Annotated in this window: 109 protein-coding genes and 1 tRNA gene (2 of these 110 running past the window's edge); 93 read left to right on the top strand and 17 right to left on the bottom strand. The window is 60.3% G+C overall.

The genetic code is table 11. The features are described 5' to 3' along the window. The 7 genes in view from DW943_RS01375 to aroF are tightly spaced (at most 42 nt apart) and all read right to left on the bottom strand, a layout consistent with a single transcriptional unit that may run on beyond the window. Positions 1–206, bottom strand: the beginning of a protein-coding gene (locus DW943_RS01375) for a shikimate kinase (RefSeq protein WP_117861958.1). 1,033 nt of this gene lie to the left of the window's left edge; 206 of the gene's 1,239 nt are visible here — the first part of the coding sequence; it begins with the start codon at positions 204–206; its stop codon lies beyond the left edge, outside the window. Continuing rightward, positions 207–1,352 (bottom strand): prephenate dehydratase, encoded by a 1,146-nt coding sequence (gene pheA, locus DW943_RS01370; RefSeq protein WP_117861957.1) that lies wholly within the window; start codon positions 1,350–1,352, stop codon positions 207–209. Positions 1,353–1,394: 42 nt separating this feature from the next. Beyond that, the gene (gene aroC / locus DW943_RS01365; RefSeq protein ID WP_117861956.1) at positions 1,395–2,492 is read right to left on the bottom strand and encodes a chorismate synthase; all 1,098 of its coding nucleotides are present in this window, start codon (positions 2,490–2,492) and stop codon (positions 1,395–1,397) included. Position 2,493: 1 nt separating this feature from the next. Further along, on the bottom strand, positions 2,494–3,813 hold the full coding sequence (gene aroA, locus DW943_RS01360; RefSeq protein WP_117861955.1) for a 3-phosphoshikimate 1-carboxyvinyltransferase: 1,320 nt from the start codon (positions 3,811–3,813) through the stop codon (positions 2,494–2,496). Further along, positions 3,807–4,913, bottom strand: coding sequence for a 3-dehydroquinate synthase (gene aroB / locus DW943_RS01355; RefSeq protein WP_117861954.1), 1,107 nt, complete (start codon positions 4,911–4,913; stop codon positions 3,807–3,809). The genes aroA and aroB overlap by 7 nt, the downstream gene beginning before the upstream one ends. 36 nt (positions 4,914–4,949) lie before the next feature. Beyond that, entirely contained in the window at positions 4,950–5,864 is a 915-nt protein-coding gene (locus DW943_RS01350) for a prephenate dehydrogenase/arogenate dehydrogenase family protein (RefSeq protein WP_117766673.1), read from the bottom strand. Positions 5,865–5,867: 3 nt separating this feature from the next. Continuing rightward, entirely contained in the window at positions 5,868–6,890 is a 1,023-nt protein-coding gene (gene aroF, locus DW943_RS01345; protein ID WP_117786071.1) for a 3-deoxy-7-phosphoheptulonate synthase, read from the bottom strand. 204 nt (positions 6,891–7,094) lie between these two features. Here aroF and DW943_RS01340 point away from each other — a divergent pair. The 19 genes from DW943_RS01340 to rsfS all read left to right on the top strand — a co-directional run bounded on the left by DW943_RS01340 (position 7,095) and on the right by rsfS (position 26,967). Further along, positions 7,095–7,171, top strand: a tRNA-Arg gene (locus tag DW943_RS01340). A gap of 76 nt (positions 7,172–7,247) precedes the next feature. After that, positions 7,248–9,965 carry an HAD-IC family P-type ATPase gene (locus DW943_RS01335; protein ID WP_117861953.1) on the top strand — a complete coding sequence of 906 codons (2,718 nt, stop codon included), beginning with the start codon at positions 7,248–7,250 and terminating at the stop codon, positions 9,963–9,965. 103 nt (positions 9,966–10,068) lie between these two features. Further along, entirely contained in the window at positions 10,069–11,211 is a 1,143-nt protein-coding gene (locus DW943_RS01330) for a zinc ribbon domain-containing protein (RefSeq protein ID WP_158551271.1), read from the top strand. Positions 11,212–11,318: 107 nt separating this feature from the next. Next, positions 11,319–11,861, top strand: coding sequence for a peptidylprolyl isomerase (locus tag DW943_RS01325; protein WP_117842713.1), 543 nt, complete (start codon positions 11,319–11,321; stop codon positions 11,859–11,861). A gap of 11 nt (positions 11,862–11,872) precedes the next feature. Then, the gene (locus tag DW943_RS01320; protein ID WP_233502548.1) at positions 11,873–13,177 is read left to right on the top strand and encodes a tetratricopeptide repeat protein; all 1,305 of its coding nucleotides are present in this window, start codon (positions 11,873–11,875) and stop codon (positions 13,175–13,177) included. A 127-nt stretch (positions 13,178–13,304) separates the two neighbouring features. Further along, positions 13,305–14,336, top strand: coding sequence for a rod shape-determining protein (locus DW943_RS01315; protein ID WP_006236061.1), 1,032 nt, complete (start codon positions 13,305–13,307; stop codon positions 14,334–14,336). 78 nt (positions 14,337–14,414) lie between these two features. Further along, a complete protein-coding gene (gene mreC / locus DW943_RS01310) occupies positions 14,415–15,356 on the top strand; it encodes a rod shape-determining protein MreC (RefSeq protein WP_117861952.1) in 942 nt (313 codons plus the stop codon). Between the two features lie 11 nt (positions 15,357–15,367). Further along, on the top strand, positions 15,368–15,934 hold the full coding sequence (locus DW943_RS01305; RefSeq protein ID WP_117861970.1) for a hypothetical protein: 567 nt from the start codon (positions 15,368–15,370) through the stop codon (positions 15,932–15,934). Between the two features lie 13 nt (positions 15,935–15,947). Then, a complete protein-coding gene (gene mrdA, locus DW943_RS01300) occupies positions 15,948–18,017 on the top strand; it encodes a penicillin-binding protein 2 (RefSeq protein WP_117861951.1) in 2,070 nt (689 codons plus the stop codon). Positions 18,018–18,026: 9 nt separating this feature from the next. Next, positions 18,027–19,253 (top strand): FtsW/RodA/SpoVE family cell cycle protein, encoded by a 1,227-nt coding sequence (locus DW943_RS01295; RefSeq protein WP_117861950.1) that lies wholly within the window; start codon positions 18,027–18,029, stop codon positions 19,251–19,253. Between the two features lie 18 nt (positions 19,254–19,271). Continuing rightward, complete coding sequence (locus tag DW943_RS01290; protein ID WP_117776203.1) at positions 19,272–20,201, top strand: YcjF family protein; 930 nt, start codon at positions 19,272–19,274, stop codon at positions 20,199–20,201. A gap of 10 nt (positions 20,202–20,211) precedes the next feature. After that, positions 20,212–22,089 carry a TIGR03960 family B12-binding radical SAM protein gene (locus DW943_RS01285; protein WP_117861949.1) on the top strand — a complete coding sequence of 626 codons (1,878 nt, stop codon included), beginning with the start codon at positions 20,212–20,214 and terminating at the stop codon, positions 22,087–22,089. Continuing rightward, positions 22,086–22,898: a TIGR03936 family radical SAM-associated protein gene (locus tag DW943_RS01280; RefSeq protein WP_055249994.1), complete on the top strand. Its 813-nt coding sequence runs from the start codon at positions 22,086–22,088 to the stop codon at positions 22,896–22,898. Before DW943_RS01285 ends, DW943_RS01280 begins: the two co-directional genes overlap by 4 nt. 67 nt (positions 22,899–22,965) lie before the next feature. Beyond that, positions 22,966–23,340, top strand: a complete 375-nt coding sequence (rplU, locus tag DW943_RS01275) for a 50S ribosomal protein L21 (RefSeq protein WP_035138585.1) — start codon at positions 22,966–22,968, stop codon at positions 23,338–23,340. A gap of 33 nt (positions 23,341–23,373) precedes the next feature. Further along, complete coding sequence (gene rpmA, locus DW943_RS01270; protein WP_006236075.1) at positions 23,374–23,631, top strand: 50S ribosomal protein L27; 258 nt, start codon at positions 23,374–23,376, stop codon at positions 23,629–23,631. A gap of 84 nt (positions 23,632–23,715) precedes the next feature. After that, complete coding sequence (gene obgE / locus DW943_RS01265) at positions 23,716–25,182, top strand: GTPase ObgE (protein ID WP_199572717.1); 1,467 nt, start codon at positions 23,716–23,718, stop codon at positions 25,180–25,182. A 3-nt stretch (positions 25,183–25,185) separates the two neighbouring features. Next, positions 25,186–25,863: a nicotinate-nucleotide adenylyltransferase gene (gene nadD, locus DW943_RS01260; protein WP_055249998.1), complete on the top strand. Its 678-nt coding sequence runs from the start codon at positions 25,186–25,188 to the stop codon at positions 25,861–25,863. An 86-nt stretch (positions 25,864–25,949) separates the two neighbouring features. Then, a complete protein-coding gene (gene yqeK / locus DW943_RS01255; protein WP_193221678.1) occupies positions 25,950–26,483 on the top strand; it encodes a bis(5'-nucleosyl)-tetraphosphatase (symmetrical) YqeK in 534 nt (177 codons plus the stop codon). Positions 26,484–26,511: 28 nt separating this feature from the next. Next, positions 26,512–26,967 carry a ribosome silencing factor gene (rsfS, locus tag DW943_RS01250; RefSeq protein ID WP_035138582.1) on the top strand — a complete coding sequence of 152 codons (456 nt, stop codon included), beginning with the start codon at positions 26,512–26,514 and terminating at the stop codon, positions 26,965–26,967. 99 nt (positions 26,968–27,066) lie between these two features. Here rsfS and dinB read toward each other — a convergent pair whose 3' ends face one another. After that, entirely contained in the window at positions 27,067–28,320 is a 1,254-nt protein-coding gene (gene dinB / locus DW943_RS01245) for a DNA polymerase IV (protein WP_199572715.1), read from the bottom strand. Positions 28,321–28,521: 201 nt separating this feature from the next. On the opposite strand from dinB, the gene rpsP reads away from it, so the two are divergent. The 26 genes from rpsP (at position 28,522) to DW943_RS01115 (ending at position 55,203) form a co-directional block, all read left to right on the top strand. Then, positions 28,522–28,863 (top strand): 30S ribosomal protein S16, encoded by a 342-nt coding sequence (rpsP, locus tag DW943_RS01240; RefSeq protein ID WP_022094749.1) that lies wholly within the window; start codon positions 28,522–28,524, stop codon positions 28,861–28,863. Between the two features lie 42 nt (positions 28,864–28,905). Beyond that, entirely contained in the window at positions 28,906–29,151 is a 246-nt protein-coding gene (locus tag DW943_RS01235; protein WP_171021534.1) for a KH domain-containing protein, read from the top strand. 34 nt (positions 29,152–29,185) lie between these two features. Next, positions 29,186–29,677: a ribosome maturation factor RimM gene (rimM, locus tag DW943_RS01230; RefSeq protein WP_233543562.1), complete on the top strand. Its 492-nt coding sequence runs from the start codon at positions 29,186–29,188 to the stop codon at positions 29,675–29,677. A gap of 10 nt (positions 29,678–29,687) precedes the next feature. Beyond that, the gene (trmD, locus tag DW943_RS01225) at positions 29,688–30,446 is read left to right on the top strand and encodes a tRNA (guanosine(37)-N1)-methyltransferase TrmD (protein WP_055250008.1); all 759 of its coding nucleotides are present in this window, start codon (positions 29,688–29,690) and stop codon (positions 30,444–30,446) included. Between the two features lie 2 nt (positions 30,447–30,448). Next, a complete protein-coding gene (gene lepB, locus DW943_RS01220; RefSeq protein WP_055250011.1) occupies positions 30,449–31,012 on the top strand; it encodes a signal peptidase I in 564 nt (187 codons plus the stop codon). A 59-nt stretch (positions 31,013–31,071) separates the two neighbouring features. Then, positions 31,072–31,983 carry a glycine--tRNA ligase subunit alpha gene (locus tag DW943_RS01215; protein WP_006236091.1) on the top strand — a complete coding sequence of 304 codons (912 nt, stop codon included), beginning with the start codon at positions 31,072–31,074 and terminating at the stop codon, positions 31,981–31,983. A 3-nt stretch (positions 31,984–31,986) separates the two neighbouring features. Next, complete coding sequence (gene glyS, locus DW943_RS01210) at positions 31,987–34,083, top strand: glycine--tRNA ligase subunit beta (protein ID WP_117861945.1); 2,097 nt, start codon at positions 31,987–31,989, stop codon at positions 34,081–34,083. Between the two features lie 34 nt (positions 34,084–34,117). Then, entirely contained in the window at positions 34,118–34,993 is an 876-nt protein-coding gene (locus DW943_RS01205; RefSeq protein WP_117861944.1) for a pyruvate, water dikinase regulatory protein, read from the top strand. Positions 34,994–35,285: 292 nt separating this feature from the next. Then, on the top strand, positions 35,286–38,036 hold the full coding sequence (gene ppdK / locus DW943_RS01200; RefSeq protein WP_117779093.1) for a pyruvate, phosphate dikinase: 2,751 nt from the start codon (positions 35,286–35,288) through the stop codon (positions 38,034–38,036). 212 nt (positions 38,037–38,248) lie between these two features. Further along, positions 38,249–38,590 carry a 50S ribosomal protein L19 gene (gene rplS / locus DW943_RS01195; protein ID WP_006236098.1) on the top strand — a complete coding sequence of 114 codons (342 nt, stop codon included), beginning with the start codon at positions 38,249–38,251 and terminating at the stop codon, positions 38,588–38,590. Positions 38,591–38,683: 93 nt separating this feature from the next. Then, complete coding sequence (locus DW943_RS01190) at positions 38,684–39,472, top strand: ribonuclease HII (RefSeq protein ID WP_055250018.1); 789 nt, start codon at positions 38,684–38,686, stop codon at positions 39,470–39,472. A gap of 189 nt (positions 39,473–39,661) precedes the next feature. Next, positions 39,662–40,147, top strand: coding sequence for a YraN family protein (locus DW943_RS01185; RefSeq protein ID WP_117766661.1), 486 nt, complete (start codon positions 39,662–39,664; stop codon positions 40,145–40,147). Further along, positions 40,147–41,670, top strand: a complete 1,524-nt coding sequence (locus DW943_RS01180) for a YifB family Mg chelatase-like AAA ATPase (RefSeq protein ID WP_117766659.1) — start codon at positions 40,147–40,149, stop codon at positions 41,668–41,670. Before DW943_RS01185 ends, DW943_RS01180 begins: the two co-directional genes overlap by 1 nt. Further along, complete coding sequence (locus DW943_RS01175; protein ID WP_117766711.1) at positions 41,670–42,602, top strand: DNA-processing protein DprA; 933 nt, start codon at positions 41,670–41,672, stop codon at positions 42,600–42,602. The genes DW943_RS01180 and DW943_RS01175 overlap by 1 nt, the downstream gene beginning before the upstream one ends. Positions 42,603–42,616: 14 nt before the next feature. Beyond that, positions 42,617–43,954, top strand: coding sequence for a methylenetetrahydrofolate--tRNA-(uracil(54)-C(5))-methyltransferase (FADH(2)-oxidizing) TrmFO (trmFO, locus tag DW943_RS01170; protein WP_117766657.1), 1,338 nt, complete (start codon positions 42,617–42,619; stop codon positions 43,952–43,954). Beyond that, positions 43,951–44,871 carry a tyrosine recombinase gene (locus DW943_RS01165; RefSeq protein ID WP_117861943.1) on the top strand — a complete coding sequence of 307 codons (921 nt, stop codon included), beginning with the start codon at positions 43,951–43,953 and terminating at the stop codon, positions 44,869–44,871. Before trmFO ends, DW943_RS01165 begins: the two co-directional genes overlap by 4 nt. A gap of 219 nt (positions 44,872–45,090) precedes the next feature. Beyond that, a complete protein-coding gene (rpsB, locus tag DW943_RS01160; RefSeq protein WP_006236109.1) occupies positions 45,091–45,819 on the top strand; it encodes a 30S ribosomal protein S2 in 729 nt (242 codons plus the stop codon). A 45-nt stretch (positions 45,820–45,864) separates the two neighbouring features. Further along, the gene (gene tsf, locus DW943_RS01155) at positions 45,865–46,734 is read left to right on the top strand and encodes a translation elongation factor Ts (protein WP_117861942.1); all 870 of its coding nucleotides are present in this window, start codon (positions 45,865–45,867) and stop codon (positions 46,732–46,734) included. Positions 46,735–46,851: 117 nt separating this feature from the next. Further along, positions 46,852–47,574, top strand: coding sequence for a UMP kinase (gene pyrH, locus DW943_RS01150; protein ID WP_040359955.1), 723 nt, complete (start codon positions 46,852–46,854; stop codon positions 47,572–47,574). 2 nt (positions 47,575–47,576) lie between these two features. Then, entirely contained in the window at positions 47,577–48,113 is a 537-nt protein-coding gene (gene frr, locus DW943_RS01145; protein ID WP_006236112.1) for a ribosome recycling factor, read from the top strand. 1 nt (position 48,114) lies between these two features. Beyond that, on the top strand, positions 48,115–48,909 hold the full coding sequence (locus tag DW943_RS01140) for an isoprenyl transferase (RefSeq protein ID WP_117861941.1): 795 nt from the start codon (positions 48,115–48,117) through the stop codon (positions 48,907–48,909). A 2-nt stretch (positions 48,910–48,911) separates the two neighbouring features. Continuing rightward, a complete protein-coding gene (locus DW943_RS01135) occupies positions 48,912–49,811 on the top strand; it encodes a phosphatidate cytidylyltransferase (RefSeq protein ID WP_231500749.1) in 900 nt (299 codons plus the stop codon). After that, entirely contained in the window at positions 49,811–50,998 is a 1,188-nt protein-coding gene (dxr, locus tag DW943_RS01130; RefSeq protein WP_117861940.1) for a 1-deoxy-D-xylulose-5-phosphate reductoisomerase, read from the top strand. The genes DW943_RS01135 and dxr overlap by 1 nt, the downstream gene beginning before the upstream one ends. Before the next feature lie 25 nt (positions 50,999–51,023). Continuing rightward, a complete protein-coding gene (locus DW943_RS01125; RefSeq protein WP_117861939.1) occupies positions 51,024–52,385 on the top strand; it encodes an RIP metalloprotease in 1,362 nt (453 codons plus the stop codon). Positions 52,386–52,398: 13 nt separating this feature from the next. Further along, positions 52,399–53,481: a flavodoxin-dependent (E)-4-hydroxy-3-methylbut-2-enyl-diphosphate synthase gene (gene ispG / locus DW943_RS01120; RefSeq protein WP_117861938.1), complete on the top strand. Its 1,083-nt coding sequence runs from the start codon at positions 52,399–52,401 to the stop codon at positions 53,479–53,481. Next, on the top strand, positions 53,482–55,203 hold the full coding sequence (locus tag DW943_RS01115; protein WP_233543549.1) for a proline--tRNA ligase: 1,722 nt from the start codon (positions 53,482–53,484) through the stop codon (positions 55,201–55,203). A gap of 176 nt (positions 55,204–55,379) precedes the next feature. Here the strand turns inward: DW943_RS01115 and DW943_RS01110 are convergent, their stop codons facing one another. Both DW943_RS01110 and adhE read right to left on the bottom strand, forming a co-directional pair. Then, the gene (locus tag DW943_RS01110; RefSeq protein WP_006236119.1) at positions 55,380–56,144 is read right to left on the bottom strand and encodes an aminoglycoside phosphotransferase family protein; all 765 of its coding nucleotides are present in this window, start codon (positions 56,142–56,144) and stop codon (positions 55,380–55,382) included. Positions 56,145–56,232: 88 nt separating this feature from the next. Continuing rightward, positions 56,233–58,881 (bottom strand): bifunctional acetaldehyde-CoA/alcohol dehydrogenase, encoded by a 2,649-nt coding sequence (adhE, locus tag DW943_RS01105; RefSeq protein ID WP_055250041.1) that lies wholly within the window; start codon positions 58,879–58,881, stop codon positions 56,233–56,235. A 332-nt stretch (positions 58,882–59,213) separates the two neighbouring features. Between adhE and DW943_RS01100 the strand changes: the two genes are divergently transcribed. Then, positions 59,214–59,990, top strand: coding sequence for a transposase (locus DW943_RS01100; protein WP_117637246.1), 777 nt, complete (start codon positions 59,214–59,216; stop codon positions 59,988–59,990). A gap of 186 nt (positions 59,991–60,176) precedes the next feature. Here the strand turns inward: DW943_RS01100 and rpmB are convergent, their stop codons facing one another. Continuing rightward, positions 60,177–60,365, bottom strand: a complete 189-nt coding sequence (gene rpmB / locus DW943_RS01095) for a 50S ribosomal protein L28 (RefSeq protein WP_022094725.1) — start codon at positions 60,363–60,365, stop codon at positions 60,177–60,179. 451 nt (positions 60,366–60,816) lie between these two features. Between rpmB and pyrR the strand changes: the two genes are divergently transcribed. The 42 genes from pyrR to hflX all read left to right on the top strand — a co-directional run bounded on the left by pyrR (position 60,817) and on the right by hflX (position 106,608). Beyond that, positions 60,817–61,401, top strand: coding sequence for a bifunctional pyr operon transcriptional regulator/uracil phosphoribosyltransferase PyrR (gene pyrR / locus DW943_RS01090; RefSeq protein ID WP_117861936.1), 585 nt, complete (start codon positions 60,817–60,819; stop codon positions 61,399–61,401). Positions 61,402–61,405: 4 nt separating this feature from the next. Next, positions 61,406–62,350 carry an aspartate carbamoyltransferase catalytic subunit gene (locus DW943_RS01085; protein WP_035138537.1) on the top strand — a complete coding sequence of 315 codons (945 nt, stop codon included), beginning with the start codon at positions 61,406–61,408 and terminating at the stop codon, positions 62,348–62,350. Next, positions 62,334–63,623: a dihydroorotase gene (locus DW943_RS01080; RefSeq protein WP_117637247.1), complete on the top strand. Its 1,290-nt coding sequence runs from the start codon at positions 62,334–62,336 to the stop codon at positions 63,621–63,623. Before DW943_RS01085 ends, DW943_RS01080 begins: the two co-directional genes overlap by 17 nt. 116 nt (positions 63,624–63,739) lie before the next feature. Further along, positions 63,740–64,507, top strand: coding sequence for a dihydroorotate dehydrogenase electron transfer subunit (locus DW943_RS01075; protein WP_117736693.1), 768 nt, complete (start codon positions 63,740–63,742; stop codon positions 64,505–64,507). A 14-nt stretch (positions 64,508–64,521) separates the two neighbouring features. After that, a complete protein-coding gene (locus DW943_RS01070; protein ID WP_006236128.1) occupies positions 64,522–65,430 on the top strand; it encodes a dihydroorotate dehydrogenase in 909 nt (302 codons plus the stop codon). Continuing rightward, complete coding sequence (pyrF, locus tag DW943_RS01065) at positions 65,424–66,140, top strand: orotidine-5'-phosphate decarboxylase (RefSeq protein ID WP_117564271.1); 717 nt, start codon at positions 65,424–65,426, stop codon at positions 66,138–66,140. Before DW943_RS01070 ends, pyrF begins: the two co-directional genes overlap by 7 nt. 239 nt (positions 66,141–66,379) lie before the next feature. Next, a complete protein-coding gene (gene mihF / locus DW943_RS01060; protein ID WP_006236130.1) occupies positions 66,380–66,688 on the top strand; it encodes an integration host factor, actinobacterial type in 309 nt (102 codons plus the stop codon). Beyond that, the gene (gmk, locus tag DW943_RS01055) at positions 66,689–67,258 is read left to right on the top strand and encodes a guanylate kinase (protein WP_099431806.1); all 570 of its coding nucleotides are present in this window, start codon (positions 66,689–66,691) and stop codon (positions 67,256–67,258) included. A gap of 5 nt (positions 67,259–67,263) precedes the next feature. Next, the gene (locus DW943_RS01050) at positions 67,264–67,545 is read left to right on the top strand and encodes a DNA-directed RNA polymerase subunit omega (protein ID WP_035138532.1); all 282 of its coding nucleotides are present in this window, start codon (positions 67,264–67,266) and stop codon (positions 67,543–67,545) included. Next, entirely contained in the window at positions 67,546–68,790 is a 1,245-nt protein-coding gene (gene thiI, locus DW943_RS01045; protein ID WP_117861935.1) for a tRNA uracil 4-sulfurtransferase ThiI, read from the top strand. It begins immediately after the preceding gene. Between the two features lie 213 nt (positions 68,791–69,003). Then, on the top strand, positions 69,004–69,717 hold the full coding sequence (locus DW943_RS01040) for a helix-hairpin-helix domain-containing protein (protein WP_158550964.1): 714 nt from the start codon (positions 69,004–69,006) through the stop codon (positions 69,715–69,717). Beyond that, complete coding sequence (locus DW943_RS01035; RefSeq protein WP_117861934.1) at positions 69,714–72,017, top strand: DNA internalization-related competence protein ComEC/Rec2; 2,304 nt, start codon at positions 69,714–69,716, stop codon at positions 72,015–72,017. Before DW943_RS01040 ends, DW943_RS01035 begins: the two co-directional genes overlap by 4 nt. Positions 72,018–72,095: 78 nt before the next feature. Continuing rightward, positions 72,096–73,058, top strand: coding sequence for a DNA polymerase III subunit delta (gene holA, locus DW943_RS01030; RefSeq protein WP_117861933.1), 963 nt, complete (start codon positions 72,096–72,098; stop codon positions 73,056–73,058). Positions 73,059–73,191: 133 nt separating this feature from the next. Next, positions 73,192–73,458 carry a 30S ribosomal protein S20 gene (gene rpsT / locus DW943_RS01025; protein ID WP_022094714.1) on the top strand — a complete coding sequence of 89 codons (267 nt, stop codon included), beginning with the start codon at positions 73,192–73,194 and terminating at the stop codon, positions 73,456–73,458. Between the two features lie 96 nt (positions 73,459–73,554). Next, positions 73,555–75,366, top strand: coding sequence for a translation elongation factor 4 (lepA, locus tag DW943_RS01020; RefSeq protein ID WP_117757122.1), 1,812 nt, complete (start codon positions 73,555–73,557; stop codon positions 75,364–75,366). A gap of 4 nt (positions 75,367–75,370) precedes the next feature. Beyond that, positions 75,371–76,414 (top strand): tRNA dihydrouridine synthase DusB, encoded by a 1,044-nt coding sequence (gene dusB / locus DW943_RS01015; protein WP_117861932.1) that lies wholly within the window; start codon positions 75,371–75,373, stop codon positions 76,412–76,414. 2 nt (positions 76,415–76,416) lie between these two features. Then, positions 76,417–77,649, top strand: a complete 1,233-nt coding sequence (gene hemW, locus DW943_RS01010; protein WP_117861931.1) for a radical SAM family heme chaperone HemW — start codon at positions 76,417–76,419, stop codon at positions 77,647–77,649. Between the two features lie 58 nt (positions 77,650–77,707). Continuing rightward, positions 77,708–78,811 carry a DnaJ domain-containing protein gene (locus DW943_RS01005; protein WP_199408033.1) on the top strand — a complete coding sequence of 368 codons (1,104 nt, stop codon included), beginning with the start codon at positions 77,708–77,710 and terminating at the stop codon, positions 78,809–78,811. A gap of 81 nt (positions 78,812–78,892) precedes the next feature. Next, a complete protein-coding gene (gene dnaJ / locus DW943_RS01000; RefSeq protein WP_117779077.1) occupies positions 78,893–80,041 on the top strand; it encodes a molecular chaperone DnaJ in 1,149 nt (382 codons plus the stop codon). A 9-nt stretch (positions 80,042–80,050) separates the two neighbouring features. Continuing rightward, on the top strand, positions 80,051–81,343 hold the full coding sequence (locus DW943_RS00995; RefSeq protein ID WP_117861930.1) for a MiaB/RimO family radical SAM methylthiotransferase: 1,293 nt from the start codon (positions 80,051–80,053) through the stop codon (positions 81,341–81,343). Then, positions 81,324–82,310, top strand: a complete 987-nt coding sequence (locus tag DW943_RS00990; protein ID WP_117861929.1) for a PhoH family protein — start codon at positions 81,324–81,326, stop codon at positions 82,308–82,310. Before DW943_RS00995 ends, DW943_RS00990 begins: the two co-directional genes overlap by 20 nt. Next, on the top strand, positions 82,307–82,816 hold the full coding sequence (ybeY, locus tag DW943_RS00985) for an rRNA maturation RNase YbeY (RefSeq protein WP_117564282.1): 510 nt from the start codon (positions 82,307–82,309) through the stop codon (positions 82,814–82,816). The genes DW943_RS00990 and ybeY overlap by 4 nt, the downstream gene beginning before the upstream one ends. Positions 82,817–82,825: 9 nt before the next feature. Continuing rightward, entirely contained in the window at positions 82,826–83,203 is a 378-nt protein-coding gene (locus DW943_RS00980; protein ID WP_117635248.1) for a diacylglycerol kinase family protein, read from the top strand. Between the two features lie 12 nt (positions 83,204–83,215). Next, the gene (gene era / locus DW943_RS00975; protein WP_199413478.1) at positions 83,216–84,286 is read left to right on the top strand and encodes a GTPase Era; all 1,071 of its coding nucleotides are present in this window, start codon (positions 83,216–83,218) and stop codon (positions 84,284–84,286) included. Positions 84,287–84,300: 14 nt separating this feature from the next. Further along, the gene (gene recO, locus DW943_RS00970) at positions 84,301–85,050 is read left to right on the top strand and encodes a DNA repair protein RecO (RefSeq protein WP_117779074.1); all 750 of its coding nucleotides are present in this window, start codon (positions 84,301–84,303) and stop codon (positions 85,048–85,050) included. A gap of 138 nt (positions 85,051–85,188) precedes the next feature. Beyond that, positions 85,189–85,467, top strand: coding sequence for a 30S ribosomal protein S15 (rpsO, locus tag DW943_RS00965; protein ID WP_035138510.1), 279 nt, complete (start codon positions 85,189–85,191; stop codon positions 85,465–85,467). A gap of 149 nt (positions 85,468–85,616) precedes the next feature. Then, complete coding sequence (locus tag DW943_RS00960; protein ID WP_117861928.1) at positions 85,617–87,863, top strand: polyribonucleotide nucleotidyltransferase; 2,247 nt, start codon at positions 85,617–85,619, stop codon at positions 87,861–87,863. A gap of 652 nt (positions 87,864–88,515) precedes the next feature. Beyond that, positions 88,516–90,186 carry a ribonuclease J gene (locus tag DW943_RS00955; RefSeq protein WP_117861927.1) on the top strand — a complete coding sequence of 557 codons (1,671 nt, stop codon included), beginning with the start codon at positions 88,516–88,518 and terminating at the stop codon, positions 90,184–90,186. A 1-nt stretch (position 90,187) separates the two neighbouring features. After that, a complete protein-coding gene (locus tag DW943_RS00950) occupies positions 90,188–92,965 on the top strand; it encodes a DNA translocase FtsK (protein ID WP_233543548.1) in 2,778 nt (925 codons plus the stop codon). Next, entirely contained in the window at positions 92,965–94,476 is a 1,512-nt protein-coding gene (locus DW943_RS00945; RefSeq protein ID WP_117861926.1) for a helix-turn-helix transcriptional regulator, read from the top strand. The genes DW943_RS00950 and DW943_RS00945 overlap by 1 nt, the downstream gene beginning before the upstream one ends. 26 nt (positions 94,477–94,502) lie before the next feature. Then, entirely contained in the window at positions 94,503–95,000 is a 498-nt protein-coding gene (locus DW943_RS00940; RefSeq protein WP_117758513.1) for a YajQ family cyclic di-GMP-binding protein, read from the top strand. A gap of 27 nt (positions 95,001–95,027) precedes the next feature. Beyond that, positions 95,028–96,377 carry a 30S ribosomal protein S12 methylthiotransferase RimO gene (gene rimO / locus DW943_RS00935; RefSeq protein ID WP_117861925.1) on the top strand — a complete coding sequence of 450 codons (1,350 nt, stop codon included), beginning with the start codon at positions 95,028–95,030 and terminating at the stop codon, positions 96,375–96,377. Positions 96,378–96,476: 99 nt separating this feature from the next. Next, positions 96,477–97,025 (top strand): CDP-diacylglycerol--glycerol-3-phosphate 3-phosphatidyltransferase, encoded by a 549-nt coding sequence (pgsA, locus tag DW943_RS00930; RefSeq protein ID WP_233543555.1) that lies wholly within the window; start codon positions 96,477–96,479, stop codon positions 97,023–97,025. A gap of 12 nt (positions 97,026–97,037) precedes the next feature. After that, the gene (locus DW943_RS00925) at positions 97,038–97,568 is read left to right on the top strand and encodes a CinA family protein (protein ID WP_117639874.1); all 531 of its coding nucleotides are present in this window, start codon (positions 97,038–97,040) and stop codon (positions 97,566–97,568) included. A 257-nt stretch (positions 97,569–97,825) separates the two neighbouring features. Continuing rightward, entirely contained in the window at positions 97,826–98,974 is a 1,149-nt protein-coding gene (gene recA / locus DW943_RS00920; RefSeq protein ID WP_022094695.1) for a recombinase RecA, read from the top strand. Between the two features lie 11 nt (positions 98,975–98,985). Continuing rightward, positions 98,986–99,678 carry a regulatory protein RecX gene (locus tag DW943_RS00915; RefSeq protein WP_117861923.1) on the top strand — a complete coding sequence of 231 codons (693 nt, stop codon included), beginning with the start codon at positions 98,986–98,988 and terminating at the stop codon, positions 99,676–99,678. 257 nt (positions 99,679–99,935) lie between these two features. After that, positions 99,936–101,486, top strand: coding sequence for a ribonuclease Y (gene rny / locus DW943_RS00910; RefSeq protein ID WP_089573375.1), 1,551 nt, complete (start codon positions 99,936–99,938; stop codon positions 101,484–101,486). 1 nt (position 101,487) lies between these two features. Beyond that, positions 101,488–102,573 carry an ATP-binding protein gene (locus DW943_RS00905; RefSeq protein ID WP_006235981.1) on the top strand — a complete coding sequence of 362 codons (1,086 nt, stop codon included), beginning with the start codon at positions 101,488–101,490 and terminating at the stop codon, positions 102,571–102,573. A gap of 74 nt (positions 102,574–102,647) precedes the next feature. Then, positions 102,648–102,965, top strand: a complete 318-nt coding sequence (locus DW943_RS00900) for a stage V sporulation protein S (protein ID WP_006235982.1) — start codon at positions 102,648–102,650, stop codon at positions 102,963–102,965. 45 nt (positions 102,966–103,010) lie between these two features. Then, positions 103,011–104,381 (top strand): tRNA (N6-isopentenyl adenosine(37)-C2)-methylthiotransferase MiaB, encoded by a 1,371-nt coding sequence (gene miaB, locus DW943_RS00895; protein WP_117861922.1) that lies wholly within the window; start codon positions 103,011–103,013, stop codon positions 104,379–104,381. Then, the gene (miaA, locus tag DW943_RS00890; RefSeq protein WP_117854739.1) at positions 104,381–105,319 is read left to right on the top strand and encodes a tRNA (adenosine(37)-N6)-dimethylallyltransferase MiaA; all 939 of its coding nucleotides are present in this window, start codon (positions 104,381–104,383) and stop codon (positions 105,317–105,319) included. Before miaB ends, miaA begins: the two co-directional genes overlap by 1 nt. Beyond that, positions 105,319–106,608 (top strand): GTPase HflX, encoded by a 1,290-nt coding sequence (gene hflX, locus DW943_RS00885; RefSeq protein ID WP_117766609.1) that lies wholly within the window; start codon positions 105,319–105,321, stop codon positions 106,606–106,608. Before miaA ends, hflX begins: the two co-directional genes overlap by 1 nt. On the opposite strand, the gene DW943_RS00880 is transcribed toward hflX, so the two are convergent. Then, positions 106,593–107,297 (bottom strand): heparan-alpha-glucosaminide N-acetyltransferase, encoded by a 705-nt coding sequence (locus DW943_RS00880; protein ID WP_055250103.1) that lies wholly within the window; start codon positions 107,295–107,297, stop codon positions 106,593–106,595. The two genes, hflX and DW943_RS00880, sit on opposite strands and share 16 nt — an antisense overlap. Continuing rightward, a complete protein-coding gene (gene lexA / locus DW943_RS00875; RefSeq protein ID WP_055250104.1) occupies positions 107,297–107,941 on the bottom strand; it encodes a transcriptional repressor LexA in 645 nt (214 codons plus the stop codon). Before lexA ends, DW943_RS00880 begins: the two co-directional genes overlap by 1 nt. A gap of 163 nt (positions 107,942–108,104) precedes the next feature. Here lexA and DW943_RS00870 point away from each other — a divergent pair, with 163 nt between their 5' ends. Genes DW943_RS00870 through dut form a run of 3 tightly spaced genes read left to right on the top strand, consistent with a single transcriptional unit; the run spans position 108,105 to position 109,497 of the window. Further along, positions 108,105–108,554, top strand: coding sequence for a LysM peptidoglycan-binding domain-containing protein (locus tag DW943_RS00870; protein WP_158566043.1), 450 nt, complete (start codon positions 108,105–108,107; stop codon positions 108,552–108,554). A 51-nt stretch (positions 108,555–108,605) separates the two neighbouring features. Further along, complete coding sequence (nrdR, locus tag DW943_RS00865) at positions 108,606–109,049, top strand: transcriptional regulator NrdR (protein ID WP_022093781.1); 444 nt, start codon at positions 108,606–108,608, stop codon at positions 109,047–109,049. Between the two features lie 4 nt (positions 109,050–109,053). After that, entirely contained in the window at positions 109,054–109,497 is a 444-nt protein-coding gene (gene dut / locus DW943_RS00860; RefSeq protein ID WP_055250109.1) for a dUTP diphosphatase, read from the top strand. A 393-nt stretch (positions 109,498–109,890) separates the two neighbouring features. On the opposite strand, the gene DW943_RS00855 is transcribed toward dut, so the two are convergent. Next, positions 109,891–111,192: a glycosyltransferase gene (locus DW943_RS00855; RefSeq protein ID WP_117861920.1), complete on the bottom strand. Its 1,302-nt coding sequence runs from the start codon at positions 111,190–111,192 to the stop codon at positions 109,891–109,893. A gap of 119 nt (positions 111,193–111,311) precedes the next feature. Between DW943_RS00855 and DW943_RS00850 the strand changes: the two genes are divergently transcribed. After that, on the top strand, positions 111,312–112,250 hold the full coding sequence (locus DW943_RS00850; protein WP_117861919.1) for an NAD(P)/FAD-dependent oxidoreductase: 939 nt from the start codon (positions 111,312–111,314) through the stop codon (positions 112,248–112,250). Positions 112,251–112,404: 154 nt separating this feature from the next. Continuing rightward, positions 112,405–113,016: a DUF1836 domain-containing protein gene (locus DW943_RS00845; RefSeq protein ID WP_199572713.1), complete on the top strand. Its 612-nt coding sequence runs from the start codon at positions 112,405–112,407 to the stop codon at positions 113,014–113,016. A gap of 73 nt (positions 113,017–113,089) precedes the next feature. Here DW943_RS00845 and DW943_RS00840 read toward each other — a convergent pair whose 3' ends face one another. The 3 genes from DW943_RS00840 to DW943_RS00830 all read right to left on the bottom strand — a co-directional run. Continuing rightward, positions 113,090–113,956 carry a DegV family protein gene (locus DW943_RS00840; RefSeq protein ID WP_117861918.1) on the bottom strand — a complete coding sequence of 289 codons (867 nt, stop codon included), beginning with the start codon at positions 113,954–113,956 and terminating at the stop codon, positions 113,090–113,092. A gap of 177 nt (positions 113,957–114,133) precedes the next feature. Then, the gene (locus tag DW943_RS00835; RefSeq protein ID WP_117861917.1) at positions 114,134–115,246 is read right to left on the bottom strand and encodes an NlpC/P60 family protein; all 1,113 of its coding nucleotides are present in this window, start codon (positions 115,244–115,246) and stop codon (positions 114,134–114,136) included. Between the two features lie 32 nt (positions 115,247–115,278). After that, positions 115,279–115,343 carry the final stretch of an adenine phosphoribosyltransferase gene (locus DW943_RS00830; RefSeq protein ID WP_117861916.1) on the bottom strand. It continues 466 nt past the right edge of the window, so only the last 65 of its 531 coding nucleotides appear in the window; its start codon lies beyond the right edge, outside the window; its stop codon occupies positions 115,279–115,281.

Below are 115,343 nucleotides of genomic sequence, written 5' to 3'. Positions count from 1 at the left end.
TAGTCCATGACGGCGCGCTTGTAGGGAATGGTTACGTTGGTGCCCTCCCATTCTTCGCCCCTCATAAAGGTCTCAAGATCCTCGGGCTCACGCTCAAAACGCACGTACTCAAGCCCCGCGAGTTCCTTGTAGATGGTCGGGGTGTAGCTGTGGCCCAGCACGCGGCCCAGCACACCGTAGGGGCGGGTTGTGGCGACGTCAGTCATCTAGAGCACCTCCGTGTAGCTGCCAAAGTAGGTGAAGCTCTCGCACACGTCGTCAATCGAGTCGAGCAGGTCGTCGAGGGCTTTGCTGCCAAAGGGACAGTCCAGATCGAAGTAGAACATAAACTCAAAGTCGCGCCCGGGGATGGGGCGGCTCTCGAGCTTGATGAGGTTGATGTTGAGCGCATAGAAGCGCTCGAGTACGCGATAGAGGGCGCCCGGCTCGTTGGCCGTGGTGATCATGAGCGAGGTGCGGTTGGCGCCGGGGTAGACGCGCGGCTCGCGGCTGATGACGACAAAGCGCGTGTAGTTATTATCCGAGTCCTGGATGTTGGGCTCCAGCACCTCCAGGCCGTAGAGCGCCGCGCAGCTGCGCGATGCGATGGCGGCGACATCGGTGCGCTCGGAGCTGGCGACCATCTCGGCCGACATGGCCGTGTTGGGGTACTTGGTGGCGTGCAGGTCGTGGGCCTCGATAAAGCCGGCGCACTGGGCAATGGCTTGGCCGTGGCTGTAAACCTCGTGCACGCTCGCGAGCTTGGTGCCGGGTTTGACGAGCAGGTTGTGGTCGATCTTGAGGCGCAGCGAGCGCACGATATGGAAGTCGAATTGTGCGAGCAGGTCGTAGACGGCGTTGACCGAGCCGGCGGTGGAGTTTTCGATGGGCAGCACGCCAAACTCGCAAAAGCCGTCGCGCACGGCGCGCATGACGCCCTCGAAGGTCTCGAAGAACGCAATATCGGGCACGTCGAAGAGTTTGCACGCGGCGATCTGGCTGTAGGCCCCCTCGACGCCCTGGCAGGCGACGCTGGCCGTTTGGGGGAAGGGCGTGTTAAAGGGCGATTCCGTGGCATGGGCCTTTTGCGACACCGTGACACCCTTGAGCTCGTTGATGTAGCGCTGCTGCTCGGCCTTGCTCATGCTCATGAGCAAGCGGAACAAGGCGATGGTTTGGGCCTCATAGCGCTCGGGCACGCGGCTGGCGAGGTTGTTGAGCTTGGAGCGCTCGCGGGCGGGGTCAAAGACGGCCTTGCCCATCTCGATCTTTGATTTAGCGACCTCGGTGGCAATATCCATGCGCTCGACAAAGCTGTTGAGCAGCGTGGTGTCGATGCCATCGATGGCCTGGCGGATGTCAGCAAGGTCCATGGAGACCCCTTTCATGTGTCGGGGGATTTTGAGGGTGGGTAGTTAGCGCTGGGCGGCGTCCTCGAGGAGGGCGTCCCAGATCGCGAGGGCGGCGGCTGCTTCGGCTACGGGGACGGCTCGGGGGACGATGCAGGGATCGTGACGCCCGTGGACCGAGAGCTCGGCATTTTCCATGGCGTCCATATCCACCGTCTGCTGCTCGCGGCCAATGGAGGGCGTCGGCTTTACGGCCATGCGCCACATGACGGGCGCGCCGGTCGAAATACCGCCCAGGATGCCGCCGGTGTTGTTGGACTCGACCTCAATCTCGCCGCTTTCGGCATCGATACGATACGGGTCGTTGTTCTCGCTGCCGCGCATGGCGGCGACGGCAAAGCCCATGCCAAACTCCACGCCCTTTACGGCGGGAATGCCAAAGGCAATCTGCGCGATGCGGTTCTCGATGCCGTCGAACATGGGGTCGCCGATGCCCGCAGGTAGGCCGTAGATGCCGCACTCCACGATGCCACCGATGCTGTCGAGCTCGTCGCGCGCGGCTAGGATTTCCTCGCGCATGCGGCCGGCTGCGGCGGCGTCAATGCACGGCAGATCGTTCGTAAGGATCGCCTTGCGGTCGGCCTCGCGATAGACCATGTCGTCCATGGGCAGGTCGGAGATGCCGCCAATCTGCGCCACGTGCGCCATGACCTGAATGCCGCAGGCCTCGAGTGCCTGCAGCGCAATGCCGCCGGCGATGCATAAGGGGGCCGTTAGGCGGCCGGAGAAATGACCGCCACCGGCGACATCGTGCATGTTGTGATACTTCACACGCGCAGGGAAGTCCGCATGTCCCGGACGGGGCTTGCGGCGCAGCTCGGAGTAATCCTTGGAGCGCGTGTTGGTGTTCTCGATAATCGCGGCGATGGGCGCGCCGGTGGTATGTCCATCGACCACGCCGGCGATGATGTGGGCGGCGTCGGCCTCGCGGCGTTTGGTCGCGGTCTCGTCGCGACCGGGGGCGCGACGGTCGAGGAAGGCCTGCAGCTTCTCCTGGTCCACGGCGATGCCCGCCGGAATGCCATCGAGCGAGCAGCCGATGGCGGGGGAATGCGACTGGCCAAAGATGCTTACGTGCAAGACGTTGCCAAAGGTCGAGGACATGCTATTCCTCCTCGAGCGTGACCTTGCCGCCCAGCAGGCGGTAGTGGTCAAAGAAATCGGGATAGGACTTGTTGACCGCCTCGGCGCCGTGAATCACGACCTCGCCGGTGGCACGGCTCGCGGCGATAGCGGCCATCATGGCGATGCGATGGTCGTTGTGCGAATCGACCTCGCCGCCGGTGAAGGCATCGACACCCTTGATGATGAGGTCATCGCCGGCAATGCGCACCTGCGCGCCCAGCGCGGTGAGCTCGCGGGTGGTGGTGACCAAGCGGTCGGATTCCTTGATGCGCAGACGGGCACAATCGCGGATAAAGGTACGGCCCTGTGCCAGCGAGGCCACGGCCGAGATGACGGGCACCAGGTCCGGAATGTCGTGGGCACTCATCTCAAAGCCGGCGAGCTTGTCGGACTGCACGGTGGCGGCGTTGGTGGAGCGCACGATGCGGGCGCCAAAGCGCGAAAGCGCGGCAAGCACGTTACGGTCGCCCTGTGCGGAGCTCAGCGACACGCCCTCGACGGTGATGGGGTCGGTGCCGATGGCACCGGCGCACAGCCAAAAGGCGGCGTTGGACCAGTCGCCCTCGACGGCTACGCTGCCGGGCGTGCGGTACGAGCCACTGCTCACGCGGAAGTTTGTGACCTCGGGCTGGCCGTCCTTGGCCGGAATTCGCTCGACGTTGACCTCGACGCCGAAGGCCTTCATGGCCTGGATCGTCAGGTTGATGTAGGGGCGGCTCTCGATGAGGCCGGTTACCTGCACGCAGGAGGGCTGGGCCAGCAGTGGGGCTGCCAGCAGCAGGCCCGAGATGTACTGCGAGCTCACGTTGCCCGGAAGCACAAAGGTGCCCGGGCGCATGCGGCCGCTCGTCTTGAGCGGAAAGCCGCCCAGACCCTGCAGGTCGCAGCCGGCGGCGATGATCTCGTCCGAGAGCGGGGAGAGGGGGCGGGCGCCCAGACGGCCCTGGCCCACAAAGGTGGCCTCTGCGCCCAGCGCGCAGGCCACGGGCAGCATAAAGCGCAGCGTGGATCCGCTCTCGCCGCAGTCGAGCGTGCCGCCGGCAAGGGCCTTGAGCAGGCCAAATTCAATGCTCTTCATGGTGGGGTGGACCTGGAAGCCGTCCTCGACGGTCTCGATGCGAGCACCCAGGGCCGTAAGGCAGCGCACCGTGGCCTCGATGTCGGCGCAGGTGGTGTTGCAGGTGACGTGTGTCTCGCCGTTGGCAAGCGCAGCGCAGATGATGAGGCGATGCGCCATCGACTTGGACGCGATAGCGGGAACGGTGCCCTTGAGCGGGGACGGGGTGATGCGGGCTAGCATGCGGATGCGTCTCCCTTCTGGCCGAGGCCCTCGGCAATGAGTTCGTGGAAAGTGGAAAGCGGCGTGCGGTCGATGCTGCAGCGGCCAATGCCGTGCGGAATCACAAGGTCGATGGTGTTGCCCGCGCGCTTCTTGTCGTGGAGCGCCTCGGCAAAGACGGCGTCGGCGGAAAGCTCGCAGCGGGTCTTGAGACCGTGGCGCGCGCAGAGCTCCTCGATGCGGCCGGGCAGCTCGGCGTCGCAAATGCCGTGCAGGGCTGCGGCGCGCGTGATGATGCCCATGCCGATCGACACGCAGTTGCCGTGGCCGAGCTCAAAGTGCTCGCAGGCCTCGACAGCGTGTCCGGCGCTGTGTCCAAAGTTGAGGAGCTTGCGCTGGTTGGTCTCGCGCTCATCGGCAACGACCACGGCGCGCTTGATGTCGATATTGCGGGCGATGATGAGCGCCACGCGTCCCACGTCGCGGTTCAGCAGCTCCAGCGTAAGTGGGGTCTTCTCCAGCTCGGCGAAGAGCTCGGGGTCGGCGATCACGGCGTGCTTGACGACCTCGCCGCAGCCGTCGGCGAACTGCTCGGGCGTGAGGGTGGCGAGACACCCCACGTCGGCAATAACCACACTCGGCTGCCAAAAGGCGCCGGCCAGGTTTTTGCCGGCAGCCAGGTCGATGGCCGTCTTGCCGCCCACCGATGAATCAACCATAGCGAGCAGGCTCGTGGGGATTTGCACAAACTTGCATCCGCGCATGTAGGTGGCGGCCACAAAGCCCGCCACGTCGCCCACGACGCCGCCGCCGAGCGCCACGATCACGTCGGAGCGCGAAAGCTCGTGCTCGGCCACAAACTCCAAAATGGCAACGTAGGTCTCGGCACGCTTATGGGCCTCGCCGGCCTCGAAGGTGCAGATGCTCACCTCGTAGTCTGCGGATTCGAGGCTCTGCTTGACGGGCATCTGGTAGAGCGGGCCAACGTTGATGTCCGTAACGATGACGGCCTTGGTGCCGCCGGCAGTGGCGCGCACGAGCGGTCCCGCCTGCTCCAGCAAAAACGTGCCAACATGCACCTGGTAGGGGCGTGCGGTGTCGATATCGATGGTAATCGCCATAAGCTTCGGTCCTTTCGACCTGGCGTGATGGGTGGTCTAGTGGGAGGCCTCGTCGTCGAGTGCGCGCTTAATTCGGTCGCCCTCGGCAAGGAGATTCTCCAGATAGCGCTGGTCGCGGTCTTTAAGGGCGCGGCTGTAGGCGCCGAGCGATTCGATCAGATGGTCGATCTCGAAGGCGAGCGCATTGGCGTCGTCGATCATGAGCTCGGACCACATCTGCGGATTGAGGTGCGCTACGCGGGTGAGGTCGCGGTAGCTGCCAGCCGAAAAGCCGTGGTGAACCTGAGCGGTCGGGCTCTTAACATAGGCGTTTGAGACGACATGCGCGAGCTGGCTCGTAAAGGCGATGACGCGGTCGTGCTCGGCGGCGCTGGTCACGCTGAACTTGCCAAAGCCCAGGGGACGCACCATCTCGCGCACCTGGCCCAAAAGCTCCAGTTTGAGCGCATCGTCCACCGCGGGCGGTACGAGCACCAGCGGGGCGCCCTGGAACAGGTCGGCGCGGGAGTGCGCATAGCCCGAGTACTGCGTGCCCGCCATGGGGTGCGCGCCCACAAAGTAAAAGCCGTGCTCGCGGGCAAGCTCAAAGGCGCGCTCGCACACGATGCCCTTGACGCCCACCGTGTCGATCACCACGGGGCCCATGATGGCCTCGGTGTCGGTGGCGTCGGCGAGCGCCTGGGCGTGCGCCTCGAGCCACTCGATGCATGCCTCGGGATAGCAGGCAAGGACGATGATGTCGCATTCGCCGAGTGTCTTGTCGTTGAGCTCTCCGGCGACGGTGCCCATGCTGGCGGCCGTCATGACATCGTCATCGGGGTCCCAGGCCAGCACACGGACGCCCGCCTGCGCATAACCGCGGGCAAAGCTGCCGCCGATGAGGCCCAAGCCGACGATGCCGGCGCACTTGGGGCCGCCCTGGTTAACGCGCGCGTTTCTCACCGTACCCATGGGCTACTCCATGGTCTCTTGGCAGACAACCTCGCGGATGGCTCGGATGCGGCGCATAGTGTCATCGAACTGATCGGGGGTGAGGGCCTGGGCGCCGTCAGACCAGGCGCGGCTCGGCTCGTCGTGGACCTCGATCTCCAGGCCGTTGGCACCGCAGGCGGTCGCGGCGAGCGCCATGGGCTCGACGTAGCGGGTGTAGCCGGTGGCGTGGCTGGGGTCGGCGACGACGGGCAGGTGCGACAGGTGGTGCAGCACCGGCACGGCGTTGAGGTCGAAGGTGTTGCGGGTGCGGGTCTCGAAGGTGCGGATGCCGCGCTCGCACAGGATGACGTTGTCGTTGCCCTCGCTCATGATGTACTCGGCGGCCATGAGCAGCTCATCGATCGTTCCGGACATGCCGCGCTTAAGCAAGATCGGAGTCTTGGTCTTGCCGACCTCTTTGAGCAGAGGGAAGTTCTGGGCGTTGCGGGCGCCGATCTGCATGACGTCGATCTTCTTGTCCAGGAAGACCTGCACGTCGCGCGGGTCCATGATCTCGGTGACGATCGGCATGTCGAGCTCGGCAGACGCCTCGCACAGCAGGTCCAGACCGGCGGGGCCCATGCCCTGGTAGGCGTACGGGGAAGTGCGGGGCTTGTAGGCACCGCCGCGCAGCATCGTGGCACCGGCGGCCTTCACGCGGCGGGCGATGCGGATGAGGTTCTCGCCCTCGACGGAGCACGGGCCGGCGATGACCTGGAACTGATCGCCGCCGATCTTGACGCCGTGGCCGCAGTCGATGACGGAGTCCTCGGGGTGGAACTTGCGGTTGGCGCGCTTGAACGGCTCGGAGACGCGCTGCACGCGCTCGACGACATCCATGGACTCGAGCAGGAACGGGTCGATCTTGGTCGTATCGCCCACCAGGCCGATGATCGTCTCGTTCTCGCCGCGCGAGACATCGGTCTTCAGGCCCTTTTTCTCAATCCAGCTGACGATATGGCTGACGGCCTCGTCGCTGGCGCTCTCTTTTAAAATTGCAATCATGGTGTGCCTCTCACCTCGATGGATAACCCTTGCAAAAACGGCCCGCATCGCGAGCCGTGTACATATGGTGCATGAGAGTTTATACTATCTGACTCGCTTTTGCCTTCTAAAGTGGGCCGTTGAGCCGCGTCTTCCTCGGAATTGCAAAGCTTTTTCTTTTATTTTGATAGCCCGTGGTGCACTTGGGTATAATGCCAAACGTTGGCCCTATTAGCTCAGGGGATTAGAGCGTCTGCCTCCGGAGCAGAAGGCCGTTGGTTCGAATCCAACATGGGGCACCATCGAACGTGAGACCGTCCGAACCTCGCATGGTCCGGGCGGTTTTTCTTATACCGACGCGACGTGATGGGACGTGGTATGGCAGCAACGGATATCGAGCGCGGACTCTCGACCGCCGAGGTCGAGGAGCGCATCGCCGCCGGTAAGATCAACCGCAACATGGAGCTCAAGACCAAGTCGGTCAAAGAGCTCATCATCGAGAACCTCTGCACGCTGTTCAATTTGATCAACGTGATCTTGGCGTTCCTGGTCATTTTGACCGGTTCGTTTAAGAATCTGACGTTCCTGTTCGTGGTGTTCCTCAATACCGCTATTGGCGTCATTCAGTCCATGCGTTCCAAGAAGATGGTCGATAAGCTCACGCTGCTGACCTCCAAGAAGGCCATCGCGGTGCGCGACGGCTCCGAGGTGGAGCTCGACCTGGACCAGATCGTGCTCGACGACATCATCCGCCTGGGGCGCGGCGACCAGATCCCCGCTGACGCCGTGGTGGTTTCGGGCGAGGCGCTCGTGAACGAGAGCCTGCTGACGGGCGAGAGCGATCTTATTAAGAAACAGCCCGGTTCCGAGCTCATGAGCGGCAGCTTTATCGACTCGGGTCTGCTGCGCGCCCGCGTGATCCATGTCGGCGCCGACAACTACGTGGCCAAAATTAATAACGAGGCCAAGTACGTCAAAAAGGTCAATTCCGAGATCATGAACGCGCTCAACGCCATCGTGCGCTTTGCGAGCATCATCATGATCCCGCTCGGTTTGGCGTTGTTTGCCTCGAGCGTGAGCGAGCTGTGGGATGCCGCGGGAACCCCAGGCAATAGCGCGCTTTCGTGGTGCTTCTCCGAGCTGTTGGCTGGTCATGTGCCTTCGTCGGCGCTGCTGTCCACGGTGGGCGCCCTGCTGGGCATGATCCCGCAAGGCCTGGTGCTGCTGACCTCGTCGGTGCTCGCCATCGCCACGGTGCGCCTGGCCCGCCGCAAGGTACTCGCGCAGCAGCTCTACTGCATTGAGACGCTCGCGCGCGTCGACGTGCTGTGCCTGGACAAGACGGGCACCATCACGTCGGGCCGCATGGAGGTCGAGGGTACCTATCCGCTGCCGGTCGAGGGTATGGGTGCGGGGGAGGGCGACGCCGCCGTTCCCGTCGATACCACGGTGCTCGATTTTGCGCTGGCTAACGTCGCACGTGCGACCTCGGCCGATGCCAACGAGACCTGTCAGGCGCTGCTCAACTATTACGCCGACCGTCCGGTCGAGGTGTCTGAGCCGCTGTCGGTCATTCCGTTCTCGTCCTCCAAAAAGTGGAGTGGCGCTTCGTTTGCGCAGGGCTCCTATGTGATGGGCGCTGCGCAGTTTGTGCTTTCGGAGCGTGCGTTTTCGCAGGTCGAGAACCGTGTCGCCGAGCTTGCCGATACCTGCCGCGTGCTCGTGGTGGCGCGCGTGGACGGCTTTACGCCCGATGGCGATATGGTGGGCGAGGCCGAGCCCGTGGGCTTTGTGACCATCCGCGACGAGATCCGTACCTCGGCGGCCGAGACCATCGGCTACTTTAACGAGCAGGGCGTGACCCTCAATGTGATCAGTGGCGACGACCCGCGTACGGTGTCGTCGATCGCGCGCGTGGTGGGCGTGCCGGGGGCGGACGCTTATGTGGACGCCACGACGCTCGATACGCCGGCCAAGCTCGATGCCGCAGTGGACCGCTACCATGTCTTTGGTCGTGTGACCCCGCAGCAGAAGCGCGAGCTCGTGCAGGCGCTCAAGCGCCGCGAGCACACCGTGGCCATGACGGGCGACGGCGTCAACGACGTGTTGGCGCTCAAGGAGGCCGACTGCTCCGTCGCCATGGCGGCCGGCTCCGATGCCGCGCGCAATGTGGCCGAGATCGTGCTCGTCGACAACGACTTTGCCTCGATGCCCGCCGTGGTGGCCGAAGGCCGTCGCTCTATCAATAACCTACAGCGTTCTGCCGCGCTCTTTCTGACCAAGACGCTTTTCTCGATGGGCCTGGCGGCGTTGTGCATCGCGCTGCCACCGTATCCCTTCCAGCCCATCCAGATGACGCTCATCAACTTCTTCTGCATCGGCGCGCCGGGCTTTGTGTTGGGCCTGGAGCCCAACAACGCCCGCGTGAGGGGGTCGTTCTTGACCAACGTGCTTAAGCGTGCGCTGCCGGCGTCGATTGCGGTCATTTTGGCCGCGGCGCTCGATATCTTTGTGGCGCGCGTGTTTGGCTTTAACCAGCTCACGCTGTCTACGATGTGCCTGCTTACGTCGTGCGCGGCGAGCGTCAGCCTGATCTGGCGCATCTCGCAGCCCCTCACACCCTTGCGCGTGGTGCTCTTTGTGTTTGTAGTCGCTGGCATCTTGGTGGGCGTTATCGGATTCCCGGAGCTGCTGTCTATTGCTAACCTGTCGATGGGCCAGATGGTTATCTTGGCTGTCATCGTGGCCTTTACCTGCTCGGTGTTCTTTAAGCTCGCCACGATGATGGATTCGCTTAAGCCGCGTCGTCGTCATGCCGCAACTGGTTTTGGTCGCGGTGTGCGCGTCCGCCTGGGTCGCGGTGGCGGCAAGGTGAGCTCGACGGGTTCGACGGCGGAGCGTTTTGCCAAGCGCGTCGCCGCCGACATGGCGCAGCGCCGCGAATCTCGCACCGTTCGTGAGGCCGAGGCCCGCGCACTCGAGGGCGTGGCCCAGGCCCAGTCCAAGAAAAAGAAGGGTAGCGGAGCCAAGCACTCTCGCGTAACCAAGTCCGCCCAAGGCATCAAAGTCTCGATGCCGAGCAAAAAGAAGAAGTAACTACGCGCCCTGGCGATGTTGAATTGGTGCCTTGCTCCTGTGGGGCCGTGGCGATGTTATGCTCTAACCTCGATTGTTTGAATTGCTTCGAAAAGAGGATGCCGTGATCTGCCCGCATTGCCTTAAGACTATCGAGGACGGCGCCTCGTTCTGCCCCTACTGCAACGCCTATGTGGGTCCGGGCGATGGTCCCGAGCACACCGAATTCGTGTTCTGTGAGGGCTGCGGTGCCCGTCTTTCTCCGCATGATCGTACGTGCCCCAAATGCGGACGCCCCGCTCCGGGTATCCTCTCCGAGGATGCGGCAGCATCCGACCTGGCAGCGGGCCGCACGGCGGGCTTTCCGCGCCTAACGCAAGAGCAGATCGATACCGAGGTGCCGCATGCGCCGGCCTCTGCCGCTGCGGTGCTCTCAGACGCCGCCGACCCCAATGAGACCTGCGTGCTGCCGGCTTTCGATAAGGATTTCGGTATCCCCAAGGTCGATATTCCCACGCCCGTTTCCCTGCATGACGATGCTCAAAAACCCAAGCGCAAGGTGCACCCCGACGAGGACGCCTATCACAAGCATAAGCGTCATATTCCCAAGCCGCTCATTATCATCGCGGTCCTTGCCGTCGTGTGCGGTGGTGCCTATTGGTTCGTGACGACCGATCCCATGGGTGTTATGCCTGGCTTCTACGACCAGTTTGGCCAAGCTGCACAAACCACCTTCCCCACGCGTCAAAAGGGCGAGGCGACTGAGGACGATACCAAGCAGGGCGATTCTGCCGAGGTGGTTCAGGAAGAAACCGTGCTCACCGATGATCAGCTCTATACCAGGCTCGACGGTCTGTATCAGACCATCGTGTCCTACGCTGACGAGGACCAGATCGGCGAGGTCATCGATTCCTTTAACAACGGTTATCTCCGAACGCCGCTGTCCACCCGTCAGGAGCTGTCGCAGAGTGCCTACGCCCTGCGCGACCAGATCAAAAAGACGCAAGATGAGCTCAACAACCTGAAAGTACAGGACGATACGGTCTATGCGGATGACATCGCCCACTTAAAGCAGCTTGCCGAGTGGATGTATGAGCGCGTCGACGTGATCTGCCAGAGCTGGGATATCTCGCTGGCCATTCCCGATGGCGAGTCGATGAGTTCCCACCAAAGCGAGATCCTGGCGCCCATCGCGCAGGGCGGCAACAGCGCGCTGAACCAGTACGATGCCAATGTGGGTTCCTGGAAGCCGCAGCAGCGTTCCTAAAATTAGTTCGCCATAGTCGGCATAACCTACGTGCGCAATTGATGTAAACCCGTGCTTATTGCTACAATTCGTACAAATATGCTTTAAACGCACGAGGAGGGAACCACATGTTTGGTTTTAAGAAAGAGCTCTACACGCCCGAGTATCAGCTTGTCGGCGACGAGTGCGCCGTAATCGAGACGTCGAAGGGTGCCATCAAGGTCAAGTTTGACGGCGAGGGCGCTCCCATTCATGTCGCGAACTTCTGCGAGCTTTCCACGATGGGCTTCTATGATGGCCTTAAGTTCCATCGCTATGTGCCCGGTTTTGTTATCCAGGGCGGCGACCCCAATACCCGCGACATGTCCGGCGCCGACGTCGCTGCCGGTCTTGAGGGCCCCGACGGTATGCCCGGTACCGGTGGCCCCGGCTACTGCATCAAGGGCGAGTTTGCCACCAATCCGCGCAACAGCCATGTCGATGGCGCCCTTGCCATGGCACGCTCCATGGACCCCGATTCCGCGGGTTCGCAGTTCTACTTCTGCCTGGGTGCCCAGCATAACCTCGATTCCGGTTACACCGTCTTTGGTACCACGGTCGAGGGTCTCGATGTGATTTCGCAGCTGCGTGCCGGCGACGAGATCGTCCATGTCGAGATCGTTCACGAGTAAAGGGGACTTCCTTGAATAGCCAGCTGATCCAACAGGGCCGCGCCGCTTACCGCGCGGGTGATTTTTCTGCTGCAGCCCAGATGCTTGGGGCGGCAAAGACTCCCGATGAGATTATGGGCGAGGCCGATCACCTTCGTGGCAACGCCTTGATGCACCTTGGCATGTATGCCGAGGCCGCCGAGGCCTATGCCGCCGCCCTCAACGACGGTACCTACGGCAAGCGCGGCGCGCTGCTCACCAACCGCGGCAAGGCGCTCGCCGCCGTGGGCGACTACACGACGGCCGCTCAGGCTTTCTCTGCCGCTACGCAGGATGCTTCCTATGCCACGCCGTTCAAGGCCTATCTGGGCCTGGGCAATGCGCTGTTCCAGTCGGGCGACTATGCCAACGCGGGAACCGCCTTCCGTCAGGCTGCCATCGACGGCGCCAATCCGGCTCCTGCCGCCGCACTCGGCGAGCTCGGTCGTTGCTTCATTAAGCTCGGCCGTCCGGCGGATGCCGTGGAGACTTATCGCACGGCTATCGACTTTGCCGGCCCCCGCGACGACACGCGTGCGCTCAACGCCGGCATGGGTCAGGCGCTTTCTGCCGCCGGCCGTCCCTCCGACGCACTCGACGCCTTTAATGCCGCTACTGCCGATGGCATCTACCAGCTCACCTCCGAGCAGGCCGATGAGCTTGCCCGCGTGCAGGATTCGCTTGCCGCGCTGTCTGCCCAGACGGCTATGGCCACGGCTCCGGCGCCCGCGATGGACGCTCCTGCCGTCGATCCGCTCGATCCTACGGGCGCGACCGGTCAGTTTATGCCTGATCCCTCGGACACCGGCTTCTTTACGCTGTCCGAGTCCGAGATGGTCCAGCAGGACCGTCAGGATCGCAAGCAGGCCAAGGTCCGTCGTCGCCATCGCCATACGGGTCTCAAAGTCTTCATCGTGCTGCTTCTGCTCATTTTGATTGCCGCGGGCGGTCTGGGCTTTGCCTACACGCGCGGCTTTGGCTTCCCGTCTCAGGAGTCTGTCGTTACCGATCTGTTCCAGGCTGCCGGCGACGGTGACGCCGCAAAGGCCGAGTCTTGCCTGGCCTCGAGCCTGTCCGAGGACGCTAAGTCGATGATCATCTCCTCGATTCCGCAGGGTGCCACCGTGTCCGTCGAGGGCATGGATCAGTCCATGACCGAGACGACCGCCAAGGTGAAGGCATCGCTGTCCAAGGGCGGCGAGCAGGAGTACACCGTCAAATTCGTGCGCTCCGACAACCATATCGGCTGGGCCGTTTCTTCGCTCGATATGGATTTCTCGGCTGCTGACAACCAGTAGTGACCTTATGGGATTTAGCTTTGCCCGGCGCTTCACCGCAAGTGAGGTGCCGGGCTTGCGCTAGTATGATGAGCTAGTAGTTTTCCAGCAATCATCCAACACATCAGGAGTTGCGTTGTTTTCTTTGATGGATATGTTCTTCGGTAGCTATGCGGGCGATCTTGCCATCGACCTCGGCACCGCAAATACGCTTGTCTCCGTGCGCGGCAAGGGCATCGTTATTCGCGAGCCCTCTGTTGTTGCCATCGACAAGAACGACGAGCGCATCCTGGCGGTCGGTATCGAGGCAAAGCGCATGCTCGGCCGTACGCCCGGCAACATCGTGGCCGTTCGTCCCCTGAAGGACGGCGTCATCGCCGACTTCGATGTTACCGAGGCCATGCTTCGCTACTTTATCGACAAGGCGTCCGAGAAGCGCTATCCGTGGACTCCGCGTCCGCGTGTTGTCGTCTGCGTTCCCTCCGGTGTCACGTCGGTCGAGAAGCGCGCTGTCTTTGAGGCCACGATCCAGGCCGGCGCCCGCCAGGCCTATCTGATCGAAGAGCCTATGGCAGCTGCTATCGGCGCCGACCTGCCCGTCGAGGAACCCACCGGCTCCATGGTCATCGACATCGGCGGCGGTACCACCGAGGTTGCCGTTATCGCTATGGGCGGCATCGTCGTTTCGCAGTCCATTCGTATTGCCGGTGACGAGTTCGATCAGGCCATCCTCACGCACGTTCGCGATGCCTACAACCTGGCCATCGGCGAGCGTACGGCAGAGGACATCAAGATCAAGGTCGGCTCCGCCGTGCCGCTCAAGGATGAGCTCGACGTCGAGGTCAACGGCCGCGACGTGATCACCGGTCTGCCCAAGACCGTGCGCATCGAGAGCGAGGAGATTCGTCGCGCACTCAACAAGCCGCTCGACGAGATGGCCAAGGCCGTCAAGGACGCACTCGACGCTACGCCTCCCGATCTTGCCTCGGACCTTATGTACTACGGCATTTTGCTGACTGGTGGCGGCGCGCTGCTGCGCGGTCTCGACGTGCGCCTGCGCGATGAGACCGGCGTTTCGGTCAATGTTAGCCCTACGGCGCTCGATAACGTTGTTAACGGCTGTGCCCGCGTGCTCGAGGCCAATGCGTTTGATGGCGGCTTCGTCCAGACCAATGCTTAATTTCCAAAAGGTGGATTCCATTTGGCACGATCTTCGGGTTTCTCCACAAATCTGAATACCAAGCGACAATCAACGGGTATGCGCCCGTTGATTGTTTTCAGCCTGATTTCGGTGTTGCTGCTCACGTTTTACATCCGCGAGGGCGAGGCAGGACCGATTCATGCCGTGCGCTCGGGCGTGACGACGATTACCTCGCCGGTGCGCTTTGTGGGCTCGGCTGTGGCGGCTCCCTTCAATGCGATCGGTAACGTGTTCTCTAACCTTACGGCGTCGCAGGACACGCTTGACGAGCTTAAGAAGCAAAACGAGGAACTGACCTCTAAGGTTGCCGAGCTCTCCGAGGCTCAAAAGACCGCCGAGCGACTGGAGGGGCTGGTCGGCCTGCAGTCGACCTACAACCTCAAATCAACCGCAGCTCGTATCGTCGGCGCTTCGGGCGATGCCTGGACCTCGACCGTCACCATCGATAAGGGTTCTGCCGACGGTCTTACCATCAACATGCCTGTGACGAGTTCTGCCGGTGTCATAGGCCAGATTATCGAGGTCTCGGCCAAGACGTCCACCGTGCGCCTGATTGGCGACGAGAACTCGGGCGTGTCCGCTATGGTGCAGGACACGCGCGCCCAGGGCATGCTGCAGGGTCAGGCTGACGGCACGCTGCGTCTTGAGTACGTGAGCGTCGACTCCGACGTTAAGGTTGGCGACATCATCGTGACCTCGGGCATTGGCGGTGTGTTCCCCAAGGGTCTACCGCTCGGCACCGTCTCGTCGGTTGAGAAATCGGCAAACGACGTGTACTACACCATTGTGGTGCGCGCCCAGACGACGGCCGAGAACAACGAGGAAGTGCTGGTCATTACCTCGCTGACCGACGAACAGTCGGCCTCGGATGAGGACGTGAACACGGCCAACAGCACGCCGCAGGGAACGTCGCGCGATGCTGCGACCAAGACGAAGGACGAGAGCTCGGATGACGGTTCCGACACGTCCGAGACGACCGATTCCGGCTCGAGCGAATAGGGGGCATGTCCATGGATCTACACGAGCAGGGGATGAGCTCCCGCACGTCTGTAATCGCCGCCATCGTGTGCGTGCTGCTGCAGGCAGGCCTGGCACCGCAGATCTCCATTGCGGGCGGTCGCGTCAACTTCATGATTATCCTGGTGTGCCTAAGCGTGTTCTCGGGCGACCCGACCCGTGCCGTCGTGTGCGGTTTTTGCAGCGGCTTGTTCTATGACCTTTCCGCTGCCGTGCCGGTGGGCGTTATGTCGCTCCTGCTGACCGTGGGTTCTTTTGCCCTGGTGCATAGCGCCGCCGGTCAGACGGGCGGTACCCCGAGTGCGCGCGGCATCACGGTGGGTGCCTTCGCGCTCGTCATTAATGTGATCTACAGCATCATCTTGCTGTTTATGGGTTTGGAGACGAGCTTTGTCGTGGCGATCTTCGGCCATGCGCTGCCGTCTTCGATCCTGACGGGTTTGGTTGCCATTCCGTTTTTGATGTCCGGCGTCGTGCCGCAGTCCGGTTATGGATTCTCCGCACGTGGCGGACGCCAGACGGGCATGCGCTTTAAGCCCAAGACCCGTAAGCTCAAATAGGGGAGGCTCGTAGATGTCTTCCCAGATGACGGTTATTATCGCCGGTATCGTGCTGGTTGTGGCCATCGTGGTCGCGCTGGTCATCATGCGTCGCGGCGATTCCCGTTTTACCTACGATACGCAGCATGGAACGGCCCCGCGCGCCACCGAGGGCGAGGGCAATACCGCGGCGACCGCCTTTAAGGGCCGCTTCTCCATCCTCACCACGGGTGTGGGCGCGATGTTCGCGGCGCTTGCCGTCAAGCTGTGGGGCATGCAGATGGTCTCGTCGGACTATTACGAAAAGCAGGCTAATAGCAATCAGACGCGCACCGTTACCACACCCGCTGTGCGCGGCCGCATCCTCGACCGCAATGGCGTGGCGCTTGTCCAGAACCGTCCCTCACTTGCTGTCGTGGCCTATCGCGACCTTGCTGAGGATGAGGTTCTGGTTCGTCATCTTGCCAACGTGCTCGGTATGCCCTACGTGGCTGTGCTGCGCAATATCCAGGACAATTCCGAGGGCGCCCAGAGTCTGCATACCATCGCGACGGACGTGCGCCGCTCAACGGTTGCCTATATCAAGGAGCACGCCGGCGAGTTCCCGGGCGTCAAGATTGCCGAGCGTACCGAGCGCCAGTACCCGTACGGCGAGACGGCCTGTCACATTTTGGGCTATACCGGCACCATTACCTCCGAGCAGCTCGAGGCCCAGAATAAGAAAACCTCTGGCGATGATGATGCTTCTGCTGGCAAGATTACGTACCAGTCGGGCGATATCGTGGGCCAGGCGGGTGTTGAGAGCTACTACGAAAACCTGCTGCAGGGTATTCGTGGCGAGCAGACCGTCAAGGTCGATGCCTCGGGCAATGTGACCGGTCAGGCCGGCGCCGTGCCCGCCAAGGCCGGCTCCGACATTAAGCTCACGCTCGACCTTAAGATCCAACAGGCCTGTGAGACGGCGCTGGCGAGCGCCATCGAGCTCGCCAAGACCACTGGCTACAGCAATGCCGGCAACGGCGCTGTGGTGTGCCTCGATCCCAACAATGGTGAGATCCTGGGCATGGCGAGCGAGCCCAAGTTCGATCCGTCCGTCTTTATCGGCGGCGTCTCAAATGACGTGTGGACCGAGCTCAATGATGACAAGGGTTCGCACCCGCTGCTCAACCGCGCCATTAGCGGACAGTACATGTCGGCCTCGACCATCAAGCCGCTCTCGGCACTGGCCGGTCTTGAGTTTGGAACCTACACTTCAACACAGACAACCAACTGCACGGGCTATTGGACGGGCTTGGGCAAGGCTTGGGGCAAGCGCTGCTGGTTGACGTCTGGCCACGGCACCATGACGCTGCAGTCGGGTATCGCCAACTCGTGCGACCCCGTCTTCTACGACATGGGCAAGGCGTTCTTTTATGACGAGCAACATTCCGAGGGCCTGCAGGAGGTCTTTCGTCGCTGGGGCCTAGGCAAGACCTGCGGTATCGATCTGCCGAGTGAGGGCGCGGGCCGTATTCCCGATGCCGAGTGGAAGGAGTCGTACTTTACCGACGCCTCTGCCGAGGACCGCAAGTGGAATGCCGGCGATATGACCAACATTGCCATCGGCCAGGGCGACATCCTGGTGACGCCCCTGCAGATGGCGTGCGCCTATATGGGTCTTGCCAACGGCGGCAAACAGTACGTGCCTCACGTGTTTTTGTCTGCAGTATCGCGCGATGGCGACGGCGATGCCTATAAGTACAACGGCAAGGGCAAGAAGAAGCGCCTGGAGGCCAAGATCAACAGCGATTCGGATTTGGCTCTTGTTCGCAACGGCATGCACGACGTGATTTACACGGCATCGACGTCCCTGGCGGCTCACTTTGGCACCCTGACGCCGCAGGTGTACGGCAAGTCGGGCACGGGCGAGAAAAGCGGCGAGGACGAATACGCGTGGTTCTGCGCCTATGCACCGGCCGATGATCCCAAGTATGTCATCGCTACTGTCCTGGAGCAGGGCGGCGGTGGTTCGGATACCGCGATGCATGTCGTGCGCGACGTGCTCGGCGTGATTTATGACGAGCCCGATACCTCTTCGGCCTCGGGCGATTCTTCGGTTCGATAGGAGGTTGCGATGGATTTTTCTCCGGCGGATCTGTTCCGTTCAACCAAGACCGGCTCTCGCAGCAGCCTGGACCGCGTCAACAAGCAACTTTCGGCCTCGCGCGGTACGTTTCGCCAAAAGGTGCATATCGGTGTGCTCGTGGCTACAGTGGCGCTCGTCGCCTATGGCGCCATCATTATCTGGTCGGCTTCGCAGTTTAAGGCCGATGCCTCGTTCTCACGTCATCTTCTGGGAATTGGCATCGGGACGGTGCTGGCGGTGCTGGTCTGGCGTTCCGACCTGCGCGGTATTTCCAATTTCTCGACGGCGTTGCTCGTCATCGACCTGATCGTGATCTTCTCGCCCAAGATTCCGGGTCTGTCCTATACGGGCGGTCTGGGCATGACGGGCTGGATCAAGATTCCCGGTATCGGCTTGACATTCCAGCCGGTTGAGCTTGCCAAGCTCATCACCATCTTCTTTATTGCCACGCTTGGCTCGCAGTATAACGGCCGCATCGATACCGTTCGCGACTACGTCAAGCTCTGCGGCATGCTGTCCATCCCGTTTTTGGCCGTCGTTGCCATGGGCGACCTGGGCTCGGGCCTGGTCGTGCTGGTCTCGGGCGCCATCGTCATCTGCATGAGCGGTGCGCGCCGCGAATGGGTGCTGTCGACCCTGGCCCTGCTTGTGGGCCTGGTGGCCCTCGTCCTGGCGCTCGATTCGGTCTTTGATTCGTTGCTCGGCCACGATGTGCTCATCAAGCAGTATCAGATGAACCGCCTGACGGTCTTTATCGACCCCGATAATGCCGATTCGGACGATGCCTACAACCTGCAGCAGTCGCTTATCGCCGTTGGCTCGGGCGGCTTCTTTGGTAAGGGTTTGGGCCATGCGACGCAGTCGGCCGGCGGCTTTCTGCCTGAGTTCCACACCGACTTCGTCTTCGCCTTCCTATCCGAGACCTTTGGCTTTTGCGGTTCCTTTTTGCTCCTGTGCCTCTACGTGCTGCTGATCTTTTCGACGATTCGCGTCGCCTTTAAGTGTGAGTCGCTGTTCTTGCGTCTTTCGTGTGTGGGCATCGTTGGCATGTGGGCGTTCCAGACCTTCGAAAACATCGGCATGTGCATCGGCATGATGCCGATTACCGGTATTCCGCTACCGTTTATTAGCTTCGGTTCGTCTTCGATGATGATTCAGCTGCTGACAGTGGGTATCGTACAATCCATATGGCGGCATCGTTCGGGCGCCGCGTAACCGCTGGAGGGGTTTGCTATGAAAATTCCCGTAGATAAGCTGACCCGCGCTTTTAAGATGGGCGCGTCCGTTAAGAAGGATTCCGATACGCCGGTGCGCGTCTCGGTCTATCTGGATTCGTCCGCCTCGCGCTTTCTGGCCGAGACGGTGCGTGACGCCTTTGTGCCGCAGACGACCTCGGGCATTGTGCGCGTCGAGCGTCTGGGGGAGGAGCGAATTGCTCCAAAGACCGATACCGATGTGGTACTGGTGCTCTCGTGCGGCTCCGACCGCTTGGAGAGTGCCGTGCAGGAGCTCGTGATCGCCGGCGCGCCCGTGTGCGTGCTTGCCGAGTCTGCTGTGGAGGTGCCGTTTATCGAGGAGTCCACGCCCATGCTCGGCGTGGTGGCGGCAACCGATAAGACGTTTCTGCTCGAGACGCTTGCCCGCTGGATTCTCGATCGCACCGACAAGGAAACGGCTTTTGCGGCGAACTTTGCCTTTATGCGCATCGCGGCGGCCAATCGTATCATCACCTCGTGCGCGCTCACCAATATGGCGACCGGTGCGCTGGTGTTTTTGCCGGGCGCCGATTATCCCGTTATGGCGCTGGCGCAGGTGGGCATGCTCTTTGAGCTCGCTGCCGTCTTTGGACGCGGCATTAAGCCTGAGCGCGGCTATGAGGTCGCGGGCGTGCTTGCCGGCGGTCTTGTGATCCGCGCGGTCACCCGCGCACTCGTCAAGCAGACGCCGCATATTGGGTTTGCCGTCAAGGCGCTCACTGCTGCCGCGGGCACCTATGGCATGGGCCGTGCGCTCGTTTCGCTCTACGAGCGCGATGTCGACTACAGCCGTGCCAACGAGGTGGTCACTGCCACGTTCTCCCGCGTTCGCGATCTGGTGACCACGGTCGCGGGTGCTACCCGTCCTATGGCGTCCTACCAAGACGCATCCGATCTCGCTGCTTAGGGGTTTTCCGTTGCGCGTTGCATACCAAGACTGTTTTCATTTAATTGAGCCGCTGCTCGCCAAGGTCGAAAAGCCGAGTCGCTATATCGATCACGAGTGGGGCACGCTTTCCAAGGCCGATGCCGACTACCGTTGCTGCTTGATCTACCCGGATGTGTACGAGGTTGGTCTGCCCAACCAGGGTATCGCCATCCTCTACAACATTCTTAACCAGGCCGAGGGCATCTCCTGCGAGCGCGGCTATGTGCCGTGGCCCGACATGGGTGACGCCATGCGCGAGGCGGGCATTCCGCTGCTGTCGCTCGAAGGTGCTGCCCCCGTCGCTTCGTTTGATATCGTCGGTCTGCATGTGCCGCACGAGATGGCGGTGACGAACTTCCTCGAGGCACTCGATCTCGCTGGCATTCCGCTTTTAGCGGCCGACCGAGGCGAAGACGACCCCATCATCATCGCCGGCGGTCCCTCGGTGTACAACCCTGAGCCGTACGCGGCCTTCTTCGATGCCATCCTCATCGGCGAGGGCGAGGAATCGCTGCTCGAGACCTGCCAGCTGCATCGCCGCCTGCGCGACGAAGGAGTCCCGCGCGCGCAGATTGTTGAGCAGCTTGCATCCATTGCCGGCAACTACGTGCCGTCGCTCTATGAGGTTCGTCACGACGAACCCTGCTCGCCGCACGGCTACACCGTGCCTCGCGAGGGCAAGGATGCGCCGACCGTGGTCTACAAACGCGTCGTCGAGGATTTCGGCGCCACGAATCCGCTGTCGCAGTCGTGCGTACCCTATGCGCAACTGGTCCACGATCGCCTGTCTATCGAGATTCTGCGCGGCTGCGCCCGCGGCTGTCGTTTTTGCCAGGCCGGCATGACGTATCGCCCGGTGCGCGAGCGCTCGGCCGACCAGATCGTCTCGTCGGTGATTCAGGGTCTGGAAAAGACCGGCTATGACGAGGTGTCGCTGACCTCGCTCTCCACGACCGACCACTCCTGCATTCGCGACGTGCTCGGCAGGCTCAACCGTCGCCTGGAGGATACGGGTATTCGCGTGTCTATTCCGTCGCAGCGCCTGGATTCGTTTGGCGTGGATATGGCCGAGTCGGTCGCCGGCGAAAAGAAGGGCGGCCTGACGTTCGCGCCCGAGGCCGGCAGCCAGCGCATGCGCGACATCATTAACAAGAACGTGACCGAGGAGGACCTGGACCGTGCGGCCAAGGCGGCCTTCGAGGCCGGCTGGAACCGCATGAAGCTCTACTTTATGATGGGCCTTCCCGGCGAGCGCGACGAGGACATCGTGGCCATCGCCAATCTGGCCGATCACGTGCTGGAGCTCGGTCGTTCCGTGGTGCCCAAGGCTCGTCGCGGCTCGATCTCGGTGTCGATCTCGGTTTCGGTCTTTATTCCCAAGGCTGCCACGCCGTTCCAGTGGTGCCCGCAGCTCGACTACGACGACGTCAAGCGTCGTCAGAAGCTGCTTATCACGAGCGTTCGCAACCGTGCCGTCCGCGTTCATTACCACGATGCCGAGACCTCGCTCATCGAGGCCGCGCTCTCCCGCGCCGGTCGTGACATGACGCCCGTCATCATCGATGCTTGGCGCTTGGGGTCTCGCTTTGACGCCTGGGTAGAGCATTTCTCGCTCGATAACTGGAAGGAGGCTGCTGCCAAAAACGGCATCGACCTCAATGAGCTTGTGCACCTGCCCTATGAGTTGGACTGGCGTCTGCCGTGGGAGCATGTGAGCCCCGGCTGCACGCGCGGCTTCCTCGAGCGCGAGTACCGTCGCTCGCTCGAGGGTGTCACGACTCCCGACTGCACTCGCACGTCGTGCACCGGCTGCGGAATCTGCCCCACGCTCCACGCCAAGAATGTATTGATGGGTGATCGCGCATGAGTGAGCGCCTGACCGACAACCCCACGCTCTTTAGACTTCGTGTTCGCTATGGCAAGCGCGATCGCCTTAAGTACCTGGGCCATCTCGAAGTAATCCATACCATTGAGCGCATCGTGCGCCGTGCGGGACTTCCCTATGCCGTCACGCAGGGCTTCTCTCCGCACATGCGAGTGGGCTTCTCTTCGGCGCTACCGGTGGGTACGTCGTCGATCTGCGAGTGGTATGACCTGTTTATGACCGAGTTCGTGGCGCTCGACGAGGCGTTTGGGCGCCTGGCTGCGGCGTCTCCGGCCGATCTGGCGCCCATCGAGGCGGCGTATATCGACGTGCGCACGCCGGCGTTGACGGCGCAACTCACGCGTCTGTCGTATCGCATCGACCTGCACTTGGATCCCGAGGCGCCCGTAAGCACCGACGAGGTGCGTCGTGCGATCGACACGCTGCGCGCGGACCATGGCATCGACTACGCGCGCGGCAAAAAGAGCAAGCGCTTGGATTTGGATCACACGCTCGTGGGCTATGAGCTCACGGCGGGGGAGCGCCCGGACCATTTGGTGCTCATGCTCGACACCCATGCTGACAACGAGGGCTCCATGCGTCCGGAAATTTTGCTTTCTGCTGCTGATGTTTTGTTGCAGGGCTTGACCCCGGGCGTGGATGCACCTATTGTTTCCACCGGTATGCAAGACCTCGTGACCATCTGCTCCTACGATGTCGAGCGTCAGAATCAAGCATGCGAGGACGACGAGGGCCGACTCGTCAGCCCCATACCTGTGCGAACTTGTGGATTTGCTCCACATACTCGTTGACGGGGGTATTTTCGCCTGCTACTATATTCGGCTGTTGCACTAACTGATGCATGAAGGGCAAGTAAACATGTACGCAATCGTTAACACGGGCGGCAAGCAGTACAAGGTCGCCACCGACGATGTCATCACCGTCGAGAAGATCGAGGGCAATGAGGGCGACAAGGTCACCCTGCCGGTCATCTTCCTCAACGATGGTAAGAAGATCGTCACCGATCCCGACAAGCTGGCCAAGGCCAAGGTTACCGCTCAGATCGTTGAGCAGTTCAAGGGCGAGAAGCAGCTGGTCTTCAAGTTCCACAAGCGTAAGCGCTATCGTCGTCTGAAGGGTCACCGTCAGCAGCTCACCAAGCTGAAGATCGTGAAGGTCCAGGCTACGTCCCGCGCCAAGAAGGCTGTCAAGGCAGAGGCCGAGGCTGTTGCCGAGGCTCCCGTCGCCGAGTAGATTACACTCGTAACGAAAGAGTAGGTATACACAATGGCACACAAAAAAGGACTCGGTTCCTCCCGTAATGGCCGTGACTCCCGCGGTCAGCGCCTTGGCACGAAGCGCTATGCCGGCCAGACGGTAACCACGGGCACGATTCTCGTCCGTCAGCACGGCACGCACATCCACCCGGGTGAGAACGTTGGCCGTGGCAAGGACGACACGCTGTTCGCGCTGGTCGACGGTACCGTTGAGTTCCACAAGGGTATCAAGCACAGGGTCAGCGTACGCCCGCTCGCGAACGCGTAATTTACCCTTCATAGAGCACATATGTGGGAGGCACTTGAGTTTTAGGATTCAAGGGTCTCCCTCTTTTTGTAGGAGGCGATTCTGTTGTCACAGTTCACCGATATCAGCCGCATTAACGTGTGCGGCGGCGACGGCGGAGCCGGATGCATGTCGTTTAGGCGCGAGGCATTTGTCCCCAAGGGCGGCCCCGATGGCGGCGACGGCGGTCGTGGCGGCAATGTCGTCATCCAGGCCGATGCTCAGCTGTCTTCGCTGATCGATTACCGCTTCAAGCATCACTTCCGCGCCGAGCGCGGCACGCATGGGCAGGGTGCCCGTCGTAACGGCAAGAGCGGCGAGGACCTAATTTTGAAGGTTCCCATGGGCACCGTGGTGCGTGAGCTCGACCCCGAGACGCAGACCCCGATGTTCGAGATTGCCGATCTGGTGCACGATGGCGAGCGCGTTGTCGTGGCACCCGGCGGTGCCGGTGGCCTGGGCAACACGCACTTTGTGACGTCGGTGCGCCGCGCGCCCGCGTTCGCTCAGCTGGGCGAACCGGCCGAGGAGCACTGGATTGAGCTTGAGATGAAGCTAATGGCCGATGCCGCACTCGTGGGCTTCCCCTCAGTGGGCAAGTCCTCGCTTATCGCGCGCATGAGTGCCGCCCGTCCCAAGATCGCCGACTATCCGTTTACAACGCTCGTGCCGAACCTCGGCATGGTGCGTGCCGGTGAGTATTCTTACGTCGTTGCCGACGTTCCTGGTTTGATCGAGGGCGCGAGCGAGGGCAAGGGCCTGGGCCACCAGTTCCTGCGCCACATCGAGCGTACGGCGCTCATCATGCACGTCGTCGACATGACGGGCGGTTTTGAGGATCGCGACCCGGTTGAGGATTACCGCATCATCAACCGTGAGCTCGAGCAGTATGGCGCCGAGCTTTCGGAGCGTCCGCAGATCGTCGTCGCCAACAAGTGCGATGCGCCGGGCACGGCCGACAAGATTGCCGACCTCAAGCGCGCCGCGCTCGACGATGGACATATGTTCTTTGCCGTGTCCGCCGTGACGGGCGCCGGCCTCAACACGCTGATGCTTGCCGTGGGCGAGCAGGTGGCTAAGCTGCGCGCCGAGCTGGCGGTCTCCGATGAGCCGGTCGATCTGCGCGACGAGGAGTGGGAGCGCCGCCGTCTGCAGCGCGAGAAGCGTTTCCGCATTGTCCAGGAGGAGCCCGGTGCCTTCCGTGTGGTTGGTCGCGCGATTGAGCGCATGGTCATCCAGACCGACTGGGAAAACGAGGAAGCTGTCATCTACCTGCAGCATAAGTTTGCGCGCATGGGTGTCGACGATGCGCTCGAGAAGGCCGGCTGCCGTGCGGGCGACGAGGTCCGCATTTGCCAGCGCGCCTTTGACTTTGAGGGTGCTGAGGACTTCTCGGAGTACGAGGAGCTCGAGGACGCTGGCGAGGACGTTGCCGTTGAGGCCCTTGACGTGACCGATGCTGCGGATGAGGGCGTCGAGGTTGTCGATGCGGCGGATGCCGCGGACGATGCCGAGACCTCGGAGGGCGAGTAAGCCATGTCGCTGCGCGGTGGAATCGGTTTACCCGAGCTGCCCATAAAAGAGGGCAAAGAGTTTCGGCTTGGCATTATGGGCGGCACCTTCGACCCGATTCATTACGGGCACTTGGTGACTGCCGAGCAGGCGCGCGAGTCGCTCGACTTGGACGCTGTGCTCTTTATGCCGGCCGGCTCTCCTGCCTTTAAGCTCGACAAACCGGTGACGCCTGCCGAGGACCGTTATGCCATGACGGTTCTCGCCACCGCCGCGAATCCGGCTTTTTTGGCGAGCCGGTTCGAGATCGACCGTCCAGGCGTAACCTATACGGCCGATACGCTTCATGCCCTTCGCGACTTTTACCCGCCGCAGGTAAAGCTCTACTTTATTACGGGCGCCGACGCGATTATTGATATTGTGACCTGGCATGATGCCGAGCGAATTGCTGAGCTTGCTACCTTTATTGCGGCGACGCGACCGGGTTTTGATATCGATACGGCGCGTGCCCGAATCAAAGAGTCGGGGCTGCCGTTCGACGTGCGCTATATTCAGATTCCGGCGCTGGCGATCAGCTCGACGAACATTCGTAAGCGAGTTGCCCGCGGCATGAGCGTGCGCTATCTTACGAGCGAGTCTGTGCTCGGCTACATTCGCAAGCGCAGTTTGTATGTCGATCTGGGTCAAGAAGATTTTGAGTGATGGGGGCTACGTTGTCGGTAGAGGATCAGTTTGAGGGCGATGAGCGCGCGCTGCTCAAGCGCATTCAAGAGCTGCTCGATGTTCGCATGAAAGATAAGCGCAAGCGCTATGTGCATTCGCTGGGTGTTGCCGAGACCGCACTTCATCTGGCCGAGGTCTACGGCGTTGACCGCTTTGATGCGGCTGCCGCCGGCTTAATTCACGACTGGGACAAGGTTCTTTCCGATGACGAGCTCGTGGCCCGCGCGCTTCACTATGGCATCAAGGTTGCCGGCTCTCCTTCCGCCGCGACGCCGCTTTTGCATGGCCCTGTTGCCGCCTATGAGCTTCCGCAGCTTTTTCCCGAGCTGTCGCCGGCTGTTTTCCAAGCTGTCGACCGTCACACCGTGGGTGCCTGCGACATGACGCCGCTCGATATGGTGGTCTTTGTGGCAGATGCCATCGAGCCCAACCGTCACGGCGACTATGCCCATGCGCTGCGCAAGATGGTGGGGGAGTCGACGCTTGACGAGTTGTTCTTCTCCTGTTTTGCGCAGGGTCTGGTCTATGTGATCCAGTCCGGGCGCTATCTTTATCCCACGGCTATTATGATTTACAACCATTACGCCCAGCTGCGCTAGCTCGGGTGTGTCTAGAAAGAGGTATTCCATGGCCGACGAGACCATGACTGACGAGCAGATTCTTGAAGGTGTGGAGCACAAGAGTTTCGTTGCCACGTCCGACCGCACCGCCGCCTCGCTGTCCGCGAGCGGTGTCGCCGCCGAGGATGTCGCCCGCGCCGCCGCGCAGGCCGCCTACGACAAGAAGGGCGAGGACGTGCAGGTGCTCGACCTGACCGAGCTTTCCGACGTGTGCGACTACTTTGTGCTTGCCACCGGTACCAACAACCGCCAGGTCGATTCGATCGTCGACGAGATCGAGGAGAAGGTCGCCGAGGCTTGCGGCGAGCATCCGTTCTCCATCGAGGGCCGCGAGCAGAAGACCTGGATGCTCATGGACTACGGCTCGGTTGTCGTCCACGTCTTCACTCCCGAAGCCCGCGACTTCTACCGCCTAGAAAAGCTCTGGGGTGACGCCCCCCAGCTCCCCCTCAATCTCCTCTAGTAGCTCATTTGATACGGGGATTTTTAGCTAGCTTCGCGCATTTCGCCGGGCAGTTGCGGTTTTCCGCACCTGCCCGGCTTTCTTTTTGCCTAAAGGCGGTTAATCGTTGAAGCGGGATTGGCGGCCGAAGGATAGGGCGGTGTCGCCGAACTTGTCTCGGACGGCGTCGATAGCGACCGAGAGGTCGCGGCGGTCGCTGGATTGGGCTCCGCGGTCGTCGACTTCGCAGAACAGGTCGGTCTGGATGCCGCCTTGGTGGTCGAAGTCGCTCATGCCGATGCCCGCTAAGCGAACATGCGTGCCTTCCTGCCAGATGTTGTCGAGCAGTTCGAGCGCAACCGCCACGAAGATGTTCTCATCGTCGGTCGGATGAGGCAGCCGGCGCTGTGCCGTACGCCCGCTGCCATACGAATACTTGAGCTTGAGCGTCACCGTGGCGCCCGTCAGTCCCTGACGGCGCAGGCGGCGTCCCACTGACTCGCCCAACAGCGCAATCGCCGCTTCGATGTCCCCGCGCTCAGTCAAATCTTTCGCAAAGGTGCGCTCATTGCTCACCGATTTAACCTCACGCTCTTCATCGAGACTTGTGACTTCGGAGATTTCGAGTCCCAGCGCACGCTGGCGCATGCGTTCGCCGTTGACGCCAAAAATAGAGGCCAAGGTGGATTCCGCTGCACGTGATAGCTCGCCGAGGGTGTAGATGCACATGCGGCGCAGTCGTTCCTCGGCCGAGCGCCCGATGCCGCTCATTGCAGACACTGGTAGCGCGGCCAAAAAGCGCTGTTCCGTCCCGGGGCGCACAATCGTCAATCCAAACGGCTTGTCACGCTCGCTTGCGATCTTTGCGACCGTCTTGTTGCAGCCCACGCCAATGGAGCAGGTCACTCCCAGCGCTGCCACGCGGTCGCTTATACGCCGCGCAACCAGTAGCGGGTCTTCGGGCGCAAAGCGACCCGGTGTGATATCGATAAAGGCTTCGTCGATGGATACGCGCTCTACGCGCGGCGTTTCCTCGGCAAGAATCGCCATGACCTGCGCGCTCACCTCGCGGTAGCGATCAAAGTGCCCGTGCGTCCAAATGGCTTGCGGGCACAAGCGCCGCGCCTCGGCCGAGGCCATGGCAGAGTGCACGCCAAAGCGACGCGCTTCATACGAACACGTGGACACGACGCCACGCGAATCGGCGTCTCCGCCCACGATGAGCGGCTTTCCGCGCCATTCGGGATGATCGAGCATCTCCACGCTAGCAAAAAACGCATCGAGGTCCATGAGGCCCACCGCCGGACCCGTCCAGGGAGGTGGCGTGACGCCCATGGCATCCTCATAACCGTATGTATGTTCGCGTCTTTCCATGGCATGAGTATACCGCGCAGCTCATGTGGGGTGCGTGTATGTGCTTGCAAATCCCGAATTCTTGTCTAAGATATGGATTTGCCCTCGACTACACCGAAGAAGTTGGTCTCACGGACTTCACCTGCCCGCGTCGATGGCGTATTATGTTCAACTGTTTGTTTGTAGTTGCAGCCTAAAGCTGCTTGGTTGGAGGAGTTTCCTTTGGCAGTCAAGATTCGCCTTGCTCGTCACGGCGCTAAGAAGCGTCCGTACTACCGTGTCGTCGTCGCCGATTCCCGCGCCCCGCGTGACGGTCGTATCATCGAGGAGGTTGGCCGCTACAACCCGATGACCGCCCCCAAGACCATCAACCTCGACCTCGAGAAGATCGCCGACTGGCAGTCCAAGGGCGCTCAGCTCACCGACGCCGTCGCCGCTCTGGTCAAGGCCGCCAACGAGGGCGAGAAGACCGAGACCGTCGTCAAGAAGTCCAAGAAGCAGCTCGCCAAAGAGGCCGAGGCCGCTAAGGCTGCCGCTGAGGCCGCTGAGGGCGCCGAGGAGTAAATCGTGCCTGAGGTTGACGCTGCACAGCTCGAGGGTGAGGCAATGCTCTCAGATCGCATCGCCGATCTCGTCGAATATCTCGTTGTTCAGATCGTCGACGACCCGGATTCCGTGAGCCTTGAGGTCATTGATGGTGATGACGCCTCTACGATTGAGGTTTCTGTCGCCGAGGATGACGTCGCTAAGGTCATCGGCCGTCGTGGCCGTACCATCAAGGCCATTCGCACGCTCGCCCGTGCACTGGCCGCTCGCCTCGACACTGCTGTCGAGGTAGAGGTTCTGGGCTAGGACCTTGAGGTCCCAGTACAAAAACATCGCCCGTGTGGTCAAGCCGCACGGAAGGAAGGGGGAGGTCCTCGCGCAGCCGCTGCGGGGGCTTCCTTCTGTATTAGAGCCGGGTATGCGCGTCGCCCTGACGCCGCCGGCGCTCAAGCGCGACCGCTTTTGCACGGTCGTGTCCGTCACCGATACGGGCGATGGCGATCTGGTCTCGTTTGAGGGCATTGACGACTTGACGGCCGCCGAGGGCATCACGGGATGCTATGTGTTGGCAAATCGTGACGATTTTGAGCTCGATTCACTCGACGCCGCCTATACCGACCTGATGGGTCGCGAGGTGGTCGACGAGCGCTTCGGTTCGCTCGGCACGATCGTCGAGATCATGTCGACGCCTGCTAACGATGTTTGGGTTGTCGAGGGTGATCGGTACGGCGAGGTACTGATTCCCGTGATCGAGCAGGTTGTGCTCGATCTTCCCGACACAGGAACAATTTTCGTCCACGTTATGGACGGCCTGATCGATATGGACAAGTAGGGAGGACAACATGCTGATTGAGACCCTTTCGGTCTTTCCCGAGATGTTTGAGCCCGTCATGTCCACATCGATTTTGGGCCGCGCCCGCAAGGCCGGCCTTTTTGATTTTAAGGCGTATAACCTGCGCGACTGGACGCACGACCGCCATCGTACCGTCGATGACGAGCCGTACGGCGGCGGGCAGGGCATGCTCATGAAGGTCGAGCCTATTGCCGAGGCCATCGAGGCTATTAGCTCCGAGGGTCCTAAGCCCACCGTGGTGTTTTTTACCCCCTGTGGCGAGCCCTTTACACAGCATGTGGCCGAGCGCCTGCTCAAAAGCGAGCGCTTGCTGTTTGTGTGCAGCCGTTACGAGGGTGTCGACGAGCGTGCCTATGCGTATGCCGACGAGCGCCTGTCGATCGGCGATTACGTGCTCACGGGCGGCGAGCTTCCCGCTATGGTCGTTGCCGATGCTGTCGTACGCCTGATTCCCGGCGCCCTTGGTGACGAGATGAGCAACGTCGACGAGTCGTTCTCGACCGCCGAGGACGGAGGCCTGCTCGAGTATGCGCAGTACACTCGCCCTGCTGAATTCAACGGCGAGGGCGTGCCGCCGGTGCTCGTGAGCGGTGACCATGCCAAGGTCGATGCCTGGCGCCGTAAGAATGCCATCGAGCGCACCTGCCGCTGGCGTCCCGACCTGATCGAGACGGCACGGCTTACGCCCCAGGAGCGCGCATACGCGCAGGAGATTCTGGACGCTTCGTATTCGCAGAGCGAGGAGTGAGAATGGTTCCATCGCAGCATTCCGCGTTGAGGGGCGCTTTTGAGTGGGTCGCGGTCATCGCGATCGCGCTCGTGGCCACCTTCCTGATCCGCACCTTTGTGGTCGAGCCCTTTGTGGTACCCACCGGCTCCATGGAGGACACGATCGAGATTGGCGACCAGATCCTGGCACAAAAGGTGAGCCTCGAGCTCGGTCAGCCCGTCAAACAGGGTGATATCGTGGTGTTCCACAACCCCGATGCCACTTCCGAGCATGATGTTCTTGTCAAGCGTGTTATTGCCACGGCCGGCCAGACGGTCGACCTGCAGGACGGCAAGGTGGTCGTTGACGGCCAAGCGCTCGACGAGGACTATACGACGGGCATGAGTTGGCCGCTTTCGGTCCAAGCGCCTGGCGCCCAGGTGAGTTATCCCTACACCGTTCCCGACGGGTGCGTGTGGGTGATGGGCGACAACCGCGAAAACTCTGCCGACTCGCGCTACTTTGGTCCCGTCGATCGCTCTGATTTGATCGCTGTGGCGCTTGTGCGCTACTGGCCGCTCAACCGCATCGGCGCTATCGACTAAAAACCGCTATAGTACAGTACCTAACCGTGTAATCGTTTCGACGAGGGGATATTAGAGGCATGAACGCTTCATCGCTTTCCTTCCAAGACATCATCCTGCGCCTCCAGCAGTACTGGGGCGAGCAGGGCTGCGTCATTATGCAGCCCTATGACTCCGAGGTCGGTGCCGGTACCTTCCATACCGCGACCACGCTGCGCTCGCTCGGTCCCGCCGAATGGCGCACCTGCTATGCGCAGCCCTGCCGCCGTCCCGCCGACGGCCGCTACGGCGAGAACCCTAACCGCATGCAGCACTACTATCAGTTCCAGGTGCTCATTAAGCCCTCTCCGGTTAATGCTCAGGAGCTTTACCTGGGGTCTCTTGCTGCCATTGGCCTGGACCCCAACGACCATGACGTCCGTTTTGTCGAGGACGACTGGGAGAGCCCGACGCTGGGCGCCTGGGGCCTTGGCTGGGAGGTCTGGCTCAACGGCATGGAGGTCACGCAGTTCACGTACTTCCAGCAGGTGGGCGGTATCGAGGTCGACCCCGTGCCCGTCGAGATCACCTATGGCCTGGAGCGTATCGCCATGTACGCTCAGGGCGTCAACTCGGTCTACGATCTGGTGTGGAGCTATCTGCCCGACGGCACGCCCATGACCTACGGCGACGTGTTCCTCGAGAACGAGCGCGAGTTCAGTGCCTATAACTTTGAGGTCGCCAACGTCGAGATGATGCGTCAGAAGTTTGACGACTACGAGGCCGAGTGCCATTCCTGCCTGGAGCGCAAGCTGCCGTTGCCGGCGTACGACTGTGTCATGAAGTGCAGCCACGCCTTCAACCTGCTCGATGCCCGCGGCGCCCTGTCCGCGGTCGAGCGTGCCAACTACATCCTGCGCGTCCGCGCCGTCGCCAAGGCGTGCTGCGAGGCCTACATGGCCGAGGTCGCCGGAGTCAACGAGAATGCCGACCAGGAAGGCGAGGTGGCGTAAGCCATGGCAGACGCTAAGGATTTCCTGTTTGAGATCGGTACGGAGGAAATGCCCTCTGCACCGCTGGACAATGCCGTCAAGCAGCTTGGTACCATGATCGCCAAGGGTCTCGACGAGGCCGGTCTGGCCCACGGCGAGGTCCGCGTGATCTCGAGCCCGCGTCGCCTGGCTGCGCTCGTTGCCGACGTTGCCACCGCGACCGATGAGGTTCACGAGGTCAAGTGTGGCCCCGCGGCAAACATCGCCTTCGACGCTGACGGTAACGCCACCAAGGCCGCCCAGGGCTTCGCCCGCAAGTGCGGTGTGGCTGCCGAGGACCTGGTCCGTCGTGAGGATACCGACGGTCGCGAGTATGTCTTTGCCGAGAAGAACATTCCCTCCGCACCGGCAACCCCGATCCTGACGGCCCTGTGCGAGAAGACCATTGCCGGCCTGCAGTGGCCCAACTACCGCTCCCAGCGCTGGGGCCACGAGCACGCGACGTTCGTGCGTCCGGTCCGCTGGATTTGCTGCCTTCTGGGCGAGGATGTTGTGCCTGTGTCATTTGCCGACGTGACGAGCGGCAACACCACGCGCGGCCATCGCGTGCTCGGCCCCGGTGACCACGTTGTCGCCAGCCCCGCCGCCTACGAGCAGGTACTCGAGGACGCCGGCGTGCTTTCTGCCGAGCGTCGTCGTGAGGCCATCCTTGCCGGTATCGCCGAGGTCGAGGCCGCTCGCCCCGGCTGCCATGTCGACACGCCCAAGAAGGTCTTTGAGGAGGTCATTAACCTCTGCGAGTGGCCGACGGTGCTCGTCGGTACCTTCGACGAGGAGTTCCTCAAGGTCCCGCACGAGATCATCTGCGAGTCCATGCTCACCAACCAGCGCTACTTCCCGATCTATGACGGCGAGGGCAAGCTTACGCGTGAGTTCGTGGTCGTCTCCAACAGCAAGCCCGAGAACGCCGAGCGCGTGATCGACGGTAACGAGCGCGTCGTGCGCGCCCGTCTGGACGACGCTAAGTTCTTCTACGAGGAGGACCTGAAGATCTCCCTCGACGAGTTCCGTGAGCGCCTGTCCAAGGTCGCTTTCCAGGAGAAGCTCGGCAGCGTGCTCGCCAAGTCCGAGCGCATCGAGCAGCTCGCGCTCGCCATCGCCCGCGAGGCTCACCTGGGCGCCCATCTTGCCGCCGACGCTGCTCGCGCCGCGCACCTGTGCAAGGCAGACCTGGTGTCCAACGCCGTCGTCGAGTTCACGAGCCAGCAGGGCGTGATGGGTGGTTATTACGCGACCGCGATGGGGGAGAACGACGAGGTTGCCCACGCCATTCGCGATCATTATCGTCCCCGCTTTGCCGGCGACGAGCTGCCAGAGGGCACCGCTGGCTGCATCGTGGCCTGCGCTGACAAGCTTGATACCATCGCCGGTATCTTTGCCATCGGCGAGCCCCCGACTGGCTCCTCCGATCCCTACGCGCTGCGTCGTGCCGCTATCGGTATCATCAACATCCTGCGCGACCGTCTGTCGATCGACCCCACGTCGCTCATCGACTTTGCGCTCGAGCTCTATAGCGAGCAGGGCATTGAGTTCGACGCCGCCGAGGTCGCCCAGCAGGTTCGTGACTTCTTCCATGGCCGCCTGGTGAGCATGGCCCGCGACGAAAAGATCCCGGCCGATACCGTTGCCGCCGTCTCCGCGGTGCACATTATCGCCCCGTCCGTCTTCTTCGCCCGCTGCGCCGCCCTCGACGAGGCCCGCAAGAACGACGCTGAGACGTTCGACAACCTGGCGACCGCCTATGCCCGCGCCGCGCATATCTCCAAGCCCGAGCTGGGTGCGGAGTACGACCGCGCCCTGATGGGCGAGGTTGAGCTTGCGCTCGCCGACGCCTCCGAGGCTGCTCAGACCGCCGTCGATGCCGCCCTTGCTGCCGAGGACTACTCGACCGCATTTGCCGCCCTCGCCGCCCTGCGCGCGCCCATCGACCGTTTCTTCGATGAGGTCATGGTCATGGACAAGGACGAGCAGCTTCGCGATAATCGCCTTAAGCTGCTCAACCGCTTCGAGGCCGTTTTCTCCGGCATTGCCAACATCGGTGAGCTTGCCCGCAAAAAGTAAGCCAGCCTGCGCATAAGCGCAAAAGGAGCCCCGCATGGATTGCCCGGTCACCGCTCGTCCCACCGTTATCGTTATCTCCGACTCGCTCGGCGATACCGCTTGTGAGGTGGTGCTTGCGGCGTCCGGGCAATTTGATGAAGGGGCTTTTCGCGTTTTGCGCCTGTCCAAGGTGACCTCCGTGGAGCAGGTCAAGTCATTTGTGGGGCCGCGCGTCGATGCCGACCATCGCGATGTCGCCGTGTTCCATACCATTGTCGATCCGGCGCTTCGCGCCCGCGTGCTCGATTACCTGGGTATGCTGCATATCCGTTCGGTCGACCTGATCGGCCCGACGCTTGCCGTGCTGTCGTCGCTCATCGGTGTGCCGCCCAAGTGCGTTGCGGGCGTGATTCACAAGACCGATGACCGCTATTTCCATCGTATCGAGGCCATGGAGTATTTCGTTGAGCACGATGACGGGCGCGGTTGCGACGATCTGTCGGGTGCCGATATCGTGCTGCTGGGTGTGTCGCGTACATCCAAGACGCCGCTGTCGATGTATTTAGCCTATCAGGGCTACAAGGTCGCCAATGTCCCACTGGCGCATGGCATGGAGCCGCCGAAGTCGATTTACGAGGTTGACCCGATGCGGTTGTTCGGCTTGATTTCGACCGTCGACGTCATCTCCGAGATTCGCGATAGTCGCTTGGGCGATGACTATGCCCGTGCCGTCGCCGGCTCCTATGCCGAGCCCGAGAGCGTGCGCAGCGAGCTTGAGGAGGCCCGTGCCCTTATGAAGCGACTGGGCTGCTTTGTGGTGCGTACCGACGGCAAGGCGATCGAGGAGAGCGCCTCCGAGATCATCGTTCACCTCGAAGAGATTCAAGAGGCAAGAGCCCGTCGTGCCGCCCGCCGAGCTCAACAGCAGTAGTCCTTTCTGGGATGACAAGGTAGCTAAAATTGCTCGTCTCAAATTGACTAGTTTTGATAAAGCGATTTAGCAGTTTCTACCACTTTTGACCTGCAACTCCCTTGCATTGGTATCTTCATAATGTAACCACCTTTACCTACCGTTTATCGCTACATTTACCACGTTTACCAAACCCCGCGCCCTCTACGCAAGCCTGGTCAAACGCCCGCCGTATAGTACCCTCACGGCTCGCATCCGGCGGGTCGATTCGTCACCACGGTCGTGCGCGTAAGCGCATGGAAGGGGAAGCATCGTGAGCGATTGCAAGAGGGTTTACCGTTTTGGAACCGACGCCCAGGGCACCTGTGTCACTGAGGGCGACAAGTCCATGAACTTCGTGCTTGGCGGCAAGGGCGCAAACCTTGCCGAGATGAGCCGAATCGGTCTGCCGGTTCCCGGTGGCTTTACCATTACCTGCCAGACCTGTGTCGAGTACTCCGGTGCCGACAACGTCTGGCCCGAAGGCGCACTCGATGAGATCGTTGCCGCCGAGGCCGACCTCGAGGCCCGTTGCGGCAAAAAGCTCGGCGACGCCTCCGATCCGCTGCTCGTGTCGGTTCGCTCGGGCGCTCCGTTTTCCATGCCCGGCATGATGGACACGGTCCTCAACCTAGGCCTCAACGACGACTCCGTTCAGGGTCTCATCGCCCAGACGCAAAACCCGCGTTTTGCCTGGGATAGCTATCGTCGCTTTATCCAGATGTTCTCCAACGTCGTTATGGGTGTTGACGCCGATCTGTTCGAGAACGCGCTGACCCAGGCACGGCTGGTCTCCGGCGTTCGCGTCGATTCCGAGCTTTCGGCCGAAGACCTGCAGGAGCTCGTCGAGACCTTTAAGGGCATTTTCTCCGAGAACGTCGAGGCCGCCCTGTACCCCGAGCTCGAGGTCGCTGACGGCAAGCCCGTCTTCCCACACGATCCAGAGCTCCAGCTGCGCCTTGCCATCCAGGCCGTCTTTGGCAGCTGGATGAACGAGCGCGCCTGCATCTACCGCAAGCAGCACGGCATTTCCGACGAACTCGGCACCGCCGTCAACGTCCAGGCCATGGCCTTTGGCAATAAGGGCGAGACCTCTGCGACCGGCGTCGCCTTCACGCGCAATCCGGCCGACGGCACCAAGGAGTTCTACGGCGACTTTCTGGTTAACGCCCAGGGCGAAGACGTCGTCGCCGGCATTCGCAATACCGAGCCCATCGCCGACCTAAAGACCACCCCGGGCCTCGAGTCTGCAGGCGAGGAACTCGAGCGCGTGTTCCTGACGCTCGAGGATCACTATCGCGATATGTGCGATATCGAGTTCACTATCGAGCAGGGCAAGCTCTGGATGCTCCAAACCCGCGTGGGCAAGCGTACCGCTACTGCCGCCCTGCGCATCGCCATCGAGATGGTCGAGGAGGGCCTGATCACCCGCGAGGAGGCCGTGAGCCGCATCGACCCCGCGCAGCTCGACCAGCTCCTGCACCCGCAGTTCGACGCCTCCAAGAAGTATGAGGCACTTGCTACCGGCCTTAATGCCAGCCCCGGTGCCGCCGTGGGCGAAGTCGTGTTCTCGAGCGACGATGCCGTCGCGCGTTCCGCCGAGGGCCACAAGGTCATTCTGGTTCGCTGGGAGACCAACCCCGACGACCTGAAAGGCATGGTCGCCGCCGAGGGCATCCTGACCAGCCACGGTGGCAAGACGAGCCATGCCGCCGTTATCGCCCGCGGCATGGGTACGCCCTGCGTCTGCGGCGTCGAGCGCTTCCATATCGACGCCGCCGAGAAGATCGTGCACATCGAGGGCAGCGACCGCGTGCTGCACGAGGGCGATGTCATCTCCATCGACGGCACCCAGGGTATCGTCGTCGACGGCGCCGTTGACCTGGTCTCGGCCGAGCTCACCGGCGACCTGGACACCATCCTGTCCTGGGCCGATGAGATTCGTCTGGACGAGACCTCTGGCCACGCCAACCATGTGCGCGTCAACGCCGACAACCCCGAGGACGCTGAGCTCGCCCTCGAGTTTGGTGCCGAGGCCATCGGCCTGTGCCGCACCGAGCATATGTTCCTGGGCGATCGCAAGAACATCATCCAGAGCTTTATCCTGTCCGACGACGAGGCCGTGAAGCAGCAGGCCCTGGCCGACCTGCTCAAGGTTCAGACCGAGGACTTCCTGGCGATGTTCAAGACCATGTCCGGTCGCGATGTGGTCGTTCGCCTGCTCGATCCGCCGCTTCATGAGTTCCTGGATAGTCCTCGCGAGCTCGAGGTCGCCATCACCAAGAAGGAGGCCGCTGGCGCCAGCGAGGAAGAACTTGCCGCCCTGCGCGCCCGCCTACGTCGCATTGACGGCATGGTCGAATCCAACCCGATGCTCGGCCTGCGCGGTGTGCGCCTGTCAGTAGTCTTTAGCGATCTGCCGCTCATGCAGGTTCGTGCCGTCGCTACGGCTGCTGCCCGCCTGATCAAGGAAGGCGGCGACCCGCGCCCCGAGATCATGGTCCCGCTCGTTTCCATCACGGCCGAGCATGTCCAGACCCGCGAGGTCATCGAGCGCGTGATCGCCGAGGTTTCCTCCGAGGAGGGCGTCGAGCTCAACATTCCCGTGGGCACGATGCTCGAGCTGCCGCGTGCCTGCATGGTCGCCGACGAGATCGCCCATCATGCCGACTTCTTCTGCTTTGGCACCAACGACCTCACGCAGACGACCTTCGGCTTCTCTCGTGACGACGCCGAGGCCAAGTTCATCCCCCTGTACATGCACAAGAAGATCTTGAAGGACAACCCTTTCGAGACCATCGACGCGGCGGTGCTCGAGCTGGTGCGCATGGCCGTCGAGAAGGGTCGCGCCACCAACCCCGACATGCACTTTGGTGTGTGCGGCGAGCACGGCGGCGACCCCAAGTCCATCAAGGCCCTGTTTAACGTGGCCGACGTGGACTACGTATCCTGCTCGCCCTATCGCGTGCCCCTCGCGCGCCTAGCTGCCGCCCAGGCCAAGCTCGAGGCCAAGCGTTCCGCCTAGCGTTTAGCGTTTAGACGCCTAGCGTAGCCCCCCCCTTCATACCGCCCGTCTCATTCGTGAAGCGGGCGGTTATCATGTGCGGGTTTTGTCTTTTTGTCTGCGCAAAAAATTGTTCTTGCAGCAGAAACCCGCGCGTGTATACTCGAATACGTTTGTTCAACTACGTGCCGGCCAAGGTGGTACGGCACCTCTAGAAGAGTAAGGAATTGCACATGGATTACATCCGCGCAATCGAGCGTCAGCAGATCCGCGAGGACATTCCTCAGGTTCGCGTCGCCGACAACGTCAAGGTTCACTACCGCATTAAGGAAGGCGACCGCGAGCGCATCCAGGTTTTCCAGGGCGACGTCATCCGCATGGCCGGCGCCGGTGCCCGCGAGACCTTCACCGTCCGCAAGATGTCCTTCGGTGTCGGTGTTGAGCGTACCTTCCCGCTTCACAGCCCCAAGATCGCCAAGCTCGAGGTCGTTCGCCATGGTCGCGTCCGTCGCGCCAAGCTGTACTACCTCCGCGACAAGGTGGGCAAGGCTGCTCGCATCCCCGAGAAGCGCTAAGAAGATCGCAGCGTCTGTCCACTCGTTTGGACACGAGGGTCACCTTCGGGTGGCCCTTCTTTTTATCTGATTTGCATGCAAGGAGGGTCTGGTATGGCCAACATGACGAGCTCGGTTTCGGCATCGCAGGTTGCCGGCGAGCTGGCGAGCGCCACGTTCGAGGAGATTCCCGCCCTCGTGGAGCATTATCGCGAGGACCCGCGCCAGCAGGTGATCAAGGCTTGCGAGCGTGCTCTTAAGCGCCATGCCAAGGAACTTGCCGAGCGCGAGCGCGTCAATGACATGTACGAGCTTATGCATGAGCTTGGCGGCGATGGGGTGGTCGTTGGTGTCGACGAGGTAGGTCGCGGATCGGTGGCCGGCCCTTTGACGGTATGCGCCGTCTGTCTTCCTATGGAGCCGCGCGTCTGGGGTATCAACGATTCCAAAAAGCTCACGCCCGCGCGCCGCGAGTTGCTCTCGGTGAAGATAGCCGAGGTGGCGACTGCCATCGGCTTTTGCCATATCGCGCCGAAGGATATCGATGAGATGGGCATGGCCCGTGCTATCCGTACTGCCGTTGCGGGCGCCGTGGCCGATACGGGACTTGAACCCGACTGCGTCCTCATGGATGGCAACCCCTTGGGCGCCGTTCCTAACGAGCGCGATGTGGTGAAGGGCGATGCCAAAATCGCCTGCATCGCCGCGGCGTCCATCATGGCCAAGGTCACGCGTGACGAGATGATGGTCGAGTACGACGCCGAGTATCCCGAGTACCATCTGGCCGAGTCGAAGGGCTATGCAAGCCCCGAGCATATCGAGGCCATTCGCAAACATGGACTTTGTCCACTGCACCGCGTGAGCTTTTGCGGAAACTTTCTGCAGACTGAGCGCCTTTTCTAGGTCAATTGTGGAGACAGGGACCTCAGGGGTTTTATAAACCTGCTGGTAGCGGGCCGTATGCAACACCATTGCTGCGTACGGCCCGTTTTTTGACGGCATTTGGTCAGCTTTTGGTTTGCTTCCGGTACTTACCCGCATGAAAGGTGCCCTCATCATCGGGGCAATGCAGTGTGCGGGAAAGGAGACCCCATGAGTGCCGCAAGCAAAAAGAGCAAGACGCAGCAACTCAAGGAGCGTTGGGAAAACGGCGAGCTCGACTGTGGGGCGATGACGCCCGACTTTATCAAGGGACTCAGTCCCCGCGAGCTGGGCATGCTGGGCGAGCTGATCACCATCGACTACTTTAACGAGCGCGGCTACACCTTGCTGGAGCAGGGTTATCGTTGCACCGAGGGCGAGGCCGATCTGGTGCTGCTCGATGAGCTCGACGATGTCGTGGTGATGGCCGAGGTCAAAACCAGACGAGTTGCACTGGATTGCAGCACGCGGGTCTTTCCCGAGGAGGCCGTGGACGCCCAAAAGCAACGCCGCTACCGCCGCATCGCAAGTTGCTACCTCATGGAGCATTATCCGCTCAAGGCGATTCGCTTCGATGCCGTGGGCGTCACCATTCGTGGCGGGCATATCGCCGAGATCGAGCATCAGTACAACGCGTTCGATTGGCAGGTGTCGTGATGGCGTTCGAGACGTTTGCCGTTCACGCGGCCTGCATCCGCGGCGTCGAGGCGATTCACGTCACGGTCGAGGTCTCGCTTGCCGGTGGCGTTCCGGGCATCCAGATGCTCGGCATTCCGAGCATGGAGGTGATGGAGTCACGCGGTCGTATTCGCTGCGCGATGCGCTCCGCCGGGTTCGAGATCCCGCGCTCGGGCATTACGGTCAATCTGGCGCCTGGCGATATTCGCAAGACCGGTAGCGGCTTTGATCTGCCCATCGCCATCGCGGTATTGGCGGCCGATGGTCAGATTCCCCGCGACAACCTCGATCGTTGTCTTATCGCTGGTGAGCTTGGCTTGGACGGTACGGTGCTTCCTGTCAAGGGCGAGGTGGCGTTTCAGCTATTGGCGCGTGATATGGGGCTGTCCTTTATCGCCGGCAGGTCCGATCAGCATGTGCCGCTTGCGGGCGTGGATTGTGGATTCATCGATCATTTGTCTCAGCTTGCCCATGGCATGGGCGATGCCGCGCGGCACTACTTGGATTCTGAAGTGCTCGAGGCGACCTTTGAGCCCGAGCTCGACTATGCCGACGTACTGGGGCAGGAGGTCGCCAAGCGCGGCATGGCGCTTGCGGCGGCAGGAGAACTCGGCTTGCTCATGATCGGGTCCCCGGGATCGGGCAAGACGATGCTCGCGCGTCGTATGACCGGCATCCTGCCCGAGCTTTCCGTTGAGGATCAACAGGAGGCGCTGTGCATCCATTCGGTTTTGGGTGAGAACATCGATGGCTTGTTGGCGGGGCACCGGCCCTTCCGCAGTCCCCACCACAGTATTTCGACCGCAGGTCTTATCGGCGGCGGGCGCCCAGTGCACCCGGGTGAGATCAGCCTTGCTCATGGCGGCGTGCTCTTTTTGGACGAGCTTGCTGAGTTTCCCACGGGTGTGCTGCAGACGCTGCGTCAGCCCATCGAACGCGGCTATGTGAGGATCGTGCGCGTCGACGGGGCCTTTACCTTCCCGTCGCGCTTTCAGCTGCTGGCTGCGAGCAATCCCTGCCCCTGCGGTTTTTTGGGCGATCGCGAGGTACCGTGTCGCTGCTCAGCGGCGATGGTCGAGCGCTATCGGTCTAAACTGCGCGGTCCTTTGGCCGACCGTATCGACATGATGATCGATGTGACCCGTCCCGACCCCCAAGTGATTATCGAGGGTGCGGAGGGTATGTCGTCTGCCGAGTTACGTGACTACGTTGTGCGCGGTCGCGCTTTTCGCGCCTGGCGCGAATCCCGTATGGACGATGCGGATGCCGAGGCCGAAGATGACGAGACACGGTCCATTGACGGCGTCGTTTCGACCTTTGAGCTCGATGATGCGGCGGAGAAGTGTGTGCTCGGCCTGTCGAAGCGCACACATCTCACGGGTCGCGGCATCGTGCGCCTGGTGCGTATCGCGCGTACCATCGCCGACGTCGCCGAGAGCGAGCAAGTGACGCAGGACCACGTGCTCGAGGCAGCGATGTACCAGGGAAGGAGGGACCAATGATGGCCGAGGGGACCTACGAGCTGCATCCAGGTGATGCGTTGTATCCCGAGACCGTTTTGGAGCTTTCTGATGTACCCCAGACGCTCTATGTGCGCGGCGACCCCGAGGTGCTTTCGACGCCCGCGCTCTCCATCATCGGCGCGCGCAAGGCCTCGCCGTATGGTCTTGCCGTGGCAGAGCTTGCGGCAAAGGTGGCGGTCGAGGCGGGAGTGACGGTAGTTTCGGGCGGCGCGGTCGGTTGTGACCAGGCCTCGGGTTGGGCTGCGGTCAACGCCGGCGGCAAACACGTCGTGGTGCTGGGGACGGGCGCCGACGTGGTCTACCCGCGCTCGAGCGCGGGGCTTATTATGCGCACGCTCGATACGGGTGGCGCGGTCGTGTCGATCTCTCCGTGGGGCATGGGCCCGCGCAAGTTTGCCTTTCCGCGCCGCAATCGCGTGATCGCGGCCCTGTCGCAAGCCCTCTTTGTTTCCGAGGCGGGTATGCCTTCCGGGACGTTTTCTACAGCCGAGGCTGCTATGGATTTGGGGCGCGAACTTCTTGTCGTGCCGGGGTCGATCCTATCGCCCGAGTCGCGTGGCACGAATTACCTCATTGCGAACGGTGCCTGCTGCATCATCGACGAGGAATCTATCGAGATGGCTATCTCACGCATCTACGGCACCCTGCGCTACTCGCGCCCCGATGCTCCCGGCATTGCCGACCTGGATCCAACACAGCAGACCGTGATGCATGCGCTCATCGCCTCTCCGCTCAAGGTCGACGACATCGCGGCGCTTGTCTCGCTCGATGCTGTCGGCGTACTCAAACTCTTGGGTTCGCTTGAACTCGAGGGCCTTATCGAGCGCATGATGGATGGAAGGTATGCGCCCTCCAAGTTTGCCCTTCACGCTCAGACACCCTTCGGTCACAATGGAAAACATGTCAATTAGAAAGGTGTTTGCAGATGCTGTTTGATCAGGTGACGGTTATCGGTGGCGGTCTGGCGGGTTCGGAGTGCGCGATTCAGCTGGCAGATCGCGGGTTCGCCGTAAGGCTGTGCGAGATGCGCCCCCAGGTTAGCTCCCCGGCCCACCATACCGATCACCTGGCAGAGCTCGTCTGTTCCAATTCGTTTAAGTCGACCCGTCCGGATTCCGCGGCTGGATTGCTGAAGGCCGAGCTTGAGCGCATGGGTTCAGTCCTGCTCGATTGCGCCCATCGCGCGGCTGTTCCCGCCGGTGGCGCCTTGGCGGTCGACCGCGTCAAGTTTTCCGAGTTTGTCGAGGCCGAGGTTGCCGCCCGTCCCAATATCGAGATCATTCACGGCGAGGTCACGCAGATTCCCGAAGGTCACGTGGTCATTGCCGCCGGCCCCTTGTGCTCGCCGGCGCTGAGCGAAGAGGTCATGAAGCTCGTCGGTGGCGACGCCCTTGCGTTCTTCGATGCCGCGGCGCCGATCGTCGATGCCTCCACGCTCGATATGGACGTGCTGTTCTCGCAGTCGCGCTACGAGGAGCAGGGGAGCGGCGACTATCTCAACGCTCCGCTCAATAAGGAGGAGTACGAGGCCTTTATCGAGGCGCTTACCACGGCCGACCGCGTGGTGCTCAAGGACTTTGAGGGCGGCGATCTGTTCCAGGCCTGCCAGCCTGCCGAGGAAGTTGCGCGCACCGGCAAGGACGCCATTCGCTTTGGCGCCATGAAGCCTGTCGGCCTCACCGATCCGCGAACCGGTCGTCGTCCCTGGGCGGCGATTCAGCTGCGTGCCGAGAATAAGGAGAAGACCGCCTATAACCTGGTGGGCTTCCAGACCAACTTGACCTTTGGCGAGCAGAAGCGCGTCTTCCATATGGTGCCGGGCCTGGAGAACGCTGAGTTCTTCCGCTACGGTGTCATGCACCGTAATACCTTTGTCGACGCCCCGCACGTGCTCGATGGCACCTTTGCCGTGCCCGGCACCGGCGTGCGCCTGGCCGGTCAGATCACCGGCACCGAGGGGTACATGGAAGCCGTGGCGACGGGTCTGCTCGCGGCGCTCAACACCTATGCCGAGGCTATCGGGGCCGCGGGCGTCGAGCTGCCGCGTGTGGGCGCCCTGGGTGCGCTCGTGGGCTATGCGACCGATCCTGCCACCGTGGGCTATCAGCCTATGCATGTCAACTTTGGCCTGGTGCCGCCACTCGAGGATGGTAAGCGCCGCAGCAAGCGCGACCGCTACCAGGCCTATGCGGACCGTGCGCTCGAGGCCCTTGATGCCTATCTGGCCACTCGCCCCGATTTGTTTGGAGGCGACCGGTCATAGCCTTTGACCTGTACGACACCGTCGACTCGTTTATCGCCTATATCTCACGTGTCGAGGGACTTTCTCCCAACACGGTGACGGCCTATGGCTCGAGGCTGGAGCGTTTTGCTGCCTGGTGCGAGCGTGAGGATATAGATGCTTTCGCTGCCGACGTGCGCACCATTCGTCGCTATCTTGCCGAACTTTCGCGTGAGCAGGTGTCTCCCCGAACGCTTGCGGCACACCTGTCTGCCATTCGCTCGCTCTATCGGTGGATGGCTGCCGAGGGGGTCGTGGAGGGCGATGTGGTCTCGGCAATTTCCTCGCCCAAGCTCCCGCGCGATCTACCCGGTGTGCTGACGACCCAACAGGTGGAGGCGCTGCTCAAGACGCCTGATACCTCAACACCCGCGGGACTGCGCGATGCGGCGATGCTCGAGCTGCTCTATGCCTCGGGCGCCCGTATCTCTGAGCTCGCAGCACTCAATGTGGAGTCCATTGTGTGGTCCGAACGCACGCTGCGCCTGTGGGGCAAGGGGAGCAAAGAACGTATCGTCCCTCTGTATCGTCGCGCGCTCGAGGCGACGCGTCTCTATATTGAGGAGGGGCGGCCGGAGTTGCTCGCTCAGGCAAAGCGCCGTGACCCCACTACCGGGCCGCATCCGCTGCTTATATCGGCGCGCGGTAATCACATGAGTGCCGCCATGCTCAGGCGGCGGTTCCATACTCTGGCGACACTCGCCGGCATTCCGGCCGACATCGCCCCGCATGCGATGCGCCATACCTTTGCGACCGACTTGCTCGAGGGCGGTGCGGACCTGCGCTCGGTTCAAGAGCTGCTGGGTCATGCGAGCCTGTCCACGACGCAGATCTACACGCACCTCACGCCCGATCGGCTCAAACGTGCCGTGGCTCAAGCCCATCCCCGAGGCGAATAGTGGCTGGGACGTCCCGCGCCGCACTCAGGTGTGTGGTTTTGATTGCGGGTTGGCACGAAGATGCATTCCTGCTATTATTCATCGGGTTGCTTCACGGCAACATGTTTTTATCACGCACGCGCGGCTACTTCATACCGTGGTGCCCGGGCTTTGGTAGCACATGTCCGGGTTGGTTTTGGAGGATGACCCCGCGCGGAGGCAAACCACAGGAGGTTTAACATGGCTACCAAGATTAATATCCGCACCCTGCTCGAGGCCGGCTGCCACTTCGGTCACCAGACCCGTCGCTGGAACCCCAAGATGAAGCCGTTCATCTTCGGTGAGCGCAACGGCATCTACATCCTCGACCTCAAGCAGACCATCCTCGACGCCGACCAGGCCTACACCTTCGTCAAGAACGTCGCCAAGGGTGGCAACGTGCTGTTCGTCGGCACCAAGAAGCAGGCTCAGGAGGCCGTCAAGAACGCTGCTGAGCGCGCTAATATGCCCTACATCAACCAGCGTTGGCTCGGCGGTATGCTGACCAACTTCGTCACCATCCGCTCCCGCATCAACCGCATGGAGGAGCTCGAGGCCATGGTCGAGGACGGCCGCATGGCAGTGCTCCCCAAGAAGGAGCAGGCTGTGCTCGGCAAGGAGCTCACCAAGCTCCAGACCAACCTCGGTGGCGCCCGCGACATGAAGGGTCTGCCCCAGGCTCTCTTCGTCATCGACACTAAGCGCGAGGAGAACGCCATCAAGGAGGCTCAGCGCCTGAACATCCCCGTCGTCGCTCTGATCGACACCAACTCCGATCCCGACGAGGTCGAGTACGGCATCCCCTGCAACGATGACGCTATCTCCGCTGTCACCCTTATGTGCGAGCTCATGGCTGACGCCTGCCTCGCTGGCTCCGGTAAGGAGCAGGTCTCCGAGGCCGAGATGGCCGCTGAGCCCAAGGCCGAGTAAATCAGTCTTAGTTAATTCTTTTTCATCTCTTTGAAAGGAACCACAATGGCCCAGATTACCGCCGCTATGGTCAAGCAGCTCCGCGAGATGACCGACTCCCCGATGATGGAGTGCAAGAAGGCTCTCGTCGAGGCTGACGGCGACATGGACGCCGCTGTCGACGTTCTGCGTAAGAACGGCCTTGCCAAGGCTGCCAAGAAGGCTGGCCGTGAGACCAACGAGGGCGCTGTCGCCGCGTTCGTCTCCGAGGATGGCAAGACCGGCGCTCTGCTCGAGCTCTCCTGCGAGACCGACTTCGTTGGCTCCAACGCCAAGTTCACCGGCTTTGCTTCTAAGGTCGCTGAGGTTGTCGCTACCACCGAGCCTGTTGACGTCGACGCTCTGCTCGAGAAGCCGATGGGCGAGGAGACCGTTTCCTCCGAGCTCACCGAGATGATTCACATCATGGGCGAGAACATGAAGATCTCCCGCTTCGCTGCCCGCAAGGCCGAGAACGGCGCGCTCGCTTCTTACATCCACATGGGTGGTAAGATCGGCGTCCTCGTCGAGTTCGCCTTCGAGAAGGCCGAGACCGCTCAGGCTGAGTCCTTCAAGACCTTCGCTCACGACGTTGCCCTTCAGGTTGCCGCCGTCGCCCCGATCTGCGCTACCCGCGATCAGGTTCCGGCCGAGACCGTCGAGCACGAGAAGCAGATCTACATGGCCCAGGCTGCCGAGTCCGGCAAGCCCGAGGCTATCCAGGAGAAGATGGCTGTTGGCCGTCTGGAGAAGTTCTACAAGCAGTCCGTGCTCACCGAGCAGGAGTTCATCAAGGACAGCTCCCTCACCATCAAGAAGTACGCTGAGCAGGTCTCCAAGGAGCTCGGCGACACCATTACCGTCGTTGCCTTTGACCGTCTGGTCCGTGGCGAGTAAATAAGCTCTTGTAGCTGGTAATGAGCAGGCTGTGGGTTTTACTCACAGCCTGCTTTTTCATGGCTCTTATCAGAGCCTTTGATATCATATTGAGAGTCTAATTAAAGGAGGATCGCTTTGTCCGACATCCGATATAAACGAGTGCTTCTTAAGCTTTCCGGCGAAGCGCTGATGGGCGACGGCCAATATGGCATCGACCCCAAGGTTACCGATCATCTTGCCAAGCAGGTCAAGGAGCTGCTCGCCGTTGGCCATGAGGTCGGCGTCGTTGTCGGCGGCGGCAATATTTTCCGCGGCATGGCAGGCGCTGCCGGTGGCATGGAGCGTGCTCAGGCCGACTACATGGGCATGCTCGCGACCGTTATGAACGCGCTCGCCCTGCAGGATGCTTTCGAGCATAACGACGTTCCCTGCCGTGTGATGAGCGCTATCCAGATGAACGAGATCTGCGAGCCCTATATTCGCCGTCGCGCCATCAACCACCTTTCCAAGGGCAACGTCGTTATTTTTGCCGCCGGTTCGGGCAATCCGTACTTTACGACCGACACCGCCGCGGCTCTTCGTGCGTGCGAGATCGGCGCCGAGATTCTGATTAAAGCCACCAAGGTTGACGGCATCTACGACAAGGATCCCGTCAAGTGCGCCGATGCCGTCCGTTTTGACAAGATTACCTATCACGAGGTTCTCGTTCGCGGCCTGCAGGTTATGGATTCCACGGCTACGGCTCTGTGCCAGGATAACCGTATGCCTATTTTGGTCCTCAACATCGATGGCGAGGACACCGTCAAGCGCGCGCTCGCGGGTGAGCCCGTCGGCACGCTCGTCTATCAGGAGGATTAAGCATGGCAGAGAACATCACCGCCCATATGGACAAGTCGCTCGAGTCCCTCAAGCATAACTTCTCCAAGGTCCGTACCGGTCGCGCCAACGCCAACATTCTGTCCGACATCACCGTTGATTATTACGGTGTCCCCACGCCGGTCACGCAGGTTGCCGCCGTCAAGACCCCCGAGGCTCACATGCTGCTCATCGAGCCGTGGGACAAGGCGCTCATCAATGCTATCGTCAAGGCCATCGGCGCTTCCGATCTGGGTATTACCCCCAACTCCGATGGCACCGTCGTTCGTCTTCCGTTCCCGGCTCCCACTGAGGAGCGCCGTCGCGAGCTCGTCAAGGAGTGCCGCGAGTACGCCGAGCAGGCCAAGGTGTCTATCCGTAACATCCGTCGCGACTTCAACAACAAGCTCGAGCGCGATGAGGAGCTCACCGAGGACGACGTACGTCGCGAGCAGGCCAAGGTCCAGAAGCATACCGATGAATATGTCGCCAAGGTCGAGGAGCTTCTGAAGGAAAAAGAAGCCGAGGTCATGGAGATCTAAGGTGCAATACGACGAGCATAAACTGGTCGAGTACTTTGCCGACGCCCCTGCGGGCGTCGGTTTTTCCGACCTTGACCTCAATAACATTCCGCACCATATCTCGTGCATCATGGACGGCAACGGTCGTTGGGCCACGTCGCGCGGTCTTGCACGCACCGAGGGCCACAAGGCGGGTATCGTCTCGCTGCGCGAGATCATTACCGCCTGCGTGCGCCTGGGCGTCGACGTGCTTTCGGCCTATGCATTTTCGACCGAAAACTGGAATCGACCGCAGCACGAAGTCAACGTCTTGATGCATCTGTTTGCCAAGACGTTTATCGACGAGCTGCCGCTTCTGAAGCGCGAAAATGTGCGTGTTGTCTTTTTGGGCGACATTTCCGCACTGCCCAAGAAGACCCGCGATGTCTTTGAGCGCGGTCTAGCCGAGTGTGCCGACCACACCGGCATGACGCTGGCGCTTGCTGTCAACTACGGCGCCCGTGCCGAGATCACCCGCGCTGTCCGTCAGATTGCACTCGACGCTGCCGCCGGTAAGATCGATCCTGCCGCAATTGATGACGACATGGTGGCTTCCCACCTCTATACCGCCGGCCTTCCCGATCCTGAGCTTGTGATTCGCGCCTCAGGTGAGCTGCGCCTTTCGAACTATCTGTTGTGGCAGGTGGCTTATTCCGAATTCTACGTCACCGATACCTATTGGCCCGACTTTGATCGTTGGGGCCTTGTCGACGCCATTTTGGCCTATCAGGGCCGTGACCGTAGGTTTGGTGGACTGAGCAAGACCGAGGAGGCTTAATCGTGTCCGATCGTCCCAAGGCATCTGCTCCCAAGACGCCTGTGCGCAAAGCTGCCACTGCGGGAGCGCCTGCAGCGAAGAGCGGCACCGGTTCGTGGCTGGCGGGCTTTATTACCCGTGCCGCCGCCGGTATCGTCTACGCCGTTGTCTTTATCCTGTGCCTGGTTTTGGGTATCGTGCCCACGGCCATCTTTGTTTCTGTCATGAGCGGTCTGTGCTGCTATGAGTTTTTCCGTATGACAAGGCTCGATGGCAAGATGGCTAACGAGCGCATGGGTATCGCTGCCGCCGTACTCTTTCCGCTGTCGGCGTTGGGCGATTCGATGTTGCTGAATGCCCTGCTTTTTGCCTTGATGCTCGCTGTGGGCATTTGGTATGTCTGGTCGCCGCGTACCCGCATCTCTGATGTGGCCGTGACGCTCATGGGTCCCATCTACACTGGCTTTATGCTGTCGGCTATCGTGCTGCTGCGCGATGCCGTGCCCGGTTTTGCCGGCGCCCTGCTTTCAGTGGGCGTTTGCGCGTCCCTTTGGGTCTCCGATTCGTTTGCCTACATCGTGGGCAGCCGTATCGGCAAGCACAAGATGGTTCCCAAGATCTCTCCCAAAAAGAGCTGGGAGGGGTTTGCCGGCGGCATCTTGGGCTCGGTTTTGATTTGGCTCATCCTGTGGGCGACGCACTTCTACAAGCTCAGCCTGCCCTATGCGCTGCTGTGCGGCGTGGTCGTGTCCATTCTGGGCGTTATCGGCGACCTTATCGAGTCGCGCATCAAGCGCGGTGTGGGCGTCAAGGATTCCGGCAACCTTATCCCGGGCCACGGCGGAATGCTCGATCGTAGCGATTCGCTTATCTTCGGTTGCATCACCGCACAGCTGTTGCTGATGATCGGAGGCGTGCTGTAATGTCCTTCCAGACGACGTATGGCCCCGATGGACGCCTTCGCGTTGCCGTCCTGGGTTGTACGGGCTCTATCGGCACCCAGGCGCTCGATGTGTGCCGCCAGCATGCCGATCGCCTGCAGGTGACGGCGCTGTCCGTTAATTCCAGCACCTCGGAGCTCGTTGCCGCTGCCCGCGAGTTCTCGGTTCCGGCGGTTGCCGTTGCCGATGTCGCTCATGGCGATGACGCCGTGCTGCAGGAGTTGCCCGAGGGCACACAGCTCGGCGTTGGCGCGCAGGCGGTTTGCGAGCTCGCGCGTCGCGACGATGTCGACTGCGTGCTCGTCGCTATTGTGGGCGCCGCCGGTCTCGAGGCGAGCCATGCGGCCTTGACCTCGAATAAGCGCCTTGCCCTTGCCAACAAGGAGTCCCTCGTCGTCGGTGGCGACTTGCTTATGCCGTTGGCGCAACCGGGCCAGCTTATTCCGGTCGACTCTGAGCATTCCGCCATCTACCAGTGCTATCTGGGTGAGAACCCGCGCGAGGCCCACTGCATTTGGCTCACCTGCTCGGGCGGTCCGTTCTTTGGCCGCACGCGCGACGAGCTCGATCGCGTGACGCGTGCCGATGCCCTCGCGCATCCCACGTGGGCCATGGGTGCCAAGATCACCATTGACTCCGCCACCCTCATGAACAAGGGCCTGGAGCGCATTGAGGCCATGCATCTGTTTAACTGCGACCTCGATTTCATTAACGTGGTCGTGCAGCGTCAGTCCAAGATTCACTCTATGGTCGAGTTCGCCGACGGCTCCGTGATGGCGCATCTCGGTGCATCCGACATGCGTATCCCCATCCAGTTCGCGTTCTCGTGTCCCGAGCGTTGGGATACTCCGGCGCCTCGTATCGATTTCCGCGAGCTGGGGCAGCTCACGTTTGATGCTGCCGACATGGATACCTTCCGCTGTCTGGCACTGGCCGAGCGTGCCGGCAAGACGGGTGGCACCATGCCGTGCGTTCTCAATGCCGCCAACGAGGTCGCCGTCGATGCCTTCCTGCACGATGGCTGCAGCTTTACCGATATCGATCGCATTGTGGAATCCTGCATGGACGCCCACGATATGCAGGTGGTCGATTCGTTTGAGCAGCTTCGCGACATCGATGCGTGGGCGCGTGAAAAGGCTGCGCAGGTGCTCGCCGCAACTCGTTCCTAACCCATAAGGATTGCTTTTTCGTTTTATGGATACTGTTCTGAGCGTTCTCTCATCGGTCTTTTGGGGCCTGCTGATGCTTTCCGTCCTCGTGTTTTTGCACGAGGGCGGCCACTTTTTGGCGGCGCGTGCCTGCGGCGTCCGTGTGACCGAGTTCTTTTTGGGTCTGCCGTGCCGCTTTGACATCCATTACACGTCGCGTCGCATTGGAACCAAGTTTGGCGTGACCCCGCTGCTGCTGGGTGGCTACGCTGCCATCTGCGGTATGGATCCGACCGATGTTTCGTGCGCCGACCGCGTGCTCGCGGCTATCTATCGTCATGGTCGCGTGACCGTGGCCGACCTTGCTGTCGAGCTCGAGCTTTCCGAGGAGGATGTGCTCGAGGCATGCGCCCTTTTGCTGGGCTGGGGCTCCATCGCGCCCTGGTATGAGGAAGGGGAGAAGCCCTCGCCGAGCTACTATCCCACCAAATATCAGACGTTGCCGCGAGACACGGCAGGCTATACCACCTTTGATGGTCGTCGTTTCGATCGCGAACATGCGACTGCCGAGGGCGATGTGTGGGAGCTGCCGTGCGGCGAGGCCGAGTTCCTTGCGCAAGAGCGCTCGCACACCTATCTTGGCCAAGGCTTTCTCAAGCGCGCCTTTATGCTGCTCGCGGGCATTATCGTCAATATCTTGACGGGTTTTTTGCTCCTTATGAGCATCTATTCCATTGCGGGTGTCACCGTGCCGATGGATACCAACGTGATCGGTCAGGTTGACGAGGGGTCTATTGCCGCCAAGGCGGGTATCGAGGCCGGTGATGCGATCCTTTCGGTTGACGGTGTCTCATGTTCCACTTGGATGGATGTCTACGATGTCATCGGCAAGGCCGCCGGTAAGGACGATATCGCCATCGAGTACGAGCGTGACGGCAAGCAGCATTCGACCACGGTTGCGCTCAAAGAGGACGAGCGCCTAGGTGTGTATGCCTCTACGCAGGTGGTCCGTTTAGACCCCATCACGTCGGCTCGCCTGTCGTTCTCCTATGTCGTGCAGACAGCGGATGGCGTGATGCGCCTGCTCCAGCCGCAGCATACGATGGAGATTCTCGATCAGTCTTCTTCGATCGTGGGTATTAGCGTTATGTCCTCACAGGCCGCTGCTGCCGGCCCTGCCACGTTCCTTTCGTTTGCCGCCCTCATTTCGTTCTCGCTTGGCTTTATGAACCTGCTGCCCATCCCACCACTCGATGGCGGCAAGCTGGTCATCGAGATCATTCAAAAGATTGCGGGCCGCGAGCTGCCGCTCAAAGTGCAGACAATCGTCAGCTATGTCGGCATCGCGCTCTTTGCACTGCTGTTTGTTTATATGCTTCGTTCCGACATCCTTCGATTTATTCTGTAGGGGAGTGTTTGGATTGTCTTTATCCCATCCTTTGCCTCGCGAGCTGACGCGCCCCGTGCATGTGGGCGGCGTGCAGATCGGTGGCGGCGCGCCGGTGGTGGTCCAATCTATGACCTGCACCGATACCGCTGATGCCCAGGCAACGCTTGCGCAAGTGTGCGCGTTGGCGCAGGCTGGCTGCGATATCGTGCGCGTGAGCGTGCCCTCCGAGGCCGCGCTTGAGGGCTTCCGCACCATCTGTGCCGAGTCTCCGGTGCCGATTGTCGCCGATATCCACTTTAACCATAAGCTCGCCATTGGTGCCGTTGAGGCCGGTGCCGCCAAGCTGCGCATCAATCCCGGCAATATCGGCGATTGGGCCAAGGTTGACGCGGTGATCGATGCTGCGGGTGCCTCGGGCTGTGCGATTCGCATTGGCGTGAACGCGGGCTCGCTTGAGCAAGATATTGCCGAGCGCGACGACCTCACGCAGCCCGAAAAGCTCGTGATGTCGAGCGAGCGCTTCGTCAAGCACTTTGAGGATCGCGGCTTTACGAACATTGTGCTTTCGGCCAAGGCCCATAGCGTGCAAACGACGCTCGATACCTATCGAGCCCTGTCACGTGAGATTCCCCACGTTCCGCTTCACCTGGGCGTGACGGAGGCGGGGACCAAGCTTCAGGGCACCATCAAGAGCTCTGTAGGCTTGGGTATCTTGCTTTCCGAAGGCATCGGCGACACCATGCGTGTGTCGCTCACGGCCGATCCGGTTGAGGAGCCGCCGGTCGCCTGGGGAATTCTACAGTCGCTGGGCCTGCGTCGCCGTGGTCCCGAGATTGTCTCGTGCCCCACGTGCGCCCGCTGTCAGGTTAACCTGATTCCTATCGCCGAGGAAGTAACCGAGCGGCTTAAGAACTATACCGCTCCGCTTTCCATCGCCGTTATGGGATGTGCCGTTAATGGCCCCGGCGAGGCTTCCGATGCCGACCTGGGCGTTGCTTGCGGACGTGGTCAGGGCCTGCTCTTTTCGCACGGCCAGATCATTGGTAAAGTAGCTGAGGACCAAATTGTCGATGCGCTTATGGCCGAGGTCGACAAGCTTATTGAGGAGAAATAAATGACTCGAGCAATGTATATGTCTAAGCTGTATGCTCCGACGCTCAAAGAGGATCCGGCGGACGCTGAGCTCGCCAGCCACCGCCTGCTGCTCCGTGCCGGCATGATCCGCAAGGAGGCCGCCGGTCTGTATTCCTACCTGCCGCTCGCATGGCGCTCGATTCGCAAGATTGAGAACATCGTGCGCGACGAGATGGACGCCGCCGGCGCCCAGGAGCTTATGATGCCCATTATGGTCGACGCCGAGTTGTGGCGTGAGTCCGGCCGTATCGATGCCTATGGCAAGGAGCTTGTGCGCTTTGACGACCGTCATGGTCGCGAGTTCGTGCTGGGCCCCACGCACGAGGAGACCGTCACGGCCCTGGTGCGCAACGAGCTGCGCTCCTATAAGCAGCTGCCAGTGAACCTCTATCACATCCAGGATAAGTTCCGCGACGAGTTCCGTCCCCGTTTTGGCCTGATGCGCGGTCGCGAGTTCATCATGAAGGATGCCTACAGCTTCTCCGCCACGCAGGAGAGCTTGCAGGAGGAGTATGACAAGATGAAGCAGGCCTACGCTAACATTTGCGAGCGCTGCTACATCAAGGCCTTGCCCGTCGTTGCCGACTCCGGCGAGATCGGTGGCGATACCTCCGTCGAGTACATGGCTTTGGCCGACGCCGGCGAGGCTTCTCTCGTCTATTGCGATGACTGCGGTTTTGCCGCCGATGATGAGGCTGCAAGCACCAAGGTCGTCGTGACTGAGGGTCCCGGTGACGGTACGCTTACCAAGGTCGAGACTCCGGGCATGGGCACCATTGAGGCCGTTGCTAAGTTCTTTGGGTTCCCCGAGAACGGCACGCGCAAGTCCCTGGCGCTCATCGATGCCGAGGGCAAGCCCGTCGTGGCCATCGTCCCGGGCGATCATGAGCTCAACGACTGCAAGGCCGAGCATGTCTTTGGCAAGGGTTATCGCATGATGACGGACGAGGAGCTTCAGACCTACGGTCTGCACAAGGGCTTTATCGGACCGGTTAACTTGCCCGAGGGCATCCGTCTGGTGTGCGACGAGAGCCTGCGCGAGTCCAAGCAGTGGGCCTGCGGTGCCAACGAGGTCGATTATCACTTTACCGGTGCCTGCCCCGAGCGCGACTTTACCGTCGATGAGTGGGCAGATCTGGTCACCGTCGTTGCCGGCGATCCCTGCCCGCACTGCGGCAAGCCGCTCTCTGCTGCTCGCGGCATCGAGGTCTCGCAGGTCTTCCAGCTGGGTACTAAGTATTCCGAGGCCATGGGCGCCACCTTTATGGACGAGGACGGCAAGGAGAAGCCGCTTATCATGGGTTGCTACGGCGTGGGCGTGTCCCGCTCGCTTGCTGCCGTCGTGGAGCAGCACAACGACGAGCACGGTATCGTCTGGCCGGTTTCCGTTGCCCCGTACGAGGTCGCTGTGATTCCGCTCGATCCCAAGAAGGAGGAGTGCGCAACCGTCTGCGACCAAATCGTCGAGGGCTTGTGCGCCGAGCGTATCGAGGTCGTCGTCGACGACCGTGACGAGCGTCCCGGCTTTAAGTTTGCCGATAACGACCTTATGGGATTCCCGTATCAGGTGGTGCTTGGCAAGCGTGGCCTTAAGAATGGCACCGTTGAGCTCAAGGACCGTGCCACGGGCGAGCGCGAGGACGTGGCGATTGACGAGGTCGTCGCCAAGGTTGCCGAGCTTGTTAAGGCGGCCCGCCGTTAATCGACGTTTCTGCTATTAGATGTAATTGCGGGACTGCTCCGTATCTCTCTTAGGAAGAGATGCGGAGCAGTCTATTTTGTTGCGTGAATAAACTCGATGGGTAAAGGAAAACCCCACAGCCCATATGAGCTGCGGGGTTTTCTTGTGCCTCCGATGCGAAATAAATCGCTCAGATATTACTGATAATCGACGACGTCGATCCAGTTCTTCAGGAACTCATCGTTCACGTTGCGCTTACGAGCGAGCTCGGAAGCGGCGACGATGCTCGTCCACTGACGCACGACCTGCATGGGCATGTCGGCGCGGTCGCAGTAGAGCTCCAGGTAGGCCTCGGCCTGATCCTTGCTGTTGAGGGCGAAGAGCAGGTAGGTGGTGGCAACGTCGGCAGCAGGGGAGCCCTGGGTGGCGTGTGCCCAGTCGCACACATAGAGCTGGCCGTCGTCGCCGACGATGACGTTGGAGGGGTTGAAGTCGCCGTGGCAGACCTTGAACTCCTTGGTCATGCCGTCCAGACGCTCCTGAAGGTTGTAGCGCGTGGTGGCATTGAGCTGATCAAGGCTGTCGATCATGCGGGCGAACTTGTCGCGCTGACGGTTGAGCAGCGGGGAGGTGTAGCCGTGGATCTCGATTTGGAGGTCGACGAACATCTCGAGATACTCACCAAAGCGCTGGGGCTCGGCAGTCATCTTCTCGGCAAGGGTGGTGCCCGGAACCTTCTCGGTCACGAGCGCCCAGCCGTTGGCGTTCTCGAGCTGGGAAACCTCGAGAGCCTTGGGGCTGCGGATGCCGCACTCATTGATGCGGGCAAGATTCAAAGCCTCGTTGAACACGTCGGAGACAGGCTTGGTCTCGTTAAAGACCTTGACAATCTTGTCGCCCAGGTCGTAAACGACCTTGTTGCCACGGCGGACGAGCTCGGTCTTGGAATCGGGTAGCAGCATGGTTGCATCCTTTCAACGATGCGATAGAAGCGACGGCGGGGGTGTGTGAAACACCCGTGCACCCCCGCCGTTAAAAACCGTGCTAAAACTAGCAGACGGCGTAGTCCTGAGGCTCGCGGCCGTAGTAGGCGTCCAGGTAGAGCTCCTTGATCTCGCTCATGAGCGGGTAGCGCGGGTTAGCGCCGGTGCACTGGTCGTTGAATGCCTGCTCGGTCATCTCGTCGAGGGTGTCGAGGAAGTACTGCTCGTCAACACCGTAGTCGGCGATGGTCTTCTTGACACCGATGAAGTCCTTGAGCTCCTCGAGCTTCGTGATGAAGTTCTCGAAGACCTCCTTGTCGTCCTTGCCCTCGATGCCGCAGTACTTGGCCATCTCGGCGTAGTTGTGCAGCGCGTTGGGGTAAGGATACTGGGAGAACGTGCCCATCTTGACGGGAGCCTCGGCGGCGTTGTAGCGCATAACGCGGGTCAGGATGACGGCGTTGGCGAGGCCGTGGGGCAGGTGATGGAAGGCGCCGAGCTTGTGAGCCATGGAGTGGTTGAGGCCCAGGAAGGCGTTGGCGAAGGCCATGCCGGCCATGCAGGAGGCGTTGTGCATCTCCTCGCGGGCGTGCGGGTCCTTGGCGCCGTTCGTGAAGCTGGAGGGCAGGTTCTCGAAGACGAGCTTAGCAGCGCGCTCGGAGAGGCCCTTGGTGTAGTCGGAAGCCATGATGGAGACGTAGGACTCGATGGCGTGGGTCATGACGTCGATGCCGGAGGCAGCGGTCAGGCCGCGCGGGGCGGTCATGCAGTTGTCGGCGTCGACGATAGCCATGTTGGGGAGCAGCGCGTAGTCGGCGAGCGGCCACTTGATGCCGGTCTCCTTGTCGGTGATAATGGCGAACGGCGTGCACTCGGAGCCGGTACCCGAAGAGGTCGGGACGGCGACGAAGTAGGCCTTCTTGCCCATCTCGGGGAAAGTGAAGATACGCTTGCGGATGTCCATGAAGTCCATGGCCATGTCCTCAAACTTGCACTCGGGGTGCTCGTACATCATCCACATGATCTTGCCGGCGTCCATAGCGGAGCCACCGCCGACGGCGATGATGACGTCCGGCTCAAAGAGAGCCATCTGCTTGGCGCCGCGACGTGCGCACTGCAGCGACGGATCGGGCTCGACGTCGTAGAAGCAGTCGTGGGCGATGCCCATCTCGTCGAGCTTGGCCTCGATGGCGCGGGTGTTGCCATTCTTGAAGAGGAACTGGTCGGTGACGATGAAGGCGCGCTTCTTGCCCATGACGGTACCGAGCTCGTCGAGTGCGACGGGCGTGGAACCCTTCTTGAAGTAGACCTTCTCGGGAGCGCGGAACCACAGCATGTTCTCACGGCGCTCGGCCACAGTCTTAACGTTGATCAAGTGCTTCACCCCAACGTTCTCGGAGACGGAGTTGCCGCCCCAGGAGCCGCAGCCCAGGGTCAGAGACGGCTTCATGCCAAAGTTGTACAGATCACCGATGCCGCCGTGCGAGGACGGGGTGTTGATGACGATACGGCAGGCCTTCATGACGTGCTCGAACAGACTGATCTTCTCGGCCTGGGCGGGGTGCACGTACAGAGAGGCGGTGTGGCCCGGGCCACCGGCGAGCACCAGGTGCTCGGCCTTGTCGACGGCCTCCTGGAAGTCCTTGGCGTGATACATGGCCAGGACCGGGGAGAGCTTCTCGTGGGAGAATTCTTCCTTGGCGGGGTCGGTGGAGGTGACCTCGGCGATCAGGATCTTGGTCTTGGCGGGAACCTCGATGCCGGCGAGCTCGGCGATCTTGGCGGCAGCCATGCCGGGAATGCGGTGATCGAGGGCGCCGTTCTTGAACATGGCGGCACGCAGGGCCTCCATCTCGGCACCCTGCTTGACGAAATAGCAGCCGCGCTTCTGGAACTCGGCCTTAACCTGGTCATAGATGGTGTCGATGACGGTCACGGACTGCTCGGAAGCGCAGATCATGCCGTTGTCGAAGGTCTTGGAGTGGATGATGGAGTTGACGGCGAGCAGCACGTCGGCGGTGTCGTCGATGACGACCGGGGTGTTACCGGCGCCAACGCCCAGGGCGGGCTTGCCCGAGGAGTAGGCGGCCTTGACCATGCCCGGGCCACCGGTGGCGAGGATGATGTCGACGTCGCGCATGACCATGTTGGTCAGCTCGATGGAGGGGACATCGACCCAGCCGATGATACCCTCGGGGGCGCCGGCCTTGACGGCGGCGTCAAGCACGAGCTTGGCGGCGGCGATGGTGCACTTGGCGGCAGCCGGGTGCGGGGAGATGATGATGGCGTTGCGGGTCTTCAGGCTGATCAGCGTCTTGAAGATCGCAGTGGAGGTGGGGTTGGTCGTCGGGATGACGGCGCCCACGATACCGATGGGCTCGGCGATCTTAGTGATGCCATAAGCCTCGTCGCGCTCCAGGACACCACAGGTCTTGGTGTTCTTGTAAGCGTTGTAGATGTACTCTGCGGCGTAGTGGTTCTTGATGACCTTGTCCTCAAGAACGCCGCGGCCGGTCTCCTCGATGGCCATCTTCGCCAACGGGATACGAGCCTTGTTGGCGGCCATGGCGGCCTCATAGAAGATCTTGTCGACCTGCTCCTGCGTGTACGTAGCAAAAAGCGCCTGGGCCTCTCGCATCTGAGCGAGCTTAGCCTCAAGCGCCTCTACGTTGTCCACAATTGCGGGAGTAGTGTTTTCCGGTGACTTTTTCACCATTTGTGTCTCCTTGCGATCGGAGATTTACCCTACGTCTTGCATGATAGCAAGAAATAATTCGGTAAACGGTAAGATTCCCGTAAAAGGCATACTAAAACGTTTCAATCAACTGAAACGTTTCAACTATAACTATCTGTCTATTGCATTGCCCCGCTCATTGGGGACAGACTTACATGAGTGCTTTCACTCATTTGTGACAGACATGGATTTGTCATTTTGCCGTTCTGGGCCTGTTTTTGGCGCAGATTGGATATAAATAGGTCACAGGCTCAGCATTTCGCGTTCCTTCTCTCCTTTTAGGTGTTGCCTGTACGGCTTTGAAAGGAGAGACCATGCCCCGATGCGCCCGCGAAATATCGCTCACCGGCTATTACCACGTCTTTGACCGCGGCAACTCCAAACAGATCATTTTTGAAGATGATTCCGACCGCTATCGTTTCTTATCGGACATCTCAGACAGGTTTGCGTGCCATGACGTGGCGGTGTTGGCCTGGTGCCTTATGGATAATCACTTCCATTTGATGGTTGATGACCCATATGACAACCTTTCAAAGGCAATGCAGTGCGCGCTGACGGCCTATGCCAAGTATTTCAATGGAAAAACGGGAAGAACGGGTCACCTGTTTGATAATCGCTATTCGCGGATCGCGGTCGAGTCGGACACGCAGGCGGTGCAGTTGCTCGATTATATCCATCTCAATCCTGTGAAAGGTGTGCTCGACTCGCTCGATGCCTACCGCTGGTCAAGCTACAAGGCATACCAGCTGGGATACGATCCCTTTGATATCTGTGACGCGGCTCCTATGCTCGATATTGTCGGAGGCTCTCGTTGCTATTGCGAGCATCTCGAGGAAGTTGCCGGGCGCATCTGGTCAGTGGAGATTCTTCCGCGCCGACGGATCCCCGATGAGGACGCCCTTTCCGTTGCGCGCGAAGTTTTGCCGAGCATGGATCCTGCGCTGCTCAAGGCCCTGCCACGCTCCGAACGTGATGCCTGTCTGCTGAGGCTCAGGCGGGCACATCTCACGGTCAAGCAAATTGCCCGTATCACCGGTATCGGCGCTACAAGCGTGACCAAGGCCACTGTAGGCTGGAAGGAGGCAGCGTGAGGTAGGGGCCGAACCGCAGTCGGCATGCGTTACGTCTGTCCCCAATGCGTGAAAACACTCATGTAAGTCTGTCCCCAATGAGTGCAAAAAGGCGCCCTCCGTGGGGGAGGACGCCTTTGGTAAGTTCTATATGAACGCGAGGTCTTTGACCCGGAGAGTCCGAGGTACTTGTTGGTAAGACCTTATTTAGGAGCGCGCAACCTTGCCGGACTTGAGGCAGGTGGAGCAAACGTTCATCTTGCGACGGTGACCATCGACGACGACGTAAACGCGCTGGATGTTGGGGCGGAACTTACGGTTGGTGACGCGGTGAGAGTGGCTGATGGAGCGACCGGCAACGGGGTGCTTACCGCAAACTTCGCAAACTTTGGACATAACTGACCCTCCTTGGGCGACAAACGAACATGTCGCGTTAACAAACAAGCCTGAACTATAGCACAGAAGCAGCTCCCTGTGCGTAATCTACACAGAGATATTCCTCTTTTGGCGATAGTGCTCACGCCACGGCCCTGGACGTAGATCCGATTTGCGTGCAGCAGAGGGGATTATGCCAGCTCGTGCGTGCGTTTTCAAGCTCGTCCCACAAATATATATAGGTTTATGGAGCGCCTGCGCCCGTTTACGGATTGTTCTGTATTTATGCTCGCAATTAAGCTCGAGGTTGGCTACACTATCCCTTGACCATTAAAGGGGTACGAGATACCCACATGGAATTACATAGCTGCCAAAGAGCAGCCCTTCCTGTGGGTGTCTGGTCCGCTTTAAGCGGTCGGGCATCTATTTTTTTGACTGTGTCAGCAGTCAAGACATGTGAGGAAGGAGATCGATGGGCACGACTTCCCCCAAGGCGGTCATCATGGACGAGACCGCCGTCAATCGAGCGATGACCCGCATCGCGCACGAGATTCTCGAGCGCAACGAGGGCTGTGAAGACCTCGCTCTGGTCGGCATCGTCACGCGCGGCGACCTTCTGGCAAAGAAGCTCGCCGAGGAGATCAAGGAGATCGAGGGCGTCGACGTTCCGCTCGGCAGCCTGGACATCAGCTTCTACCGCGATGACTATGCGACCAATTTCGCTCCCGCGATCCACGCTACCAACATTCCCTTCGGCGTCGACGGCAAGCGCGTCGTGCTGGTGGACGACATCCTGTATACGGGCCGTACTATCCGCGCCGCTCTGGACGCCGTTATGGACCTGGGCCGTCCGAGCCGCATCGAGCTGGCAGTTCTCGTTGACCGCGGTCACCGTGAGCTCCCCATCTCGCCGGACTTTGTCGGCAAGAACGTTCCCTCGTCGCATGAGGAGAACGTGCACCTATATATGAAGGAAGTAGACGGCCGCACCGCTGTCGAGATTAACGACGTCGCGCCGGGTTCCCACGTGGGCTCCGCGCCGCTGGGAGGTGAGTAGTACCGTGGCGTTCAACCATAAGCACCTGATCGACATTACCGAGTACTCCGAAGAGGACATCAAGCTCATCCTCGAGACCGCCAAGGCGTTCTCCGAGGTCAACGAGCGTGCGATCAAGAAGGTCCCCACGCTCAAGGGCAAGACCATCGTCAACATGTTCAACGAGCCCTCGACGCGCACCCGCAGCTCCTTCGAACTCGCCGAGAAGCGTCTTTCGGCCGACAGCCTCAACTTTGGCGGCTCCTCGACCTCCACGGTCAAGGGTGAGAGCCTCGTCGACACCGTCGAGACCCTCAACGCCTACAAGATCGACTGCATCGTCGTGCGCGATAAGCACGCCGGTGCTCCCTACATCGTCACGCAGAACTCGCCCGCGAGCGTTATCTGCGCCGGCGACGGCAAGCACAACCATCCCACGCAGGCCCTGCTCGACCTGTACACCATCTGGGAGCACAAGGGTGACTTCCACGGTCTGAAGGTCGCCGTCGTCGGCGATATCGCGCACTCCCGCGTCTGCGGCTCGCTGATCCCTGCCCTTAAGATTATGGGCTGCGAGACCTACGCCGTCGCCCCCGGCACGCTGCTGCCGCCGGCGCCCGAGGTTCTGGGCTGCGACCACGTGACGAGCGACCTCGATTCCGTCCTGCCCGAGCTGGACGTCGTCTATATGCTGCGCGTGCAGCAGGAGCGCCTCGAGGGTGCCCCGTTCCCGACCATTCGCGAGTACCACAAGCTCTTCGGTCTGACCAAGGACCGCGAGAAGCTCATGAAGCCCGACGCGATCATCTGTCACCCGGGCCCCATCAACCGCGGCGTCGAGTTCGACTCCTATATGGCCGACCACCCGCAACGCTCCGTCATCCTGGAGCAGGTCTACGCCGGTATCTGCGTGCGTATGGCTATCCTGTATCTGCTGCTTGGAGGTGCCGATAATGGCCTTGCTTCTTAAGAATGCCCACGTCGTCGACCCGTCCGTCGAGCTTGACGGTGTCGTTGACGTCCTGATTGACGGCGACAAGATCGCCGAGGTCGGCGAGAATCTCGCCGTCGAGGGAGCCGAGGTCCGCGACCTTTCCGGCAAGTACCTCGTCCCCGGCCTGGTGGATATGCACGTTCACCTTCGCGAGCCCGGCTACGAGGTCAAAGAGGACATCGAGAGCGGTACCCGCGCAGCTGCCAAGGGCGGCTTTACCGGCGTGTGCGCCATGCCCAACACCGATCCCGTCACCGATAACGGCACCGTCGTGGAGTTCGTCAAGTCCCGTGCTGCCGAGGTCGGTCACTGCCGCGTCTATCCGTCGGGCGCCATGACCCGCGGTCTTAAGGGCGAGGCCATGTCCGAGATGGGCGATATGGTCGCCCACGGCGCCGTCGCCTTCACTGACGACGGTCGTGGCGTGCAGGGCGCGGGCATGCTCCGTCGCTGCATGGACTACGGCAAGATGTTCGGCAAGGTTTTTATGAGCCACTGCCAGGACGAGGACCTGGTCGGCCACGGCCAGATCAACGAGGGCAAGGTCTCGACCCGTCTGGCCCTCGAGGGTTGGCCGGCCGCCGGCGAGGAGCTTCAGATTGCCCGCGACATCGAGATTGCCAAGCTGACCGGTGCCAAGCTGCACATCCAGCACATCTCCACCGCTCATGGCCTGGAGCTCGTGCGTGCCGGTAAGGCTGCCGGTGTCCAGGTGACCTGCGAGGCCACCCCGCACCACATGTTCCTGACCGAGAACGACCTGGACGAGACCTACAACACCTCGCTCAAGGTCAATCCGCCGCTGCGCACCGACGAGGATGCCGAGGCCATCCGTCAGGGTGTCATCGACGGTACCGTCGACGCTATCGTTACCGACCACGCTCCCCACACCCCGTGGGAGAAGGCCCGCGAGTTCGAGCTCGCGCCCTTTGGAATGATTGGCCTCGAGACTTCGCTGTCGCTCGTGCTCACTGAGCTGGTCAACACGGGCAAGATGAGCGTGAGCCGCATGGTCGAGCTCATGGCCATCAAGCCGCGTGAGATTCTGGGCCTCGATCAGGTTCAGGTCAAGGCGGGCTCTGTCGCCGACCTGACCGTGTTCGACCCCTCCGCAACCTGGACGGTTGGCGAGGACGGTTACGAGTCGCGCGCCGAGAACTCCGGTTTTGCCGGCCGCACGCTCACCGGTCGTGCCACCGATGTATTTGTCGGTGGCAAGCAGACGCTCGCCGACGGCTGCATCTGCTAGCATAGCCTTATCGCTTTTGTGCGCGGCGCCCTTGCGGTGCCGCGCTTTCTGTTCGTTTAGACCATGCAACCGCATGGGGGATTGGAGCGTCTATGCCCACACCTTCCACTGCACGCATGCACGACTTCGAGGTCGTCTCGAACCGGGAGATCGCCGACGGCATCTTCTCGCTCGTCATCTCGGCCCCCAAGCTTGCAAGTGCGCTCAAGCCCGGTCAGTTTGTGAACATCGCCGTCCCCGGCGATGCGTCTTCTCTGCTTCGTGTGCCCTTGAGTTTCTACCGCGCCGACGCCGAGGCCGGCACCGTCGAGCTGTGGTACGCCGTCGTGGGCGACGATACCCGCCGTTTGTCCCAGATGGGCCCCGGCTCCACCTCTAACCTGCTGGGCCCCGGTGGTCGTGGCTGGATGGTACCCGAGGGCACCAGGAAGGCTTTGCTCGTCGCCGGTGGTATCGGCGTTCCGCCTGTGCTTTGTCTTGCCGGTATGCTTGCCGAGCAGGGTGTTGATGTGGACGTGTGCCTGGGCTTTGGCACCGCGTCCAAGGCCGTGGGTGTCGATGAGTTCCGCGCGCTGGGCGCCACGGTTAATGTGTGCACCGACGACGGTTCGCTCGGCACGCACGGTTTTTGCACCGATCCTGCCGCAGAACTGCTTGGCGAGGGCGGCTACGACTACGTGGCCAGCTGCGGCCCCGCCGTCATGATGAAGAAGGTCGCCGCCGCTGCCGCCGAGGCCGGTGTGTACTGCGAGGTGTCGCTCGAGCGCATGATGAGCTGTGGCTTTGGCGCCTGCAACACCTGCAATGTCGAGACGGTCGACGGTATGAAGGGTGCTTGTATGTGCGGCCCCGTGTTCGATGCTTCCAAGGTGGTGGTCTTCTAGTGGGTACCGTGAACATGGCCGTCGATTTCGGCGGCGTCAAGATGCAGAACCCCATCAACACCGCAGCCGGTACCTTTGGCTACGGTTGGCAGTTCCAGAACTTCTTTGATGTTTCCCAGCTGGGCGCCATCACCACCAAGGGTTGCGCTGCCGAGCCCTGGCCCGGCAATCCCGCGCCCCGCATGGCCGAGATTCCCGGCGGTATGATCAACTCCGTGGGTCTTCAGAACCCCGGCGTGGCCGCCTTTGCCCGCGAGTCCGGTCCGTGGCTCGAACAGCTGTCCAAGGACGGCTGCCAGGTCATCTGTCAGGTTGCCGGTCACTCCGTTGACGAGTTTGTCCGCGCACTCGAGATGTATGTCGAGCTGTGCCCCTGGGCTGCCGGCTACGAGATCAACGTGAGCTGCCCTAATATCGCCGCCGGCGGTGCCGCCATGGGCTCCACGCCCGAGGGCGCCTCTTCCGTTATGGCTGCTTGCCGCAAGGTGACCGATAAGCCGCTGTTCGTGAAGATGGCGCCGGTCAACGTCGCCGAGATCGCCAAGGCCCTCGAGGCTGCCGGCGCCGACGGCCTTTCGGTCATCAACTCCATCCAGGGCATGGCCATCGACGTCCATACCCGCAAGTCCCGCGTGGCCAAGCCCAAGGGCGGCCTTTCGGGCCCGCTGTGCCACCACATCGCCGTGCGCATGGTCTGGGAGGTTGCCCAGGCCGTCGATATCCCCATCAACGGTGTCGGCGGTGTCATGACTGGCGAGGATGCGGCTGAGTTTATCCTGGCCGGCGCCACCTGCGTGTCGGTCGGCATGGCCAACTTCGTCGATCCGTGCGCTTCGCTTAAGATCGCGCATGAGCTCGAGGCCTGGGCCGAGTCCCAGGGCGTAAAGGACATCAACGAGCTGGTGGGTGCTTTCGAATGCTAGAGAATGATGCCCGCGACCGTGTTATCGTCGCCCTCGACTGCGACCGTGAGCGCGCGCTCGAGCTCGCCCACGAGCTTTCGGGCCATGCCGCCTGGCTCAAGGTCGGCATGACGCTCTATTACGCTGAGGGTCCCCAGATCGTCAAGACCTTTAAGGACCTTGGCTTTAAGGTCTTCCTCGACCTTAAGTTCCATGACATTCCGCATCAGGTGCGCGGCGCTGCCCGCTCGGCCTCGCTTGCCGGTGCCGACCTGCTTTCGGTCCACGGCCTGGGCTCGGGTGCTATGCTCGCTGCCTGCCGCGAGGGTGCCGAGGAGGCGCGTGAGGACCGCGCCAAGCTCGTCGCCATCACCGTGCTCACGAGCATGAATCAGGATGCCTTGAGCGAGATCGGCGTCGAGTCTCCCGTGGCCGAGGAGGCCGCCCGCTTGGCAAAGCTTGCTCAGGCCAATGGCATCGATGGCATCGTGTGCTCACCGATGGAGGCTCACGACATGCGTGAGCTGCTGGGTCCTGATGCCCTGATCGTGACTCCGGGTGTGCGTCCGGTGGGTGCCGCCCTTGGTGACCAGTCCCGCGTGGCGACGCCTTCCCAGGCTATCGAGCGTGGCGCAAGCCACATTGTGGTGGGCCGTCCCATCACCGGTGCCGACGATCCGGTTGCCGCCTTTGACGCCATCGTCGCCGAGCTGGTCGAAAACGTCGCGTAAAAGATTCCCCTAAGTCACCACTTTTGGGTCTCATTAGCACAAAATAGCCCCTGTGCCTGCGTAAACTTTCCCATCCTTTGTGTGGAATCGCAGGTCAGGGGCTTAACTTTGGGCGCAGTATATTGCACTTTTTGCGGGTATCGTCTAACCTATGGAGCCGCGATTAGGCTTTTTGTGCGTTCTACGTGCTAAAATGCCAATTATTGAATCAGATATAACCCAACTATTTGGAGGTACGAATGGCACTCCCTCAGCTTACCGACGAGCAGCGCAAGCAGGCTCTTGAGAAGGCTGCTGCCGCACGTCACGCCCGCGCTGAGCTTCGCGAGCAGATCAAGAAGGGCGAGAAGTCCCTCGAGTCCGTGCTCAACTCCGATGACCCCATCGCTTCCCGCATGAAGGTTTCCACCCTCATCGAGTCTCTCCCCGGTTATGGCAAGGCCAAGGCCGCCAAGATCATGGAGGAGCTCGGTATCTCCGCTACTCGTCGCGTCCAGGGCCTCGGCGTCCGTCAGCGCGAGCAGCTCCTCGAGCAGCTGACCAAATAAGTGAGCGCTCAGGATTCCAAGCTCTTTGTGATTTCTGGACCGTCAGGCGCAGGCAAGGGTACGCTCGTCACTCGTGTGCGCGAGCGCCGCTCGAACCTGGGCCTGACGGTTTCGGCTACCACGCGAGCACCACGCAAAGGTGAGGTCGACGGCGTCAACTACTTTTTTCTGACGCGCGAGGAGTTCGACCGCCGCGTGGCAAACGGTGAGTTTGTTGAGTGGGCCGAGGTCCACGGTAACTGCTACGGCACGTTGGTGAGCGAGGTTACATCCAAGCTCGCCTCGGGCTCGTCTCTGATTTTGGAGATCGATGTCCAGGGCGCCCTGCAGGTGAAGGAGCGTTTCCCCGAGGCCGTGCTGATCTTTATCAAGCCGCCTTCGCTTGAGGTGCTCCGCGAGCGTCTAGTCGGTCGCGGTACCGAGACGCCCGAGACGATCGAGCTGCGTATGGCAAACGCCGCCGATGAGCTTGCCCTTGCCGACCGCTACGACGACGTCGTGGTGAATGACGATCTCGACCGCGCGACCGATGAGCTCGTTCGCGTTCTCGATATGCATGAAAGGATCTGAGGTCCGTGTCCGTTGTAAAGCCTTGCATTGACGATCTTCTGGAGAAGACCGATCACAACCGCTTCCTGCTCGCTTCGCTTGCCTCCAAGCGCGCCTGCGACATCAATAGCATGCTGCGTGGCCAGCACAACCGCGTGCTTGCCGTCCAGGATGTCGATGACATCACCATCGGGCTTTCCGGTGCCGATACCATCTCGATGGCTATGGACGAGATTGTCGACGGCGACATCTCTTACGACGAGGCCCGTTACGAGAAGGCGCTCGGTCACAAGGTTGCTGAAGCCTAAATGGCAGCTCGCGTCTGCCTGGTCCACTATCACGAGGTTGGACTGAAGGGCAAGAACCGCGCACATTTTGAGCATATCCTCATGGATAACATCAAGGCGGCCTTGGCCGCCTTTTCCGTGAACGCCGTGTCTCGAATTTCCGGTTATATCCTCGTGACCTTTAACGAGCATCAGGCCGACGAGGCGGCGCGTGTCATTCGCACCGTTCCCGGCGTTGCCCGTGTGTCTTTGGCGTATCACACCAACCGCGACCCGCAGGAGTACTGCGCCGCCGCCGTGAAGGCGCTGCGCGAGTTTGGTTCCTTCGATTCGTTTAAGGTGCACGCCAAGCGCTCCAATACCGACTATGAGCTCACCTCGATCGATATCAATCGTCAGGTGGGCGAGGTACTGTGTGAGGCCTTCCCCGATAAAAAGGTTCAAATGCACGACCCCGATGCGATGGTGCACGTACTGGTGGTCCAGGGTAGCGTTTATGTGTACGCGTGCTCCGAGCGCGGCGTGGGCGGTCTGCCGGTGGGTTCTGCCGGCAAGGTCGTGACGCTGCTGTCGTCGGGTATCGATTCTCCGGTGGCGACCTGGATGCTCGCGCGTCGCGGCGCGGTGTGCGTGCCGGTGCATTTCTCCGGTCGTCCGCAGACGCCCGACACGAGTGAATACCTGGTGCAGGACATCATCCGTGCGCTTGAGCCGGGTGTCCAGATCGGCCGCCTGTACGTGGTGCCGTTTGGCGACTGCCAGCGTGAGATTTCGGTCACCTGTCCCAGCAACCTGCGCGTGATCATGTATCGCCGCATTATGTATTCGGTTGCTGAGCGCATTGCACACATCGAGGGTGCCAGGGCCATCGTTACGGGCGAATCGCTTGGGCAGGTTGCCTCCCAAACGCTTGAGAACATCATGGCCGTCAACGAAGCCGTGAAGATTCCCGTGTTCCGTCCTCTCATCGGTTCGGACAAACAGGAGATCATCGCACGCGCCGAGGAGATCGGTACGTTCGATATCTCGACTGAGGCCGCTCCCGACTGCTGCACGCTGTTTATGCCGCGCCGTCCCGAGACGCACGCTAAACTCGATGCCGTGCATGAGGCCTGGGAACTGTTTGATCACGAGGAGATGATTGAGTGTCTGCTCAAGCAGACCGAGTACATCGACTTCGAGAGCAACACGTACAAGGCCCCTAAGACCTTAAAACACAAACATTCTGAGCTTGCTCCGCGTGAGATTTACCAAGATCACGAGTAAATTTGTGCATAGACCGACGATGCGCCTGCATCGTCGGTCTTTTGCTATCTGGGCATTTTGGGGCTAAGTGTTCATTTGCTGACGTGTGCCTGAATAAATGGACATTATTTCGTAAGGTTTTGGTCAGCTTTTGGTTTGACCGCGAAAACCGGTTTTGGGGCGTGGCTGTTGCGGAGCTCCTTTCCTGACACGATGATGTTGGGAGGTTTTGCTATGGCGCAGCGCGAACAACACGAACGAGTCAAAAAGATGGACCGCTGGGCGGGCAAACTGCTCGGTCATAAGGCAGTGGTGATGGCGATACTGGTCGTCATTGCGATGGCGAGTGGACTGGCAATGGCGAACTTTGGCGGCGGTGCCGGCGGTGTGTCGTTTGAGCGCACTGATGGTTCGGGCACGTTAGTGGAGCCGGGATCCGGCGATGCTTCGAGTGGAAAGACATCTGAAGGCTCTTCGCCTAAGGCGTCTGCCGCGGCAGAGGTCTATGTCGATGTTGATGGCGCCGTGGTGTCACCCGGTGTATATCGCCTCAAAGACGGGGCGCGGGTGGCTCAGGCGATTGATGCCGCCGGCGGGCTGGCGCCCGAAGCAGACGTTACGGGGCTTAATCGTGCATCCAAGGTCACTGATGGACAAAAAATTCACGTTCCAACGGTAGGGGAGCAGCAGGTGTCCATTGCGGAAGCCGGTGTTGATGGTGGGACTTCCGCATCATCAGGCGTCGGTGGCGCAACAGGCCTAGTAAACATTAATACGGCAAGCTCGGCAGAGCTGCAGACGCTCTCGGGAATCGGTCCCTCAATGGCACAGTCGATTATCGATGAACGGACAAAGAACGGTGCTTTCGCCTCGGTTGACGATCTGATGCGTGTGTCGGGAATCGGCGAGAAGAAGCTTGCCAAAATCAAAGATTGCATCTGCGTATGAGCGCGACCGAGCGCGAGCACGTGATGCCTCCGCGACCCCTGATTCCGTGGACGATGGTCCTGTGTGCCGGCATGTGCGTGAGCTGCGCCTTGGTGCTCAGCATGGCCGCTGATGCGCTGCTGAGGGAGCGGGCGACGGCGGTCGGGCCGCTATGGGCCATTCCCGTTGCGGCAGCGGTTTTCGTTGTGCTGGCTCACTCTTGTGCGAGGCTTGCCCCTTTGAAGCGGTGGCTGTATGCCGCGTCCGTCGGTCTCATAGCGGGTGCGGTCGTTTCGGCGTGGTGGGCCGTGGGTGCGCTCAACGCCTCGAAGACGCTCGACGGTCGAGCGGCAAGCAGTCTCGAGTTTGTCGTGCAGGGTGACCCATCCATAAATGACGACGTGTATTCCTATACCTGCGAGGCACGCTCGGACGGTAAGAACTTGGCAACGGTTCGCCTATCGTGTGACCGTGAGTTCAAGGTCGGGGCGCACGTGCGTGTTATCGGTCGCGTGTCACGTTTTGAGAACGATGCGTATGGACGATCGCGCGTGCTTCGAGGCGAGGTGCGCAAGGTTAAAGCCGTTCGGATTGTGTCGGTCGATGAGGGTTCTCCGAGGCCGCTGCATCGGCTGCGAAATGGGCTGCTTGCGTCCATCGCGCCTGCGACCGACCCGGCGCGTGCGCTCATAGCCGGTGTCGTCTGCGGTCGTTCGGCCGAGCTGCGCGCCCAGCCGGCGGGCGACTGGTTTTCGGTGACGGGAACGGCGCATCTTATCGCAGTCTCGGGCAGCCATTTGGCTATCGTGGGGTTTGTAATCGAGGGCGTATTGCAAAAGACTCGGTGCTCACGTGGTCTTCAGCGGGCGATATTGGCGATAACGCTTGTGGGCTACGCTGCCTTTACGGGCGCGTCTCCCTCGGCCGTGCGCGCGTGCTGCATGGTGTTCGTGACGCTTGTCGTAAACGGCGCGGGGCGTCGTCGGCACGGCCTTTCGGCACTCTTCGTAACCATGTCCATCTTTGTGCTACTGCGGCCGACGGTGCTGTTCGAGATGGGCTTTCAGCTTTCATGCGCCAGCGTCTTAGCCATTCTGTGCTTTTGTCCCTATGCGACCTACGCGTTGGGTGAGCTAGGTGTGCCATCGGGCGTTGCCAGCGTGCTTTCCGTCACGCTGTGCTCGCAACTGGCGACACTTCCCATTGCCATTCCTGCCTTCGGTACATTCTCGCTCATTGCTCCGTTTGCAAATGCGGTCATCGGTCCGGTGGTGAGCGTTCTGCTCGCTGTGTCGATCGCGCTGGCTCCCTTTTCGCTCGTGGGACCGTTGCGGACTTGGGCGCTCGTTGTGCCCATGATTGCCGCCCGTTGCGCGCTGTTCTTCGAGCAGCTGTTTGCCGCCGTGCCGGGTGCATACGTGAGCGTGCCGCCCGATAGCATGTGGATTTACCTAGTGCCGTGTTTTCTGGCGGTTCTGCTGGTCTGGTGGCCGCGTCCCCGTGCACGTCCTATGGCGGTGGGGCTTGTATGCCTGATGCTCTTGGCTGCGATTCCGTACGTCTATTGGGATCGATTCGCTCCGCCTTCGGTGACGGTGCTCGATGTGGGCCAGGCCGATGCGATTCTTATCCGCCAAGGCGGTGCAGTAGCTCTCGTCGACTGCGGGCTCGACGAGCGTGTGGTTGCGGCGTTGGTTCGCAATAACGTGCACCATATCGATGCCGTCTTTGTGACGCATTGGGATGAGGACCACTGGGGTGGTTTGCCTGCCGTGCTCGAACAGTTTTCGGTCGGAACGATTGCCGTGGCGGCGGATGCGCTGGAGGATGCTCCTGCCGAGGTATTGAACCGACCTGGCGTGGAGTATCGGCAGGTGCGCCGTGGGGATACGGTCGACATCGGCTCATTTTGCGCTCGCGTGATGTGGCCATTCGAGTTCGTGGATGGCGAGGGAAATGAGGACTCGCTTGTCCTTCTGCTCTCTTATGTTCAGGAAGGCAAGGGCCTGCGAATACTTCTCACCGGTGATGCCGAGCTCGACCAAGAGCGGGAATTCGTGCAGGAGGTGGGGGATATCGATGTCCTTAAACTTGGGCATCACGGCTCCAAGGTTTCAGTCGATGGCGAGTTGCTGGACGTCCTGAAGCCCGAGCTTTCCCTCGCAAGCGCCGGTGAGGGGAATCGATACGGCCATCCGTCCGATGCCTGCATCGATGCCGTTAAGGAAGCGGGTGGTGTGTTCGCGTGTACCATCGAACACGGCGACATTACCGTCACACCGACTGCGAATGGCTTTGCGATGCGATGCCAGCGACCGTGACGACGTCGTTGGCGTGTGGTGGGCCCCTGGGCTAGAATGGCACGGAACGAATACGAAGGCCTGCGGGAGGGGAGCGCAATGTCCGAAACCGGTTTGCTGCCGGCATATCTGATCGTCGGTACCGACGGAGTTAAGCGCGACCACGCCGTCTCGCGTATGAAAGCGCGTCTGGAAAAATCGGGTATGGTCGAGTTCAACCTCGACGAGCGAGACATGACCAAGGACCCCGATATCGAGTCCATTATCGGATCGCTTAACACCTTTCCGATGGGCAGCGAGTTTCGTCTGGTAATCCTCGATGGCTGCTCAAAGCTCGCCAAGGCGGTCTCGGAGCCGCTCGTTGGGTATCTGGCGAGTCCCAGCCCAACAACGGTCTGCCTCATCATCGCCGACTCACTTGCCAAGAATACGCGCCTGTATAAGGCAATCGCCAAGATCGACAAGAAGGCTATCGTCGATTGCTCGGGTACCAAGCGCTGGGAACTGCCGCGCCGTGTTCAGCAGATGGCGACGCAGCGCGGTAAGTCGATTTCGACGGCGGCCGCCGAGGAGCTCGTCTCGCGTTCGGGCGAAAACACGCGCATGCTCGATAACGACTTGGCTAAGCTTGCCCAGATGGTCGAGTCGCCCCAGATTGAACTTGCCGATGTTGAGCGCTGGATTGTACGTACGGCCGAGATCCAACCCTGGGACTTCCTCAACGCCGTCTCGGCTCGCGATATGCGGCGTTCGCTCGAGCTCTTTAAGCTCCTGCCCTCCAAGAGCTACGTGTGGACTTACACATTGCTGTGCGGTCGCATTCGCGAGCTTATCGTCGCCAAGGCGCTCGACGCGCGTGGGCAGGGTCGCGAGCTGGCCGCAACGCTCAAGCTCCAGTCCTGGCAGGTCAAGAATCACCTTACCTGGGCGCGTCGTTTTTCGATGACCGAGCTCGTCGCAGCGCTCGAGGGTGCCGTTGATGTGGAGCTCGCGCTCAAGGGTTCGGCCGATTCTCAGACGGCGCTTTTGCTCTGGATTACGAACATCTTGAGAAAATCGTGATGATACCTGCCTATTTGACAAATTCGTTCTATCCCTTTGAGAGGGAGCGTGCTATAGTAGGCGCTTGCATGACCTCACCGTGTCTCAGAGGTGTCATACATTTTTTGCAAGGAACTCGAAAGGAACTCCAGAAGTGGCAAACATCAAGTCTCAGAAGAAGCGTATCCGCACCAATGAGGCAGCTCGCATGCGTAACAAGGCTGTCAAGTCCGAGCTCAAGACGCTGACCAAGCACGTCCAGTCCGCCGTCGCCGAGGGCGACGCCGAGAAGGCCCAGGCTGCCCTCAAGACCGTCACCAAGCGTCTCGACATGGCTGCCGCCAAGCATGTTATCCACAAGAACCAGGCTTCCAACCGCAAGTCCGGTCTTGCCAAGCTCGTGAACAGCATCAACGCCTAAGTTGTAAATTTCACACCACACAGATTACGCGCATAAATGGAGCCTGTTTTATGGAACAGGCTCCATTTTTTGTACCGCTCGGGTAAGATAGTCCGCATGAATACTTCAATTGACATTTCCCACATCCGCAACTTCTCGATCGTTGCGCACATCGACCATGGCAAGTCCACGATCAGTGACCGCATCCTCGAGCTCACCCATACCGTCGACGAACGCGACATGGAGTCGCAGCTGCTCGACACCATGGATATCGAGCGCGAGCGCGGCATCACGATCAAGTCCAATGCCGTCCGCGTTTCCTATGACGCCGACGATGGTGAGACGTATCAGTTCAATCTGATCGATACGCCGGGCCACGTGGACTTTACCTATGAGGTATCGCGCTCGCTGGCCGCCTGCGAAGGCGCGGTGCTCGTCGTCGACGCCACGCAGGGCGTCGAGGCGCAGACCGTCTCCAACGCGACGCTCGCCATGAACGCCAATCTGGACATTGTGCCCGCCATCAACAAGATCGACCTTCCCTCGGCGCATCCCGACGAGGTTAAGACCGAGATCGAGGATGACCTGGCGATCCCTGCCGATGATGCCGTGTGCGTCTCGGGCAAGACCGGCGAGGGCATCCACGATCTGCTGGAGTCCATTGTCTTTTTGATCTCTCCGCCCAAGGGCGATGCGAACGCGCCGCTCAAGGCACTCATCCTGGATTCGTACTTCGACGAGTATCGTGGCGTCGTCGCCACGGTGCGCGTCTTTGACGGCTCTATCAAAAAGGGCGATACCCTGCTTATGATGCAGGTCAAGGGCGACTTTTTGGTCGACGGCGTGGGCGTCAAGCGTCCTGCCGAGACCCCGGTCGACGCGCTGACGGTCGGCGAGGTTGGCTATGTGGTCACGGGTCTGAAGGACCCCGAGGCTGTGCGCGTGGGCGATACCCTTACGTGGGCTTCCAACCCCTGTCCCGAGCCTCTGCCGGGCTACCGCGAGGCCAAGCCCATGGTCTACACGGGCCTGTTCCCGATCGACAACAAGGACTACGAGAACCTGCGCGACGCGCTCGATAAGCTGCACGTCAACGATCCGTCGTTGGTGTGGGAGCCCGAGACGTCGGTGGCGCTCGGTTTCGGCTTCCGCGTGGGCTTCCTGGGCCTGCTGCACATGGAAGTCGTCAAGGAACGCCTGGAGCGCGAGTTCAACCTGGACCTCATTGCCACGAGTCCCTCGGTCGACTATCACGTCTACAAGACCGACGGCGAAATGATCGATGTCCGCAGTCCGCAGGACCTTCCCGAGGCCACGCGCATCGAACGTATCGAGGAACCCTACCTCAAGGCAAAGATCATCTGTCCGCCTGAGTACACGGGTGCCGTCATGCAGCTCGCCATCGAACACCGCGGCGTCACAACCGACATGATCCACCTGACGAGCAAATCGGTCGAGATGCGCTTCGATATGCCGCTCGCCGAGCTCATCTTGGACTTCTTTGACCAGCTCAAGAGCCGTACCAAGGGCTATGCTTCGCTCGATTACGAGTTCAACGAGTATCGTCCCTCCGAGCTCGTCAAGCTCGACATCCTGCTTTCGGGCGACGAGGTGGACGCGCTGTCGTTTATCGTCCATAAGGACAAGGCATATGGCCTGGCCCGTGGCTTGTGCGACAAGCTCAAGGAGATCATCCCGCGTCAGCTGTTCGAGGTGCCCATCCAGGGTGCTATCGGCAACAAGATCATCGCCCGTTCCACCGTCAAGGCGCGTCGCAAGGACGTTCTTGCTAAGTGCTACGGTGGCGATATCTCGCGTAAGCGCAAGCTGCTCGAGAAGCAGAAAGAGGGCAAGAAGCGTATGAAGGCCATCGGATCGGTCGAGGTCCCGCAGGAGGCCTTTATGGCGATCCTCAAGGTGGACGAGTAGGTCTATGGCTCTTTCCGAATATAGTCTGCGGCTGCTGGGCGCCTATGCCGAGCAGCCGTTCCTTATGGCTCCCATGGCGGGCGTTACCGACCCCGCCTATCGCATCATGTGTCGCCGCCGCGGTGCCAACCTTGCCTACAGCGAGATGGTGAGCGTGGCAGGCCTTGCCTATGCCAGCAACAAAACGTGGCGCCTGGTGCTGCCGGCCGACGAGGAGCAGCAGATTTGCGTGCAGCTCTTTGGCTCCAAGCCCGATCAGTTTGCGAGCGCCGTCGCCGCCGTCGAGGAGCGCGTTGGCGATCGCCTGTCGCTCATCGATATCAATATGGCATGCCCCGCCCGCAAGGTTGTCACCAAGGGCGAGGGTTCGGCGCTCATGCGCACGCCCGACCTGGCCGAGAAGATCGTCGAGGCCACGGTGGGCGCGGCGCACGTGCCCGTGACCGTCAAGATTCGCAAGGGCTTTTATGCCGAGGACCGTAATGCCGCGACATTTGCCCAGATGCTTGAGAGTGCAGGGGCTGCCGCAGTCGCCGTGCATGGTCGTTGCGCCACGCAGCTCTACACGGGCCAGGCCGATTGGTCGGTCGTCGATGAGGTTGCCGACGCTGTCGAGATTCCCGTGATTGGTTCGGGCGATGTGTTCTCGGCCGAGGACGCTGCTGAGCATCTGCACGGCTCGGGTGCCAGCGCGGTGTTTATCGCGCGCGGCATCTACGGCAATCCGTGGGTGTTCGGCGATGCCCGAGCCCTTGCACTCGATGGCACGCCGGTTCCTTCTCGCTCCTCGGTCGAGCGCCTGGAGGCTCTGCGTGAGCACCTGACGTTGACGCACGAGCTTCTGCCGCTCATGTCGCGTGCTCGCACGTACGCAAGCTGGTACTTAAAGGGCATGCCCCATGCCGCCGCCTGGCGCGCTCAGGTGGTGCGTTGCTCTACGTACGAGGAGTTCATGTCGCTGGTCGATGATATCGAGCGCGATGTGGTGGCCTGTGAGGCCGCGCTTGCCGCCGGCGAGTCGGTGCCTGCTCATCCGCTGGAGGCCTAACGGTGGCCGTTACCGCGCTGTACGTGCACGTGCCGTTTTGCGCTCAAAAGTGCCGGTACTGCGACTTTGACTCGCGCAGCTTTGCTGCGTGTGATTTGGATGCCGCGCTTGATTCCTATTTTGAGCAGTTGTATGCGCGCCTCGATTCCTTTGGCGACGCCGGGGCGCTTGCGCAGGTCCGTACGGTCTATACTGGCGGCGGCACGCCGTCGCTGGCAGGGGAGCGCCTGGTGAAACTTGCCCGGCGTATCTCCATGTGGTGCAAACCCGTTGAATTTACTTGCGAAGCCAATCCTGAGTCCCTGACCGCTGAGCTCGCCACCGCGCTTGCCGAGGCGGGTGTCACGCGCATCTCTCTGGGCGTGCAAACCCTCGACAATACCGAGCTGGCTGCTATTGGCCGCATTCACGATGCTAATCGGGCACTTGCGGCTATCGCGACGGTAAAGGACACTGGCCTCGATGTGTCGTGCGACCTTATGTGTGGCCTTCCCGGGCAGACGGCGGCGAGTTGGCAGCGCACGCTCGATGGCGTGTTGGCGGCGGCGCCTCATCATGTGTCGGTCTACCCGCTCACGCTCGAGGAGGGCACGCCACTCTATCGCATGGCGTGCCGTGACGAGTCGCTCGAGCCTGATGAGGATTTTCAGGCCGCCTGCATGGATGTGGCACGCGAGCTCCTGGGTGCCGCCGGCTATCACCCGTATGAGGTGGCGAGCTACGCGCTCGATGGGCATGAATGTGCCCATAATATCGCCTACTGGACTGGTCGGGGCTACCTGGGCCTGGGTCGTTCTGCCGCGGGCATGCTCGACGACGAGGATTTCGACCGCTTGGCTGGACTGTTTCCCGGCGTGGCTCCCCGTGGTGACTTTCACCGCGTGCGTTTGGTACAACGCGACGATGCCGCGACGATGTTTGATGCCGAGTATCTGTCGCGGCGCGAGGCGGCGGCCGAGGACCTGATGCTCGCTTGTCGCATGACGCGCGGTGTTGATTCCGACCTGTTGGTTCGCGCGTCTCGTGTCATCCCTGCCGATGAACTGGCAGCGGCTTGTGATCGCGCTCTTGAGCTTGGGCTTGCCACTTGGGTGCCCGAGCACGGTGATACCCATGCGGGGCCTATCGCCTCTGTCGATGTCATCGCTGGCCGCACCTGTGCCCGTCTGGCGCCGACCCATCTGGGCTGGCTCGATGGAAATGTTCTGTTCGAGCTGTTTTGGGATCTAGCTTAGGCCGCTCGGGTAGAATTACCGGAATATATACGCTGCTGTGAGCAGGAGGTTGCCGCGCATGGCGACGATGAACGAAAAAGATTACTACGAGATTCTGGGTGTCTCCAAGGACGCCACCTCGCGTGATATTCAAAAGGCCTTCCAGCAAAAGGCCCGTAAGCTCCATCCGGACGTCAATAAAGAGCCGGATGCCGAGGAAAAGTTTAAAGAGGTTTCCGAGGCCTACGCCGTGCTTTCGGATGAGCAAAAACGTGCGCGCTACGACGCCATGCGTTCTGGCAATCCCTTTGCCGGTGCTCCTACGGCTTCGCCCTATGGTGGCGGCTACGCCGGCAGCACGGGCTATGGCAATCCCTTTGAGGGCGGCTTTCCCTTTGGTGGCGCCTGGGGCCAGCAGCGTCGCGGCCAGGCTGCCTACAATCCCGAGAACGGCGCCAACGTGGTCGTCGATATCAAACTCGACGCCAAGGAGGCCAAGGGCGGTGCCCGCAAGACCGTCCGCTACACGCGCTTCGATACCTGTAGCAACTGCGGCGGCTCGGGCTCCGTTTCGTCTGAGCATGCCCATACCTGCCCGAGCTGCGGTGGCCGCGGCCACATCGACGTCGACCTGTCCTTCCTGTTTGGTGCGGGCACGTTCCAGTCGGTCTGCCCCGAGTGCGGCGGTTCCGGTAAGGTCGTGGCCGACCCCTGCCCCGATTGCGGTGGCAGCGGGCGAACCCGTGTGACCTCCGAGCAGACGATTGAGTTTCCTGCCGGCACGCACGATGGCGACGAGGTCCGCATTAGCGGCATGGGCCATGCTGGCACTAACGGTGCCGCGGGCGGCGACCTGGTCGGCCGCGCCCATGTTGAGGCCGAGCGCTTGGAAGGCAAAGCTCGTACTGGCTTTTACCTGATGGGCATTGTGGCGCCGTTTTTGGTGCTGTCGGCCATCTCGGGAGTGTTCTCGGCCTTTGCCGTGATGTGCTTTATTCCGTTTACCATGGGCCTGTTCATGGTGCTTTCGGACGGTGTGCTTCATCGCAGCCTGCTGTGGTGGAAGCGCGGTGCGATGCAGTTTGCCAACGGTTTTGCCAACGGCTTCATGTTCGCGCTCGTGTCGGTTTGGTTCGCGAGCTGCTCGCAACGGGCCATGCTTTCGCCGTATCAAATGCAATAACATCAAACCCTTTGTTTGCGGTCGGCCCAGCTTGGGTATAGGACGCACTGTGACAATAATGAAAGTCGGAAGGATTCGGTCGTGTCGGAAAATAGGGATTACTACGAGGTGCTTGGCGTCGACAGGGATGCCGACGCGCGGACGATTAAGCGTGCGTTTTTAAAGAAGGCCCGTACCGTACATCCGGATGTTTCGGACGATCCCGAGGCCGAGGCCAAGTTCAAGGAGCTCAACGAGGCCTATTCCGTTCTTTCCGATGAGCAGAAGCGTGCTAACTACGACCGTTACGGCACTGCCGACGGTCCTGGTGGTTCGGGCTATGTCGACATCAACGATATCTTTGGTGGCATGGGCATGGACGACCTGTTCTCGTCGTTCTTTGGCGGTGGCGCCGGTGGTGGCGCCCGCAGCCGTCGTGAGCGTCGTCGCGGACGTGACATGGCCATCTCCCTTTCGGTGACGCTCGAGGAGGCGGCGCTCGGTTGCAAAAAGACGATCAGCTATGATCGCCTTGCTCCTTGCGAGGACTGCAACGGTACCGGTAGGGCCGAGGGTGCACAGGAAAAGCAGTGCAGTCGCTGCCACGGTACGGGCTACGTCACGACGGTTCAGCGATCGTTTTTGGGCCAGGTTCAGTCTTCCTCGCCTTGCCCCGACTGCCATGGCGAGGGCACGGTTATCGACCATCCCTGCGAGACCTGCGACGGTCAGGGCCGCACGCCTTCGCACGAAAAGATCGACATCGATATTCCCGCCGGCGTTTCGACCGGTCGCCAGCTGCGTGTGAGCGGCTTTGGCGAGGCCGGCCTTCGCGGCGAGCCTTCGGGCGACCTGATTGTCAACGTGCGCGTTGCCGACCATGAGCGCTTTAAGCGCAACAGTGACGACCTGTACCTGGTGAGCGATATCTCGATTGCGCAGGCTGCGCTTGGCTGCGAGATCGAGGTCGAGGGCATTATGCCCGACGAGGTCGTTAAGGTGACGGTTCCCGCCGGCGCCCAGTACGGCGACACCGTGAGCGTCAATAATTACGGCATGCCGCGTATCGGCGGTGGCGGTTCGCGCGGTCGTCTGGTCGTGCAGCTGCGCGTGGTCGTCCCCACCAATCTCTCTAACAAGCAGCGCGAGCTGCTTCGCGCCTTCGCCGACGAGATGGGCGATGACGTCGCATCCGGTAAGAAGTCGGTGACCGACCGTATCAAGAGTGCCCTCGACGACATCCTCGATTAAGGAGCCCGTGTGCTCGCACCCCATATTTCCGTCGTCAACCTCGGTTGCCGTGTCAACCGGGTTGAGTCCGACCGTATCACTGCCGATCTTATGCGCCTAGGCTTTGCGATGGTGGAGCCACCGGACGCCGATCTGATCGTTATCAATACCTGCGCCGTGACGGGGGAGGCCGAGGCCAAGACCCGTAAGGCCGTCCGTCATGCGCTGGCCCATCCAAATGAGCCCTATGTGCTCGTGACCGGTTGCGTGGTCAATTTGCATCCCGAGGAGCTGTTGGAGCTTTCGGATCGCGTGATCGCCGAGCCGTCCAAGATCGATGTCGCCGAACGTGTCTGCGAGGTGCTGGGCGTTGAGTCCGATAGCGTTCCCGCCTGCAGCGATGGCGAGGTGGTCGATGCGCTCGGTCGCTCTCGCCTGGGCGTGAAGATCCAGGACGGCTGCAACCATCGCTGCACCTATTGCATTGTGTGGAAGGCGCGCGGCCCCGAGCGCTCCGTGCCTGTCGAGTCCGTGCTTGAGCAAGTTCGCGAGGCCCAGGAGGCCGGCGTGCCCGAGGTGGTGCTGACCGGTGTGAACCTGGGTGCCTACGATGGCAAGAGCGCGACCGACGAGCATGTCGAAATCGATGAGCTGCTCGAGGCCATCATGGAGCGCACGACTATTGCGCATGTGCGCATTTCCTCGGTCGAGCCCATGGATATCTCTGAGCGCCTGCTTAAGGTTATGGCGCGCTATCCGCAGCGTATCGCCCCGTTTTTGCACCTGCCCGTGCAGTCCGGCTGTACGGCGACCCTGCATCGCATGGGTCGTCCCTATAGTGCGGAGGCCTTTGAGGACACGGTGCGTATGATTCGCGCCAACTTGCCCCAGGCGTCTCTTTCGTGCGATGTCATCGTCGGTTTTCCTGGTGAGACGGACGAGGAGTTCGAGGAGTCGCTGGCGCTGTGCCGCCGTGTGGGTTTCTCGCGTATGCACGTGTTCCGCTATAGCAAGCGTCCCGGTACCCTTGCTGCCGACATGCCCGACCAGGTGCCGCCCGAGGTTATGGCCGAGCGCAGCCGTCGTATGCGAGACACGGCGCAGGAGCTCGCTATTGCCGATGCTCGTCGTCGCGTGGGCACTGTCGAGCGTGCCGTGCTTGAGTACGGTGACAATTTAACGCTCGGTTCGTTCCATCATGCCCGTCTTGACGATACCTGTGGACTTACAGCCCCGTGCCTGCTCGATGTTGCTATCATCGGAGTCGATGATTCCGGCTTGGTCCATGCGCGCAGGGAGGTCCATGGAAGCCTCGAAGATTAGACTTACCGTTCCCGAGGGAGTTGATCCCTCGCGTGTTTTGGGCGCCGGCGACGGCGTCCTTCGTGCGCTCGAGAGCTTGGTTCGCGCTCACGTGGTCGCCCGTAGCGATAGCATCTCCGTGAGCGGTGACCCGGATGAGGTCGAACTCGTGGCGCGTTTTTTTGAACACGCTTTTCGCGAGGCGGCGGCCGGTCGTACCCTGTCTGCCGACGATGTCTCGCGTTGCCTGGCCGTCTTGCGCGACGGCGAGCATGAGGCCACATCGCTTCGCGATGACGTGCTGCTTTCATACCGCGGTCGTGTCATTCGTCCCAAGACGCTTGGGCAAAAGCGCTATGTGGATGCCATTCGCTCGCATACCATCACCTTTGGCTTGGGTCCTGCCGGTACCGGTAAGACCTATCTGGCCATGGCGCTCGCCGTTGCCGCGCTCAAGCGCCATGAGGTGGGCCGTTTGATCTTGACGCGTCCGGTTGTCGAAGCAGGGGAGAACCTGGGCTTTTTGCCTGGCACCCTCGAGGAAAAGATCGATCCGTACATGCGTCCGCTCTACGACGCCCTTTTTGACATGATGGATCGCGAGCGCACCGATGAGCTTATGGAGCGCGGCGTGATCGAGATTGCCCCGCTTGCCTATATGCGCGGTCGTACGCTGAGCGATGCTTTCGTGGTGCTCGACGAGGCGCAAAATACCACGCCCGAGCAGATGAAGATGTTCCTGACACGCCTTGGATTCAACTCCAAGTTCGTGATTACCGGCGACCTTAGCCAGCGCGACCTGGTGGGTCGTCGTGGTGGCTTGGCGGATGTCGAGCAGATTTTGGGCCGTGTCGACGATGTGGCGTTTGCACACCTGGAGCGCGCCGATGTGGTGCGCCATGCCCTGGTGGGTCGTATCGTCGAGGCATACGATGCTTATGATGACGTGCGTGAGCAGCGCTCGCGCGACCGAAAGGAGTCCCGTTGAGTGTATTGATCAGCAACGATGCCGAGCTCGATACGCTGCTCGACGCGCAGGAAGTGGAGCACATCTGCGAGGTTGTGCTTGCCGCCGAGGGCGTTGAACGTGAAGTCGAGATTTCCCTTTCGTATGTCGACGAGGACGAGATGCACGAGCTCAACCACGAGTGGCGTGGCATCGACCGCACCACCGATGTGCTCTCGTTTGAATGCGACTCGGCCTTTGACGAGGATATTCCCGCCGACGAGACGCTCGAGCTCGGCGATATCATCTTGGCCCCGCAGGTCATTGCCCGTCAGGCCCCCGGCTTTGGCAATAGCCCTGCCGACGAGTGCCGCCTGATGCTCGTACACGGCATGCTGCACCTGCTGGGGTATGACCATATCGAGGACGACGAGGCCGAGGTCATGGAGGCCCGCGAGGACGCTATCCTGCGCGATCTGGCGCTCGAGCGCGGCGAGGACCCCAAACTCGTTCACGTCGGCCCCATCACCAATCATGCCCACGACTAGGAGCCGCTTATGATTCCCGGATCGAACAAGGACCATCCGTCCTTTTTAAAGTCGTTCTCCTACGCCATGGAGGGCTTCGTCACCGCCGTCAAGACCGAGCGCAACATTAAGGTTATGCTCGTGGCGGGCGTGTGCACCATCATTGCCGGCTGCATCGTGGGGCTCGACATTGCCGAGTGGGCCACGATTATCATCTGCTGCGGCCTGGTGATTCACGGCGAGCTGTGCAATACCGCCATGGAGGCCATTGTCGATCTGGCGACCCAGGAGCTCCATCCGCTGGCAAAACGCGCCAAGGACATCGCCGCCGCCTCGGTATACGTACTTTCAATCACCGCCGCGATTGTGGGCTTGCTGGTATTTGCCCACGCGCTCGGCTTTATTTAGAAAGGGATTCCCATGTCCGACAATATGCAGCCTACCGATGAGATTTTGGACGACGAGTCCCTGGACGAGGCTGAAGGTGCCGATTCGTTTGACGAGGCCGAGGAGTTCGACCCGTTTGAGGGCATGAGCGACGAGGAACTCGACGCCCTGTGCGACGAGGACGACAGCCTCGCGGGCTTTGGCGACGTTGAGCCCGGTTTCCGCAGTGGCTTCGTGGCCTTGGTCGGCCGCCCCAACGCCGGTAAGTCAACGCTGCTCAACGCCTGCTATGGCAAAAAGGTCGCCATCACCTCGCCGGTGGCCCAGACGACCCGCCGTCGCATGCGCGCCGTCGTCAACCGTCCCGGCTACCAGCTGGTCTTTGTCGATACCCCGGGTATTCATAAGCCCAAGGACGGTCTGGGATCCGAGCTCAACAAGAGTGCGTTGTTCGAGCTGAACGATGTCGATGTTGTCGCGTTTTTGATTGATGCCACTAAACCGATTGGCAGGGGAGACGCCTGGGTTGCCGAGCGTGTCAAGAATGCCCGTTCCAAGAAGGTCCTGGTGCTCACCAAGGCCGATGAAGCCGACCCCGCACAGGTCATGGAGCAGCTTAAGGCCGCCCACGAGCTTATGGAATATGACGACGAGATCGTGACGTCGTCGGTCAAGAACTTTAACGTCGATGCCTTCATCGAGACCGTTGCGCACTTTTTGCCCGAGGGTCCGCGTTGGTTCCCCGAGGACATGGGTACCGACGCTTCCGATGAGACGCTCGTTGCCGAGTTTGTGCGCGAGAAGGTTTTGCGCCGCACCCGCGATGAGATCCCGCACTCCGTGGGCGTGATTTGCGATGCGCTTGAGCAGACCAAGAAGGTGCTGCGCGTGCACGCCACCATTTACGTCGAGCGCGAGGGCCAAAAGGGCATCATCATCGGCAAGGGCGGCGAGATGATCAAACATATCGGCATCGACGCCCGTCGCGACCTTGAGCGCATCTTTGGCACCCAGGTCTTTTTGGAGCTGGACGTGAAGGTCAAGGCCGGCTGGCGTGACGACGAGGCCCAGATTCGCCGCTTTGGGTATAACGCCGAAGACTAACCTTTCGAACGCATATGGCAGGTTCTCGCACATATCGCACAAAAGTGCTCGTCCTCGATAAGACCAAGCTCAAGGAAACCGATCTGATTTTGACGATGCTTGACGAGCGAGGCCGCCAGGTGCGTGCCGTGGCAAAGGGCGCGCGCAAGCCTGGCGGTCGCTTGGCGGCGCGCTGCGAGCTGTTCTGCACGGTGGATATGCTGCTCGCGCACGGACGCTCGCTCGACATCGTGTCTCAGGCCGAGTTGTTGGAGGCTCCCCTTGGCGCCGCCCCCGACTATGAGGTGACCTGTGCGGCGAGTGCGATCGCCGAGGTCGCGCGCGTATGTTCGTTTGAGGATGCCGAGGATCCGTTTACCTTTGCCATTTCCTCGCGCGCCTTGGAACTCGTGGGCGGCGGCCTCGATGCGGCGCACATGGACCTCCTGGTAGCCGCCTTTGTCTTTAAGCTGCTGTCGCATATTGGGTATCGTCCCGATTTTTCTGCCTGTGTGTCGTGCGGCGACCCCATGCTGTCGTATTTTTCGCCCCAGGCCGGCGGGCTCATGTGCGGGTCGTGCGCGTCGAGCGTTCCGGGTGCCGAGCTCGTGTCGACCGGTGAGGTCGCATGGCTGCGCGCCCTTATGGGCATGACCTTCGACGAGCTTATGGATCAAAAGATCGACCCGCATACTGCGGCGTTTTTGCTCGGGCTTTCGCATGTCTGGGCGGCAACACATACCGATCAACGGCTCCGTGCGATGGAATTCATGTTGGGTCGGTGATGATGCGCAGGCGCAGGCTGCTTGTGGTAACATACCGACCTGTTGGTACCTCGACCTTGGTTGCTCGCTCCACCGGCGGCTTCCCAGTCCGAGGCGAATCGAGTCGCCCGCGGGCGACGTAAAACGAAAGGTGAAACAATGACTGTTTCCAAAGAGCGCAAGGCGGAGCTGACTGCCCAGTTCGGTAACACCCCGGTCGACACCGGTAACCCCAAGGTTCAGGTTGCCATCCTGTCCGAGCGCATCAAGGAGCTGACCGAGCACATGAAGTCCCACCAGAAGGACTTCCACACGCGTCGTGGCCTGCTTATGCTCGTCGGCCGCCGTCGTCGTCTTCTCTCCTACATCAAGAAGAACGACATCGTCGAGTACCGTGAGCTCATCAAGGCTCTGGGCATCCGCGACAACATCCAGTAGGATTTGTACATGCTAAGAGCGTCCTGCGCAGCGGGGCGCTCTTTTTGTGTAAGGGCGTGAACAATCACGCTCTGAAGCGTGGCGGGGGCAGGGGGCCCGCGTCACATGAGAAGCCCGCAGGCAAGGGGCCTGTGGGGTAAAGGAGAACAATGACACTCGTATCCAAGACCTTTGAGCTGTACGGCAAGACCTACACCTTTGAGTCCGGCGAGCTTGCCAAGCAGGCCACCGGCGCCTGTCTGGTCAAGCAGGGCGACACCACGATGCTCGACACCGTGGTCGTCTCCAAGGAGCGTAAGAACTACGACTTCTTTCCGCTGACCGTCGACTTCAACGAGAAGATGTACGCCGCCGGTCGCATCCCGGGTGGCTACCTCAAGCGCGAGGGCCGTCCCAGCGAGAAGGCCACGCTCACGGCCCGTATGATCGACCGCCCGATCCGCCCGAGCTTCCCGGACGGCTTCCGCAACGAGGTGCACATCGTCGCTACCTCGCTCGTCGCCGACCAGGTCAACCCCTTCGACGTCATCAACGTCATGGGTGCTTCCCTGGCCATGACGCTCGGCGGCGTGCCCTTCGAGGGCCCGCTTGCCTGCGTGCGCATCGGCCGCAACGTGGAGACCGGCGAGTTTATCGTCAACCCCACCTATGAGGAGCGCGAGAACTCCGACCTGGACCTGGAGCTGGGCGGCTCTGCCGACTTTATCTCGATGGTCGAGGCCGGCGCCGAGGAGATCTCCGAGGACGACATGCTCGCCGCCATGAAGTTTGGCCAGGAGGCTCTTGCTGCCTTCTGCCAGGCCCAGGACGAGTTCGTCGCTGAGTGGGAGCAGGTCAACGGTGCCATCGTCAAGAAGGAGTACCCGCTCGATCAGCCCGTCGAGGAGGTCCAGGAGCGCATCTTCGCCCACTACGACGAGATGGCTGCTGCCCTGCGCGACGCTGACAAGCTCTCCCGTATCGGCAAGGTCGAGGCTCTGAAGGAGTCCATCCGTGCCGAGTTCACCGAGGAGGAGCAGGCCGCTTGGGAGCGCGAGATCCCCGTGGCGCTCAAGAAGCTCGAGAAGAAGGCCATGCGCACTATGGTCGTCGAGACCGGCGAGCGCGTTGACGGCCGTGCCGCCGATGAGATTCGCCCCATCATGGTGAAGGACAACTACCTGCCGCTCGTTCACGGCTCCGGCCTGTTCCAGCGCGGCCAGACCCAGGTGCTTTCCGTCCTGTCGCTCGGCATGCTCAACGAGGGCCAGCGTCTGGATACCATCGAGCCCACCGAGGGCAAGCGCTACATGCACCACTACAATTTCCCGCCGTTCTGCACCGGCGAGACCGGCCGCATGGGCAGCCCCAAGCGCCGCGAGATCGGACACGGCAACCTGGCCGAGCGCGCCCTGCTTCCGGTGCTCCCCGACGAGAACGAGTTCCCCTACGCCATCCGCGTGGTCTCCGAGGTCATGGAGTCCAACGGCTCCTCTTCGATGGCTTCGACCTGCGGCTCCACGCTTGCTCTTATGGACGGCGGCGTGCCCATTAAGCGCCCGGTCTCCGGTATCGCCATGGGCCTGATCCAGGAGGAGGGCAAGACCGTGGTCCTGTCCGACATCCAGGGTCTCGAGGACTTCCTGGGCGACATGGACTTTAAGGTCACCGGTACCACCGAGGGCATCACCGCCCTGCAGATGGACAACAAGGCCACCGGTCTTACCTTCGACATCCTGGCCCGCGCCCTGCAGCAGGCCAAGGAGGGTCGCGCCTTCCTCCTGCAGAAGATGCTCGATGTGATTCCCGAGCCGCGCCACACCACGCGCAGCACCGCTCCGCGCATCGTCTCCATCCAGGTTCCGACCGACAAGATTCGCGACGTCATCGGCTCCGGCGGCAAGGTCATCCGCGGTATCCAGGACGAGACCGGCGCTTCGGTCGACATCCAGGAGGACGGCACCGTCTTTGTCGGCGGCACCGGCGAGTCCGTCGACCAGGCTGTCGAGCGTATCAAGCTCATCATCAAGGTTCCCGAGCCGGGCGAGGAGTACACCGGTCGCGTGGTCTCCATCCAGCCCTTCGGCGCCTTCGTCAACCTACTGCCCGGTAAGGACGGCCTGCTGCATATCTCCCGCGTCGCCAAGGGTCGCGTGGAGAAGGTCGAGGATGTCCTCAACGTTGGCGACGAGGTCAAGGTCGTCGTCATCGAGGTTGACGATCGCGGCAAGATCTCGCTCGATCGTCTCGACAAGCCCGAGGCCCCGGCTCGCGCCGAGGGTGCCTCCGAGGGTGACGGCGAGCACTTCCAGCGTCGTGAGCGTCCGCGTCGCGAGCGCTCCGAGCGCAGCGACCGCCCGCGCCGTCCCGGCGACAACGGAGGCCGCAAGCCCCGCCGTCACCACGACGCCGAGTAACAGCAACACATAAGCAGCTCAATAAAGGGCGACTCCACCATGGAGTCGCACTTTTGCTATTCCCGGCGGGGTCCGCGGGTAAAGTTTCCTGCTCTACAGTCCTGCTCACGACGGAGGCCACATTAAGTGGCCTCCTGTTCGTGCGGAACTCGCGATAAACTTTACCCGCGGCCCCCGCCGGGAATAGCAAAAGGTCTGGTTGCTGCGGGTTGCGATTTTGTCAGACAGTCTATTCAGTTATTTGAATTCAGATCTTTTGACAATCGCATGCGCGTCATTGCCCCAGATAAAACCGACCAAAATAAAGCTGTCCTATTTTGGCAGGTCTGGTCTCAGCGGGCCCGGCACGGGCTAAGTTTATCGCGAGTTCCGCACGCAAAGGAAAGCACTTAATGTGCTTTCCGTCTTGCGCAGGACTGTAGAGCAGGAAACTTAGCCCGTGCCGGGCCCGCTGAGACCAGACCGGCGGGATAGACGGGTTCAGATGGGGCTTTGATGCATGGGTGGTCTGTTGTTGTGCAAATGGGTATCATACTGTGGTTATTGCATCGACTCCGTGATGCATGTTTGTACGTTCCCGACGGTCGGTTTGCCAGAAGCGCCCCGCCGGTTGTTCCAGACCCGTTTCGAAGAAAGGAAACAATACTCACCTATGGCAGCTAAAAAATCATCTCCCTTGAAGATCATTCCGCTCGGTGGCCTTGACGGCATCGGCAAGAACATGACGGTCTTCGAGTGCGGCGACGACATGGTTCTCGTCGACGCCGGCCTCATGTTCCCCGACGACTCCCAGCCCGGTATCGACCTGGTCCTTCCCGACTATACCTATGTTCTTGAGAACGAGGAGAAGCTCCGCGGCATCATCGTCACCCACGGCCACGAGGACCACACCGGTTCGCTTCCGTACCTGCTGCAGGACCTCAACAATAAGGTGCCCATCTTCTCGAGCAAGCTCACGCTTGGCTTTATCGAGGGCAAGCTCTCCGAGTTCCGCATCCGCGCGCCCAAGTTTCGTGAGGTCAAGGGCGGAAGCCACGTCAATCTGGGTGGCATCTCGCTCGACTTCTTCTCGATGACGCACTCCATCCCCGGTGCTCTGGGCGTGTTTATTCGCACCAACCAGGGCACCGTTATGCACACGGGCGACTTTAAGCTCGACCAGACGCCCATCGATGGCGTCACGCCCGACTATGCCGCCATCAGCCGCTTTGCCAAGCAGGGCATCGACCTGCTGCTGTCCGACTCCACCAACGCCACGGTTCCCGGCTTTACCAAGTCCGAGGCCGAGGTCGGTCCCAGCTTGCTGCATGCCATCAAGAACGCCCCGGGCCGCGTGTTCGTCGCGTCGTTCTCGAGCCACATCCATCGCCTGCAGCAGATCTGCGATGCCGCCCGCAAGTGCGGTCGTAAGGTCGTCGTGACCGGCCGCTCCATGCTCACCAACACCCGCGTGGCGCGTGAGTTGGGTTACCTCAACATCGACGATGCCGATATCATTGATGCCTTTGATATCGATAACCTGCCCGACGACAAGATTGTCGTCATGTGCACCGGCTCTCAGGGCGAGCCGCTGTCGGCCCTGTCCCGCATGGCCAATGGCGAGCACAAGACGCTTTCTATCCACGAGGGCGATACCGTCATCCTATCCGCTACGCCCGTTCCTGGCAACGAGAAGGCCGTGCAACAGGTCGTCAACAGCCTGGCCAAGCTTGGCTGCGACGTGTGGGATAAGAATCGCGCCCTCGTCCATGTCTCGGGCCACGGCAGCCAGGAGGAGCTCAAGCTTCTGATGGCCATGGCCAAGCCCACCTACTTTATGCCGGTTCACGGCGAGGCCGTTCACCTGCGTGCCCATGCCCAGCTTGCCCGTAAGATGGGCATTAAGGATGATCACATCTTTATCCTCGATAACGGCGACACGCTCGAGATGCGTGGCGGCATCGTCAAGCGCGGCACGCCCGTCGAGTCCGGCGTCGTCTACGTCGACGGTCTGCGTATCGGCGATACCGACCCCATCGTCCTGCGCGATCGTCAGAAGCTCGCCAATGACGGTATGGTCACGTCCGTCGCCATCGTCTCGCTTAAGCACAAGAAGATCGAGGCCATCGAGTTCTCGGGCCGCGGTGTTTCGTTTGCCATTGACGACCAGTTCTCCGAGGATGCCTCCGCGTCCATCATGAAGACGATCGAGAAGGGCAAGTTCAGCTTCACCAGCAGCGGTTCCGACGCCATTCGCAAGGCCGTGCGCGACTCGCTCTCCAACTTTATCTGGAGCCGTACGCGCACTCGCCCGATGATCATCCCGGTCGTCATGGAGGTTTAGTTTGGCGCGCGGATCTGCACAAAACGCCAAAGGCAATAAGGCCAACAACCAACCGGCATCTGCTAAGGGTGCCGGTTCCCATCTTCGTGCCAATAAGGGTCACGAGGACGAGTTCGAGGATTTTGAGCCCTTGGTCGAGCCTTCGGCCAACCGTGATATCGCGGGCGTTATTATTGCCGTGCTGGCTATTGCGTCCTTCATCGCCGTGATTTCGCCGGCGAGCGCACCTGTTACGACCGCTGTTGCCGGTTTCTACCACTTGGGCTTTGGCCTGGGTGCTTACGTGCTGCCGATCGTCATCCTGCTGTTTGCCGCCACGCTCTTTTTGGGCGAGGATTCGCCGCTTAACGTGCGCTCGGTTGCAGGCGGCACCGTGGTCTTTGTGGCCGTGGTTTCCATCCTGTCGTTGATGGTGCCGGATACGGGTGATTCGTGCGACCTTATGTTCACGCCGCAAAACCTGTCCGCTTCGGGTGGCTACATCGGTGCCTTTATCGCAAGCACGCTGCAGAACGCCCTGGGTAAGCCTATCGCGATGGTGGTCCTGCTGGGCCTTGTCGTCGTGGGTTTGGTCATCATCGGCTTTTCGGTGGGCGGTGTGCTGCGCTCTGCACGCGATCGCGCTGCCGATTTTGCCGAGCGTCGACGTGCCGATGTCAATGCGAGCCCGTGGGGCGATGAAGAGGCCCTGTCTGTTCCCGGCGTCGCTCGTCCGCACCTGAGCATTTTGCGCCAGAAGGGGACTGACGCCGCGGTGACCACGGTCATGGGTGGCGATGTCGACCCGGTTTTGGATGACGACGAGGACGATGACCCGTTTGTCGACGTATCCGAGTCGGTTGAAGCCGAGCGGGCCAAGACCACGCTGCTGCCGCGCCGTCATGCCAAGAAGGGCAAGACGGTTCCCAAGCTCAATACGAGTGAGCCCGACCCGTCTTGGTCCGATAGCGAGATTGAGCTCACCGAGGGCGATGACGAGGACGACGAGGCTCCGATTGAGACCGCAAAGACAACTTTGCTGCCGCGTCGCCATGCAAAGCGCGGCCAGGTCACCGGACAGCTTTCGATGGAGGACGATCCGGACAAGGTTGACGAGTCCGAGCCGCCGTTTTCCGTGAATCCTGTTTCGGCCGCACCTCAGATTCCCGACTTCTTAAAGCATCCCAAGGTTGCCGATGCGCCTGCCACGAGTGCTGTCGAATCGGCTGCGGCTCGTGATGGGGGAGCGGACGGCGGTGCCGCAGATAACGAGGGCGAAGAAGAGGACGGCCTCAAGCTTCCGCCGCTCGAAATCCTACATGCCAACCCGCAGTCGGCTTCTGCCGCGTCTTCGGATAAGGAGCTGGAGCAGACCGCTGAGTCACTGCAATCCACCTTGCTTGAGTTTGGCCGTAGCGCCCGCGTCGTCGGCTGGATCGCCGGCCCCACGGTGACGACCTTTAAGCTGCAACCTGGCGAGGGCGAGCGCGTGAGCAAGATTTCGAGCCTCGAGGACGATATTGCGCTTTCGCTCGCCGCCCAGTCGGTTCGTATCTTTGCCCCGATCCCCGGCACCTCTCTCGTTGGTATCGAGATTCCCAACCGCAAGCGCCAGAACGTCAATCTGGGCGACGTGCTGCCCTATGTGAAGGGCGGTCCGCTCGAGCTCGCCATCGGCCGCGACGCCGAGGGCACGCCGGTTGTCGCCGACCTCGCCAAGATGCCTCACCTGTTGATTGCCGGTACGACCGGTTCTGGTAAGTCGGTGATGATCAACTCCATCATCACGACCTTGCTCATGCGCGCCCTTCCCGAGGACGTTCGCCTGATCATGGTCGACCCCAAGCGCGTCGAGCTTGCGGGCTATAACGGTCTGCCGCATCTCTATGTGCCCGTGGTGACCGAGCCCAAGCAGGCCGCGAGCGCTCTGCAATGGGCTGTGTCCGAGATGGAGCGTCGCCTGAAGGTCTTCGAGCGTCTCAACGTGCGTAAGATCTCGACCTACAACGAAAAGCAGGCTGCTGGCGAGTTTGAGCATTACGACAACCCGCCGCAAAAGATGCCCTACCTGGTCATTATCATTGACGAGCTCTCTGACCTGATGATGGTCGCCGGTAAGGATGTCGAGGCCTCGATCGTGCGTATTGCACAGCTGGGCCGCGCCGCCGGTATTCACCTTATCGTTGCCACGCAGCGCCCCAGCTCCAACGTGGTGACGGGCCTCATTAAGGCCAACATCACCAACCGTATCGCCTTTAACGTCGCCACGGGCATCGACTCGCGCGTCATCATCGACCAGATGGGCGCCGAGAAACTCACCGGTTTGGGCGACATGTTGTTCTCCAAGGTCGACTGGGGCAAGCCCCGCCGTATCCAGGGCTGCTTTGTCTCGGATGATGAGATCAACGAGATTGTCGAGTTCGTCAAGTCGCAGAGTGAGCCCGACTACCACGAGGAGATCCTGTCTGCCGTGGCGCCCGCTTCCATGTCCATGGCGGGTGGCGGCGGCATTGTCCGCACCGGAGTAGCCGAGCCGCAAGACGATGATCCGCTCATTTGGGAAGCCGCCCATATTGTGGTGGAATCGCAGCTTGGCTCCACATCTGGCCTGCAACGTCGTCTGAAGGTTGGCTATGCGCGTGCCGGGCGTATTATGGACATGCTGGAAGAAAAGGGTGTCGTCGGCCCGCCCGACGGTTCCAAGCCGCGCGAGGTCCTGTTGGACGAGGAGGGGCTTGCCGCGCTGGAATCTGTCGACGCCGAGATGGCACGTGAAGATCGTGAGTTTGGAGGATTCTGATGGCTGCACGCTTTGGTGACATGCTGCTCGAGCAGCGTCGCCGAATGGGCCTTTCCATTCAGCAGGTCGCCAACACCATCAAAATCAGGCCGCAGATCATCGAGTTTTTCGAGACCGGTAACTTTGCTTCGATGCCGCCGCGCGGCTATGCGCAGGGCATGATTTCGAGCTATGCTCGCTTTTTGGGCCTCAATCCGCGCGAGGTCGTCAATGCCTACTTTGACGAGCTGATGGCATACGAGCGCGAGACGTCGCAGCAGGGCGGTCGTTTTCAGGACGCCGCCGGCTATGTCAATTCACGTTCCTCGGTGGATAATGGGCGCTTCTTGATGGTTCAGGGTGGTCGCTCAACGCGTTATGGTCAGCGTCCGCAGCAGGCTGGCTATATTACCGAGACGGGTTCGGGCGAGGAGATTCGCTCACAGCGTGACCGGTTCCGCAGTACGCCGATGCCCGAGGACCGTGCACTTCCCGCTGCCCGCGGCGTGGCGCGTGACCCTCGTGCCGGCTACGGCGACGGCGGCTATTCCGATCGCGGTCACCGTGGTATCTCCACCGGACGTTCTCGCAGTGGCTATGCGGACGCCGATGCCACGCAGGTGACGCCGCGTCTTCGCTCTCAATCACAGCCGTATGGCCAGCGCTCTTCGGCTCCGCGTGCGGGCCAGCGTGGCTATCAAGGCCGCGGTGAACTTGCGCCCCGCTCGGGTCAGCGCAGCCTTCAGGGCCAGGGTGGCTATCGCGGCCGTTCCGACAGCAATCGTGGTCGTATGCCTCAGGGAGGCGGCCGCAGCAGTTCCAGTCGTGGACGCGGCGGTTCCCGTACTCCTCAAAACAACGGTCTCGATCCGCGTATCGTCTACGCCGGCATCGGTGCCGTGGCGTTGCTGCTGATCGTGCTCATCGTGGTACTTCTGCGCGGCTGCGCATCTTCGACGCCCGAGACCACGCCCGAGACGCCCACTGCTACCAAGACGACGCCCAAGAAGTCTTCTAAGAAGACCGAAACGGTCGACGAGGACGAAGACACCGATGAGGCGACGGATGAGTCGACCGATTCGGACGCCACCAAGACGACGGCTAAAAAGGAAGTAAACGAGGTAACGAAGGTCAAGGTCTCCGTTGCCAAGGGAAAGACCGCCTGGATTGAGGTCAAGGTCGATGGCAAGTCGGTCTATGGCGCCCAGGCGACTGGCCCCTTTGAGCAGGAGTACACGCCTGAGTCCTCGATCGAGATCACCACGTCCAAGCCTTCCGATGTCACCGTTACCAAGAACGGCGAAAAGGTCCGTTACGATACCAAGACCTCGGGCGTGGCGCGTGTGACGATCACCGTTCCCAAGAAGGAGACGACTGGTTCCGAGAATGGTGAAAGTTCTGATGGTACCGACACCACCGATGGTGCCGACACCACCGACGGCACCGATGCCCAGTCCACGGATGGCGCCGATACCGCAACTGACGGCCAGACGCCCACCGATTCTACCGACTATTCGTACGATAGCTACTAAGCCGCTCGTACGCGAAAGGAAACATCATGGCTAAAGATTCCAGCTTCGACGTCGTGTCCGAGGTCAACATGCAAGAGGTCGACAACGCCTTCCAGCAAACCACGCGTGAGATTTCCCAGCGCTATGACCTGAAGGATTCCGGCGCCACGATCGAGCTTTCGAAGGGCGACAAGCTCTTTACGATCAACGCCCCGGCCGACTTTGTCTCCAAGCAGATTATCGACGTGCTGAGCTCCAAGCTCATCAAGCGCGGCATCGACCTCAAGGCTGTCTCGTGGGATGCTCCGCAGGCGGCATCGGGCGGCACCGTGCGCGTGCTCGGCCATATCGTCGAGGGTATCGACCAGACGACCGCCAAGAAGATCAACAAGGACATCAAGGACCAAAAGCTCAAGGTCAAGGTGACTATCGAGGCCGACAAGCTGCGTGTTTCCTCTGCTTCGAAGGACGCGTTGCAGACCGTGATCCAGTTCCTGCGCGACCAGGACTACGGCCAGCCGCTGCAGTTCACCAACTACCGCTAATATCATTCGAAAGGACTGCTCTCCAACATGGATACACCGTTGGGCTCCGTGCTCTACATCACCCTCGGGTGCGCTAAGAACGAGGTTGACACCGACCGCATGCGTTCTCTTTTGACCGCCGCGGGCTACGAGGAGGCATTCGACCCACAGGATGCCGATATCGCCATCGTCAATACATGCTCGTTCCTCGCCTCCGCAACGTCCGAGAGCATCGAGACCACGCTCGAGCTCGCCAACGAGGTTCAGGACGGCGTTCGTTCTTGTCCCATCGTCATGTGCGGCTGTGTGCCGTCGCGCTATGGCGACGACCTGCCTGACGAGCTGCCCGAGGTCGCTGCCTTTGTGAAGGCCGACGAGGAGGACGGCATCGTGGCGGTCATCGATGGCGTGCTGGGTGTCGAGCGTGAGATCGCTGCCTATATTCCGCAAGTAAAGCGCACTGTCGAGGGCGCTGTTGCTTACGTCAAGATTTCCGATGGCTGCAACCGCTTCTGCAGCTTCTGCATGATCCCCTATATTCGCGGTCGCTATCATTCGCGCAATGCCGAGAGCATTATCTCCGAGGTACGCGACCTGGTTGCCGGCGGTGTGCGCGAGATCGTGCTGATTGGCCAGGACACGGGTATTTGGGGCTCCGACTTTGCCGACGAAGACGTCACCGATGGCTCGCCGCGCAATCTGGCGCAGCTGCTGCATGCCGTCGCCGAGGCCGTGCGCCCGCACAACGTCTGGGTCCGCGTGCTCTATCTGCAGCCCGAGGGCATGACCGACGAGCTTATCGATACGATTCGCGATACGCCCGAGGTGCTGCCTTATATCGATATCCCCGTGCAGCACTGCGACGCGCGCATCCTCAAGGCTATGCGCCGTTCTGGTTCGCGCCAGGAGCTCGAGGACCTGTTCCGCGATCTGCGTGAGCGTATCCCCGGCATCGTGATCCGTTCCACGGCCATGGTCGGCTTCCCGACCGAGACCGACGACGAGTTCCGCGACCTTATCGACTTTATGGACACCGTCGGCTTTGACTACACGAGCGTCTTTGCCTACTCGCAGGAGGAGGGCAGCCTGGCCGCCAAGATGGAGGGTCAGGTCGATGAGGAGGTCAAGCTCGAGCGCGCCCAGGAGGCCATGGACCTGGCCGAGTCGCTCGGTTTTGCCGCCACCGCCGCACATGTGGGCGAGCGCGCCCAGGTGATCGTCGACGGCATCGAGGAGACCGAGGACGGCGCCGAGCTGATCGGCCATGCTTGGTTCCAGGCGCCCGATTCCGATGGCGCGGTGCACTTGGACGCCAGCGAGGCGTCCGTGGGCGATATTCTGACGGTCGAGTTTACCGATAGCTTCTGCTATGAGCTTATCGGCCATGTTGTGGAGTAGGAGAGCATCGTGGCAAACGAGAGCAATAAGGAACTGACGAGTGTTTGGACGCCCGCCAACATCGTGACGTGCGTTCGCATCGTCTTTATCCCGGTGTTCATGATCGTGTCGGCGCTTTCTCACACGAGTGTTGCCGGTACAGATTGGAGCACCTTCGACGGCCCGCTCGCCGCCGCTGCCTTCATTCTGTATGTTATCCTGTCGTGCACCGATAAGGTCGACGGTTATCTGGCGCGCTCGCGCAACGAGATTACCGATTTCGGTAAGTTCTTGGACCCCATCGCCGATAAGCTGCTGGTGTTCTCGGCTCTGCTGCTGTTCTTGGATTTTGGCACTGTGACCGTGTGGTCCGTGTTCATTATCCTGTTCCGTGAGCTTCTGGTGAGCGCCCTTCGCATGGTCGCGAGTGCCGCCGGCGTGGTCGTTGCCGCCGATAAGCTTGGCAAGTACAAGACGGCGACCACGATGGTCTCCATCTGCGGTTACCTGTGCGTCTTTGCGATGGCCGGCTTGCACCTTGGCCCGCTGGCGCTGACGCTCGGCATCTACTCGGTGTCGCGCTTCCTGTACGCCGTTGCCGTTGTCCTGACCGTTATCTCGGGCGCCCAGTACTTCTGGAACTGCCGCAAGATCGTCTTTTCGGTCTAGGTCCTGGTGGGTATGACGGACTCTTTTGAGCAGATTTCCGCACATAACGAGGAGCTGGCGCGTCATATTGTCGAGCGCGCGAGCGCTCGGGGCGTGACGGTTTCGACGGCTGAGTCGCTGACGGCAGGTATGATCGCCTCGACGATTGCCGATATCCCGGGCGCCTCGGCGGTGCTGCGTGGCGGTGCGGTGACCTACTGCGATGAGATCAAGCATCGCGTTTTGGGCGTTGATCAGGAGACGCTCGACCGCTATACCGCGGTGTCGCATCAGACCGCGCGCGAGATGGCGGCGGGTTCGCTGGAGCTGTACCAGAGCGATATTGCAGTGAGCGCAACGGGTTATGCCGGCCCCGGCGGCGGCACTGAGGACGATCCGGCTGGCACTTTCTATATTGGCTGGGCGTATCGCGCGGCTGATGGGGAAGTGCCGGTCGTGGACTCTGTGCGCTGCCACTATGAGGGCGACCGTTCGTGTGTTCGTGCCCATGCGGTCGCGGAGGCATTGGGACGCATTGCCCTTGTGCTCAACTCTATGGAATAGACGTGTTTTCAGGGGCCTTCGGGCCCCTTAATTGTGGAGATAGGGACCCCTGACGAATTTAGCGTTTGCGCTGGTTATAGGTGTATTCTTGCCTTCCCTGTTCTTATTCGGCCCTTTGTGGTCAAGCATTTGGTCAGTGTTTGGTCGGCGTTTGGTTGGGTTTTGGAAAGACTGCCTGCATATGATTGGCCTGAACGGTTGACCACGAACAGCCGTTCGTTTATTATCGATGCAGGTTGTTAAGAGGAGGGCTATTCATGGCCAAGAATTCAGGTCCCGTACGTACCGTTCATGCTCGCACGACGGGTAAAGAGCGCGATGAGATGATCGCCACCACCAAGGCCGAGATCGAGAAGAAGTTCGGTCAAGGCTCCATCATGAGGTATGGTGACGGCGGCCCCGAGCTTGAGGTTGAGGCCATCCCCACGGGCGCTCTGGCACTCGATGCCGCTCTGGGTATCGGCGGTGTGCCGCGCGGCCGTATCGTCGAGATTTACGGTCCTGAGTCCTCCGGTAAGACGACGCTTTCGCTCGAGATCCTGGCCGAGGCCCAGGCAATGGGTGGCGTGGTGGCATTTATCGATGCCGAGCACGCGCTCGATCCCACGTATGCCGCGCGCATTGGCGTGGATATCGACGAGGTACTGATTTCCCAGCCTGATACGGGTGAGCAGGCGCTCGAGATTGTTGACATGCTCGTGCGTTCCGGCGCCATCGATGCCATCGTCGTCGACTCCGTCGCCGCGCTGACCCCGCGTGCCGAGATCGAGGGAGAGATCGGCGATACCACGGTCGGATTGCAAGCTCGTCTGATGAGTCAGGCGCTCCGCAAGCTCGCCGGCTCGCTGTCCAAGTCCAACACGACATGCATCTTCATTAACCAGCTGCGAGAGAAGATCGGCGTCATGTTCGGCAACCCCGAGACCACGACGGGCGGCCGCGCCCTTAAGTTCTTCTCTTCGGTGCGTATCGACATTCGCCGCATCGACAGCATTAAGCTTAAGGATGAGGTTATCGGTAACCGCGTGCGCGCCAAGGTCGTTAAGAACAAGGTGGCAGCTCCGTTCCGTTCTGCTGAGTTCGACATTATGTACGGTACGGGCATCTCTAAGGAGGGCTCGATTCTGGACATGGCTGTCGAGTGCGGCATTTGCAAGAAGATGGGCTCCTGGTTTGCCTATGGCGAGGACAAGCTCGGCAACGGTCGCGAGGCCGCCAAGGCGTTCCTGCGCGAACACCCCGATTGCGCCGACGAGATTGAGCATAAGGTCCGCCTTGCCTGCGGGCTTGAGTTTGATGACGATGCTCCGTCCGAGGTCGAACTGACCGATCAGCCTGCGCCTGAGGAGTTTGACGAGCTTTACGCCATCGATGGTTCCGCCATGCTCGATGATGACGACGAGTAGCGGTTACGCTCATGTCGTATACGGTGACCGAGGCCACGGTCGTCTTTCCCGATAAGAAGGCGGCCTCCTCGTTCTCGAGCGGGTATGCGTCCAAAAAGCCTTGCGCACATATCGATTGTGAGCTTGAGGGCGGTTTTGAGCGGTCCATTTGGATTCCCGTGCGGGTTGCGCGCCTGTATGTCAAAAATCGCCCCGATCTTCCCTGTGATTGGGATAACTTTCGTGAAGCGGTGCAGCTCATCGAGCGTAAATGTGCACTTACCATGGTGACCGAGATGCTATCGCGACGCGACCATGCGACGGGTGAGGTCCGTGACAAGCTGGCTCGCTACGGCTTTCGCCAGCCCGCGATCGATTTCGCCGTCGAGCGCGCCACCGAGTATCGCTTTTTAGACGAGAACCGCTTTTGCTCGTACTTTATCGAGGAACGTAAGCGGCGCGGTTGGGGACAGCGTAAAATCGAGACCGAGCTCAAGCGCCGTCATGTCGTGCTCGATGACATTCCCGGTTATCCCGAGGATTATTTTGCCGTCGAAGACGATTTGGCGCGTGCGTCAGCCCTGCTCGCCAAGCGGCGTGTTCCAGAGACGCGCGGATTCGAAAAACTGGTTCGGTTTTTGATGGGCAAGGGCTTCTCGTATCACATCGCCGCCGATGCCGTTAAGGCACGTCTCGATGCCGAACGTGAGGAATGTGCGGTTTAGGCGTATGCGTTTTGTGGCCCTGCCGTTCACCGCGTTTTAGCCGCCGTGCTGGGGCCATTTATTTGACAGTTGTTGTGGTTCAACGTACGATAAACACTGTCATTTGCTTTGTGATATGTGCTCATCTGTGATGAGTTTGTTTATATGTTTATCTGTATCCGACCCGCATAAGCTGCGCCCATATTACTCAAATGTCGCGAGCCGTTCGTAAGGACGGTTCGCTTTGTTGTGTAACGAATCCATAAAAAGGAGTGAGCATGCCTATCATCGCAGCGCTCGTTGGCATCGTTTTGGGTGCCATCGCCGCCATTGCCTACATGCGCACCGCCAAGCAGGGTAGTCTTCACGAGGCCGACGAAAAAATCCAGTCGGCACACGCACAGGCTGAGTCCCTGATCGGTGATGCCAAGCGTCAGGCCGAGACCCTCAAAAAAGAGGCTCTGCTCGAGGCTAAAGAGGAGATCATCAAGAACAAGCAGGCCGCCGAGGCCGAGGACAAGCAGCGTAAGAACGAGATTCGTACGCTCGAGAACCGCGTGATGCAGCGCGAGGAATCCCTCGATCGCCGCAACGACGCTCTCGACAAGCGCGAGCATCAGCTGTCCAGCCAGGCCGGTCAGGTCGAGAAGCGCTCCCGTGAGCTCGAGGAACTCTGCGCAAAGCAGACCTCCGAGCTCGAGCGTATCGCCGACCTTACCCGCGAGGACGCCCACAAGGAGCTCCTCGATAAGGTTCGCGGCGAGGTCACCCACGAGGCCGCCACGATCATTCGCGAGTCCGAGCAGCAGGTTCGCGCCGAGTGCCACAAGACCGCCCAGGAGATTCTGTCTCTGGCGATTCAGCGCTGCGCTGCCGATCACACTGCCGAGGTCACCGTTACCTCCGTGCACATTCCCTCTGATGACCTCAAGGGCCGTATCATCGGTCGCGAGGGTCGCAACATCCGGACCTTCGAGCAGGTTTCCGGCGTCAACCTCGTGATCGACGACACGCCCGAGACCGTCGTTCTTTCGAGCTTCGACCCGGTCCGTCGTGAGACCGCCCGTGTCGCCCTCGAGAACCTCATCGCCGACGGCCGCATTCACCCTGCCCGTATCGAGGAGATGTATCACAAGGCCGCCGACCTGGTTCAGCAGCGCGTGCGCGAGGCTGGCGAGCAGGCTGCCTTCGATACCGGCATCCACGATCTGCACCCCGAGATCGTCAAGACCCTTGGTGCCCTGCGCTACCGTACCTCGTTTGGTCAGAACGTGCTTCAGCATTCCCTCGAGGTCTCTGATCTGTGCGGCGTGATGGCTTCCGAGCTTGGCCTGGACGTTGTGACCGCCAAGCGCGCCGGCCTGCTGCACGACCTGGGCAAGGCAATCGACCACGACGTCGAGGGCCCGCATGCCGTCATCGGCGCCGAGCTTGCCCGCCGTTATGGCGAGAAGCCCGTTATCGTCCACGCTATCGAGGCTCACCATGCCGATGTCGACCCCAATACGGTGCTCGATGTCCTGGTACAGGCCGCCGATGCTGTCTCTGCCTCTCGCCCCGGTGCCCGTCGCGAGTCTGCCGAGAACTACATCAAGCGTCTTGAGAAGCTCGAGGAGATCGCCAACTCTCATGACGGCGTCGAACGTACCTATGCCATGCAGGCCGGTCGCGAGGTCCACGTCATGGTCCAGCCGGACAAGATTTCCGATGCCCAGTCCACGGTCCTGGCTCACGATATCGCCCATCAGATCGAGGAAGAGATGGAGTATCCCGGTCAGGTGCGCGTCGTCGTGATTCGCGAGAGCCGCGCTGTCGATATCGCTAAATAACATGAGCGACGCGAACGAGCTCATCTCATTTATCGCGTCGATGTCGGGGGAGGGCAACCTTCGCGTCGAGGAGAACCTTGGCGAGGGGTATGTCCGCCTCCGCGTTTCGGAGGCCGAGCGGCGCCAGGCAAAGCACGACATTCAGCATGTCGAGGACATCGTCATCGAAATGCTCCGTAATGCTCGCGATGCCGGCGCCGACAAGGTCTATCTCGCCACGACCAAGGAAGACGGCGTCCGCACGCTTGTCTTTCTGGATAACGGTTCGGGCGTTCCGCAGGATATGCAAGAGCGAATCTTTGATGCCCGCGTTACCTCCAAGCTCGAGAGCATGAAGATGGACCGTTGGGGCGTTCACGGTCGTGGCATGGCATTGTTTTCGATCAAGCAGAACACCGATGAGGCCCGTGTGGTCACGTCCGGCGTCGATCTTGGTTCAGCCTTTAAGGTGAGCGTCGCGGCCGACCGCCTCAGTGAGCGTGCCGATCAGTCCAGCTGGCCCCAGGCCGTCAAGGATGAGGACGGACGTTATGTCTGCGCTCGCGGTCCACATAATATTATTCGCGCTGCTTGTGAGTTTGCGCTCGAGGAGTTGCGTGGTTGCGATGTCTATCTCGGTTCTCCGTCTGAGATTGCCGCGACCCTTTATGCTCAAGCGTCAAGTCGGCTCGATACGTCTCGTCTCCTGTTCATTGATGACGAGAGCGAGCTTCCGGTTGTCGATCGTTTAGGCCTTGCTTCTGATGCCGAGGACTTTATCCGTATTTGTTCGGGTTTGGGTCTTGAGATGTCCGAGCGCACGGCCCATCGCATTTTGGCAGGGCAGATTAAGCCCGTTCGCGGTGTGACCGCGCGTCTGCTGCGCGAGCGTGATTCGTCCTCGCATGCGCCGGCTCCTGTCGATCTCGCGAAGGATCGTCGCGGGCTACGTATTGCCAAGGATGACATGGCACAGTTTTCGCGTGCTGTGGAGCGCGACTTTAATGACCTTGCCGCCCGGTACTATCTCAACCTTTGCGGCGACCCAAAGATCCGTGTTTCGCGTGATCGAATCACCGTGACCTTTGATCTTGCCAAAGAGGAATAGTGCCTTTACCGAGTCCACTCGGTACGATACAGTTATTGCAGTTAAAACGTACTTTTAAATGCAGGAGTTTCTTCATGGATTGCCTGAAGGTATCAAGCAAATCATCGCCAGCGTCCGTTGCCGGCGCCATCGCCGGCATGGTCAAGGATGGTGTACCCGTCAACATCCAGTGTGTCGGCGCCGGTGCCGTCAACCAGGCCATTAAGGCCGTTGCTATCGCGCGCGGTTTTTTGATTCCAACCGGTTTTGATATTTCCTGCGCGCCCGTGTTCTCCGACATCCTCATTAACGGGGAGTCGCGCACGGCCATCCGCCTTTCTATCTACGTTCACCAGATCAATCGAGCTGCTATGGATAACGTCGTCATGGATGATGTTAAGCCTGTGGCATAGCTTCTGCTTGCCTTGTTTCGCTCCCCATCGTTAGGACTTATGCACATGGACCAGCGTTCCGTACGCGATATTCTTGCCGGTAAAACCTACTTTATCCGCACCTTTGGCTGCCAGATGAATCAGCACGACTCCGAGCGTGTGAGCGGTTTGCTTGATTCGTATGGCTGCCTCATGGCGCTCGATCCCGCGCATGCCGATATCGTTGTCTTCATGACTTGCTGCGTGCGCGAGGCCGCCGATACTCGCCTGTACGGTCAGTGCAATTCCTGCAAAAGCCTGCCGCCTTCGCCTTCGGGCAAGCGCGTGGTTGCCGTTGGCGGTTGCATCGCGCAGCGCGATGGCGAGGGCCTGCTCACCAACGTCGATAACGTCAATGTCATCTTTGGCACGCATTCCATTGCACATGTGGCCGAGCTCATTGCCGAGGCGTTCCTTGATGGTAAGCGTCATATCCGCACCAATGAGCATGAGGATACGGATGCCATGAGCATGCCGTGGCATCGCGAGACTCAGTATCACGCCTGGGTGCCCATCATGACGGGCTGCAATAATTTCTGCACCTATTGCATCGTGCCGTACGTGCGCGGTCGCGAAAAGAGCCGCCCCTTCGAGGAGATTGTCGACGAGGTGACCGGTTTGGTGCGCCAGGGCGTGCGTGAGATTACGCTGCTGGGCCAAAACGTTAACTCATATGGTCGCGATCTGTTTGGCAAGCCGCGTTTTGCCGATCTGCTGCGTGCCGTGGGTGATACGGGCGTGGAGCGCATCTTCTTTACGTCTTCGCATCCTAAGGACCTGCTGCCCGAGACCATCGACGCCATGGCCGAGACACCTGCCGTAATGCCGCAACTGCACCTGGCCGTCCAGTCAGGTTCGACGCGGATCCTCAAAGAGATGAATCGCCGTTATACACGCGAGGACTATCTGGGCCTGGTTGATCGCATTCGCAACCGCATGCCCGATATCGCGCTCTCGACCGACATTATCGTTGGCTTCCCGGGCGAGACTGAAGAAGACTTTGAGCAGACGCTCTCGCTTGCCGAGACGGTCCGCTACGCTCAGGCCTATACCTTCATCTATTCCAAGCGTGCCGGTACCCCGGCCGCCGAGATTGACGATCCTACGCCGCATGAGGTTATTCTCGAGCGTTTCAACCGCCTGGTTAAGGTTATCGAGACCACGGCACACGAGTATAACCAGGGTGAGCTTCATGCTGTGGTTCCCGCGCTCATTGAGGGAACGAGTAAAAAGAACGATGCGGTCCTGCTGGGCAAGAGTCCCAAGAATCAGACCGTGCATGCGCCTATCCCCGAGGGTTACAGCATCGATCAGCTTGTTGGCAAGATCGTTGATGTTGACGTTGACGTTGCCAAGACCTGGTATTTGTCCGGTTCCGTTGTGGGCGAGCCGCGCTAATGGTTTCTCCCGGGGCAGGTCTTTCCGCCGTTGCGATCGTCGGTCCGACGGCGGTTGGTAAGAGTGATGTTGCCGACCGTTTGGCAGCTCGTCTTTCGTCCGAAGTGCTGTCGTGCGATGCGATGCAAATCTATCGCGGCATGGACATCGGTACCGCAAAGATGGCGCCCGATGAGTGCACGGTGCCGCTGCGTCTCGTTGACATTGTAGAGCCGGGTGTGGCATATTCTGCTGCGCTTTATCAGGCCGACGCTCGCGCGCATGTTGAACGTCTCCTTGGTTCGGGTTGCCTGCCGGTTTTTTGCGGAGGTACGGGGCTGTATCTCAAGGCCGCCCTCGATGAGATGGACTTTCCCTCGGGTGAACTTGAGGACGATCGTCGTGCGGGCTATCAGGAGCTTGCCGAGCGTATTGGCGAGGAAGAACTGCATGCCTTGCTTGCCGAGCGCGATCCAGAATCGGCTGCTGTTATTCATCCCCATAACGTGCGCCGTGTGATTCGCGCGCTCGAAATGCACGATGATGGCGTTTCCTATGCGCAGCAAAAATCGCAGTTTAGTTTTCCGCGCGAGCATTATCATGCGTTATGGTTTGGCCTGACGCGAAATCGCGAGGTGCTCTATGAACGCATTAACCTGCGCGTCGATCTGATGTTTGAGCAGGGTCTTGTCGATGAGGTCCGCGGTCTTATGGGCCAGGGGCTGGGTGATGCCCTGACGTCGATGCAGGCAATTGGCTATAAAGAGATCATCGATGCTTTCAATGGCGTGATGAGCATGGATGAGGCTCGCGAACTCATTAAGATGCGTTCGCGTCGTTATGCCAAGCGTCAGCTTTCGTGGTTTAAGCGCGATGACCGTATCGTGTGGTTTGATATGGATGAATGTACGATCGATGAGGTCGTTGAGGATATCCTGCATCGTATTGAGGCTGCCTAATGCCCCGTTTCCCCCTTGTTCCCACGGCACCCGAGCCCGAGCGTGCCATTTTAGTTGGTGTTGAGTGGCGCGACAATGCATGGCCGCTCGATCGCTCGCTTGATGAGCTGGAGCGTCTTGCCCACACAGCTGGTGCCCAGTGCGTGGCACGCTTGTCGCAGCGTTTGGTAAAGCCGTATCCTAAATCGTTTATCGGTTCCGGTAAGGTAGAGGAGCTGTGCGGCCTGGTGCATCGCATGGATGCCGATGTCGTTATTTTTGACGACGACCTGACCCCCTCGCAGCAATCCTATTTGGAGAAAGCCGTGGGCGAGCCGGTAAAGATTATCGATCGTACTGCACTGATCCTGGATATCTTTGGCCTGCATGCTCAGACGCGTGAGGGACGCCTGCAGGTACAGCTGGCACAGCTTCAATATTTGTTGCCTCGCCTGCGTGGCATGTGGAGCCATCTCGCCAAGGAGCAGACGCGCGGCGGCATCGGTTCACGTTTTGGTCAGGGCGAAAGTCAGCTCGAGGTCGACCGTCGCCTCATTCGTAATAAGATCGCTGCGCTTCGTCGTGAGCTCAAGCAGGTTGAACAGCGTCGCGATGTTCAATCCAAGAGTCGCATTGAGTCCCCGGCGTTTCGCGTCGCGTTAGCCGGTTATACCAATGCCGGTAAATCGACGTTACTCAATCGTCTGACCGGCTCTACGGTACTTTCGCAGGACAAGCTGTTTGCTACGCTCGACCCTACGACGCGTTCGTATCGTCTGCCCGGCGGTCGCGGCATGACGATTACCGATACCGTCGGCTTTATTCAAAAGCTGCCCCATGGTCTGGTCGATGCCTTTAAATCGACGCTGTCCGAGGTTTTGGGTGCCGATCTAATTCTCAAAGTCGTAGATGCGTCTGACGAGGACTATGAGCGGCAGCTGGAGGCTGTCGACCGCGTGCTTGATGAGATCGGCGCCGGAGAGCGTTTAACGCTTACCGTATTCAATAAAATCGATCTTCTCGATAGCGTCGATCGATTGAGTTTCCGTCGTCGCTATCCGGAGGCCGTTCTGTTCTCGGCTCAAACGGGCGAAGGGCTCGACGATCTCGTCGACCGGATTGCTCGCGAGGCAGCTGCCACCGATGTGTTGCTCTCCGCTGATATCCCGTATCGTGAGGGCGCTCTCATCACGCTGGTGCATGAGCAGGGAACCCTTCTGCATGAGGAATATCTCGAGGACGGCGTTCGCATTGTGGCGAAGTTGCCGGCTCGTATTGCACCGCGGCTCGAGCGTTATCGCACCGAGTAGACGAGCTCCAAAATGCCCAGAATGATGGGCTGATGCAGCAGATAAAAGGGGAGAGCGTGACGTCCAAGGCTGGCGAGCGCCGGCAGGGGGTTGGCGTAGGCCCAGCTAGGGACGGTCTCATCGATTCCCTGCGCTATGTGTGCGGCGAAGTATCCTGCAAGATACATAAAGATAAACGGGATGATGGGGTAGTAATCACCCGAGACAAACCCAGGGCTCGGAAATCCCAGCCACGCCAGGTAGGGGACAGGGTAGATCGTTTTGGGGATGCTCCAGGTGAGGGCGAACAACACAAGGCATAGGGGCATGCCCCATCTCGCCGTTATCTTCTTAAGGACGGGATCGGTCAACGCCACGATGCCGGTGCATGCGGCCATGCAGTAGATGATGCCAAAATTAACCGAATCGTCGACTGAGACAAGTGTTGTTGCCAACCAGACAACGAGTGCTGCTAAGGCGTATTTGGCGGCACGTTTGATATTGTTGCGCGAAAGAGTACACATCCAACCCGCGATAAACAAAAATACCCAGCTGATGCTGGCGCGCCAGACGTCTTGAAAGACAGTCTGGGTAAACCAAGGCATATCCCAGCCGTACAGGTAGGCAAGATCATAGCAAGCGTGAAAACCTGCCATAGAAATCATCGTAAACCCGCGGACGGTATCAAAGATGGTGATGCGTTTTTGCATTACGAGAACCGGCGCATCAAGCCGACGACTTTGCCCAGGATAACGGGATTCGTTGCATAGATAGGCTCCATGGTGTCATTCTCAGGCTGCAGGCGTACGCGTCCCTGCTCCTTGTAGAACGTCTTGACGGTCGCTGAACCATCGATCATGGCCACGACAATTTCGCCGTTCATGGCATTCTTTTGTTCACGGACAATGATGTAATCGCCATTGAAGATGCCGACATTGATCATTGAGCTCCCATGCACCTCAAGGATAAAGGAACCCTGATCAGTCGCGATTTCGGTCGGGATAGTAAACGTGTCTTCGATATTCTGCTCGGCCAGAATGGGGATCCCAGCCGCGACGCGACCAACGAGCGGTAGCGAGACCGTTCCGCGAGGTGCGGTGGGCTCGTCAGATTTAGAAATTGAGACAGAGGAACCGTCCTCGTTAAAGAGTTCCAGGGCGCGCGGTTTGGTGGCATCGCGCTTGAGTAGCCCGCGCGCCTCCAGGGCAGAGAGATGGGCGTGCACGGTGCTTGGGGAGGAAAGGCCCACGGCAGAAGCCATCTCGCGCACGCTGGGCGGATAACCCTTCTCCTGCTGATATTCCTTGATGAAGTCGTAAATTTGCTGCTGACGCTTGGTAATTTTGCGAGCCATCAGGGCATCCTCTCTACCCATGTCAAACAAATGTTCGAATTTTGCTTGACAGGAACAACTGTTCGAAGATAATAATAACCGAACATTCGTTCTCGCGCTAGACATTTTTGTCCGCGCGGCTTGATAAAACTGTTCTCAGCAAAACACGCGAGAGGAGAACATGATGAACGCAACGAATATGGTCCAGGGAAACCTCGCCCTTAAGCTCGAGACGCCTGCAGAACCCGCTTTTGCGGTTGTTCAGGGTGGCCGCTCCGGCATTCAACCTTTGACCGTACAGCCTGCTCGCAATCAGCAGGCTGTAGTCGCGCCGGCCCGCGTTGCCCTGAAGGTTCCGACGATTGTCGCCGTCGCCGTTGCGCTTACGCTCTTCTTTGTCCTCGCTACTTCGGTCTTTAGCGCTCGTCACGCCGCGTATGCCGAGTCCGTTTCCAACATTACTTACGAGACCATTCGCGTTCAGACTGGCGATTCTCTTTGGTCGCTTGCCGAGGAATATCCAATCGAAGGCCTTTCCACGCAAGAGACTTCCGACATGATCCGTAACGTCAATCATCTGGAGCATGGTTCGCTCGCCGCCGGTGCGCATCTTAAGGTTCCTGCTCGTTCGTAATCATTATCGCGCTGCGCATGGTACCCTTGTTATCGTTTAAGAGGAGGTACCATGCGCTGTCCCAAATGCGGCAAGGCACATACCCGCGTCGTTGATTCTCGTATGCAGGAGTCAAATAACACCATTAAGCGCCGTCGCGAATGTTGCTCGTGTAACTATCGCTTTACAACGTTCGAGCGATGCGAAGACCCAATCGAGGTCATTAAGTCAGACGGAACCAAGCAGCGGTTCGATCGCAATAAGCTGCTCGTCGGCTTGATGCGAGCCACCATCAAGCGCGATATCGACACTAAGAAGCTCAATGAGATTATCGATGACATCGAGGTCGAGCTGCGCTCTCGCACGCTGACGGCCGTCACGTCCCATGAGTTGGGTGACATGGTGCTCAAGCGCTTGGCCAAGATTGACAAGGTGGCGTACATCCGCTTTGCCTCGGTCTACCGCGATTTCAAAGACGTCGATGAGTTTCTGCAAGAGCTCGACAAGCTAAGGTGATTCCATGCCCAACATTACCGTCAACATAAAGCGTCTCGATCCCACCGTCGAGCTTCCCAAATACGCCCATCCCACCGATGCCGGCTTGGATTTGCGCTCCAACGAGGACTGCGTCCTGAAGCCCTTCGAACGCCGTCTGGTCTCTACTGGGCTGGCCATCGCCCTGCCCGACGGCTACGCCGGCTTCGTCCAGCCCCGCAGCGGCTTGGCCATCAAGCAGGGCCTGTCTATAGTCAACACGCCGGGCCTCATTGACGCCCACTACCGAGGAGAACTCAAGGTTATCCTTATCAACCTGGATCCCACCAACGACATCCAAATCAACAAAGGCGACCGCATCGCCCAGCTCGTCATCCAAGAAGTCCCCACGGTCAACCTCGTAGAAGTAGAAGAACTAGACAAAACCGACCGAGGCAAAGGAGGCTTCGGCTCCAGCGGCATCGCCTAGGGCGCCCGTATCCCTCCCGCCCGGGGCTTACCTATATCATTCCATGCTCAAACATTCTCGCGTCGCTTCGCTCGCTGCGAAACTGCGCGTGGAACGATATAGGTAAGCCCCGGGCGGGCGGCTACTCGCTTGAAACAATATTTACTTTTCTAGTAAGTCGATGCGATGAAGGGACGCCTCCTTTGTCGCATCGACTTACTGTATTTATATTTTCTGGTTCCCCTTTGCAGATTCTACTGGTGGGGAATCTGGTATAGCCGCTGGTACGTTAACGCAGCTTACCTGCGGGAGGCCCCTATATATCGTCCCGCGCGCAGTTTCGCAGCGAAGCGAGAATGTTTGAGCACGGGATGATATATAGGGGCCTCCCACAGGTAAGCGGACATTAAGACGCTACCTGATATGCGCAGGTTTTTCGCCCCAGTAGAAGCGGCAGAAGGCTCGTTTGCGCTTTTGGGGTTTGCCTACGAGCTCCATGGTTGCGATGGCTATGTCTTCGGCTGCGTGGGGGCGGCGTAGTACTTCGCCGTTGATGAGTAGGGCTTTGAGTGATTCGGGATGGTCGTGCAAGTGACGTAGGGTAACGATGAGTTCTCGTGCGGTGGTGACATGCATGCTGGCGCCCATGCCGGTGAGCATCGTGGTGTTGGCCTTTTCCTGGCCGTATGATTTGCCCAACAGGATCATCGGCAGATGCGCGCACAGGCACTCGGTAACAGTGAGTCCGCCCGATTTTAGGATTGCCAGGTCGCAGCCGTGCATGAGGGCCGCCATGTCGTCGACATAGTCCAACACCGTGACGTTATCGAGCTTCATGGCGTCGAAGAGCGTTTTGAGGCGGGTGGCATATTCGGTGTCCTTGCCGGGCAAAAAGACAAAGTGCATGTCTTCGAAGCTGCGCAGGAAGGGGAGTGTATGGTCCATCGCCGCGCGAAAGCGGACGTACGGTTGAGGTAAACTGGCGCCGGCCATAACCAGCACGACGGTCTTGTCGGTGGGGAGGTTGAACTTGGCTAGCTCTTCCTCGCGATCGTAATCCGTGTCGAATCCGGCGCGAATAGGAATGCCGGTAATGCGAATCTTTGCCTCGGGCACCTTGCGCGGACGCAGCGTTTCGGACATAAATTCGTTGGCAACACAGAATAAATCGGTGTCCTTGTGGGGCCACCATCCCTCGACTTCGTAGTCGGTCGGTACGCAGATGACCGGATAATCGATACCCGTAATTACGCGGGCGCCCACGGCAACATTGGCTGCTGTGATGTGCGTTGCAACCACGGCTATGGGCCTGCGGCTACGAATATATTCGTTGAAGGCGGGGAACATAATTCGCGACCATGCCGTTCCGCCACCCCAGAGAAGATGTCCCGTAAGCGTATATCGCCAGGTCAGGTCGTAAATGGGGCGCGTGGCTCCCGTAAAAGAAGCCGCGGTCTTATTACCGTCGAATTTAATACGTCCAAAATCAAGGATATCGAGCACTTCAATCTCAATATCCTCGGGGATGCCATTGGTGCCGCGGATGAGGTCGAATGCCTGCGCAATCGCATTTGCGGCGGCCTTGTGGCCCGAGCCAACGGAGGCGTGCACGATGGTCACGAGAGGTTTTTGCTGAGCCAGGAGCGTGGTTTGCTCCGATTGGGGAGTGCTGTGCGTGAGCAGGGGAGCGTCGTCACTCGTCTGCGCCTGATCCATCGATAACTCCCCTTCGACGTTGTAACACGGGATTTATCATTGTAGTGCATGAGTGTCATGTTCACGTAAATTTGGGTATGAGCGCAAAGAACGACAACGTTTCGACGAGAGGACTCTTCATGACTACCGATCAGACGATCGATGTTGCGATTATCGGCGGAGGTCCCGCGGGCTATGCTGCCGCCATTTATGCTGCGCGTGCCAACCTGACGACGACTGTCCTTGAGCAGGGCATGTCGGGCGGACAGATCGCTACATCCAACGAGATTGAGAATTATCCTGGCATTCCGCTGCTGAGCGGTGCCGAACTTGGTGAGCGGTTCCAACAGCATGCTGAAGGCCTGGGGGCTCAGGTTGAATGGAGTATGGTGACGGGCGTCGATTACGATGCCGATGCGGCGCTGTTTACGGTGCATCACGATATGGGCGATACGCTGGCCTCAAGCGTTATCGCTTGCATGGGTGCCACGCCGCGTCCGGCAGGTTTCGCTGGCGAGGATACGTATCGCGGTCGTGGCGTTTCGTATTGCGCAACATGTGACGGCATGTTTTTCCGCGGCAAGCAGGTTTTTGTAATCGGTGGTGGCAATTCGGCATGCGAAGAGGCGCTGTTCCTGTCCGACATTGCCAGCAGTGTGACCATCGTGCTGCGCCGCGACCAGTTCCGTGCGCCCGATGGTGTTGTTCAGAAAGTACTCGCAAAGGACAATATTACAGTTAGGTACCAAACTAGTATTGTGGAGCTATCGGGCGAAGCCATGCCAACGACGATTACCTTTAAGGACAATGCATCTGGGGAAACTCATGCCGAGTCATTTGAGCCCGGCTCGTTTGGCATCTTTGTCTTTACGGGGACGCAGCCACATACCGAGCTTGTTGAGCATCTAGTCGACCTGGCTCCCGACGGCGGCATTGTCACCGACGATTCGATGGCCACCCGTACACCTGGTCTATTTGCCGCTGGCGACATCCGTTCCAAGCGCTTACGCCAGGTTGTGACCGCCGTTTCTGATGGAGCCATAGCGGCAACGAGCGCATACGCGTTTCTTCGTGGATAAGTACGATAATATATCTTATGTAAGGTTGCTATCTTTAAACAAAGTGGTTGGACGATGCATCAATGTGTTGTCCAACCACTTTTACTTGCCGGCTATGTGGTATGTAAAACTAGATAACCTAGAATACAATATAGAAAATGAACGGAGGACCTTTATGAACCACGTTAAACACGTTATTCCGATGTCCGATTCGACGGTCAGCATTAAACCTGAGGATATTCAGCCCACTGTGCTGCCCGATGCATTTATTCAGTCCGAAGTCGTGCGCAAACTCAATACGTTGAGTCTGCCGCGCTATGACCAGTTGCCCAATGTGACGCTCTACCGCGACCAGGTTATTGAGTATGTTGCGCTGTGGATGGAGCCGCTGTCCATTTGCGTTGAGCACCCTGTCATTACGCCATCGATGATCAATAACTACGTGAAGGTCGGCTTGGTGCCTGCTCCGGTCAAAAAGCAATATGGCCGCGAGCAGATTGCCCGCCTGATCGCTATCTGCCTCTTTAAGCAGGTCTTACCTATTGCTGCGGTGCAGGCACTCTTTAACATTCAGCGTTTGAGCTACGATGCCCCGACGGCCTTCGATTATGTGGTCGATCAGCTCGAGGCATCGATTCGTTCGGCGTTTTCCGTCGAGCAGACGCCGGTTCCCGATACGGCGCATCAGGTAACGCGTGAGTCGCTGCTTGTGCGCAGTGCGGTTTCATCCTTCGTTTCGAAAGCGTACCTGATGAGCTATCTAAAGTTTAATGGGTTTAATAGCTAGCCGACGTATAAAACGGGCGGAACAAAGGGCTATCTGCCACTTTGTCCCGCCCGTATTTTTGCTTGGTTGGACGTTATTGGCCCGAAGCCACGCCCATGCCGTAGCCGATAATGAGCCCATGCATTTCGGCATAGTATGAATCTAGCCCGTTACAGGGCATGATGATAGTCTTGGAGCCTGGCCAGCGCTCCACAATTCGGCTGGCAAGTGCTTGGGCGCCTGCCTCATTCTCGACATGGTCGATAACGACCTCGCCGCCCGTAAAACCTTCGGCTTCCATGGTGTCGATGATCTTGTTGAGCATCTTCTTTTCGCCACGCGTGTGCCCGACGAGCTCGATTTTACCGGCCTCGCTCGCCGTGCCCAAAATGCGAATATTGAGCTTGTTGGCAATGACGCCGGCTGCCTTAGGAATGCGTCCGGCCTTTGCAAGGTTCTCGTAATTACACAGGCTAAAGAGAATCTTGCTGTTTTGCTCGAGACTGTCGAAGTAAGCGCAGGCGTCCTCAAAGGAAACGTCCGGGTTACTTGCAAGATAACGATCAAACAGCAAGAAGATCAGATCCATCTTGCCGCCTGCTGCCCGCGAATTGACCAGGTGAATCTGACGATTGGGCTCCTCGGCAAGTACCATATCGCGTGCCGTAGCGGCAGCGTTATAGCTTCCAGAGACACCCTCCGAGATTGGCATGCAGATCGTCTTGTCGGCGAGCTTAAAGAGCTCAGCCCACTCCCCCACGCTTGGGCAGGCGCTCGATGATGCGCTGGCTTCCGACTGAATGGCAACATTAAGCTCGTGAACATCGAGCAAAAGGTCGTCGACAAATTCGCGCTCCCCTACTCGAATTTTGAGAGGAGCGAATGCAAAGGTGGTACGGGGTGCAGTCGGTTGCCAATCGCGAAGATTGCAGCTCGAATCTGAGATAAGTGCCCAGCTCATTGAGGGTCCTTTCTAGTTGTTCCTCAACAATTATAGCTATCTTTTGGACAGATGCTGCGCATATCTAGTATTCAAAACTAGATTGTTGCTTACATGCAAAACGGGCGCTCGAGATAAAACAATGGACCTCGCTCCCCAAGGATACGAGGTCCATCTTTGCTTGCTGAGCTAAACCACTTAGTAGCGAACGAAAATATAATTGTTGTTCATGCCGGCGGCAACGGAGCTGATGATGACGCCCGTTTTGTAGTCGGAAGCATGGATCATCTGACCATTACCGATATAAATGCCGGTATGGTAGGAGTTAACCACAACATCGCCGGGTTGCGGATCGGACACACGGGTCCAACCCATGAAGTCGACCGTGGTGCCCAGACGGCAGTAGCGTCCCGTGAGGCAATAGCTTACAAAACCGGAGCAGTCAAAGCTGTTCGGTCCAATGCCGCCCCAAGAATACGCATAGCCGAGCTTGCTGTAGGCGCGCGAAACAACGGAGCCACCATCAACAGACTGACTCGGTGCTGAAGGCGTGGGAGCCGGAGCGGGCGTGGGGGCAGGCTGCGGTGCGGGAGCCGGCGTGTTGCCGCCCTGGTTGTTGTTATTGTTGGTCTGGCCGCCATTGATGGTGTTCTCGGTCGTACCGGCGGTGTCGTTGCTCACCGTGGCCTTTTCGGCGGTGCTAGCATTAATGCCAGCCTGCAGCGCAGCGTTGGCCTCGGCCTCGGCAGCGAGCTCGGCCTGCAGCTGCGAATCCAGGGAGTTTACGACGTTCTGGGCTTCAGCCTGCTGGGCATTAAGCTCGTCGACCTTCTTTTGCGTGGTGGCGACGTTCTTCTCCTGCTCGGCCTGCTTATCGGTGAGCTGCTGCTTAAGCTCCTTGACCTCTTGAATGGTCTGAGCTTGCTTATCGGAAACTTTGCCGTAGTAGAACAGACGGTTGAGCATATCGCTCAGATCATCGACACCCGTCAAAACCTGAAGCAGGCTCAGACCGCCGGTTTTGTACTCGCCGGCGACATAGGTCGAGAGCTTGGCCTGACCATCGGCGATCTCCTGCTGCTTTTGCGTGATCTCGCCGGCAGTCTGATCGAGCGCCTGCGTCTGCGTGGCAAGCTCATCGTAAATCTGCTGGGTTTGGGTGCCGATCTGCTCGAGTTTCGTACGAGCAGCGGCAAGGTCGGATGCGGTATCGGCGTAGGCAGGAGCCGCGAGGCCCAAGCCCAAAACACAAGCGAGGGTTGCCGTAGCAGCGCAGCGTGCCATGTTTTTGTGCGTGTTTGCTGTGCGCATGTAGCTTCCTTTCCAGTAACTAAGGGTAACGGCTAGCCTACCGTCACCAGGCTAAAGAGCTCCACATCGTCATCAGACGGCGTGAGCTTCTCGCGCG

Origin of the sequence: Collinsella sp. AM44-11, from assembly GCF_003467145.1 — a bacterium.
Classification (GTDB): domain Bacteria; phylum Actinomycetota; class Coriobacteriia; order Coriobacteriales; family Coriobacteriaceae; genus Collinsella.
The sequence above is the reverse complement of the archived record's forward strand: the minus strand, read 5'-3'. Positions and strand labels throughout refer to the sequence as shown.

Coding starts and splice junctions, on each gene's coding strand:
- pheA (WP_117861957.1), bottom strand. CDS start 1,352: ATGGACCTTGCTGACATCCGCCAGGCCATCGATGGCATCGACACCACG.
- aroC (WP_117861956.1), bottom strand. CDS start 2,492: ATGTCCTCGACCTTTGGCAACGTCTTGCACGTAAGCATCTTTGGCCAG.
- aroA (WP_117861955.1), bottom strand. CDS start 3,813: ATGCTAGCCCGCATCACCCCGTCCCCGCTCAAGGGCACCGTTCCCGCT.
- aroB (WP_117861954.1), bottom strand. CDS start 4,913: ATGGCGATTACCATCGATATCGACACCGCACGCCCCTACCAGGTGCAT.
- DW943_RS01350 (WP_117766673.1), bottom strand. CDS start 5,864: ATGGGTACGGTGAGAAACGCGCGCGTTAACCAGGGCGGCCCCAAGTGC.
- aroF (WP_117786071.1), bottom strand. CDS start 6,890: ATGATTGCAATTTTAAAAGAGAGCGCCAGCGACGAGGCCGTCAGCCAT.
- DW943_RS01335 (WP_117861953.1), top strand. CDS start 7,248: ATGGCAGCAACGGATATCGAGCGCGGACTCTCGACCGCCGAGGTCGAG.
- DW943_RS01325 (WP_117842713.1), top strand. CDS start 11,319: ATGTTTGGTTTTAAGAAAGAGCTCTACACGCCCGAGTATCAGCTTGTC.
- DW943_RS01315 (WP_006236061.1), top strand. CDS start 13,305: ATGGATATGTTCTTCGGTAGCTATGCGGGCGATCTTGCCATCGACCTC.
- mreC (WP_117861952.1), top strand. CDS start 14,415: ATGCGCCCGTTGATTGTTTTCAGCCTGATTTCGGTGTTGCTGCTCACG.
- DW943_RS01305 (WP_117861970.1), top strand. CDS start 15,368: ATGGATCTACACGAGCAGGGGATGAGCTCCCGCACGTCTGTAATCGCC.
- mrdA (WP_117861951.1), top strand. CDS start 15,948: ATGTCTTCCCAGATGACGGTTATTATCGCCGGTATCGTGCTGGTTGTG.
- DW943_RS01295 (WP_117861950.1), top strand. CDS start 18,027: ATGGATTTTTCTCCGGCGGATCTGTTCCGTTCAACCAAGACCGGCTCT.
- DW943_RS01290 (WP_117776203.1), top strand. CDS start 19,272: ATGAAAATTCCCGTAGATAAGCTGACCCGCGCTTTTAAGATGGGCGCG.
- DW943_RS01280 (WP_055249994.1), top strand. CDS start 22,086: ATGAGTGAGCGCCTGACCGACAACCCCACGCTCTTTAGACTTCGTGTT.
- rplU (WP_035138585.1), top strand. CDS start 22,966: ATGTACGCAATCGTTAACACGGGCGGCAAGCAGTACAAGGTCGCCACC.
- rpmA (WP_006236075.1), top strand. CDS start 23,374: ATGGCACACAAAAAAGGACTCGGTTCCTCCCGTAATGGCCGTGACTCC.
- nadD (WP_055249998.1), top strand. CDS start 25,186: ATGTCGCTGCGCGGTGGAATCGGTTTACCCGAGCTGCCCATAAAAGAG.
- yqeK (WP_193221678.1), top strand. CDS start 25,950: ATGAAAGATAAGCGCAAGCGCTATGTGCATTCGCTGGGTGTTGCCGAG.
- rsfS (WP_035138582.1), top strand. CDS start 26,512: ATGGCCGACGAGACCATGACTGACGAGCAGATTCTTGAAGGTGTGGAG.
- dinB (WP_199572715.1), bottom strand. CDS start 28,320: ATGGAAAGACGCGAACATACATACGGTTATGAGGATGCCATGGGCGTC.
- DW943_RS01235 (WP_171021534.1), top strand. CDS start 28,906: ATGCTCTCAGATCGCATCGCCGATCTCGTCGAATATCTCGTTGTTCAG.
- trmD (WP_055250008.1), top strand. CDS start 29,688: ATGCTGATTGAGACCCTTTCGGTCTTTCCCGAGATGTTTGAGCCCGTC.
- lepB (WP_055250011.1), top strand. CDS start 30,449: ATGGTTCCATCGCAGCATTCCGCGTTGAGGGGCGCTTTTGAGTGGGTC.
- DW943_RS01215 (WP_006236091.1), top strand. CDS start 31,072: ATGAACGCTTCATCGCTTTCCTTCCAAGACATCATCCTGCGCCTCCAG.
- glyS (WP_117861945.1), top strand. CDS start 31,987: ATGGCAGACGCTAAGGATTTCCTGTTTGAGATCGGTACGGAGGAAATG.
- DW943_RS01205 (WP_117861944.1), top strand. CDS start 34,118: ATGGATTGCCCGGTCACCGCTCGTCCCACCGTTATCGTTATCTCCGAC.
- rplS (WP_006236098.1), top strand. CDS start 38,249: ATGGATTACATCCGCGCAATCGAGCGTCAGCAGATCCGCGAGGACATT.
- DW943_RS01190 (WP_055250018.1), top strand. CDS start 38,684: ATGGCCAACATGACGAGCTCGGTTTCGGCATCGCAGGTTGCCGGCGAG.
- DW943_RS01185 (WP_117766661.1), top strand. CDS start 39,662: ATGAGTGCCGCAAGCAAAAAGAGCAAGACGCAGCAACTCAAGGAGCGT.
- DW943_RS01180 (WP_117766659.1), top strand. CDS start 40,147: ATGGCGTTCGAGACGTTTGCCGTTCACGCGGCCTGCATCCGCGGCGTC.
- DW943_RS01175 (WP_117766711.1), top strand. CDS start 41,670: ATGGCCGAGGGGACCTACGAGCTGCATCCAGGTGATGCGTTGTATCCC.
- trmFO (WP_117766657.1), top strand. CDS start 42,617: ATGCTGTTTGATCAGGTGACGGTTATCGGTGGCGGTCTGGCGGGTTCG.
- rpsB (WP_006236109.1), top strand. CDS start 45,091: ATGGCTACCAAGATTAATATCCGCACCCTGCTCGAGGCCGGCTGCCAC.
- tsf (WP_117861942.1), top strand. CDS start 45,865: ATGGCCCAGATTACCGCCGCTATGGTCAAGCAGCTCCGCGAGATGACC.
- frr (WP_006236112.1), top strand. CDS start 47,577: ATGGCAGAGAACATCACCGCCCATATGGACAAGTCGCTCGAGTCCCTC.
- dxr (WP_117861940.1), top strand. CDS start 49,811: ATGTCCTTCCAGACGACGTATGGCCCCGATGGACGCCTTCGCGTTGCC.
- DW943_RS01125 (WP_117861939.1), top strand. CDS start 51,024: ATGGATACTGTTCTGAGCGTTCTCTCATCGGTCTTTTGGGGCCTGCTG.
- DW943_RS01115 (WP_233543549.1), top strand. CDS start 53,482: ATGACTCGAGCAATGTATATGTCTAAGCTGTATGCTCCGACGCTCAAA.
- DW943_RS01110 (WP_006236119.1), bottom strand. CDS start 56,144: ATGCTGCTACCCGATTCCAAGACCGAGCTCGTCCGCCGTGGCAACAAG.
- adhE (WP_055250041.1), bottom strand. CDS start 58,881: ATGGTGAAAAAGTCACCGGAAAACACTACTCCCGCAATTGTGGACAAC.
- DW943_RS01100 (WP_117637246.1), top strand. CDS start 59,214: ATGCCCCGATGCGCCCGCGAAATATCGCTCACCGGCTATTACCACGTC.
- rpmB (WP_022094725.1), bottom strand. CDS start 60,365: ATGTCCAAAGTTTGCGAAGTTTGCGGTAAGCACCCCGTTGCCGGTCGC.
- pyrR (WP_117861936.1), top strand. CDS start 60,817: ATGGGCACGACTTCCCCCAAGGCGGTCATCATGGACGAGACCGCCGTC.
- DW943_RS01080 (WP_117637247.1), top strand. CDS start 62,334: ATGGCCTTGCTTCTTAAGAATGCCCACGTCGTCGACCCGTCCGTCGAG.
- DW943_RS01075 (WP_117736693.1), top strand. CDS start 63,740: ATGCACGACTTCGAGGTCGTCTCGAACCGGGAGATCGCCGACGGCATC.
- DW943_RS01070 (WP_006236128.1), top strand. CDS start 64,522: ATGGCCGTCGATTTCGGCGGCGTCAAGATGCAGAACCCCATCAACACC.
- pyrF (WP_117564271.1), top strand. CDS start 65,424: ATGCTAGAGAATGATGCCCGCGACCGTGTTATCGTCGCCCTCGACTGC.
- mihF (WP_006236130.1), top strand. CDS start 66,380: ATGGCACTCCCTCAGCTTACCGACGAGCAGCGCAAGCAGGCTCTTGAG.
- thiI (WP_117861935.1), top strand. CDS start 67,546: ATGGCAGCTCGCGTCTGCCTGGTCCACTATCACGAGGTTGGACTGAAG.
- DW943_RS01040 (WP_158550964.1), top strand. CDS start 69,004: ATGGCGCAGCGCGAACAACACGAACGAGTCAAAAAGATGGACCGCTGG.
- DW943_RS01035 (WP_117861934.1), top strand. CDS start 69,714: ATGAGCGCGACCGAGCGCGAGCACGTGATGCCTCCGCGACCCCTGATT.
- holA (WP_117861933.1), top strand. CDS start 72,096: ATGTCCGAAACCGGTTTGCTGCCGGCATATCTGATCGTCGGTACCGAC.
- lepA (WP_117757122.1), top strand. CDS start 73,555: ATGAATACTTCAATTGACATTTCCCACATCCGCAACTTCTCGATCGTT.
- dusB (WP_117861932.1), top strand. CDS start 75,371: ATGGCTCTTTCCGAATATAGTCTGCGGCTGCTGGGCGCCTATGCCGAG.
- DW943_RS01005 (WP_199408033.1), top strand. CDS start 77,708: ATGGCGACGATGAACGAAAAAGATTACTACGAGATTCTGGGTGTCTCC.
- DW943_RS00990 (WP_117861929.1), top strand. CDS start 81,324: ATGGAAGCCTCGAAGATTAGACTTACCGTTCCCGAGGGAGTTGATCCC.
- DW943_RS00980 (WP_117635248.1), top strand. CDS start 82,826: ATGATTCCCGGATCGAACAAGGACCATCCGTCCTTTTTAAAGTCGTTC.
- era (WP_199413478.1), top strand. CDS start 83,216: ATGTCCGACAATATGCAGCCTACCGATGAGATTTTGGACGACGAGTCC.
- recO (WP_117779074.1), top strand. CDS start 84,301: ATGGCAGGTTCTCGCACATATCGCACAAAAGTGCTCGTCCTCGATAAG.
- rpsO (WP_035138510.1), top strand. CDS start 85,189: ATGACTGTTTCCAAAGAGCGCAAGGCGGAGCTGACTGCCCAGTTCGGT.
- DW943_RS00960 (WP_117861928.1), top strand. CDS start 85,617: ATGACACTCGTATCCAAGACCTTTGAGCTGTACGGCAAGACCTACACC.
- DW943_RS00955 (WP_117861927.1), top strand. CDS start 88,516: ATGGCAGCTAAAAAATCATCTCCCTTGAAGATCATTCCGCTCGGTGGC.
- DW943_RS00945 (WP_117861926.1), top strand. CDS start 92,965: ATGGCTGCACGCTTTGGTGACATGCTGCTCGAGCAGCGTCGCCGAATG.
- DW943_RS00940 (WP_117758513.1), top strand. CDS start 94,503: ATGGCTAAAGATTCCAGCTTCGACGTCGTGTCCGAGGTCAACATGCAA.
- rimO (WP_117861925.1), top strand. CDS start 95,028: ATGGATACACCGTTGGGCTCCGTGCTCTACATCACCCTCGGGTGCGCT.
- pgsA (WP_233543555.1), top strand. CDS start 96,477: ATGATCGTGTCGGCGCTTTCTCACACGAGTGTTGCCGGTACAGATTGG.
- DW943_RS00925 (WP_117639874.1), top strand. CDS start 97,038: ATGACGGACTCTTTTGAGCAGATTTCCGCACATAACGAGGAGCTGGCG.
- recA (WP_022094695.1), top strand. CDS start 97,826: ATGGCCAAGAATTCAGGTCCCGTACGTACCGTTCATGCTCGCACGACG.
- DW943_RS00915 (WP_117861923.1), top strand. CDS start 98,986: ATGTCGTATACGGTGACCGAGGCCACGGTCGTCTTTCCCGATAAGAAG.
- rny (WP_089573375.1), top strand. CDS start 99,936: ATGCCTATCATCGCAGCGCTCGTTGGCATCGTTTTGGGTGCCATCGCC.
- DW943_RS00905 (WP_006235981.1), top strand. CDS start 101,488: ATGAGCGACGCGAACGAGCTCATCTCATTTATCGCGTCGATGTCGGGG.
- DW943_RS00900 (WP_006235982.1), top strand. CDS start 102,648: ATGGATTGCCTGAAGGTATCAAGCAAATCATCGCCAGCGTCCGTTGCC.
- miaB (WP_117861922.1), top strand. CDS start 103,011: ATGGACCAGCGTTCCGTACGCGATATTCTTGCCGGTAAAACCTACTTT.
- miaA (WP_117854739.1), top strand. CDS start 104,381: ATGGTTTCTCCCGGGGCAGGTCTTTCCGCCGTTGCGATCGTCGGTCCG.
- hflX (WP_117766609.1), top strand. CDS start 105,319: ATGCCCCGTTTCCCCCTTGTTCCCACGGCACCCGAGCCCGAGCGTGCC.
- DW943_RS00880 (WP_055250103.1), bottom strand. CDS start 107,297: ATGCAAAAACGCATCACCATCTTTGATACCGTCCGCGGGTTTACGATG.
- lexA (WP_055250104.1), bottom strand. CDS start 107,941: ATGGCTCGCAAAATTACCAAGCGTCAGCAGCAAATTTACGACTTCATC.
- DW943_RS00870 (WP_158566043.1), top strand. CDS start 108,105: ATGAACGCAACGAATATGGTCCAGGGAAACCTCGCCCTTAAGCTCGAG.
- nrdR (WP_022093781.1), top strand. CDS start 108,606: ATGCGCTGTCCCAAATGCGGCAAGGCACATACCCGCGTCGTTGATTCT.
- dut (WP_055250109.1), top strand. CDS start 109,054: ATGCCCAACATTACCGTCAACATAAAGCGTCTCGATCCCACCGTCGAG.
- DW943_RS00855 (WP_117861920.1), bottom strand. CDS start 111,192: ATGGATCAGGCGCAGACGAGTGACGACGCTCCCCTGCTCACGCACAGC.
- DW943_RS00850 (WP_117861919.1), top strand. CDS start 111,312: ATGACTACCGATCAGACGATCGATGTTGCGATTATCGGCGGAGGTCCC.
- DW943_RS00845 (WP_199572713.1), top strand. CDS start 112,405: ATGAACCACGTTAAACACGTTATTCCGATGTCCGATTCGACGGTCAGC.
- DW943_RS00840 (WP_117861918.1), bottom strand. CDS start 113,956: ATGAGCTGGGCACTTATCTCAGATTCGAGCTGCAATCTTCGCGATTGG.
- DW943_RS00835 (WP_117861917.1), bottom strand. CDS start 115,246: ATGCGCACAGCAAACACGCACAAAAACATGGCACGCTGCGCTGCTACG.